At 42.8% G+C, this 115,343-nt stretch carries 113 protein-coding genes (2 of these 113 only partly in view); 45 read left to right on the forward strand and 68 right to left on the reverse strand.

The features are described 5' to 3' along the window. The 8 genes from SY85_RS11025 to SY85_RS11060 form a co-directional block, all read right to left on the reverse strand. A protein-coding gene (locus tag SY85_RS11025; protein WP_066404447.1) for an NADH-quinone oxidoreductase subunit D crosses the window boundary here: on the reverse strand, positions 1 to 304 show its start. It extends 923 nt beyond the left edge of the window; 304 of the gene's 1,227 nt are visible here — the first part of the coding sequence; it begins with the start codon at positions 302 to 304; its stop codon lies off the left edge, out of view. A gap of 80 nt (positions 305 to 384) precedes the next feature. Beyond that, complete coding sequence (locus SY85_RS11030) at positions 385 to 987, reverse strand: NADH-quinone oxidoreductase subunit C (RefSeq protein ID WP_066404449.1); 603 nt, start codon at positions 985 to 987, stop codon at positions 385 to 387. An 82-nt stretch (positions 988 to 1,069) separates the two neighbouring features. Continuing rightward, a complete protein-coding gene (locus SY85_RS11035) occupies positions 1,070 to 1,654 on the reverse strand; it encodes an NADH-quinone oxidoreductase subunit B (protein ID WP_066404451.1) in 585 nt (194 codons plus the stop codon). Between the two features lie 61 nt (positions 1,655 to 1,715). Then, entirely contained in the window at positions 1,716 to 2,126 is a 411-nt protein-coding gene (locus SY85_RS11040) for an NADH-quinone oxidoreductase subunit A (protein ID WP_066404453.1), read from the reverse strand. 233 nt (positions 2,127 to 2,359) lie between these two features. Beyond that, positions 2,360 to 4,048: a tetratricopeptide repeat protein gene (locus SY85_RS11045; protein WP_066404454.1), complete on the reverse strand. Its 1,689-nt coding sequence runs from the start codon at positions 4,046 to 4,048 to the stop codon at positions 2,360 to 2,362. A gap of 93 nt (positions 4,049 to 4,141) precedes the next feature. Further along, positions 4,142 to 5,029 (reverse strand): PstS family phosphate ABC transporter substrate-binding protein, encoded by an 888-nt coding sequence (locus SY85_RS11050; RefSeq protein ID WP_226999064.1) that lies wholly within the window; start codon positions 5,027 to 5,029, stop codon positions 4,142 to 4,144. 41 nt (positions 5,030 to 5,070) lie between these two features. Then, entirely contained in the window at positions 5,071 to 5,313 is a 243-nt protein-coding gene (locus SY85_RS11055; protein ID WP_066404458.1) for a hypothetical protein, read from the reverse strand. A gap of 39 nt (positions 5,314 to 5,352) precedes the next feature. After that, positions 5,353 to 6,210, reverse strand: a complete 858-nt coding sequence (locus SY85_RS11060) for an energy transducer TonB (protein WP_082886375.1) — start codon at positions 6,208 to 6,210, stop codon at positions 5,353 to 5,355. 359 nt (positions 6,211 to 6,569) lie between these two features. On the opposite strand from SY85_RS11060, the gene SY85_RS11065 reads away from it, so the two are divergent. The 3 genes from SY85_RS11065 to SY85_RS11075 all read left to right on the forward strand — a co-directional run bounded on the left by SY85_RS11065 (position 6,570) and on the right by SY85_RS11075 (position 9,304). Continuing rightward, positions 6,570 to 7,049 carry a low molecular weight protein-tyrosine-phosphatase gene (locus tag SY85_RS11065; protein WP_071890984.1) on the forward strand — a complete coding sequence of 160 codons (480 nt, stop codon included), beginning with the start codon at positions 6,570 to 6,572 and terminating at the stop codon, positions 7,047 to 7,049. Between the two features lie 110 nt (positions 7,050 to 7,159). After that, on the forward strand, positions 7,160 to 8,548 hold the full coding sequence (gene hisS, locus SY85_RS11070) for a histidine--tRNA ligase (RefSeq protein WP_066404464.1): 1,389 nt from the start codon (positions 7,160 to 7,162) through the stop codon (positions 8,546 to 8,548). A 264-nt stretch (positions 8,549 to 8,812) separates the two neighbouring features. After that, the gene (locus tag SY85_RS11075; RefSeq protein ID WP_066404466.1) at positions 8,813 to 9,304 is read left to right on the forward strand and encodes a hypothetical protein; all 492 of its coding nucleotides are present in this window, start codon (positions 8,813 to 8,815) and stop codon (positions 9,302 to 9,304) included. 126 nt (positions 9,305 to 9,430) lie between these two features. On the opposite strand, the gene SY85_RS11080 is transcribed toward SY85_RS11075, so the two are convergent. Beyond that, positions 9,431 to 11,449: a M56 family metallopeptidase gene (locus SY85_RS11080; protein WP_066404470.1), complete on the reverse strand. Its 2,019-nt coding sequence runs from the start codon at positions 11,447 to 11,449 to the stop codon at positions 9,431 to 9,433. Next, complete coding sequence (locus SY85_RS11085) at positions 11,439 to 11,846, reverse strand: BlaI/MecI/CopY family transcriptional regulator (protein WP_066404472.1); 408 nt, start codon at positions 11,844 to 11,846, stop codon at positions 11,439 to 11,441. The genes SY85_RS11080 and SY85_RS11085 overlap by 11 nt, the downstream gene beginning before the upstream one ends. A gap of 500 nt (positions 11,847 to 12,346) precedes the next feature. Between SY85_RS11085 and SY85_RS11090 the strand changes: the two genes are divergently transcribed. Continuing rightward, entirely contained in the window at positions 12,347 to 12,922 is a 576-nt protein-coding gene (locus tag SY85_RS11090) for an outer membrane beta-barrel protein (RefSeq protein WP_066404474.1), read from the forward strand. Positions 12,923 to 13,501: 579 nt separating this feature from the next. Further along, positions 13,502 to 14,113: a hypothetical protein gene (locus SY85_RS11095; RefSeq protein WP_066404475.1), complete on the forward strand. Its 612-nt coding sequence runs from the start codon at positions 13,502 to 13,504 to the stop codon at positions 14,111 to 14,113. A gap of 143 nt (positions 14,114 to 14,256) precedes the next feature. Here SY85_RS11095 and SY85_RS11100 read toward each other — a convergent pair whose 3' ends face one another. Next, positions 14,257 to 14,937 carry a GNAT family N-acetyltransferase gene (locus SY85_RS11100; protein ID WP_226999065.1) on the reverse strand — a complete coding sequence of 227 codons (681 nt, stop codon included), beginning with the start codon at positions 14,935 to 14,937 and terminating at the stop codon, positions 14,257 to 14,259. 203 nt (positions 14,938 to 15,140) lie between these two features. On the opposite strand from SY85_RS11100, the gene SY85_RS11105 reads away from it, so the two are divergent. The 3 genes from SY85_RS11105 (at position 15,141) to SY85_RS11115 (ending at position 18,870) form a co-directional block, all read left to right on the forward strand. Continuing rightward, complete coding sequence (locus SY85_RS11105; protein ID WP_158512963.1) at positions 15,141 to 16,820, forward strand: DUF4836 family protein; 1,680 nt, start codon at positions 15,141 to 15,143, stop codon at positions 16,818 to 16,820. Between the two features lie 203 nt (positions 16,821 to 17,023). Further along, complete coding sequence (locus SY85_RS11110) at positions 17,024 to 17,665, forward strand: ATP-binding cassette domain-containing protein (protein ID WP_066404479.1); 642 nt, start codon at positions 17,024 to 17,026, stop codon at positions 17,663 to 17,665. Between the two features lie 11 nt (positions 17,666 to 17,676). Next, complete coding sequence (locus SY85_RS11115) at positions 17,677 to 18,870, forward strand: hypothetical protein (protein ID WP_066404480.1); 1,194 nt, start codon at positions 17,677 to 17,679, stop codon at positions 18,868 to 18,870. Here SY85_RS11115 and SY85_RS11120 read toward each other — a convergent pair. Beyond that, on the reverse strand, positions 18,857 to 19,348 hold the full coding sequence (locus SY85_RS11120; protein WP_066404481.1) for a hypothetical protein: 492 nt from the start codon (positions 19,346 to 19,348) through the stop codon (positions 18,857 to 18,859). The genes SY85_RS11115 and SY85_RS11120 overlap by 14 nt on opposite strands. 54 nt (positions 19,349 to 19,402) lie before the next feature. Next, positions 19,403 to 20,605: an acetyl-CoA C-acyltransferase gene (locus tag SY85_RS11125; protein WP_066404483.1), complete on the reverse strand. Its 1,203-nt coding sequence runs from the start codon at positions 20,603 to 20,605 to the stop codon at positions 19,403 to 19,405. Between the two features lie 177 nt (positions 20,606 to 20,782). Here SY85_RS11125 and SY85_RS11130 point away from each other — a divergent pair, with 177 nt between their 5' ends. From SY85_RS11130 to rlmN, 3 genes are read left to right on the forward strand one after another with little or no spacing between them, the layout of a single operon-like run. Beyond that, complete coding sequence (locus SY85_RS11130; protein ID WP_148661164.1) at positions 20,783 to 21,193, forward strand: hypothetical protein; 411 nt, start codon at positions 20,783 to 20,785, stop codon at positions 21,191 to 21,193. After that, a complete protein-coding gene (locus tag SY85_RS11135; protein WP_066404487.1) occupies positions 21,171 to 22,097 on the forward strand; it encodes a hypothetical protein in 927 nt (308 codons plus the stop codon). Before SY85_RS11130 ends, SY85_RS11135 begins: the two co-directional genes overlap by 23 nt. After that, positions 22,072 to 23,139, forward strand: coding sequence for a dual-specificity RNA methyltransferase RlmN (gene rlmN / locus SY85_RS11140; RefSeq protein ID WP_066404489.1), 1,068 nt, complete (start codon positions 22,072 to 22,074; stop codon positions 23,137 to 23,139). The genes SY85_RS11135 and rlmN overlap by 26 nt, the downstream gene beginning before the upstream one ends. A gap of 72 nt (positions 23,140 to 23,211) precedes the next feature. Here rlmN and SY85_RS11145 read toward each other — a convergent pair whose 3' ends face one another. Continuing rightward, positions 23,212 to 23,616 (reverse strand): response regulator, encoded by a 405-nt coding sequence (locus SY85_RS11145; RefSeq protein WP_066404491.1) that lies wholly within the window; start codon positions 23,614 to 23,616, stop codon positions 23,212 to 23,214. A 283-nt stretch (positions 23,617 to 23,899) separates the two neighbouring features. Between SY85_RS11145 and SY85_RS11150 the strand changes: the two genes are divergently transcribed. From SY85_RS11150 to SY85_RS11160, 3 genes are all read left to right on the forward strand, one after another. Next, complete coding sequence (locus SY85_RS11150) at positions 23,900 to 24,616, forward strand: hypothetical protein (protein WP_066404493.1); 717 nt, start codon at positions 23,900 to 23,902, stop codon at positions 24,614 to 24,616. A 108-nt stretch (positions 24,617 to 24,724) separates the two neighbouring features. Next, positions 24,725 to 25,669 (forward strand): pseudouridine synthase, encoded by a 945-nt coding sequence (locus SY85_RS11155; RefSeq protein ID WP_066404495.1) that lies wholly within the window; start codon positions 24,725 to 24,727, stop codon positions 25,667 to 25,669. Positions 25,670 to 25,672: 3 nt separating this feature from the next. Continuing rightward, the gene (locus SY85_RS11160) at positions 25,673 to 26,386 is read left to right on the forward strand and encodes an RluA family pseudouridine synthase (protein WP_066404496.1); all 714 of its coding nucleotides are present in this window, start codon (positions 25,673 to 25,675) and stop codon (positions 26,384 to 26,386) included. Between the two features lie 125 nt (positions 26,387 to 26,511). On the opposite strand, the gene SY85_RS11165 is transcribed toward SY85_RS11160, so the two are convergent. The 9 genes from SY85_RS11165 to SY85_RS11205 all read right to left on the reverse strand — a co-directional run bounded on the left by SY85_RS11165 (position 26,512) and on the right by SY85_RS11205 (position 35,415). Further along, a complete protein-coding gene (locus tag SY85_RS11165; protein ID WP_226999066.1) occupies positions 26,512 to 27,765 on the reverse strand; it encodes a sulfate adenylyltransferase subunit 1 in 1,254 nt (417 codons plus the stop codon). Positions 27,766 to 27,772: 7 nt separating this feature from the next. Then, the gene (locus SY85_RS11170) at positions 27,773 to 29,095 is read right to left on the reverse strand and encodes a TSUP family transporter (protein ID WP_082886378.1); all 1,323 of its coding nucleotides are present in this window, start codon (positions 29,093 to 29,095) and stop codon (positions 27,773 to 27,775) included. 109 nt (positions 29,096 to 29,204) lie between these two features. Beyond that, positions 29,205 to 30,107 (reverse strand): sulfate adenylyltransferase subunit CysD, encoded by a 903-nt coding sequence (gene cysD, locus SY85_RS11175; RefSeq protein ID WP_066404500.1) that lies wholly within the window; start codon positions 30,105 to 30,107, stop codon positions 29,205 to 29,207. 6 nt (positions 30,108 to 30,113) lie between these two features. Beyond that, positions 30,114 to 30,812, reverse strand: coding sequence for a phosphoadenylyl-sulfate reductase (locus SY85_RS11180; protein ID WP_066404502.1), 699 nt, complete (start codon positions 30,810 to 30,812; stop codon positions 30,114 to 30,116). A 448-nt stretch (positions 30,813 to 31,260) separates the two neighbouring features. Then, a complete protein-coding gene (locus SY85_RS11185) occupies positions 31,261 to 31,683 on the reverse strand; it encodes an RrF2 family transcriptional regulator (protein ID WP_066404504.1) in 423 nt (140 codons plus the stop codon). A gap of 5 nt (positions 31,684 to 31,688) precedes the next feature. Beyond that, the gene (locus SY85_RS11190; RefSeq protein WP_066404506.1) at positions 31,689 to 32,090 is read right to left on the reverse strand and encodes an OsmC family protein; all 402 of its coding nucleotides are present in this window, start codon (positions 32,088 to 32,090) and stop codon (positions 31,689 to 31,691) included. A gap of 57 nt (positions 32,091 to 32,147) precedes the next feature. Then, on the reverse strand, positions 32,148 to 33,191 hold the full coding sequence (locus tag SY85_RS11195) for a cation diffusion facilitator family transporter (RefSeq protein WP_066409617.1): 1,044 nt from the start codon (positions 33,189 to 33,191) through the stop codon (positions 32,148 to 32,150). A 21-nt stretch (positions 33,192 to 33,212) separates the two neighbouring features. Next, a complete protein-coding gene (locus tag SY85_RS11200; RefSeq protein ID WP_066404507.1) occupies positions 33,213 to 33,953 on the reverse strand; it encodes a superoxide dismutase in 741 nt (246 codons plus the stop codon). Between the two features lie 34 nt (positions 33,954 to 33,987). Further along, entirely contained in the window at positions 33,988 to 35,415 is a 1,428-nt protein-coding gene (locus SY85_RS11205; RefSeq protein WP_066404508.1) for an LptF/LptG family permease, read from the reverse strand. A 33-nt stretch (positions 35,416 to 35,448) separates the two neighbouring features. On the opposite strand from SY85_RS11205, the gene SY85_RS11210 reads away from it, so the two are divergent. Beyond that, entirely contained in the window at positions 35,449 to 36,060 is a 612-nt protein-coding gene (locus tag SY85_RS11210) for a hypothetical protein (protein WP_066404509.1), read from the forward strand. Here the strand turns inward: SY85_RS11210 and SY85_RS11215 are convergent. Next, the gene (locus SY85_RS11215) at positions 36,057 to 36,437 is read right to left on the reverse strand and encodes an START-like domain-containing protein (RefSeq protein ID WP_066404511.1); all 381 of its coding nucleotides are present in this window, start codon (positions 36,435 to 36,437) and stop codon (positions 36,057 to 36,059) included. The genes SY85_RS11210 and SY85_RS11215 overlap by 4 nt on opposite strands. 288 nt (positions 36,438 to 36,725) lie before the next feature. Between SY85_RS11215 and SY85_RS11220 the strand changes: the two genes are divergently transcribed. From SY85_RS11220 to rimM, 5 genes are all read left to right on the forward strand, one after another. Then, positions 36,726 to 37,598: a sigma-70 family RNA polymerase sigma factor gene (locus tag SY85_RS11220; protein WP_226999067.1), complete on the forward strand. Its 873-nt coding sequence runs from the start codon at positions 36,726 to 36,728 to the stop codon at positions 37,596 to 37,598. A 105-nt stretch (positions 37,599 to 37,703) separates the two neighbouring features. Continuing rightward, complete coding sequence (locus tag SY85_RS11225; protein ID WP_066404513.1) at positions 37,704 to 38,117, forward strand: GxxExxY protein; 414 nt, start codon at positions 37,704 to 37,706, stop codon at positions 38,115 to 38,117. Between the two features lie 11 nt (positions 38,118 to 38,128). Continuing rightward, positions 38,129 to 39,454 (forward strand): signal recognition particle protein, encoded by a 1,326-nt coding sequence (gene ffh / locus SY85_RS11230; RefSeq protein WP_066404515.1) that lies wholly within the window; start codon positions 38,129 to 38,131, stop codon positions 39,452 to 39,454. Between the two features lie 212 nt (positions 39,455 to 39,666). Next, complete coding sequence (gene rpsP / locus SY85_RS26255; RefSeq protein ID WP_066404516.1) at positions 39,667 to 40,119, forward strand: 30S ribosomal protein S16; 453 nt, start codon at positions 39,667 to 39,669, stop codon at positions 40,117 to 40,119. 270 nt (positions 40,120 to 40,389) lie between these two features. Beyond that, positions 40,390 to 40,908, forward strand: coding sequence for a ribosome maturation factor RimM (gene rimM / locus SY85_RS11245; RefSeq protein WP_066404521.1), 519 nt, complete (start codon positions 40,390 to 40,392; stop codon positions 40,906 to 40,908). Here rimM and SY85_RS11250 read toward each other — a convergent pair whose 3' ends face one another. Both SY85_RS11250 and SY85_RS11255 read right to left on the reverse strand, forming a co-directional pair. Next, positions 40,909 to 41,550, reverse strand: a complete 642-nt coding sequence (locus SY85_RS11250; protein WP_066404523.1) for a DinB family protein — start codon at positions 41,548 to 41,550, stop codon at positions 40,909 to 40,911. It abuts the gene before it with no gap. A gap of 63 nt (positions 41,551 to 41,613) precedes the next feature. Further along, a complete protein-coding gene (locus SY85_RS11255; protein WP_066404525.1) occupies positions 41,614 to 42,192 on the reverse strand; it encodes a Crp/Fnr family transcriptional regulator in 579 nt (192 codons plus the stop codon). Positions 42,193 to 42,254: 62 nt separating this feature from the next. Between SY85_RS11255 and dinB the strand changes: the two genes are divergently transcribed. Continuing rightward, the gene (gene dinB / locus SY85_RS11260; protein ID WP_066404528.1) at positions 42,255 to 43,430 is read left to right on the forward strand and encodes a DNA polymerase IV; all 1,176 of its coding nucleotides are present in this window, start codon (positions 42,255 to 42,257) and stop codon (positions 43,428 to 43,430) included. A 36-nt stretch (positions 43,431 to 43,466) separates the two neighbouring features. On the opposite strand, the gene SY85_RS11265 is transcribed toward dinB, so the two are convergent. Next, positions 43,467 to 44,018 carry a DUF4833 domain-containing protein gene (locus SY85_RS11265; RefSeq protein WP_066404530.1) on the reverse strand — a complete coding sequence of 184 codons (552 nt, stop codon included), beginning with the start codon at positions 44,016 to 44,018 and terminating at the stop codon, positions 43,467 to 43,469. A gap of 388 nt (positions 44,019 to 44,406) precedes the next feature. On the opposite strand from SY85_RS11265, the gene SY85_RS11270 reads away from it, so the two are divergent. Then, positions 44,407 to 45,768 (forward strand): dipeptidase, encoded by a 1,362-nt coding sequence (locus tag SY85_RS11270; RefSeq protein WP_066404533.1) that lies wholly within the window; start codon positions 44,407 to 44,409, stop codon positions 45,766 to 45,768. Between the two features lie 274 nt (positions 45,769 to 46,042). On the opposite strand, the gene SY85_RS11275 is transcribed toward SY85_RS11270, so the two are convergent. After that, positions 46,043 to 46,411, reverse strand: a complete 369-nt coding sequence (locus SY85_RS11275) for a hypothetical protein (protein WP_066404535.1) — start codon at positions 46,409 to 46,411, stop codon at positions 46,043 to 46,045. Between the two features lie 52 nt (positions 46,412 to 46,463). Next, entirely contained in the window at positions 46,464 to 47,534 is a 1,071-nt protein-coding gene (locus tag SY85_RS11280) for an endonuclease/exonuclease/phosphatase family protein (RefSeq protein ID WP_082886379.1), read from the reverse strand. A 124-nt stretch (positions 47,535 to 47,658) separates the two neighbouring features. On the opposite strand from SY85_RS11280, the gene SY85_RS11285 reads away from it, so the two are divergent. Together SY85_RS11285 and trmD are read left to right on the forward strand one after the other, a co-directional pair. Then, the gene (locus SY85_RS11285) at positions 47,659 to 48,096 is read left to right on the forward strand and encodes an RNA-binding S4 domain-containing protein (protein WP_066404537.1); all 438 of its coding nucleotides are present in this window, start codon (positions 47,659 to 47,661) and stop codon (positions 48,094 to 48,096) included. A gap of 731 nt (positions 48,097 to 48,827) precedes the next feature. Next, positions 48,828 to 49,508 carry a tRNA (guanosine(37)-N1)-methyltransferase TrmD gene (gene trmD, locus SY85_RS11290; RefSeq protein WP_066404539.1) on the forward strand — a complete coding sequence of 227 codons (681 nt, stop codon included), beginning with the start codon at positions 48,828 to 48,830 and terminating at the stop codon, positions 49,506 to 49,508. A gap of 94 nt (positions 49,509 to 49,602) precedes the next feature. Here trmD and SY85_RS11295 read toward each other — a convergent pair whose 3' ends face one another. The 10 genes from SY85_RS11295 to SY85_RS11340 all read right to left on the reverse strand — a co-directional run bounded on the left by SY85_RS11295 (position 49,603) and on the right by SY85_RS11340 (position 61,649). After that, complete coding sequence (locus tag SY85_RS11295) at positions 49,603 to 49,890, reverse strand: hypothetical protein (RefSeq protein WP_066404541.1); 288 nt, start codon at positions 49,888 to 49,890, stop codon at positions 49,603 to 49,605. 298 nt (positions 49,891 to 50,188) lie between these two features. Continuing rightward, positions 50,189 to 50,830, reverse strand: coding sequence for a hypothetical protein (locus tag SY85_RS11300; protein WP_082886380.1), 642 nt, complete (start codon positions 50,828 to 50,830; stop codon positions 50,189 to 50,191). 74 nt (positions 50,831 to 50,904) lie between these two features. Next, on the reverse strand, positions 50,905 to 51,297 hold the full coding sequence (locus SY85_RS11305; protein ID WP_226999068.1) for a DUF4242 domain-containing protein: 393 nt from the start codon (positions 51,295 to 51,297) through the stop codon (positions 50,905 to 50,907). Between the two features lie 147 nt (positions 51,298 to 51,444). Next, a complete protein-coding gene (locus SY85_RS11310) occupies positions 51,445 to 52,545 on the reverse strand; it encodes a nickel-binding protein (protein ID WP_066404543.1) in 1,101 nt (366 codons plus the stop codon). 621 nt (positions 52,546 to 53,166) lie between these two features. After that, entirely contained in the window at positions 53,167 to 55,353 is a 2,187-nt protein-coding gene (locus tag SY85_RS11315) for a response regulator (protein ID WP_066404545.1), read from the reverse strand. 40 nt (positions 55,354 to 55,393) lie between these two features. Further along, positions 55,394 to 55,582, reverse strand: a complete 189-nt coding sequence (locus tag SY85_RS11320; protein WP_066404547.1) for a hypothetical protein — start codon at positions 55,580 to 55,582, stop codon at positions 55,394 to 55,396. Between the two features lie 240 nt (positions 55,583 to 55,822). After that, complete coding sequence (locus tag SY85_RS11325) at positions 55,823 to 56,518, reverse strand: LytR/AlgR family response regulator transcription factor (RefSeq protein ID WP_066404549.1); 696 nt, start codon at positions 56,516 to 56,518, stop codon at positions 55,823 to 55,825. 188 nt (positions 56,519 to 56,706) lie between these two features. Beyond that, positions 56,707 to 57,225, reverse strand: coding sequence for a hypothetical protein (locus tag SY85_RS11330; protein ID WP_066404550.1), 519 nt, complete (start codon positions 57,223 to 57,225; stop codon positions 56,707 to 56,709). A 161-nt stretch (positions 57,226 to 57,386) separates the two neighbouring features. Next, positions 57,387 to 60,500 (reverse strand): WD40/YVTN/BNR-like repeat-containing protein, encoded by a 3,114-nt coding sequence (locus SY85_RS11335; protein WP_066404552.1) that lies wholly within the window; start codon positions 60,498 to 60,500, stop codon positions 57,387 to 57,389. Between the two features lie 357 nt (positions 60,501 to 60,857). Then, a complete protein-coding gene (locus SY85_RS11340; protein ID WP_148661165.1) occupies positions 60,858 to 61,649 on the reverse strand; it encodes a peptidase associated/transthyretin-like domain-containing protein in 792 nt (263 codons plus the stop codon). Between the two features lie 254 nt (positions 61,650 to 61,903). Here SY85_RS11340 and ade point away from each other — a divergent pair, with 254 nt between their 5' ends. Beyond that, positions 61,904 to 63,538, forward strand: coding sequence for an adenine deaminase (ade, locus tag SY85_RS11345; RefSeq protein WP_066404556.1), 1,635 nt, complete (start codon positions 61,904 to 61,906; stop codon positions 63,536 to 63,538). 25 nt (positions 63,539 to 63,563) lie between these two features. Here ade and SY85_RS11350 read toward each other — a convergent pair whose 3' ends face one another. The 6 genes from SY85_RS11350 to SY85_RS11375 all read right to left on the reverse strand — a co-directional run bounded on the left by SY85_RS11350 (position 63,564) and on the right by SY85_RS11375 (position 68,882). Then, positions 63,564 to 63,866 carry a DUF7716 domain-containing protein gene (locus tag SY85_RS11350; protein ID WP_066404557.1) on the reverse strand — a complete coding sequence of 101 codons (303 nt, stop codon included), beginning with the start codon at positions 63,864 to 63,866 and terminating at the stop codon, positions 63,564 to 63,566. 607 nt (positions 63,867 to 64,473) lie between these two features. After that, complete coding sequence (locus tag SY85_RS11355) at positions 64,474 to 64,884, reverse strand: nuclear transport factor 2 family protein (protein ID WP_066404558.1); 411 nt, start codon at positions 64,882 to 64,884, stop codon at positions 64,474 to 64,476. Positions 64,885 to 65,177: 293 nt separating this feature from the next. After that, a complete protein-coding gene (locus tag SY85_RS11360) occupies positions 65,178 to 65,681 on the reverse strand; it encodes a hypothetical protein (protein WP_066404559.1) in 504 nt (167 codons plus the stop codon). A gap of 210 nt (positions 65,682 to 65,891) precedes the next feature. Further along, a complete protein-coding gene (locus SY85_RS11365; RefSeq protein ID WP_066404561.1) occupies positions 65,892 to 66,551 on the reverse strand; it encodes a hypothetical protein in 660 nt (219 codons plus the stop codon). 633 nt (positions 66,552 to 67,184) lie between these two features. Next, entirely contained in the window at positions 67,185 to 68,336 is a 1,152-nt protein-coding gene (locus tag SY85_RS11370) for an IS4 family transposase (protein WP_066404563.1), read from the reverse strand. Positions 68,337 to 68,468: 132 nt separating this feature from the next. Continuing rightward, positions 68,469 to 68,882 (reverse strand): hypothetical protein, encoded by a 414-nt coding sequence (locus SY85_RS11375; protein ID WP_148661166.1) that lies wholly within the window; start codon positions 68,880 to 68,882, stop codon positions 68,469 to 68,471. A 487-nt stretch (positions 68,883 to 69,369) separates the two neighbouring features. Between SY85_RS11375 and SY85_RS11380 the strand changes: the two genes are divergently transcribed. Further along, positions 69,370 to 70,899, forward strand: coding sequence for an IS1182 family transposase (locus SY85_RS11380; RefSeq protein ID WP_066402099.1), 1,530 nt, complete (start codon positions 69,370 to 69,372; stop codon positions 70,897 to 70,899). 76 nt (positions 70,900 to 70,975) lie between these two features. On the opposite strand, the gene SY85_RS11385 is transcribed toward SY85_RS11380, so the two are convergent. The 3 genes from SY85_RS11385 to SY85_RS11395 form a co-directional block, all read right to left on the reverse strand. Then, a complete protein-coding gene (locus SY85_RS11385) occupies positions 70,976 to 71,614 on the reverse strand; it encodes a hypothetical protein (protein WP_066404571.1) in 639 nt (212 codons plus the stop codon). Positions 71,615 to 71,790: 176 nt separating this feature from the next. Then, positions 71,791 to 72,276, reverse strand: coding sequence for a hypothetical protein (locus SY85_RS11390; RefSeq protein ID WP_066404573.1), 486 nt, complete (start codon positions 72,274 to 72,276; stop codon positions 71,791 to 71,793). A 149-nt stretch (positions 72,277 to 72,425) separates the two neighbouring features. Further along, positions 72,426 to 72,860 carry a hypothetical protein gene (locus tag SY85_RS11395; RefSeq protein ID WP_066404575.1) on the reverse strand — a complete coding sequence of 145 codons (435 nt, stop codon included), beginning with the start codon at positions 72,858 to 72,860 and terminating at the stop codon, positions 72,426 to 72,428. A gap of 475 nt (positions 72,861 to 73,335) precedes the next feature. Here SY85_RS11395 and SY85_RS11400 point away from each other — a divergent pair, with 475 nt between their 5' ends. From SY85_RS11400 to SY85_RS11440, 9 genes are all read left to right on the forward strand, one after another. Continuing rightward, on the forward strand, positions 73,336 to 73,977 hold the full coding sequence (locus tag SY85_RS11400; protein WP_066404577.1) for a DUF6266 family protein: 642 nt from the start codon (positions 73,336 to 73,338) through the stop codon (positions 73,975 to 73,977). A 273-nt stretch (positions 73,978 to 74,250) separates the two neighbouring features. Next, entirely contained in the window at positions 74,251 to 75,051 is an 801-nt protein-coding gene (locus SY85_RS11405; protein WP_066404578.1) for a LiaF transmembrane domain-containing protein, read from the forward strand. A gap of 20 nt (positions 75,052 to 75,071) precedes the next feature. After that, the gene (locus tag SY85_RS11410) at positions 75,072 to 75,431 is read left to right on the forward strand and encodes a DUF4288 domain-containing protein (RefSeq protein ID WP_066404580.1); all 360 of its coding nucleotides are present in this window, start codon (positions 75,072 to 75,074) and stop codon (positions 75,429 to 75,431) included. 5 nt (positions 75,432 to 75,436) lie between these two features. Then, positions 75,437 to 76,474: a sensor histidine kinase gene (locus SY85_RS11415; protein ID WP_066404583.1), complete on the forward strand. Its 1,038-nt coding sequence runs from the start codon at positions 75,437 to 75,439 to the stop codon at positions 76,472 to 76,474. Between the two features lie 7 nt (positions 76,475 to 76,481). Beyond that, on the forward strand, positions 76,482 to 77,216 hold the full coding sequence (locus tag SY85_RS11420) for a LytR/AlgR family response regulator transcription factor (RefSeq protein ID WP_066404585.1): 735 nt from the start codon (positions 76,482 to 76,484) through the stop codon (positions 77,214 to 77,216). Positions 77,217 to 77,532: 316 nt separating this feature from the next. Beyond that, positions 77,533 to 78,141 (forward strand): hypothetical protein, encoded by a 609-nt coding sequence (locus SY85_RS11425; protein ID WP_066404587.1) that lies wholly within the window; start codon positions 77,533 to 77,535, stop codon positions 78,139 to 78,141. A 123-nt stretch (positions 78,142 to 78,264) separates the two neighbouring features. Further along, on the forward strand, positions 78,265 to 79,467 hold the full coding sequence (locus SY85_RS11430) for a serine hydrolase domain-containing protein (protein ID WP_066404589.1): 1,203 nt from the start codon (positions 78,265 to 78,267) through the stop codon (positions 79,465 to 79,467). 170 nt (positions 79,468 to 79,637) lie between these two features. After that, positions 79,638 to 80,687 carry a sensor histidine kinase gene (locus tag SY85_RS11435; RefSeq protein ID WP_066404592.1) on the forward strand — a complete coding sequence of 350 codons (1,050 nt, stop codon included), beginning with the start codon at positions 79,638 to 79,640 and terminating at the stop codon, positions 80,685 to 80,687. Further along, entirely contained in the window at positions 80,684 to 81,454 is a 771-nt protein-coding gene (locus tag SY85_RS11440) for a LytR/AlgR family response regulator transcription factor (protein ID WP_066404594.1), read from the forward strand. The genes SY85_RS11435 and SY85_RS11440 overlap by 4 nt, the downstream gene beginning before the upstream one ends. 21 nt (positions 81,455 to 81,475) lie before the next feature. Here the strand turns inward: SY85_RS11440 and SY85_RS11445 are convergent, their stop codons facing one another. Beyond that, positions 81,476 to 82,567: an anhydro-N-acetylmuramic acid kinase gene (locus SY85_RS11445; RefSeq protein WP_066404595.1), complete on the reverse strand. Its 1,092-nt coding sequence runs from the start codon at positions 82,565 to 82,567 to the stop codon at positions 81,476 to 81,478. A 95-nt stretch (positions 82,568 to 82,662) separates the two neighbouring features. On the opposite strand from SY85_RS11445, the gene upp reads away from it, so the two are divergent. Beyond that, positions 82,663 to 83,313 carry a uracil phosphoribosyltransferase gene (gene upp / locus SY85_RS11450; protein WP_066404597.1) on the forward strand — a complete coding sequence of 217 codons (651 nt, stop codon included), beginning with the start codon at positions 82,663 to 82,665 and terminating at the stop codon, positions 83,311 to 83,313. A 55-nt stretch (positions 83,314 to 83,368) separates the two neighbouring features. Continuing rightward, entirely contained in the window at positions 83,369 to 84,382 is a 1,014-nt protein-coding gene (locus tag SY85_RS11455; RefSeq protein ID WP_066409629.1) for a PorP/SprF family type IX secretion system membrane protein, read from the forward strand. Between the two features lie 229 nt (positions 84,383 to 84,611). Here the strand turns inward: SY85_RS11455 and SY85_RS11460 are convergent, their stop codons facing one another. Together SY85_RS11460 and SY85_RS11465 are read right to left on the reverse strand one after the other, a co-directional pair. Then, complete coding sequence (locus SY85_RS11460; RefSeq protein ID WP_066404599.1) at positions 84,612 to 86,078, reverse strand: SLC13 family permease; 1,467 nt, start codon at positions 86,076 to 86,078, stop codon at positions 84,612 to 84,614. Positions 86,079 to 86,112: 34 nt separating this feature from the next. After that, entirely contained in the window at positions 86,113 to 86,715 is a 603-nt protein-coding gene (locus SY85_RS11465; RefSeq protein ID WP_066404601.1) for a DNA-3-methyladenine glycosylase, read from the reverse strand. A gap of 89 nt (positions 86,716 to 86,804) precedes the next feature. On the opposite strand from SY85_RS11465, the gene SY85_RS11470 reads away from it, so the two are divergent. Both SY85_RS11470 and SY85_RS11475 read left to right on the forward strand, forming a co-directional pair. After that, positions 86,805 to 87,566, forward strand: coding sequence for an EI24 domain-containing protein (locus tag SY85_RS11470; protein ID WP_066404602.1), 762 nt, complete (start codon positions 86,805 to 86,807; stop codon positions 87,564 to 87,566). Continuing rightward, a complete protein-coding gene (locus SY85_RS11475) occupies positions 87,563 to 88,267 on the forward strand; it encodes an SAM-dependent methyltransferase (protein ID WP_066404604.1) in 705 nt (234 codons plus the stop codon). Before SY85_RS11470 ends, SY85_RS11475 begins: the two co-directional genes overlap by 4 nt. Positions 88,268 to 88,324: 57 nt before the next feature. Here SY85_RS11475 and SY85_RS11480 read toward each other — a convergent pair whose 3' ends face one another. Continuing rightward, entirely contained in the window at positions 88,325 to 88,753 is a 429-nt protein-coding gene (locus tag SY85_RS11480; RefSeq protein ID WP_082886382.1) for a hypothetical protein, read from the reverse strand. A gap of 53 nt (positions 88,754 to 88,806) precedes the next feature. Continuing rightward, positions 88,807 to 90,189: a M20/M25/M40 family metallo-hydrolase gene (locus SY85_RS11485; protein WP_066404607.1), complete on the reverse strand. Its 1,383-nt coding sequence runs from the start codon at positions 90,187 to 90,189 to the stop codon at positions 88,807 to 88,809. 269 nt (positions 90,190 to 90,458) lie between these two features. On the opposite strand from SY85_RS11485, the gene bshA reads away from it, so the two are divergent. Further along, positions 90,459 to 91,598 carry an N-acetyl-alpha-D-glucosaminyl L-malate synthase BshA gene (gene bshA / locus SY85_RS11490; protein ID WP_066404609.1) on the forward strand — a complete coding sequence of 380 codons (1,140 nt, stop codon included), beginning with the start codon at positions 90,459 to 90,461 and terminating at the stop codon, positions 91,596 to 91,598. On the opposite strand, the gene SY85_RS11495 is transcribed toward bshA, so the two are convergent. From SY85_RS11495 to porU, 6 genes are all read right to left on the reverse strand, one after another. Continuing rightward, positions 91,595 to 92,992, reverse strand: a complete 1,398-nt coding sequence (locus tag SY85_RS11495) for a murein hydrolase activator EnvC family protein (RefSeq protein WP_066404611.1) — start codon at positions 92,990 to 92,992, stop codon at positions 91,595 to 91,597. The genes bshA and SY85_RS11495 overlap by 4 nt on opposite strands. A gap of 54 nt (positions 92,993 to 93,046) precedes the next feature. Next, entirely contained in the window at positions 93,047 to 93,859 is an 813-nt protein-coding gene (gene lolB1, locus SY85_RS11500) for a lipoprotein insertase outer membrane protein LolB1 (protein WP_066404612.1), read from the reverse strand. A gap of 4 nt (positions 93,860 to 93,863) precedes the next feature. Then, the gene (gene dut, locus SY85_RS11505) at positions 93,864 to 94,307 is read right to left on the reverse strand and encodes a dUTP diphosphatase (protein WP_066404613.1); all 444 of its coding nucleotides are present in this window, start codon (positions 94,305 to 94,307) and stop codon (positions 93,864 to 93,866) included. 37 nt (positions 94,308 to 94,344) lie between these two features. Next, positions 94,345 to 94,824 carry a 2-C-methyl-D-erythritol 2,4-cyclodiphosphate synthase gene (ispF, locus tag SY85_RS11510; protein ID WP_066404614.1) on the reverse strand — a complete coding sequence of 160 codons (480 nt, stop codon included), beginning with the start codon at positions 94,822 to 94,824 and terminating at the stop codon, positions 94,345 to 94,347. Positions 94,825 to 95,592: 768 nt separating this feature from the next. Next, positions 95,593 to 96,798: a type IX secretion system outer membrane channel protein PorV gene (gene porV / locus SY85_RS11520; protein WP_226999069.1), complete on the reverse strand. Its 1,206-nt coding sequence runs from the start codon at positions 96,796 to 96,798 to the stop codon at positions 95,593 to 95,595. A gap of 84 nt (positions 96,799 to 96,882) precedes the next feature. Then, positions 96,883 to 100,308, reverse strand: coding sequence for a type IX secretion system sortase PorU (gene porU, locus SY85_RS11525; RefSeq protein WP_082886386.1), 3,426 nt, complete (start codon positions 100,306 to 100,308; stop codon positions 96,883 to 96,885). A 206-nt stretch (positions 100,309 to 100,514) separates the two neighbouring features. Here porU and SY85_RS11530 point away from each other — a divergent pair, with 206 nt between their 5' ends. The 4 genes from SY85_RS11530 to SY85_RS11545 all read left to right on the forward strand — a co-directional run bounded on the left by SY85_RS11530 (position 100,515) and on the right by SY85_RS11545 (position 104,390). Next, positions 100,515 to 102,062 carry an SUMF1/EgtB/PvdO family nonheme iron enzyme gene (locus SY85_RS11530; protein ID WP_066409635.1) on the forward strand — a complete coding sequence of 516 codons (1,548 nt, stop codon included), beginning with the start codon at positions 100,515 to 100,517 and terminating at the stop codon, positions 102,060 to 102,062. A gap of 254 nt (positions 102,063 to 102,316) precedes the next feature. Then, positions 102,317 to 103,597: a UDP-N-acetylmuramoyl-tripeptide--D-alanyl-D-alanine ligase gene (locus tag SY85_RS11535; RefSeq protein WP_066404619.1), complete on the forward strand. Its 1,281-nt coding sequence runs from the start codon at positions 102,317 to 102,319 to the stop codon at positions 103,595 to 103,597. Between the two features lie 127 nt (positions 103,598 to 103,724). Next, complete coding sequence (locus tag SY85_RS11540; RefSeq protein WP_226999070.1) at positions 103,725 to 104,057, forward strand: DUF983 domain-containing protein; 333 nt, start codon at positions 103,725 to 103,727, stop codon at positions 104,055 to 104,057. Between the two features lie 111 nt (positions 104,058 to 104,168). After that, complete coding sequence (locus SY85_RS11545) at positions 104,169 to 104,390, forward strand: hypothetical protein (RefSeq protein ID WP_066404622.1); 222 nt, start codon at positions 104,169 to 104,171, stop codon at positions 104,388 to 104,390. Positions 104,391 to 104,478: 88 nt separating this feature from the next. Here SY85_RS11545 and SY85_RS11550 read toward each other — a convergent pair whose 3' ends face one another. Both SY85_RS11550 and queC read right to left on the reverse strand, forming a co-directional pair. Continuing rightward, entirely contained in the window at positions 104,479 to 105,195 is a 717-nt protein-coding gene (locus tag SY85_RS11550; protein WP_066404624.1) for a 7-carboxy-7-deazaguanine synthase QueE, read from the reverse strand. A gap of 31 nt (positions 105,196 to 105,226) precedes the next feature. Continuing rightward, a complete protein-coding gene (queC, locus tag SY85_RS11555; protein WP_066404625.1) occupies positions 105,227 to 105,910 on the reverse strand; it encodes a 7-cyano-7-deazaguanine synthase QueC in 684 nt (227 codons plus the stop codon). Between the two features lie 240 nt (positions 105,911 to 106,150). Here queC and queF point away from each other — a divergent pair, with 240 nt between their 5' ends. After that, on the forward strand, positions 106,151 to 106,651 hold the full coding sequence (queF, locus tag SY85_RS11560; protein ID WP_066404627.1) for a preQ(1) synthase: 501 nt from the start codon (positions 106,151 to 106,153) through the stop codon (positions 106,649 to 106,651). A 135-nt stretch (positions 106,652 to 106,786) separates the two neighbouring features. On the opposite strand, the gene SY85_RS11565 is transcribed toward queF, so the two are convergent. The 7 genes from SY85_RS11565 to SY85_RS11595 all read right to left on the reverse strand — a co-directional run. After that, complete coding sequence (locus SY85_RS11565) at positions 106,787 to 107,524, reverse strand: SDR family NAD(P)-dependent oxidoreductase (protein ID WP_066404629.1); 738 nt, start codon at positions 107,522 to 107,524, stop codon at positions 106,787 to 106,789. A gap of 1 nt (position 107,525) precedes the next feature. Continuing rightward, complete coding sequence (locus SY85_RS11570) at positions 107,526 to 108,842, reverse strand: family 1 glycosylhydrolase (RefSeq protein ID WP_226999071.1); 1,317 nt, start codon at positions 108,840 to 108,842, stop codon at positions 107,526 to 107,528. Positions 108,843 to 109,059: 217 nt separating this feature from the next. Beyond that, entirely contained in the window at positions 109,060 to 110,946 is a 1,887-nt protein-coding gene (locus SY85_RS11575; protein ID WP_066404631.1) for a chloride channel protein, read from the reverse strand. A 46-nt stretch (positions 110,947 to 110,992) separates the two neighbouring features. Further along, positions 110,993 to 111,673, reverse strand: coding sequence for a Crp/Fnr family transcriptional regulator (locus SY85_RS11580; protein ID WP_082886388.1), 681 nt, complete (start codon positions 111,671 to 111,673; stop codon positions 110,993 to 110,995). Positions 111,674 to 111,952: 279 nt separating this feature from the next. Continuing rightward, positions 111,953 to 114,250: a beta-glucosidase BglX gene (gene bglX / locus SY85_RS11585; protein ID WP_066404637.1), complete on the reverse strand. Its 2,298-nt coding sequence runs from the start codon at positions 114,248 to 114,250 to the stop codon at positions 111,953 to 111,955. Between the two features lie 20 nt (positions 114,251 to 114,270). Then, positions 114,271 to 114,933: a GDSL-type esterase/lipase family protein gene (locus SY85_RS11590; protein ID WP_066404638.1), complete on the reverse strand. Its 663-nt coding sequence runs from the start codon at positions 114,931 to 114,933 to the stop codon at positions 114,271 to 114,273. Between the two features lie 134 nt (positions 114,934 to 115,067). Continuing rightward, positions 115,068 to 115,343, reverse strand: the end of a protein-coding gene (locus SY85_RS11595) for a family 43 glycosylhydrolase (protein ID WP_066404640.1). 1,497 nt of this gene lie beyond the right edge of the window; 276 of the gene's 1,773 nt are visible here — the last part of the coding sequence; the start codon falls outside the window, past its right edge — the gene reads right to left on this strand; it ends in the stop codon at positions 115,068 to 115,070.

Here is a 115,343-nt window from a genome sequence, read left to right on the forward strand (position 1 = left end):
TTTGAATGCCCAACAGTTTTTCGCAGGTCATGTGCCAGCCCATGTTATTAATAGGGGCCGAGCAATAGTTCATACGGTCTGTTAATGGGGTAATTTGATAAAGCGGACGACGCTCAGCAATCTTTTCAAACGCCCGGTGGATATATCCTACTGTTTGTTCGGCAGATACAATACGCTCACCATCCAACTCCAAAATGTTTTGGAATACACCGTGTGTGGCCGGGTGTGTAGGACCCAGGTTCAGTGTGGTGGTTTCTCTTTTTTCACTGCCGGTTTGAAAGGCAGTTTCTGTTGTTATTGACATTTACAACTCCATTTCCACCGAAGTGGAACGTATTTTATGTTATCAACTTATAATTGTGTTTGTCCGTTACCGTGCAAACATTATTGATTGTCCGTAGCTCGGTCTACATGACCTTCTCCTACTGCAGGTATTTGCATGGGAGAACCATCAGTCTGGCGGTTTCCAAAGTCAAAGCTACCACCTCTACCAAACATTTCGTCATCTTTGTCAATTCGTGTTTGATCCTCTAATGGAAATTCTTTCCGCTGAGGGAAGTAATCCATTTCATCCACATTCATGATCCGTTTCAAATTAGGATGACCGACAAAGTTGACCCCGTAGAAATCATAGGCTTCGCGTTCCTGCCAGTTTGCAGAAGAAAACAGCTTACTGGCTGTATTTACATCCGGCTTCTGGATATCCAAGAATACCTTGAACCGGATACGTACATTATCAAACAGGTTGTGCAAATGATAAACAACAGCCAGCTCACGGCCTTTGTATGCCGGATAATGAACGGCCGTTACATCCGTTAAAAAGCGAAACTTCAATTCTTCATCATCATACAGGAATTGAAGTACATCCAGATTCATTGCTGCAGGTGCCTCAAAGGTCAACATCCCATAGGGCTCTTCAAAAGCAGTAGCCTGTGCCCCGAATTTCTCTGTTAGTTTCTGTTGTATATACTCGTTGGTCAATGCCATTTTTTATAAGCTTTGAGCTGCGAGCTTTGAGCTACGAGCCTAGAGTTTTTTACTCGTAGCTCAAAGCTCATAGCTAGTAGCTTTATTGGATTCCGTAACTATTTAATAACTTCTTATAGTGCTCGCTGTTCCGTCTGCGGATGCTTTCCTTGCCCACTAGATCCTGTATACGTATGATTCCATCAATGATGGCTTCCGGACGTGGAGGGCAACCTGGAACATACACATCAACCGGAACCACCTGGTCTATACCCTGTAACACACTATAACTATCGAAAATGCCACCGCTACAAGCGCAGGCTCCTACCGCCATTACCCAACGAGGTTCGGCCATTTGCAGGTAAACCTGACGCACAACCGGGGCCATTTTCTTTGCAATCGTTCCCATTACCATTAACAGATCACACTGGCGTGGAGAAAAGCCTAAACGCTCAGAACCAAAACGGGCCAAGTCGTAGTGCGATGCCATAGTAGCCATGAATTCAATACCGCAGCAAGAGGTAGCAAACGGTAATGGCCAAATAGAATTCTTACGAGCCAAGCCCACTACATCACTTAATCGGGCTGCAAAGAAGCCTTCACCTTGATAGCCTTCAGGCATTTCTGACACACTAATATCACGCTCTAGCGGCTTCTCATGAATATTATACGAAACTGGACGAGCCATAAAATTCAATTTGATAATTTGACAATTAGCTAATTAGCTAATTTGCTAATCAGCACATTATTTAGTCTTCCCAATCTAACGCTCCTTTCTTAATAATGTAGATAAATCCACATAAGAAGAAGCCAACAAACATAAGAACAGCCCAAAAACCGCTCCAACCCAACCCTTTGAAATTCACAGCATAGGGGTAGAAAAAGATTACTTCTACATCAAATAACACAAACAGGATAGCTACCAGGAAATACTTGATAGCAACTGGTTGGCGTGCCTCTCCATGGCTTTCAATACCACTGGTAAAGGTGGCTAATTTATCGGATGTTTGGCGTTTTGGTCCTAACAAATGGGTTACAACCATTAATAAACCAATCATTCCTATAGCGAAAAGTAACTGTAACCCAACGGGTAGATAGCTTTCTGCACTATTCACATTAGCGACCGCCCGGGTAACGTCGGCCTGTAATAAATGGAACATAATACGTATATAGGCCGCAAAAATAAGTTACTCCACTGAATCTCAGCGTTTAAACTTTATAAGTGTTTTTCTAAGGTTTGACTTTAAAAACTATGATAAGGAATGCCACGGTTATAAACCCCTCTTTATAGGCTTTTAAAACCCCTAGCAACCGTGGCATTCCTGCCTGTTTTTATATAAAAAAAGGCCTCTCCTAAGAGAGACCTTTGTATAACTAAGAAGAAATCAGACGATTATCCTTTCTTCGTTCCAGTTGGCTTTGAAGTAGCGCTGGGCGAAGAGGTTTTTGGCTTGCTAGCCGGAGTAGTAGGTTTAGCAGGCTTTGCAGGCGCTTTTAACTTGTCGATGGTTGCTTTAAAACCAGCGTTTTCCGGATCAAACTCCAACGCTTTTGTCAAGTAATAAACACCTTTATCCTTGTCTTGCTTTACGTTTACATAGTACGTAGCCAGGTTAGCAGCTGCCTCTATACCGTAAGCTTTATTTTTCACTTTGTCCCTGGAAGACACTTCCAACAATTTCTCATACATAGGAATGGCCAGGCCTTGCTCTTGAGTAGAATCAATTCTACCTAATGAACGTGCACTCCATAAGTAACCAAAGGTACTGTCTGGGAAAGCAGCGCTATATGCTTTGAATACGCTGTCTGCTTTTTGATAAGCACCACCCTGGTAATAAGGCAGACCAATCTGGAATAAAGCGGCTGGATTAGGAGTAGGGTTTAGTTTATAGATAGCTAAACGGATATCCGCTTCAGGCACTTTCTTACCATTAGTCTTTGCCCAGTCAGCAGCCTCTGTTAATATGTTCATTTTATTACGCAGACTGGTATCTTCTTTAGCTGCATCTAAATAGATGTCAACTACTTGCTCAGGATTTTCTTTAGCGTAAACAGTGGCCTTTAAGGTTATATCTTTTCCTACACGCTGATCAGCGTCAGTCTTTTCAAACAACTGGTCTACATAAGGCCTAGCAGCTGCTGTGTCACCTTTTCCTAAGTAGGAGTAAGCCATCATTCTATAAGTACCAGGCTTAATTTTATCTTTTGACTGAGCAATTACGTTCTTACCGATGGTAATCGCTTCATCATATTTTTTCTGCTGGTACAAAGCTGCAGCTTTGAACACCTCATTTTGAATACTTGGATCAGCTACTGCAATATATTTCTGCGCCCATTGCTCAGCAGCAGCCGGATCGTTCTTATAAAAAATATTATAAGTATAGTTTTCCAAGTAAGCCGGAGCAAACTTAGGATCAGCAGCAATTGCTTTGTTCAAGTGGTCTAATACCACATCCCAGTTACGTTGTGTTTTATACACCAGCGCCATACGGTAATTAGCAAGTGCAGGGTTACCTTGAGCCGCCTTCATATAATACTCAACCGCTTTACCACCTTCTTTTGCCTGACGATAAGCGTTACCCAAAGTGATCAAAACATCAGCATTGTTGGGCGCTAACTGAGCAGCCTCATTTAATTTGGTAATAGCATAAGCTGCATCACCACCCTTTACTTCTACGTTGGCACGGCCTACAGCATTTAATACATTAGGATCAGTACCTTTTTTCCCTTTGCTCAGGCTAATAGCCTGTTCAAAATGCTGACGAGCTTCATTGGTTTTACCTTCTTCCAGCTCTACCTGGCCCATTCCAGCCAATACCAATGGGGCATTGCCATTGGAAGTCAATGCTTTTTCATATACCTGGCGGGCACCAGCTATATTATCTTCAGCTAACTGTACCTGACCTAACCAATAAACAGCTTCCATATTATTAGGGTTGGCGGCAATCATCTTTTCAAATGTGCTTCGGGCACTCGAATACCGCTCCGCATACAAATGTCCTACGCCTTCCTGTATCGATTGCGCAAACGACGCAATGGTCAAGAATACGGAGAGGGTTAATAAACTTGCTGATTTCTTCATTTTCCTTCTTTTTAATAATTGTTTCAAGATAGATTCAAAAACTGTTCTCTAGTTTACTTAATAGTTGTTAAACTCTCTTATTAGCTGTAAATATTACTCGCTCAGGTTGGCATCTCTCTTCGTGAACGACATCCAGGCCGGCATTAAATACGCCCGCTTAAAGATAAGCTGGCCGCGTTGTGTTGTCAAAAAATTAGCAAAGCCTAAGCCCAGCCCTTGATGACGCTCTTTTAATATGTAGGTAAGATCCCGTACCATGGGGTAACGGCGGTAATAGATATTAGCCTGTACGGGCTGTACGTATCCACCGGGACGGTCTGTACTTTCCAGGTTGGCCAGTTTTACTTTTTTCAAAAAAGAAAGCTGTGTAGTATCCTCTTTGTTGCCAACCCAACTAACACCTATAAAACCAATTGCCTTAGGCGTTTTAGCTACATAATCTATGACGCCCTGGCTACTTTGTGCTGCCACTACTTTTGGACTTAATGGCGCTCCACGTAATACGGAGTCCATTACAAAGCGAACTGTACTGGTTGCTTTCACCCCATCAAACACGGGTGTCAGATCGTATGTGCTTTTGCCCGTAAGCAGATCTTTGATCTCTGCCATGGTAAACATGGAATCAGCCGACTGCGGATGTACAATTACAGCTACTGCATCGTAAGCTACAATACTCTTCTTAGGCGACACTTTCATGGAATCCTCTAAAAAGGCTTTCTCATCATTTGTGAAACCACGCGTGGTAATGATCAGACGGATGCTGTCTACGGCCAGATCGCGCAGGCAATCGGCCTCCGGCTTGTAATGTGCAATGATCTTGGCCTCCGGATAAGAAGCCTCATAGATCTGTATCTGTGAATCAATAACGGGCTTGAACGATTCGTCTACACTGATGTGTATCGTTCCTTGCTCTCTGGTATCCGTGGGCTGATTGGACGAGTTTTTATTGGAACAACTATTTAGTAAACCAACTGCCCCCAAAACATAACACCAATTTTTGAATCTTTTAAGCGTATCCTTTATCATTCTCCTTTATAATAATTCTTTTTATAACCTCTATAAATGCGCCAGATACCATAAACCACCAGCAAACCGCCGAATAATTTATCCATATCTGAAGGTGGACGGTTCATTAAGGTCCACCCCATACGCTCATAGATCAGGAAATAAATACCAATGCCTAACAGCAGGAAACCCATTACATAATCTAATACTGAACGGATTCCCGTAGCCTTGTGTCGTCGTTGTTTCTCATAATCTTCCATCGTTATCTACGTTTTGGGAGCAGGCAATTTAAACAATTTTTATTCTTCTACGCCTTGAAACGTTACAGGCTGCACAAAACTAACAGCAATATGATGTCCATTCTGAATAGCTGGCCTCCACTTTGGCATTTTCTTCATAACACGTAAAACCTCACGATCAAAGCTATTTCCGGCCGATTGTACAATTTCAAAACCAGTCACTTCTCCTGTAGCACTAACCATAAACCGCACCTGTACTGTTTTACGCTCCCCGGCCGCCAATTCATCTGGCGCCTGTAAATAGCGGCTCAAAAAACTACGCCAAGCCTCTACTCCACCAGGAAATTCGGGCTGCTTTTCTATTGGATCAAAAATGGTCTTCTCTGGTTCTGGAGTAGGAGCTGGTGTGGCATCACCGCTATCAGTATTCACTGTAGTGTTACGAGTGCCATCCTCAGGTACACCATCAACATTCTGATTTCCAATAACCGCATTTTCTATATCATTAATGGTAGGCAAAGGCTCAGGAGCTAGATCATCAGGCACTATCACTATGTTATTATAATCTACCTGTGCTACCTGCTGCACCTTGGGCGGCTCTACGGGTGCGGGTGGCGGCAGCTCCTCCCGAGGTATTTCAACATTCGTCAATTCTACCACACCAACATCCGGCAAAGAAGAGCGTTCAGATGAAGGAGCAGAAGGAAGTGAAAACAAAAACAATAAAAGCAATACGCTACTCAAACTGATAGCTAAGGCTACGCCCATGCGATTGGCATAAAACTTCCGAAGCGCATAAGCGCCATACTGCTTGTTACGGTTCTCAAAGAGAATGTCTAGCATGCTGGATTGTAAAATTTCATGGCTGGTCATGGTTAATCGTTTAATGATGAGATGCAGGGAACGGGGAGATTCCATAAAAAAGTTCCCAAGTTTAAAGCTGCACGCTACAAGCTGCAAGCTACACGCCTTAAACAGCCGATCGTGAAACGTCAAATGGGTGACGTGAAAGGAAGGCTGCAAGCCACAAGCTGACGCTTCAAGCAAAACAGTCGACTTCTTTTATAGTTCCCTCTCTCTTTATTGAACATTGAGTATTGAATATTGGGCATTGAACATTTCCTTACTTCCTTATTCATCATTCCTTGTTCCTTGTTCCTTGTTCATTATTCTTTGCGCCTTTCCTCCTTCGCGACTTTGCGTGAAACCCAATGCGTGCAGCGTGCAGCTTGTAGCGTGCAGCTATTTGCCTTCCCTGGCCTACCTTTGCCCCCGTTATGAAAATTCTAATGGTGTGTTTAGGGAATATTTGCCGGAGCCCTTTAGCAGAAGGCATTTTAAAACACAAGGCCAAACAGGCTGGCCTAAACTGGTTGGTGGAAAGTGCAGGTACCAATGGCTATCATATTGGCGAACCACCACATCGGCTATCGCAAAAAGTGGCTAAGCTGAATGGTATCGATATCTGTGATCAACGCTCCCGCCAGTTTGTAGTGGGCGACTTTGACCGCTACGATAAGATCTACGCCATGTCTGATGATGTGATTGATGAAATCAGGCGTATAGCCAAGCATAATTACGATGCAACCAAAGTAGACCTGCTACTCAATGAGGTTTATCCTGGCGAGGACCGCTCTGTTTTTGATCCCTGGTTTGGCGAAGAGCCAGGCTACCACGAGGTGTATCAAATGATCAGTGAGGCTTGTGATGCCATCATAGAAAAGGCCCCCTGTCCCCCGAAGGGGGAACCTAAGTAGTTGCAGTACTGTAATTATCTTGCAGGCCTAAATGCAAGTCATATATGCAACTTCAGAAGCAGAATGACATACAACACAACAATTAAAGAATACGAATCAAAATAAAAAGCATGTCAAAAAACTCCCCTTCAGTGGCAGGAACCAAACCTTCTCTTCCACAGGGCACACGTGATTTCGGACCCGATGTAGTACGCAAACGCCAGTATATATTAACCACCATTAAAAACGTATTTGAGCTCTATGGTTTCCAGCCATTGGAAACACCCGCTATGGAGAACTTAGAAACGCTAATGGGCAAATACGGTGAGGAAGGTGATAAACTGATCTTTAAGATCCTAAATAATGGTTTGAATGACCCTAAGAACATTGACAAAGCCAAAGCCGCTTTTGAAAATGTATTACAAGGAAAGAATGATAAGAACTTAACAGAGCGTGCACTGAAATATGATTTAACTATTCCTTTTGCCCGATACGTTGCTATGAATCACGGGCAACTAACGTTCCCATTCAAGCGCTACCAGGTGCAGCCGGTATGGCGCGCCGATCGTCCACAGAAGGGTCGCTACCGCGAGTTTTACCAGTGTGATGCCGATGTTGTAGGCAGTAATGCACTGATCAATGAAGTGGAGTTTGTTAACATCTATAACACCGTATTTCAACAATTGGGTATTGAAGGCTATGAAGTGCGCCTGAACTCTCGTAAAATCCTGACAGCACTTGCAGAACTTTGTGGTGGCGCCGATAAGATGTTAGATATCACTATTGCTATTGATAAACTAGACAAGATTGGCCTGGAGAAAGTAAAAGAAGAACTCACCCAGCGAGGTTTAACCACCGAACAGATTACCACTATTGAAACCTACTTAAACGTTGATGGATCTAACGAAGAAAAGCTACAACATATCAAGGCCCTACTTCAACAATCAGAAATTGGTAACAAGGGGATTGAAGAACTAGAGTATGTGTTGTCAATGGAGCACACTCAACTACCCATCATCGATTTCACGCTGGCCCGCGGTCTAAACTATTACACGGGTATTATCTTCGAAGTAAAGGCTCCAGCCACCGTAAAGATTGGCTCTATTGGTGGGGGTGGGCGTTATGATGATCTGACCGGTTTATTTGGAGTACCCAACATTCCAGGTGCCGGTATTTCATTTGGCGTCGATCGCATTTATGATGTAATGGAAGAACTAAACTTATTTCCCCAGACCATTGCTCAAGGCAGCAAAGTATTATTCTTTAACCTGGGGATTGAAGAAGCCAAAATTGGATATGCACTGATGCAGCAACTGCGTAAACAAGGAACCGCTGCTGAAATCTATCACGAGAATGTGAAGATGGACAAGCAGTTCAAATATGCTGAAAAGAAGAATATCCCTTTTGCAGTGATCCTTGGTAGCCGCGAATTAGAAAACAAAATGTTGGTGGTGAAAAATCTGCAAACCGGCGAGCAGCAAACCCTGAAGCAAGAAGAACTGTTATCCTATTCTTTCTAATCATTTCACACAACATATAAAAGAAACAGCCTGCAGTAAAAGCAGGTTGTTTCTTTTATACAACATTCTTCACTTCTACTTTTAGTCTATCCATAATACATACAACAATCTTCTCTAAGACTATTGCTGGCTCATAGGAATCTGAAATTTGCACTTCTACACTTAGCTCATCCACAGCGTACTATCCAACGCACAAATCTGCACGAAAAAACTACGATCCTTTGACATTCGATTGTAAATGCCAACCTTGCAAAAAAATGCATTATGTCGAAATATATCTTCATGGCAGTTTTTTGCACCTATGCCACCATCACCACCTACGCACAAACCTCAGATGCCGAAGCCGAAGCCATGGTTAACTTATTAGGCGTTCAGAAAAAAGAAGCCATTGCAAAACTTGTAGCCGTTAGTGGTAAAGACTCTGTTGCCTTCTGGAAGATTTACAACGAGTATCAAAAAGAGAACATAGCACAGGCAAAAGAAAGAATTAAGCTATACGAACAAACCGCCCAATCTTACGGCAATATGACACCAGCAGTAGCCGACTCACTATCCCACAGATACTTTAACAACCGCGTGTCTCAGGAAAAAACCCTGCAAGAATATTATAAGAAAATTAAAGCTGCTACAAATGCAGTAATCGCCTTTGAATTTTATCAGGCTGAAGTATACTTGCTAACGCAGATCAGGGCTTCTATTATGCAGCAAATTCCTACTTATGGAGAAGTAAAGATGGCAACTAAAAAGAAAGAATAAAAAGCAGCCAGCTTGAACATAGCAAGATGCATTTACAATCAGGCCTTTCGCATTTCGAGTTTTAGTATTCAGATTTGTTCCTTGAAATTTGGATTCTGGATTCTGGAATTTGGATTTTATTTTTTCTTATTTGCCTACATTGATTTCATGTTTACCAAACTTGTAGCCAAAGGCAGTACCTGGCACATCGCCATAATACAAGCCCATGTTAGATGGAATTGTAAAAGTTGTTTTCATCAGTTGCTCATGAAGCGAAGCATCCTGCTTGGCGCCATTTACCATTAATGCATCTTTAGTAAGAGAAAACCACTGCACGGATTCAGCATTTTTTACAACACCATTTTGAACCAGTAACTGGATAACATCTTTTACCTTTTGCTTTTGTATAGCTGTGAGGGAATCTTGTATATGAAACGAATGTTCTCTATGCAAAGAATGCGTTTGCTTTTTTTGACCTGCTTCCATTTGATGCCGTTGCATCTCTAGTTTCCGTTGTTGCGACTCAATCTTTTTGTGCTCGGCTTCTATTTTCTTTTGCTTTACTTCTATTTCCCGTTGCTCTATGATAATTTCTTCTTTCTCCTTTTTATCTTCTGCCTCAACTCTTTTTTGTTCCAACTCACCTCGTTCCTTTTCTATTTCAATTCGCTGAACCTCTATTTCTTTTCTTTGCTGTTCAGCAATCACACGATCCTTTTCCATTTGTTGGCGGTCCTTTTCTACCTGGGCTGATTTAGCTTCTATCTCCTTGATCATTCCAGAAAAACGAGCAGCTTCTTTTACATCCCGTTCCTTACCATTAATACTAAAGGATACAATCACTCCTTTTTCCTTTCCAATTTTATAGCGATTGCCAGATTTTACTGTTATTTCTGTATACTCAATTTCTTTTGTTGGACTGGCATTCGTATAGATATGCACACCGGTAATGCTATCTTTCTTATTGGGCTTACCAATAGTATCAGCCATAGCTTGATCGCTATTTTCAAATGCGCTCTTTTCTATTGTGTTAATTACAGTTGCATTCACTGGTTCTTCCAAAGTGGCAGCAACTATGGTTTGTTTTGTAGAAAGAATATGCGCTGACTTCTCATTAGTTTTCTTTACAGCGTCTGCTGGTATAAAAGAAAAAGATACAACAGCCACTATGCTCAGTGATAAAAGTATTTTCTCCATAGATGTTAGGTTTTTATTTTTTTTATTGATCATCCGCTTGATGCGGTCCAGTAATAATGAATGTCTTCCTGTTAATGGCATGGTATACGCCACCTGGTTAAACTGTTCCTGGAAGGTCACCAGGGCTTCCATATATTGCTTGGGCTGGTTGCTGTAAGCTGTAACCATAGCGTCGCAACACACTTCGCGTTCCTGGCGAATGACGGTTAAGAGCCAGTAAACAGCCGGGTTAAAAAAGAAAACAGTTTCAATGCATTCAAGGAAAATATTGATGGCAAAATCTCTTCGTCTTACATGTGCTAATTCATGCAGAAGGATGCTCTCTACCTGCGCTGGCGACAGCAGCGTGAACATGCCTAATGGAACTAAGATCACAGGCTTGAAGTAACCTATTGTGCAGGGCACTTTCACCAATACCGATTCCAGTATTTGTACAACCCTGCCAATTTTAAGCTCTTGAGCTAGTTCCTGTACACGAGCCACCCATTCTTCGTTAGGTGTTTGGGTTCCTTGTACCCGGCATTGCTCCAACCCACGCATACCCACCACCAACTTTATTGCTTTCCAAAGGAAAACCACCAGCCAGCACGCTACCAAAATATCGGCATAAGCATTGATGCCATTCACTAGTTTTTGCCAGAAAGGAGTTGCTGTTACTGGAGCAACATTCGCGTCATATACAAATACATTTCCTTCCAGGTTACCTACGGTAGTAGTTACTTTAGTAAACTCGGGCAACTGGCTGTAGCTTATAAAAAAACAAGCAACGCTCGCCAATACAAACAGACCACTGATACCTAATAGCATATTATAGCGAACAGCAGGATTACTACGGGTAGTAGCGGCGATGACCAGTCCTGCAAACGCGGCAGCCACTACACCTAGCCAAAGCGAGTGCAATAAGGCATAGCAAATAGATAGAACCAGGTGATGCAGGTCTATCGATAATAGCGTCGTATTAGTGAGCATCTTTATCTAGTTTTTTGATCATTTCTTTAATAGCATCCAACTCTTTCTTTGATGTTTTCTTGTTGCCTAGCAACTGCATCATCAAGCTACTGACGGAGCCGTTGTATAACGTATCTACAAACTTGTTGAGCAATAAACCTTTTGTTTTTCCTTCTTCCTCTGCAGCGCTGTATACGTGTTTCATGCTGGATTCATCGCGTAGCAATAACCCTTTGTCCACCATGATCTGCATGAGCTTGAGCGTAGAGGTGTATTGTACTTCACGCTTTTGCTCATTCAGTTGATCATTTACAAAGCGCACAGTGGACGGCCCATGCTCCCAAAGCACCTGTAGAATTTCCAGCTCTGATCGTGTAGGCTCCGGTTTATCCTGCTGTGGCTGACGTTTTGCTTTCATAACCTAAAGGTAGGAAAGTTTTCGTACGAAGAAATACCATACCTCCCTCTCATTAACCATTCATCCCATTGAGTACGCGTCAGATCCTTACCATTCATCCCAATTATCACCAAGCTAAAATGACTTACTCAACTGCTACTACTAACAGAAATAGCAGCCGTTGTAATCCAGACAGTCATTAATAACTTATTGATAGTAGAGGCATTATATATATAATAGCTATACTGGTAAGTAACTAGTCAACTAGCTAATCCACCAACTCTTATAGAAGTATACCTGCAGCCCTCCTGTTTGGCTTGCTATGGCTGTAATAGCAGCGTAACTTTAGGAAGAGGGTAAGAAGATGAAAGCATTTTAACCCAAACAGGCTGTTTACATATAAAATAGTTGCTATACCACCTCATTTAGTACCATCGAAAAGAAGAAAGCAGGCCAATGCATTCATGCACTACCCTTTGTTACAACATGCAAATGGATTATCCATTAAACAGGAACAATGTATGAATACGAAACTTACACTAATTATAACATTCCTGCTATTCAGCTCCTTTACTTATGCGCAATGGGAGTTACGTGCTGGTATTGGCATAGCTAACCCCATTACAGGCTATAAAACCATAACCGGCAGTGGTGTGTTGTATCAGTTGGACGCTGCCAAACATTTAAATAACAAACGCTGGTCGGTAGGTCTTACACTGGCCTGGGCACGCATGCATAACGACAACGACGCATCGGATAAGTTTATCAATACCCGGTTAGATCAAGTACCCATTTTAGCTACTGCGGAATATGAGCTAACCACCACCAAATTGATACCCTATGTGGGCCTGGGCTTAGGAGTTAGTCTTTACAATCTTAATTATGATGTATCACCAACGGAAGGTGAAACCGACTTCAATGCCAGCTTTAGCATGATGCCCCGGCTGGGCGTTAAAATGCAGGCCAGTGAACACTGGATTCCTTTCCTGGAAGTTAATAGTCCCTTTGTAATGGATGGTCCTCCAATAGGCGTTGATAAAGGAGAAAAAGCCACTGGCTATGTAGGTGTGGCTATAGGCACGGCTTATCGGTTCTAACTTATAGTATTACTATCTGTTTCTAATGCTTGCTGATACAGGCGCGCCCATTAGGTTTTACCACTATTTTTAGAGGATAATTTGGTATCTTTAGCGTCTTCTCTAAAGTGGTTATTTCTTCTCTACTTATTCCACTTTTCTTTACTATTTCTTACGGTTTATTGCAGCATCTACTAAGTCTGGATACGGGTGAGGCATCAGGTGAGGAAGGGCTGAGGTACGGGTGAGGTACGGGTGAACCTACACGTTCCCTACTGACTTATAGGACGTTTCCTAGACGTTACTATGAAGGACGTATGACGTAAGGTGGAGGATGTCTGAACCGGGATTGGGGGAGATTTAAGGATTTGCGGGAATATGGCTGATGTAAGGATGGCTGATGGCTGATTGGAGAGGGAGAGCAGCTGCTGAAATAAATTACGCCTGCCAAAAGCAAGAGGGCTGCTCTTCGAGGGGGCCGGCGTGTGACATTCAAGGCAATTTACATGTGTATAACTAAAGAGGCTGCGGCTTGTAAGGATAAAAAGGAAGGGTTATTTTTACTAAATAATTTAGTATTAAACTTAAAAAAACAACCCTATGGCACGACAGGCAGGACCACTCTTTATTACCGGAACGATTGACGATATGGTGTTTTACCAGATGAACGGCAGGTACTACATGCGCCTAAAAGGCGAACCCACCACTGGTACCAAAAAACGCATGAGCCAGGACGAACACTACCCACTGCTGTGCCTGCGCAAGCGGGAGTTCAAGGAGGCTTCTAAAATGGTGCGCAAGTGGTACTACACCCTGCCCAAGACAGTGCGCAAACATGGGCTGTTTGGCAAGCTAACAGGTAAGGCCGTACGGATGTTGCGCAAAGGCATGACGGAGGAAAAGATCAAGGCCTTACTGTTGCAGGAGTTTGGAAAGGTGAAGCCAACTGTTGAACAGACTATCCCTACGATGACTGTAGAAACAGATAATGCACCCAAATTGGTTTCACTACCAACTTATACTCCACCTAAACCCAAACGCAAAAGCAAAAAGCTTACTACTGGCCGCTTATCGTCCTGGCAGGTGAGTGAGCAGGGACAATTACAGAAAGAAGTGGTAAAGCCAAAAGCAATAGTGACTAAACAAGATAGTGGTACAAGCTTTTATGCTACACAGGGGTATTATAGTACCTGGACATGCAGTGGGTGGTAAACAGTGGTTAAGCATAGAGGTTGTTTGTCAACACTACACTACTTTAACTTTACCATTCCCTTCTCATTCACAGAGCCTGACAAAGGCGATATGCGGGATTAAATTAAAGTGATGTGGTATGAATTGAAAATGGATATAGATGCTTACTTATCATCGGCTGTTTTGACAATATGCCAAAAACTGATCTTACGACGAGTTACAAAACCCAGCTTCTCATATAAGCTAATGGCACCTGCATTAGTATCTGCAACATGCAGGTAAGGAAACTTATTCTCGCTAAAGATTTTATTTGCTGCATGTGCCACCAGCTGTTTCGCATATCCCTTTCCGGTATAATCGGGGTGCGTAACCACAGCACTCACCTCTGTATATTCATGCATCTGCATGCGCTCTCCGGTAACTGCCACCAGCTTTTCATCTTTATAAATACCAAAGTATGCGCCTAGCAGTGGCGTTTTCTTTCTAAAATAGCCAGGCTGCACTAAATTAACAAGGTCAAAAAGCTCATCATATTGTTGGGACTGCAGTTCCACTATCTCTTCAGTGATCTCTAATGCAGGTTGTTGGTCCAGCACCATTTGCCTACAGGCCAATTCATTTTGCAGGATCAACCCTTCTGGCAAACCAGGCCTATTACCCACCACAAAAAAGCTATCAGCCAACCTTGCATACTTATTCAGCGCATCGGCTGTTTGCTCCATTGCAACAAAACCTCCAAATGGACAATAATCGGGTTGGTAAAACTTTACTTCATCGTATACAATAGCAAACTGTTGGTGTGTTTCGGTCAATGAATACCAAACCGGGTTGTCTAGTTTTTCCACTGGTGTGGGCATTTAAGAACGAAGATACATGCAAGGAAATCAATATTCGATTACTCACACAGTTCTATAGTGATAACAAAAATGCTGTTTTCTACTACCATTCATCAACTCATATCTCTCATCAACAACTCATCCCCTTGCCATTTCTCATTGTAGCCAAGTTTTCGTTTATTTGGCCCTTAATCAAAACCCGAACCCGTCTTATGAGAAACGGAAGACTGTGGCTTTATGCAGCCACTGCCCTTACGCTAGTGGGCGTATCTTGTAAAAACAGCAGCAAGTCTGATCTGATGATCCCCAAGGATGCAGCTATCGTTATTCACATCAACAGTGCCTCTTTATCCTCTAAATTATCCTGGAAAGAAATTCAGCAAGCCGAATGGTTTAAAGAAATCAATAAGGAAAGCACTGACAGCATGGCTAAACAGCTTTTAGCTGATCCTGCTACATCAGGCGTAGATACCAAGCAAGACCTGGTATACTTCATGAAAAAGCAAGGCAAGGGCGGCTATATGGTATTTGAAGGCTCCGTAGCCGATGCTAGTAAGTTTGAGAAGCTAAACAAGGAGACTAACAAAAATGCAGAAGTCAAAAAAGATGGCGATCTGACTCAGATGCAACTGGAAAACAACGCCGTGGTGACCTGGAAGGGCAACAAGTTCATCTACATCTTCGATGCGCCTTTCCTGAGCATGGCCAGCAGTTATACGACCAACGATGGCGAAGGAAGCAATGCTTTCCCTGCTGATAGCCTAAAGAAGTTTGCCAAAGACATCTTTGCATTAAAAGGTGACAACAATCTACCCAATGATGACCGCTTTGCCGACATGATTGCAGAAACCGGTGATGTGCACCTGTGGATGAACAGCAGCAATCTTTATAAAGGTGTAGTAGGTGGTGCATTGTCGATGATGAAAGTATCATCATTATTAGAAGGGAACGTAAGTGCTACTACGCTAAACTTTGACAATGGCAAGATCAGTTTTAATGCTACGCAGTACTATGGTACTGAAGTAAAGAAGCTATTGGATAAGTACGAATTCAAGAATGTAAGTGCCGACCTGATCAACCGTATTCCTACCCAGGATGTGATTGGCGCCTTTGCTATGAACTGCCCTCCAGAATTATTAAAGGAGATCTTTGTACTGGCCGGTATTGATGGTTTAGTAAACGCTGGATTAGCGCAAATGAATTACAGCATGGATGAACTGGTACAGGCTACTAAAGGCGAATTATTGTTAGCAGTAAGCGATTTAAAGGTCAAGGAAAAAGAGATGTTTCCTGGCACTGCGTATGCCTATAAGACAAAAGATCCAGACATGAAGTTCTTAATGGCAGCTTCAGTGAACAACCAGGCAGCATTTGAAAAATTGGTAGGCATTGTAAAAAAACAGCCGCACGATACTACGAAAACTTCTGTTATTGATTATAAGATCGAGAACAAATGGTTTGCTGTTTCTAACGAGCCTGGCTATACGAGCAAGTTCTTAGCGGGCGGCAATAACAAACTAGCCTTTACCGATAAGATCGCCGGCCATCCATTTGTAGCTTTCCTGGATATTCAGAAGATCTTAAAGTCGACTGAATCTAACATGACTACTGAGCTGGAGAAAGGATCTATGACAGCCTCTATCCGCTTGTGGCAGGATGTAGTGATGTATGGTGGAGAGTATAAAAAAGGAAAGATGACCTACCATGTAGACATCAACCTGGTAGACAAGAATACCAACAGCTTGAAACAGTTGAATAGCTATGGCGGTCAGATCTACACGTTAAACAAGCAACAAAAGAAAGCCCAGATAGAGGCAAACGAAATGTATCCTGAATCTAGCGATGTTATTACGGATAGTACTTATTCAGTAGAAGCACCTTCTAAGTACTAATCCCCTTTTCAATAAAGCGGGCGTATCAAGTTGACAGAGGACAGTTGACCGTTGACAGTGTGCTACAGTCCTCTATCAACTGTCCTCTGTCATCAAAAAGGTGTACTGAATAATTTAAATTGGTATTACCCCCTTTTTATACAAAAGCTACAACTGTCAATAGCTTGCACTATTGCCAGTTGTAGCTTTTAACTTTATAACCTATGCTGTTACAGCTTCAACAAGTATTACCTACCTATTTTGATCTAAGTCGCTCCCTAACCTCAGAAGTTTGGGGGAAAGATCTTTCCTTTCAGAAAGGAGAATTAGTGAAGATCGTAGCGCCCTCAGGCAGTGGTAAAACTTCGCTTATCCATTTCCTTTATGGACTGCGCCTTGAATACCAGGGCACCATTTCTTACAATGGCAATGCGAGCAAAGACCTTTCAATTGAAGAATTTAGCAAATACCGAAAGAGCCATATCAGTATTGTGCTGCAGGACTTGCGTTTGTTCCCTGAGCTAACGGTTTGGGAAAACATCAATATCAAACGCCAGTTAAATCCTTATCACCCGGAGGCCAAAATCAAAGAGATGGCTAAACAACTGGGCATTGATCATAAACTGAATTCTTTGTGCCGCCTTTGTTCCTATGGGGAGCAGCAGCGCGTAGCTATTATACGTTCACTAATGCAGCCGTTTGACTTTCTACTGCTGGATGAACCCTTTAGTCATCTGGATAATAATAATGCCCGCAAAGCTATGGACCTGATGCTGCAAGAAGCCAAGAGCCGTGAAGCTACCGTATTGCTGGCCGACCTGGAACGTATTGAATTCTTCCCCTACACCCGTTTGTATCACCTGTAAAATCCTGACCTGTGTCTGTATCCTTTAAGCCCATTCGTCCCCTCTTACAAACTGGCAACAACGCCGCCTCCCGCTGGTTCTCTTATTTTGGATTAGGCATTGGCGTAGTGTTATTGCTTTGCTCTATCCAGATGTATATCAACATACAGCAAATGCTGGCAGGCAATGCCGTTCGCAAAAATGGCTATGACTATATCTCCATAACCAAAACGGTTACCAATGCTACAATGGGACAGACTGACAAGAACCTGTTTCAGCCAAAAGACCTGGAAGAGCTAAAAGCACAGCCCTTTATTGAAAATGCAGCGCCTTTGGTAGCCAACCAGTTTCGGGTACAATTGAGCGCTGGCGATATTTTACCCTTTAAGACCGATTTATTTTTAGAGACTTTGGAGAATGATTTTATTGATACATTACCACCAAATTTCCAGTGGCAGGAAGGCCAAGAGAACATTCCTATTATTGTCTCTTCTGATTTTTTAGAGATCTATAATGTATTTGCACCAGGGCAAGGACTGCCGCAGATCTCAGAGGCAACAGCAACAGGTGTTCCTGTTTTCATTACCTGCATCAGCGATAGTAAGCGCATGACCTTCCAGGGAAACATTGTAGCCTTTAGCGATCGTATCAACTCAGTGTTGGCACCTAAATCTTTTCTTACATGGGCTAACCAACAGTTTGGCAGTAACCAGGTAAATGATGCTGCCCGTGTATTTATCAAAACCAAAGATGCCAATAATGCCCAGCTGCTAAATTTCCTGGACCAGAAAAACTACAAGGTGAATAAAGACAAAACCAAGTTTGGCCGGGTAAAGCAAGTGATTCAGGGCATTTTCAGTGGATTGGGTGTATTTGGATTATTGGTGATCGTTCTAGCGTTACTCCTATTTTCCTTTTACCTGCAGTTGGTAATAGCTCGCAGTAAATCAAGCTTAGCGTTATTATTAACCTTAGGCTACTCCCCTACATGGCTCAGTAAGAATGTGGCCAGGCAGTTTATGCCCATTTACTTCTTTATTATCCTGGGCGCATTATTAGCAGTGCAAACGATTCAATGGGCCTTTCATGAATATGTAATGATTGGGCAGGAAGAAACTACCACACTTGTACATTGGGGTGTAGCGTTAACGGCTGTTGTGTTGCTGCTGTTATCGGTATATACCAATTACCGATTGATCCGGAAGTTGCTGTTTAAGCTTTCTTAGTACCAAACAAACCTTTTTTGCGCTTTTGTGGCATTCCAGGCTTTATATAATTAACTGCAGAATCAAAAAACACTTCCTTTTCACTACTTACATTTCTATAGCCAAAACGAAAAGAAGGTGGCTGCGCCTCGCGCCACCACCTTCTTGTACTATCAATGCCTTTATAGAAAACGCCACCTTGTAATTGTGGCTTTGGAATATGCCTTAGCGTATCAATGGGCTGGTAATTATCTACCAATGGCGTATACAGGATATAAAGCTCTGCACCGTCTTTATAATAATAAGCCAGTCCTTGATGGCCTGAACTATCAGCGATCTCTTTTACCCTTTTATACCCTTTAGGAACAATAGTAGCAACCGTTGTGGACGTACTATCTCCGGTACGTGTATACGTAAACTCCCGCCGCTTATAGTCTTTAAACAAAAAGCAAGAAGGCAATACCGCAAGTATTATAATAACTAAGGCTGTACGTAACATTCGAAAGAGTTATACCTCTCCTCCTAATCCCACAAAATCCTAATCACCCTAGTTCTACACTCCTTCAAAAATCACGCTAGCACCTTGTCCTACACCTACGCACATACTAGCCAGGCCATACTTGCTGCCACGGCGTTTCATTTCATGCACCAGTGTAGTAGATAAGCGCACACCACTAGCTCCTAGTGGATGCCCTAAGGCAATGGCTCCGCCATTGACATTTACTTTAGCACGATCTAACTGCAGGTCGTGAATACAAGCCAGCGATTGGGAAGCGAAAGCCTCGTTCAATTCTATCAGGTCAAGGTTGGCTACAGAAAGACTAGCGCGGCGCAAGGCCTTTTGTGTAGCAGGTACCGGGCCAATACCCATAATAGAAGGATCAACACCTGCAACTGCCATAGAGATTACTTTAGCAATGGGTTTTAATCCAAAGCGCTGAACTGCCTCTTCAGAAGCCAACAACATGGCAGCAGCACCATCATTTAATCCAGAGGAGTTACCAGCAGTAACTGAACCGTCTTTTGTAAATGCCGGTTTCAAAGAAGCCAGTTTTTCCAATGTAGTACGGCGAGGATGTTCATCGGTATCTACAACTGTCGTTGTTCCTTTTGGTCCATCTATAGTTACAGGCACTATTTCATCCTTCCATTTACCTGCTTCTAAGGCAGCAAAGTAGCGCTCTTGTGACTCCAGGGCGAAAGCATCCTGGGCCTCGCGACTGATATGCCACTGCTTAGCTACATTCTCCCCAGTTTCGCCCATGCTGTACGGATAGTGCATATCCTTCAGCTTGTTGTTTACAAAACGCCAGCCCAGGGTAGTATCATACACTTCGGCGGTACGCTGGAAAGGACTTGATGCTTTAGACATCACGAATGGCGCACGGCTCATACTTTCCACACCACAGGCAATCATAAAGGCTGCGTCATCGCAAAGAATCTGGCGGGCGCTGTCCATAATGGCCTGAAGACCAGAGGCACACAAGCGGTTAACGGTATTGCCAGGAACGGTCACCGGCAAACCAGCCAGCAAGGCGGCCATGCGGGCCACATCGCGGTTGTCTTCACCAGCCTGGTTGGCATCACCAGCAATAACATCTTCAATTTCGGCGGGATCCACATTGGGATTACGTACCATAAGTTCGCGGATCACATGAGCAAGCAAATCGTCGGGGCGAACTGAGCTTAGTGCACCGCCATATCTACCTATGGGTGTGCGCACGGCGTCAATTACATAAACTGTTTTCGTATTCAATTAACCTTTACTTTTAAAACGTTTACTAAACGGTATCTAGCAGAAATGTTCTTACACTTCTTTAAACACCTTTACAAAAGGGAGCCAAAGCTATTTTATTTATTTGGAAGTTTCTTTATCATACAAGTGTGCTTCAGCCTGATCAAGCTAGAGGTTACGCCATTTTTTCTTTATGGAATGTTTTCAGAAAAAGCCATTCCCAGCGATACCTTAACAGAGCGATCAATCTGGATAGATGGAAAGCAGCTAAAAAATACAGACCTCCTACATAAAGAGCACCTTGTATTGGAAGAAACGGCCAAGAAATATGTTCTTCTTAAAAAGAATGAATCCATTGATATAGTACAAACGCGTGTAGAAGAGAAATATGGCTTTCTAACCCGATCTCCTATTTACCCCTTTCTACAGGAACGTATTTATAATAAAGCCTCTGATATACCAGCTTTTGAACATTGGTTTAAGCAAACCTGTGAACGGCTATTAAATAAAGAGGTTCAACAAGTTAGCATCAAAGAAGACACTTACCTTATCAATCCAGAACGTACCCAACTAAAACAGATCAGCAGTGAAGTCATCCATTCTTTTTAAAGAGTATACAAGGTTAGTGTCCAATAACCGGTGGTCCCTTCAGCAAATTGTGTTTTTAGGTACACTGATCAGCTTAGTTATCAATTACCTTTCATCAGGCATGGTTCACCAGATAAGTGGTAATCCATTGGTAGACCAGGAAATAGACCCTACTTATTGGCTGGCTATGATACTAAGGTTGCCTGCTATATTTAGGGGTACACTTGCTATTGTGCTGGATAGCATACTTTTCCTTTCGTGCCTTGCTTCCCTGTTTATTCCTAACCAAACCTACTCTACCCGTATTTTCTTTATAGCCCATTTTCTCTTTTTCATTCTTTACAACCTTTATTCTGGTCACCACTATATCAATATTGGGATACTGATCATGAGCTTTCCTTTTGTCTTTAAAACCAATGAGCGCTTTACTGCTGGGTTTACGTTTTGCCGCTTTCTGTTTTGCTTTATGCTTTTTTCGGCAGCGCTATGGAAGATCTGGCGAGGTAACCTAACTCATTTTGACCAAGGCTCTACATTATTACTGCTTCAGTTTAAAAGTCTACTATTTCAAGAGTCATCCTTTCAATACAAAACCATTTTATTCTTTGCTCAGAACCGTATGATGGGGCAACTATTGTGGTTGGGCATGATTGGCATTGAACTCTTGTTCTTTTGGGGCTTTATAACCTATAAAAAAGACAACTGGTTACTGATCGGCCACCTACTATTTTTTGCAGGCGGCTGGTTCTTTTTTGACCTCTACTTTTACGAAAACCTGCTTTTTCTGATCACTTTATATCCTGTTTTAAAAGGAATAAACAATCTAAAACGGAAAGTTTTAAGGGAAAAACAACACCCAACTGCCCTTTCCAATCTTGCTTCCGGCGTACCTTTGCCGGATGAACGCAGCAGTAGCAGGCATTAAAAAAACCGTTAAAAACATCCGCCACCTTTCCCTCGAAGAGCTGGAAACATTCTTTGCCACGTTAGGTGAAAAGAAGTTCCGCGCTAAACAGGTTTGGGAATGGATATGGACCAAACAGGCGCACTCTTTTGCCGATATGACCAACCTCAGCAAGGAGTTACGCCAAAAGCTGGGCGATAACTTTTCATTCCCCGCGTTAACGGTTGATGCTACGCAATACAGTGCTGATGGCACTATTAAAAGCCGCTTTATTACCCACGAAGGGCACCTTTGCGAAGGGGTATTAATACCAACTGACACACGTTATACTGCCTGTGTATCTTCTCAAATTGGCTGTTCACTTTCCTGTAAATTCTGTGCTACGGGTTATATTGAGCGTAAGCGCAACCTGGATTTTGATGAGATCTATGATGAGGTGGTGCTACTTAACCAACAAACGGAGCGCGTATATGGCAAGAAGCTCAGCAATATTGTGTTCATGGGTATGGGTGAGCCGCTGCTCAACTATAAAAACGTACTAAAAGCTATTGAGCGCATTACCGCAGAAGACGGTTTGGCCATGAGCCCGCGCCGTATTACGGTTTCCACAGCAGGTGTGGCAAAGATGATCCGTCAGCTGGGCGATGATAAAGTGCGTTTTAAACTGGCCTTATCACTGCATGCGCCTAACGATGTAAAGCGCAACGAGATCATGCCTATTAATGAAACGAACAACCTGAAGGCGTTAATTGATGCCTTGAATCACTTCTACAAACAAACAAAAAACGAGATCACCCTGGAGTATATTCTCTTTAACAACTTCAATGACAGTGAGAAAGATGCACAGGAACTGATCAAGATCTACCGTCAAGTACCTGCCGACCTGGTCAATATCATTGAATACAACCCCATCGACTTTGCCAAGTTTGAAAAACCTTCTGACGAGCGCATGGAGCAATTTATGGGATACCTGGCTAAGGCCAAGGTAAATGCTCATCTTAGACGTAGTCGCGGTAAGGATATTGATGCGGCTTGTGGACAGTTGGCCAACAAGGATAACTAAACGCAATAGATTTTATATAAAGAGTAAAGCACTCCTTTTGGAGTGCTTTATTCTTTATATACCCCATGTTGCCTACGCCCGTTTAGGCATTTCAATAAACGAGCAAAGCATGTCTTTAACCTTAACATAGTGATCTGCTTTCTGAATGTACTGGATTGCACCCAGATCAAAAGCGGTCTCAATGTCTTTAGGATTAAATAAACTGCTATAGATAATGACAGGAAAGAGATGGCTGTCTTTACATTGCTTCAGACTTTGCAAACATTCAACACCACCATCGTTAGGAAGATTGAAATCGAGGAAGATCAGATCTGGCTGCCACTGGTTCACCACATCTACTATCTCTTTTTCAGACGCACGCACTTCTAGTTGAACAGAAGGAGCTACTTCGCAGAGGATATGTTCGAAAATAAACTGATCATCGTCATCAGCATCTATCAAAAGTATCCGTTGAATGGATGTCGTTTGTGCCTGCATATAGAAATGATTTACCTTATCAGTATGTTAAGGCTAAACTAAAAAACGCCCGCTCTTACTCCTATACGAAATGCCCCCAACGCTTAAAAGCACGTATTCAAATGTTAATTTGTTTATATGAATTGTATGTCTGGTTAGCCGAAAAAGGTGAATTTATTAATTGGCTTTCTGACCCTATGCCAAGGTTAATCAAAAGCATTAACCTTAATTAACCTCTCGTCTTTAAACTTCTTCTTTCTACCCCTGTCTCTATACTATAACTTTTAAAATAGAAAACCTGAATATGAAAAGAATACTAACCACCGCATTTATCATTGCCTTATCCTTTGGAGCCGCACAAGCACAAAAACAAGAAGGTGCTGTAAAGAAAGAACATGGACAACATAAAGATGGACCAGGAACAGGGCATGAAGGTAGAGGCCTGGAGCAACTGAATCTTTCTGCCGATCAAAAGACGCGTATTAAATCGATCAATGAAAGCTATCACAAACAAATGACCGATCTGAAAAGCCAGTCAAATATTACTGTAGCTGATGCAAAAGCGCGCAGAGAAGCCTTACAAAAGCAACATGTAGCTGACATACAGGCTGTATTGACCGCTGAACAAAGAGCTAAGTTTGAAAGCCAAAAAAAGGACTGGGACGCCAAGGGTAAAAAAGGTGACTTCAAAAAAGGAGAAGGTTTTAGAAACGACAGCACCGGAGTTGGCAAAAGAGGCGAACACCAAGGCATGAGAGATGAAAAAGGCTTTGCTAAAATGCAACAGGAATTAAACTTAAGCACAGATCAGCAAGCTAAAATGGCGCAATTGCGTGAAGAGTTTAAGACGAAATCTGAAAACATCCGTAGCAACAGCTCTCTAAGTCAAGATCAAAAGAAAGAGCAGTTTAAGTCATTAGCACAAGAGCAAAAACAAAAAATGAAGAGCATTTTAACGAAAGAACAAATTGAAAAATTAGAATCGGCCAGAGGCAAACGTGCTAACAAAAACACAAAATAACCCGAAAAACCTCGGTCATAGACCTTATTGAAAAACAAAAGGCCCTGTAGTGCAGGGTCTTTTTTATTTTTGCACCTCACCACTGTTGTAAAACAGCAAAACTTCAAAATGAAACAGAAAGGAACGAACTTCCAGAAGTTCTACAAAGGCACCGAGAAAAAAGGGGCTGCTAAGAAAGAGCAGTTACGCCAGGAAAGAAAACAGTACAAAAAAGAACGCAAGGAATTTTTTGATCAAAAGCGGGCAGAAAATCGCCAGGCACAGGAAACAGGAACACCATCCGGAAAGTTTGCAGTAACCAAAACCATTGCGCGCGAAACGCCTACAGGCGAGATGCCCCTGAACAAATACCTGGCACATAGCGGTGTATGTTCCCGCAGGGATGCTGCAGATGTAGTACGCTCAGGTAAGGTAAAAGTGAATGGCCAAGTAGTAACAGAACCTGGTCATAAGGTAACGATGAAAGATGATGTGCGTGTGGGGCCTAAAAAAGTATACCCAACCAAGGACCTTGTTTACATCTTATTGAACAAACCCAAGGACTACCTGACCACCACTGATGATCCGCAAAAACGGAAGACCGTGCTGGACCTGATTCAGCAGGCTACTACCGAACGCGTATATCCGGTAGGTCGTCTGGATCGTAACACATCCGGGGTGCTGCTATTGACAAACGATGGCGACTTAGCACAAAAGCTGACACACCCGAGCAATGAAGTAAAAAAAATATATGCGGTAACGTTAGATAAGCCCTTGACGAAAGAACACTTTGACTCTATCTTAAAAGGTGTGCATTTAGAAGATGGTGTGGCTAATGTAGATGTACTGGCCTATACCGATAATGCAGACAAAACACAGATTGGTGTAGAGATACATAGTGGCCGCAACCGTATTGTTCGCCGCATATTTGAACACTTTCACTACGATGTGCGCAACCTGGATCGCGTGATGTTTGCCGGTCTTACCAAGAAGAATGTAAACCGCGGTAAATGGCGTTTCCTTACCGAAAAAGAAGTAAGAGATCTAAAGTTCTTTAAGAAAGGAAAGAAATAAAGCATGCGCATAGACGATTTAATAATAATAGAAGACGAACATTTAGTAGCCATTAATAAGCCCGCCGGTCTGTTAACCATACCTGCACGTGAAGGCTCTGAGATATCGCTAAAGACCTTATTGCGACAGAAGTATGGCAACATCTTTACGGTACACAGACTGGATAAGGAAACCAGTGGACTGGTAGTGTTTGCCAAACATGAAGAATCGCATAAACTATTATCGCAGCTATTTGAAGGCCGTGATGTAGAAAAGTTTTACCAGGGACTGGTTATTGGCAAGCCTGTAAATGCAGAAGGCAGTATAGATGGCGCCATCATGGAACACCCCGCCAAAAGGGGTATGATGGTTATTAACCGCCGGGGCAAGCCTTCTCATACCGACTACAAAGTACTGGAAAGCTTTAGAGCCTTTAGCTGGATGGAGTTTCAGATTCATACCGGCCGTACACACCAGATCCGTGTGCACATGAAAGACCTGGGACACCCCATTGTTTGTGATGAATTATATGGCGATGGTAAACCTATTTTGATTTCCAGCATCAAGCGCAACTACAAGTTGTCTAAAGACGAACTGGAAGAGCGTCCTATTCTTAACCGATTGGGATTGCACTCCTGGAAGCTTCGGTTTAAGCTCTATGATAAGGAGTATGCACTGGAAGCGGAAGTGCCTAAAGATTTGAGAGCGCTGCTGCAACAGCTTAGGAAGAACAAGTGAGAAAGATCGTGAATGGTGAGTGGTGAATGGTGAGTAGCTTCTGAAGCTTAGGATATTCATAACTGAATCTAAGATTCACAATAAAAGAAGGCCGCAAGTATTTGCGGCCTTCTTTTATTAAACTATTAGAAACTTTCAATAAAGCCTACGCCCACAGTATTATTGGAGAATTCATCGATCAGGATGAAAGCACCGTTGGCAGGGTTTTCTTTATAGGTATCTGCAAAAATGGGTTTCGCTGTTTTGAGAGTAATCGTACCAATATCATTTAGTTTAAATTGCGTCACGCCATCGTTTTCCTCCACCGTATTGATATCAAGGACGGTTTGCAAGGCCGTCACTTTTGCTTTCACTACGTTTATGCCATGTTGAAGTAAAAGCGTTTTACCATTTGTCAATGGCTGATCATCCATCCAGGTTAAGCGAGCCTTTAATGTATTGGCTTGCGTGTAGGCACTGTTCTCGTGTACTATCATATTGCCACGGCTTACATCTACATCATCTTCCAACTCAATGGTGATGCTTTCTCCTGCTTTAGCCTGTTTAACCTTTTGGTCAGCCAGATGAATATCCTTAATGACACTGGATTTCAGGGAAGGCAATACAGTTACTTTATCTCCTACACTTACGATACCACTTGCTAACTTACCTGCATATCCTCTAAAATCATGATGTGCCTCGCTATGCGGGCGGACGACAAATTGTACTGGAAATCGAGCTGGTAATTCTTTGCTTTTTGCCTGAACGGGTAAGGCTTCCAAGAATTGCAACAGCGACTGTCCTTTGTACCACAGGGTTTGGGAAGAAGTAGATACTACATTATCTCCCGTTTTAGCAGCTACCGGAATAAAATGCAGCTCCCCTCCATAATTGATCTTTTGCGCCAGCTCCTTTACTTCAGCAACAATCTTATTGAAGACTGTTTCATCAAACTGCACCAGGTCCATTTTATTAACGCATACAAACACGGTTTGAATGCGCAACAGGGACGCAATAAACAGGTGGCGACGTGTTTGTTCAATCACACCATTACGCGCATCAATCAGAATCATAGAGACCTCAGCGGTTGACGCTCCCGTGACCATGTTGCGGGTGTATTCAATATGCCCGGGCGTATCGGCAATAATGTATTTGCGGTTTTCCGTGGCAAAGTAGATATGCGCCACATCGATGGTAATACCCTGCTCTCTTTCAGCAATTAACCCATCGGTTAACAAGGAAAGGTCGGTAAAGTCTAAACCCTTGCGCTGACTGGAAGCTTCTATGGCTTCCAACTTGTCTTTTGTAATGGACTTGGTATCATATAACAACCGTCCAATCAATGTGCTCTTCCCATCATCCACACTACCGGATGTGGCTATGCGTAATATATCCATCATTCAATTTTTATGATAAGCTTTTAATAAACATCCGGATACACCACACCATTACCATAATGCCTACAGCGATCATCATGGTCTTGCGTGGCAGCTTGCCGGCTAACCGGGCGGCAAATGGCGCTGCAATACCCCCACCCAGCAAGAGACCCAGTACAATATTCCAGTGACTAACGCCCACTGTCACAAAGAAGGTGAGCGCACTGGCCAGGGTTACAAAGAACTCGGTTAGGCTCACTGACCCGATAGTATACTTTGGACTACGCCCTTTGGCAATAAGTGAGCTGGTTACAATAGGCCCCCAACCTCCCCCACCAAACGAATCCAGGAAGCCGCCAGCACCTGCTAGCCAACCCACCCGTTTTACTTTCTTATTCGTTGGGCTTGGCTGAAACGCTTTGTATAATATTTTAAAACCCAGAAATAGGGCATATAAAGCCATTATGGGCATCAACCACTTACCGGCCTTCTCACCCAGGAACACCAGCATTACAGCACCCAGGATGGCACCTAAAACACCAGGGATCACCAAGTGGCGAAACAGCTTCTTATTGACATTACCAAACTTATAGTGGCTGTAGCCAGAGATACCAGAAGCAAACACTTCTGATGTGTGAATAGCCGCACTTACAGCTACAGGGTTCACTCCAAACGAGATCAAACAGGTTGCCGAAGTAACCCCATAGCCCATACTCAACATCCCATCTACCATTTGCGCCAGGAAACCGGCTAATACAAAAAAGAGAAACTGCTTATCAAAATAGGGTTTACTATTTACCCATATTTCAGGAACAGATGGAAATGGTAAATAGGAAATAATAATGTGCCCCAACACCATCAGGAAAAAGGCAAGAACCAACTGTGAAGCCAAACGACGCCACATCTGTTCACTGTTACGTTGGAACCAAGGTGTCCGTGTCTCTAATTGTAAAGGGTTTACCTTTTCTATGTTATCAACAAAATTAAAATCACTTAGGTGTGGTGCCCCTGGAGTATATACTAATACTCGCTGTAAAGCGGCTTCATCGCGAATACATTCGTTCAATACTTCGTTATCTGTTGCCGCTATTACAAAATGAACATCGTTGAAGTCGTAGGTATCATACTCCTTCCTTACAACTTTAATTTGTGGCTGCTCGTTTAAGAATGCTTCCATTTCTGGAGAAAGCTCTTGAGCAATTACAGTTATAGAAATATTTTGTCCGTTGCGTAACAATAGACACAAACTCGCATAGGCCTGTCTCCCACCTCCAATGACCAGCCACTCTATATCTGGAGAGGTAACCCGCAATGGCAACTGTAAAACTGTTATTGCTGATAATGCATCTTTCATGAGCTAAGTGGTCATTGGTTTGAGTTTAAGCTATACTCCTGGTTAGCCACCCGATAATGCAGCCAACATGGTCTATCTGTTTAGTAGAATATAAGGGCAAAAAAAGGGACTAGAAATACCCTTCTTTCTTACGTTTCTCCATAGCTGCTTCAGAACGCTTGTCGTCAATACGAGCACCACGCTCAGAGATAGTAGCTGCTTTTATTTCATTGATGATATCATCCAGTTCATTGGCATCGGATAATACTGCAGCCGTACATGTCATATCTCCTACTGTACGAAAGCGAACGGTGGCTTTAAAGGGTACTTCCTCTTCTGTTGTATTAAGGAAGAGAGAGTATGGCCAATACATGCCGTCGCGCTCAATAATCTCACGCTGGTGTGAAAAGTATATACTAGGCAGAGCCAGGTTTTCTTCTTTGATGTAGTTCCACACATCTAGCTCTGTCCAGTTGGAGATAGGGAATACACGTACGTTTTCGCCAACGTTAATGCGCCCATTTAACATATCAAACAACTCAGGACGTTGCTTTTTGGCATCCCATTGGCCAAAGTCGTCACGCACCGAGAAGATGCGCTCTTTTGCTCTTGCTTTTTCTTCATCTCGACGTGCGCCACCGATGCAAGCATCAAACTTGAATTCTTTAATGGCATCCAGCAAAGTAGTTGTCTGCAATACATTACGGCTGGCGTATTTACCGGTTTCTTCTTTCACCTTCCCTTTATCTATGGAGTCTTGCACATAACGAACAATCAGTTGCATACCGGTATATTCGGCCAGCCAATCGCGAAATTCGATGGTTTCTGGAAAGTTATGCCCGGTATCGATGTGCAACATGGGAAAAGGCACTTTAGCTGGGTAAAACGCTTTGCGCGCCAAGTGCACTAGCGTAATGCTATCCTTACCGCCTGAGAATAATAGCACTGGCTTTTCAAACTGGGCTGCTATTTCTCGCATTATATAAATGGCTTCGTGCTCTAATTGTCGGGGAAATACTGATAGGTTCTTCATACTTTCTTATTTAACTAAATGCAATCCACACTCTTTATGCGATGCTTCCCACCACCAACGGCCGGCGCGTGGGTCTTCACCTTTCTCTATTGCCCGTGTACAAGGCGCGCAACCAATGCTGACAAAATCTTTATCGTGTAACGGATTATAGGGAACGTTGTTCTTATCGATATAATGCAGCACATCGCTAAACGACCAGTGCAACAAGGGGTTGATCTTATAGATCTCTTTATCGCCCAACCATTCTACTACAGGAATGTTTTTACGATGGTCCGTCTGGGATGCCCGTAAGCCGGTTATCCAAACGGCGGTGCCTTTTAAGGCCCTGTTCAGAGGTTCTACTTTACGAGTATTGCAGCAAGCCTGGCGATTGGCGACACTTTCATAAAAGCCATTCATTCCGGTGTTTTTTACCAACTGTTGCACGGCATCAGCTTGAGGAAAGTAGACATCAATATTGATCTTATAACGGGCCATGGTTTTATCTAGGGTCTCATAAGCCTCATTGAACAAGCGGCCTGTATCAATAGTGAATATTTTGATATTGATGTTATTGCGGGCAATGATGTCTGTAAGTACTTGATCCTCTTGTCCAACAGAGGAAGAGAACTTTACTTTTCCGGGAAATAGTGTAGCTGTTTGTTTCAACGCCTCGGTAATGGAATAGTTGGCAAACAGCTCTTGTAGATATTCTAGGTGTTGCATAGTTACAGTTTATCTCCATTTCATTAATCGATCAATGATTTGTACACCTTTATAGGTGTTAAGAACTTATGATCACTAAGGGATAAGCGAAATACTTGACGAGGTGAAAGTAGTGCAAAACAACTACTCTACCAAGTAAGTAGACTTTGAGGAATAATAGAACTAGGATTACTAAGATGGAAAGGATTAGGAGGAAAGGGTTGACAGGTTGATAAGTTGACAAGGAAGGGAGAAGGAACAATGAAGAGGAAATTGGGAATTAGGAGGAAGGATTTCACGCAAAGACGCAAAGATTAGAAGACGCTAAGATGAGACGGCTATAAACAAAAAGCACTCCACCAAAGGAGTGTTTGTTTATCTAGTGCTGTTTGTGATTCAGGTTTTGTGGGCTGGCCCTTTCACGTTTGACGTCTCACGTTTCACGGCCTAGCCTCTGCTGCGCAGAGCTCTAAAGTATTTCCTGCCCGCTTTTAAGATCCATGAGGGTTTTATTTTCAAGGATGGCCAGGGTGGCGTCGCGGACCTTTTCCATGATGCCGTGCAGACCGCAGTTGCCCTCATCGCAGTATTTACATTTTTCATAGAAGTACAAGCTCACACAAGGTAACATGGCTATAGGACCATCCACAATGCGGATCACTGCAGCAATACTGGTTTTTGAGGGATGGTCTTTTATGAAATAGCCTCCACCTTTCCCCTTCTTGCTTTCCAGGATTCCGGCTTTACGTAGCCCTAAAAGGATGTTTTCCAGGAACTTAAGAGGGATACGTTTTTTTTCAGCAATCTCAGAAATCAGAACGGGTCCTTCGTCAAACTTGTCCACCAGGTGCGTTAGGGCCCTAAAAGCATATTGGGCTTTATTAGAAAGCATATCGTTTAAACAGCTTCAGTTTGGATTGTAAGCGTGTAGGCAATTTTAGAATTTTTCTTCAACATAGCCGCCACTCCGCAGTATTTTTCTAAAGAAAGATCAATAGCCTTGATCACTTTATCGCGGTTTTCTTCTCCTGTTACAACAGAAAAGTTTAAATGGATGTCTTTAAATACACGTGGAAATTCTTCCGTTTGATCCGCTTCTGCTTCAATTTGCAAATCAGCAAAAGGCACACGCATTTTTTCCAGAATATCAACTACATCTATGCCGGAGCAACCAGCAAGGCCACTTAATAGTAATGCCTTGGGACTAAAACCGTGGTTACCGTCCATTTCAATTTTTGAATTATTGTGTTGAGTACTTTCAAATGCTTGTCCCCCTTTCCAGATGGTATTTGTCTTCATGACCGCAGATTAATTATGTTTTAAAAGGATTGATCGGATATTATTCTAACATTATTGTCAATAAATATTATTTCGATCTTGATAGGTTTGTTTAGCCACGTCTTCCCAGCCGTGCTGTTTGTTTTCCAGCACATTTTCCATAGTCCAGACAATTTCCTGTTTAAAAGGATGATGTCGAACGGGGCAGTTTTTCTTATCACAAAGATGGCACTGAAAGTACTTACAACCATCAGAGTGAACAAAGAGCTCCAGCGATTCACCAAAATCCTTGCGTATTAAGCTGCCTAAATAATCAATTTCTTGATGTGCCTCATTTACATTTAAGTACCAGGGCACGGTAAGATGGCAGTCTACATGCAGCACATTGCCATATTTAATGACTCGCAGGTTGTGCAAATCTACCCAGTCATCGCGGCGGTTTTTATATAATACATCCACCATTTTGCCCAACAAAGCCATGTCTGCCTCGTCCATAATGCCGGCCAATGAAGTGCGTACAATTTTATAGCCGGTATAAATAATGTACAAACCAAAAAGAATAGCTACAGCACTATCTATCCAAACCTGGTTGGTCAAAGCAATCAAAATCAAACCAGCTATAATGGCCAATGTAGAGTAACTATCAGTTTGCAGGTGTTTTCCGCTGGCAATCAAAGCAAGAGAGTTTACTTTTTGCCCTCGTTTATAGGTAATCCATCCTAGCAACCAGTTAACGATTGCAGTGCCCGCAACCAGATAAATACCTTGGTCAATGGATGAAATTGCACGTGGTACAACTAAGTTTTTGACAGCGCTATAAATAATTACAGCACCAGCAGATAATACCAGTGTGCCCTCAACAGCCGCTGAAATAAACTCGGCTTTGCCATGCCCATAGGGATGATTTTGGTCGCGCGGCAGCGCTGCGATGTGCAGGCTATACAATCCAATAAACCCCGCTACTACATTGACAATACTTTCCAACGCATCGGTAAGAATAGATACCGAGCCCGTTAAATAGTAGGCAAAAAACTTAACAATCAGTAATACGGTTGATGCAATGGCAATAGCGCGTTGTAAGCGTATGCTTCTTTTGTTTTCCTGTGCTACGTTTGGTGTCAAAATTGAAAATTGGGGGTGCAATTATACGACAGAATTAAAGCGCTCCTGCACATATTGCCAGTTTACTACTTTCCACCAATTGTTAATATAGTCGGCACGTTTGTTTTGGTAACGCAAATAGTAGGCATGTTCCCAAACATCCAAGCCCAATAGCGGGAAACCTTTGATATCTGAAACATCCATAAGCGGGTTATCCTGATTTGGCGTAGAACCAATACGTAAATGTTTGTCACCATCTACAAACAACCAGGCCCAACCACTACCAAACCGGCCTACACCAGCATCTGCCAATTGCTTTTTGAAGGCATCGAAAGAACCAAAGCTGCTGTCGATACTTGTGGCCAATTTGTTTGAAGGATGATCAGCACCGGAGGGTGCCATGCATTTCCAAAAAAGTTCATGATTGTAATGGCCGCCACCATTGTTGCGCACCTTTGCTGAGTATTTTGACACACGGCGCATCACTTCTTCCAAGGGTTGACTGGTATTGATATTCTCCGCTGAAGCTGCTTCATTGAGGTTTTTAGCATACGCAGCTGCGTGTTTGCTATAATGCAGCTCCATAGTAGTAGCATCAATAGCTTCGTTCAATGCGTTGTAACTATAAGGGAGGGGCTGTTGCTGGAAACCAGTGGTCAATGAAGAACTAGGTAATTTAGCTGTAGTTGAACAAGAGGCCAACAATCCAGAGCCAATGTAAAGCCCCAGGCCAGCCTTTGTTGAATCAATCAAAAACTGCCTGCGTGAAGGAGGTAATGCCATAACTGTAGTTTTAAGTCCTAATGCAAATAATGTACTAAGTCGCACGCTTTTCTCTAAGCGCTTTGAACTTACGCCAGAGACGAAAATAAAACTCTTTATTAAACAACTGTGAATCGTGTAATGCTTTATAGGTTATAAAGAAACCAATAGGAAGCAAAACAAAAGTGGAGAGCCACATGCCCCAGAAAGGTAACCATTCACCTTCCTTAGCGAACTTCTCTCCCGTATTTCCAATAAAATAGAAGAGCATGAAGAAAATAATAGAGAAGATCATGGAGTTACCCAGTCCGCCTCTACGTATAATGGAACCCAACGGTGCACCAATAAGAAACAGCACCAGGCAGGCCATTGAAAGTGAAATTTTACGGTGCCATTCCATTTGGTGGCGGCGTAATTCTTTGGCTTGCTGTTCATAGTTGACCAACAAACTTTCATTTGTACTGTATAAGGCACTGGCCTTACTTGCAGCACGCTCCACCAACATTGATTTTATAGAATCAGGAATTAGCGCATCAAACTTTTTAGCCTTTACAGGTGCAGCTGTGGTTTTATTCCAGTTACTATCCAGGTAAGAGACAAACGAAACGTTAGATAATACTTCCGTTTTTATTTGCTGCCCTATCTTGGCTTGCTTCTTTTCCATTTCACCAATAGCCTTTTCTAACTGCCGCATGCTCAACATACGCCAGTTGCTTTTATTCACACTATCTGATGAACGCTGGAAATTAAAAGCACTCAGGTCAAATTGCTTGGTATACTCCTTAAATCCGAGACGAATGAATTCTGTATTAGGAGTTCCTGCCTGCCCTCGCTCCTGATAGCGCCAACCGTTGCGCAGCTTGAACTCCAAAAACCGCTTATTTATACCCGCAGAGCGCATGATACCATCAGAGGCCACAATAAAATTATCCTGCAGTCCGCTGGTTTGCTCATAAATGATAACATTACGTACTACGCTATCATTTTCCTTTTTACCAATCTTTATAGCAAAGCCATTTAATTTATCGTAAAACACACCTTCCTTCAAATCAAAGGCTGGTTTGGCATATACGATATCATACAATAGCGTACGCGATTTAAGCATGGCTACAGGTATAATATAGTTTCCAAACAGAAAGGCAATGCCACAAATGCCCAGCACCACTATAAACAAGGGCCGCATAAACCGAATAAGAGATATACCGGCTGCCTTTACAGCTACCAACTCATAGGTTTCGCCAAGGTTGCCAAAGGTCATAATAGAAGAAAGGAGAACAGCTAATGGCAACGCCAGAGGGACCAATACAGCACTTTGGTACCAGATAAATTCTAATATGATACCGGCACTTAAACCCTTACCTACGAAGTCGTCGATCCACAACCAAAAGAACTGCATCACCAGTACCATTAGTGTAATAAAAAAGATAGCCAAGAATGGCCCAATAAATGCTTTTAGAATCAGCTTATCTAACTTCTTAAACACGGGCTACAATTCGTTGATTTAGTATTTTTAGTTATGGACGAGGCAAAAATACAGTTTTCGGTTGCGGAGATGGAATTAATGAATAACGCGGAGGTTATTTTAACAAAGAACCGGGCACTGCAAAAGATCAGATTGCTACTGGAAGGCGTGCAGCAAGAAATGGAACACCGTGTTTATCAGGATTCCATTTATAGCAGCAGCCAACTCTTTCAAGTGCCGGCCAAGATTTCAAAAGGAGAAAACTACCAAGGGCTGCCTTACCAGGTTTTAGATTATCCCCGCTATTTCGATAGCGTCAACATCTTTGCCATTCGCACCTTATTCTGGTGGGGCAACACCTTTAGCAGCACGCTGCACTTGTCTGGAGACCAGAAAGTGGCCTTCTTACCGGCTATAGAACAAGGCTATGCGCTTTTAAAGGAGCAGCAATATTCAATCGGGTTAAACGAAGACCCCTGGCAACACCATTTTGAAGAAGATAATTACAAGCCGATAGCCCAATTGGATGAAGACAGCTTCATCCATTATTGCCGTCAGTACGACCACTTAAAGATTGCCAAACAATGGCCCCTTTGGGACGCTCATTTTGTAAATGAAGATCTGGTGGAAAGCTGGCGCTTGTTTTTGAAACTATGTTTTCCTTAGTTTCCTAAACGGTGGAACAAATCTTTTACCTGATGGTCCCAAAGCATGCTTTGATCCTTGATATCTCTTTTTTCGGCAAAGTCCTTAATAACCAGGATGGTTTGATTGGTTACCTCAGACTTCTCAATAGCGAATTCAAAGAATTCTTCTACAGGAGCATGTGACCAATGAAAACGAATAAAATGCTCTTCTTCGTGTGCTACTACTTCAGCTGTGTCTTCAGAACCATTCCAGGAAAAGCTGAACACGCCATCATGATCATCTACTTTATCAGCAAACCATTCTTGCAAACCAGAAGATGTGGCAAGAAATTCATAAAGGATCGTAGGGGAACACCTAACAGGATATTCTAAAGAAAATAATTGTTTTTTGCTCATCTGAAAAATTTAATTCGTGTCAGCGGGGTGCAATTATAGAAAAATAATTCATCTGTCAAAATATTTTTCCGTTCCTGACGATTTTTTGCCCTTTTCGGCTATTAAAAAAGAGCACTCAACATTTTTATTTGGGTGATATAAGTTGTTTTGGTAATTTGGAAGAAGTATCAATTGTTAAAATTGCTACAAAGTGCACACGGCGTTGTGATGGGATATTTAGGATTTGAAACCCAAAACTAACTAGAAGCAAGACATCTAAACCGAATATAACCATCTAAAACTCTTCTCATGAGTATGCGTCAACTAAAGATCACGAAGTCCATTACGAATCGTGAGTCTCAAAGCTTGGAGAAGTACTTACAGGAAATTGGACGGGTTGAGTTGATTACCCCCGAAGAGGAAGTCCGTTTGGCTTCGCTTATCAAACAGGGTGATCAAAAAGCGTTGGAACGCTTAACAAAAGCAAACCTGCGCTTTGTAGTGTCCGTAGCCAAACAGTACCAAAACCAGGGTTTGTCGCTCCCTGATTTGATCAATGAGGGAAACCTGGGCCTAATTAAAGCCGCCCAACGTTTCGATGAAACCAAGGGTTTCAAGTTCATTTCTTATGCTGTATGGTGGATTCGACAGTCCATTTTACAGGCGCTGGCCGAGCAAGCCCGTATTGTGCGTTTACCGCTCAACAAGGTGGGGCTGACCAGCCGAATTCAAAAAGCATTTCAGCAACTGGAGCAAGAGTTTGAACGCGAACCCTCTGCCGAAGAACTAGCTGACATGCTGAACATGGAGCTGGAAGAAGTAGCTTCTTCGCTCAACATCAATGCCCGCCATGTAAGTATGGACACCCCCCTTTCAGAAGGAGAAGACGGCACCCTGTTGGACATTCTGGAAAACCCCAACGCCAGCATGGCTGACGCCGACATGGACCACAAACAGTCCCTGAAAGTAGAAATCGACCGCTCTCTGAAAACACTTACCGAACGCCAGAAAGAAGTGGTTTGTTACTTCTTTGGTATTGGCGTAGATCATCCATTAAGCCTAGAAGATATTGGTGAAAAGTTCAATCTAACCCGCGAAAGAGTACGCCAAATAAAGGACAAAGCCATTACCAAACTTCGCACCACTCAAAAAACCAACTTGTTAAGAGGCTATTTAGGTTAAGGACCTAAGCCTTATGTGTCTTATCTTTGCCAACTAATTAAAGTGAACATGTTTATGTTCACTTTTTCTTTGTCGCAGATTTCAGGATTTTAACGGATTTCGCGGATGGCCTCCAATAGTCAATTACCATATGAAACTATCACCCATGAAATCATAGGGTGTTCTATGAAAGTTCACTCTTTTTATGGATTGGGCTTTCCAGAGGTTATTTATAAGCGAAGTTTGCTAATAGAATTAGAAAATAGGAATCTGCGCTATCGATCTGAAATGGAAAAAGACATTTACTATAGCGGAAAGTTTGTCGGAAGAAGGAGACTGGATCTAATAGTAAATGAAAAAATATTAGTGGAAATAAAAGCCATAAAAGAATTAGAAAACAGTCATTATAAACAAGTTTTAAATTACTTAAACGTATTTGATTTAGAAGTAGGATTACTAATCAATTTTGGGGCAGAAAGCTTGCAATTTAAGCGCTTGATACGCTCCAAGCAATCTGCGAAATCCTCTCTAAATCCTTAAATCTGCGATATATGTTTGAATCATTGCAAGACCGGCTGGAAGGTGCCTTTAAAAACCTAAAAGGTGAAGCTAAGATTACGGAGCTGAACATAGCTTCTACCGTGAAAGAGATTCGCCGTGCATTAGTAGATGCAGACGTAAACTATAAAATAGCTAAAGAGTTTACCGATACCGTTAAGGATAAAGCCGAGGGTGAAAAAGTTATCAATGCCATCAGCCCTAGCCAGTTAATGGTAAAGATCGTAAAAGACGAGTTAGTGTCTTTGATGGGTGGAGAGGCAGCCCCCTTCAATGCAAAAGGCAACCCTGCTGTCATTTTAATTGCCGGTCTACAAGGTAGTGGTAAAACCACCTTTAGCGGTAAGCTTGCCAGCTACCTGAAAAAACAAAAGATGTCGCCTGTACTGGTTGCTGCCGACGTTTATCGTCCGGCTGCGATGGAGCAGTTGCGTGTATTGGGTGAGCAGATAGGCGTAGACGTGCACCTGGAGCTGGAAAACAAGAACCCTGTAGAGATTGCCCAAAATGCAATTCGCGACGCCCGGAGCAAGAACAAGAATGTGGTGATCATTGATACTGCTGGTCGTTTGGCCATTGACGAGGCCATGATGACCGAGGTAGCTAATATTAAAAACGCAGTAAACCCACAAGAGATCCTGTTTGTAGTAGATAGCATGACCGGCCAGGATGCTGTAAATACAGCCAAGGCCTTTAACGATCGCCTAGACTATACAGGTGTTGTATTAACTAAACTAGATGGTGATACCCGAGGTGGTGCGGCACTATCTATCAAGTATACAGTCAACAAGCCTATCAAATTCATCAGTAGTGGTGAAAAGATGGATACCCTGGATGTGTTCTACCCTGAGCGTATGGCACAGCGTATCCTGGGCATGGGTGATATTACTACCCTGGTAGAAAAAGCCCAGGCACAGTTCGATGAAGAACAAGCGAAAAAACTGGAAAAGAAAATTCGTAAGAACCAGTTTGACTTTGCTGACTTCAAACAACAGCTGGAGCAAATCAAGCGCATGGGTAATTTAAAAGACCTGATGGCCATGATCCCTGGCGTTGGTAAAGCTATTAAGGACATTGATATCAGTGATGATGCTTTCAAAGGAATTGAGGCAATGATCAACTCAATGACCCCCCATGAAAGAGCAAACCCTGATGTAATTGATGGCAACCGCCGCAAGCGTATTGCCAAAGGCAGTGGTAAAGACATTGCTGAAGTAAATGCCTTTATGAAGCAGTTTGAGCAAATGCGCGAAATGATGAAGATGATGAACAAAATGCCTATGGGTCGTATGATGCCGGGCATGATGGGAAAGCGTTAATAAAAGACATGATTTAAAACAAGAAGGCCCTGTTCAACTACAGGGCCTTCTTGTTTTCTGTAGAAAAACCCTTACAATCTACAGACTTTCAACATTTTAAAGAGGGATTAACAAAAAAAAGAAAAGCGATTTATTAGGATTTTAAATTTCGATTGCTACCTTTGAAGCCTTAGTAAATTTTATTTTTTCACGCATTTAAATGTCTATTTAAGATGCCAGTTAAAATCCGACTGCAAAGACACGGGTCTAAGAAGAGACCATTCTACTTCATTGTTGTTGCTGATGCACGCAGCCCACGCGATGGTAAATTCATTCAAAAGTTAGGTACTTACAATCCTCAAACACAGCCTGCTACGGTTCAATTGGATCGCCAGCGCTCACTAGAGTGGTTGAACAAAGGTGCCCAGCCTACGGACACTGTTCGTAAGATTTTATCGTACAAAGGCGTATTGTATCTGAAGCACTTGCTTCGCGGAGTTTCACTGGGCTTATTTGATGATGCGGCTGCCATGGAAAAATTCCAGAAATGGCATAGCGATCATGAAGCTCAGATCAGAAAGAAGCAAGAAGAATCTATGAGGCAAAGAAGAGCCCAAAGAAACCCACCTTACCAACGTCGTGATAGACGTCCGGCTCAAAGTGAAGGTTCAGGTTCTGAAGGTTAATTCACCCAAAAACTGGAAAAAGTTAAGGCGGTCCATAAGGGTCGCCTTTTTTTGACTGAGGCCACCTGTCCCGCGAAGGGGGGACTTAGATATTTTCTCTCCTCTTTATAGAACCAATCATTTATACCTAAGAGTATAAGCAAGAAGGCCTCCCAATGGGAGGCCTTCTTGCTGTGAGTTTTCACTAAAGAAAGATTGAGTAAGAAAAGTGCATCCCACCTAAGTTCCCCCTTCGGGGGACAGGTGGCCTTCCTTACCTTTGCCACCATCATGACAGAATACTTTAAAATAGGAAAACTGGTAAGTGTATTTGGCTTAAAAGGCGAGCTGGTGCTTAAGCATAACTTAGGCAAAAAGACATCCCTGAAGGGATTGCAGGCCTTTTTTATTGAGGAACGTAAAAGCAGCTTTATCCCCTATTTTATTGAGGTAGCACGTATTAAAAGTGAAGATGAACTCTACATAAAGCTAGAGGGTGTTAATATACGCGAAGCGGCCGTAAAGCTTACACAAAAAGAGGTATGGCTGCCAGAAGCCGACTTTAAAAAGTTTTCCTCCAAATCATCCCCTATAAACCTTCTTGGTTATATGATCATAGAAGATGATAAAGAGTTAGGAAAAATCCTGGAAGTGATTGAACAACCACACCAACTTCTTTGCCGCATAGACATCAACGGCAAAGAAGCCCTCATTCCCTTACACGAAGACACCATCTTGAAAATAGACAAGAAGAAACAACAGGTAATTGTAGAATTACCTGAAGGCCTGCTTGACATTTATTTAAGCTAATCAGATGGCTGCTCCATACGCTTTTTTAGCCGTGGAACTCTCGGAGGTTGTCAATATAACCGGGAATCTGTCTGTAGTTACACCAACAGCTTTCAGTGTATTACGAGCTTGTATCATATGGCGCTGTTCATGCGCAACCAGGAAACGAAAGACATCTCCTAATTTCAGTTTGATCAAACTGGTTACAGTTATAGGAATTCGTTTAGCATTCAGATTTTTATCTTTTGCTCTATCTAACAGACCTAATAATATTTGCTGTTGCTGAATGAACTCATTTGTTACTTGTTCTACATTCAGACTATTAGGGAAACAATAAGCCTTCATAGCCTTCATCTTGTTCTTTATTACTCGTACATTGCTTGGCTTCATTGTCTTTGTAAAATAATTACCCCAAAAGCCACTCTCAAACCATGCATTACGTGGCGATTTATCCTCCTCTAAGGCTTTTGCTATAGCAGGTAGATAATACCTTCCATAAGCATTCATGTGTTCCAGAATCTGCACTACACTCCACTTCTCTTTATCTATTTGATAAACCAGCTTATTCTTATCTGATGTTCTGATATGCTCGGCAGCCTCTAAAATATGTTGCACATCTTCTTTCAGCTCTGCAATAAGGTCTTCTGTTTTAAACTTAGCCATAATCCAAAATTTTATTCAAGCGATACTGTGGTTTATGCAAAATCTTTGCCTACATCTGAGCGCTTAGATCCGTACTGTGCTCAACAGCTTACTAAACGTTGTAGCGTCCATACCCAGGTAGGACGCCAGATATTTATGAGGAATAAGATTTAACACCTGCGGGCTACGTGTCAACAACTTCCGAAACTTCTCTTCTGCCGACAACACCTGCAACTCAACATTACGTTCCAGCACACCTTTAAATGCCCAGGATGTAGCTTTCAAGATCATGGTCTGAATAGCAGGGTATTGACTCATCAGCTCATCTAATTGCTGGTATGTAGTACGCAAAAAGCTACTGCCCGTTAATGTTTCCAGGAAATAAGCTGAAGGCGTTTGTGTTAAAAAAGCATCTGCCACGCCGGAAAATGAATAAGGGTAGGTAAAAACAATGGTTGCTTCTTCCTCACTAGCGGTAACGCTATATCCGCGCTGCACACCTTCCAATACAAAATAGAGATACCGTTCGGTTTCCCCTGCCGTTGTCAACAGCGTTTTTCGCTTGTATGTAATTGGCTGCCAAATGGCTTCAAAGGCAGCCCACTCCTTCTCCTTCAAAGGATGAATGGCATCTACAAATGTTTTGAGCTGTGATGTGGGCAATTGTAACGAATTATTGATTAAAGTTAGTTGTTCACTGTTTGTCTGCCGGCTAATTTTGAAAAGTGTCGCAGCAACAACGTTATATTGCCCACTTTGATCTTGATGCTTTCTTTGTATCCGTGGAATTGCTTAAGAAGCCTGAACTTAAAGGCAAACCCCTTATTGTAGGGGGCGACGGTCAGCGAGGCATTGTAGCGGCTTGTAGTTACGAGGCCCGCAAATATGGAATCCAAAGCGCCATGCCCGCTATGCGCGCTAAACAACTTTGTCCCAATGCCATTTTCTTAAAAGGTAGCTATGCTGATTACAGTCACTACTCCCGGATGGTAACGCAAATCATAGCCGACTCGGTACCTCAATTTGAAAAAGCATCTATTGATGAATTTTATTGCGATATGACGGGCATGGATAAGTTCTTTGGTGTGAGTCAATACACCAAGGAGTTGCGTGAAAAAGTGATCAGAGAAACAGGCCTTCCTATATCATACGGCCTATCTAGCTCAAAACTTGTAAGCAAAATGGCCACCAATGAAGCCAAGCCTAACGGGTTCCTGGAAATACCAACCGGCAAGGAAACCGCTTTTCTTTGGCCAATGACCGTGGATAAGATCCCAATGGTAGGAAAACAAACGGAGCAGCAATTAAAGGAATTGGGCATCCGTACCATCAAGCAACTTGCCGAAACACCTATTCTTCAGCTTGAACAACAGTTTGGCAAATGGGGCAAACGCTTATGGGAAAAGGCAAATGGCATTGATGACAATCCAGTTGAATCCTATAGCGAACAAAAGTCACTATCGCATGAAAACACGTTTCATGAAGACAGCAACGACCTTCCATTTCTTCATACAGCGCTATTAAAGCTTACCGAAGAGACAGCTTATGACCTTCGCCAAGAGGAGCGCCTCACAGGATGTGTAACTGTAAAACTGCGATATGCAGACTTCACCACTGTATCCAAGCAAGAGGTGATCAACTATACCGCTTTAGACGATGTGCTCTTTGCCAAGGTAAAGGACCTGTTTGCCAAGCTCTATAAAAAAGGAGAAAAAATACGCCTACTAGGTGTACGCTTCAGTCATTTAATACCAATGACCATCCAAATGAATCTCTTTGATAATGCGGAAGAAAAACTGGAATTATACAAAGCCGTTGACCAACTAAAGACTCAATTTGGAGCTGCCATCATTACGAAAGCAGGCACCAATGCTAACCAGAACCCTGGTAAAAAAGATTAGATCCCTGTTCATTAAAATGAGATCGCCGCATTAAACTTATAGTATTATTTTTTCACTTACACTATTACCTGTTTGTACATCTTTACCAAACAATTGTATATAGGTAATTTTAGGCACCAATGCTTTTGCATCAGCAATATGGAGGTATACCTGTTGTAGTTGTTGCCATTTGCCATTAATAATAATATACGCTATTGGCATTCCACTAGGTGTTTGTGTAATCTTAATAGGCCTTTTATCGTACGCTGCAATTTTACCCTCATAAGCATTATCCACCTTCTTAAGACTTAAACCATATGCCATTGTCCGTTGCATATAACTCAACTCCTTCTTTATACCACCCTCTGTATTCCTAATCCAATATACTTCTACAGGGTTTTGCGGATCAAGCGTTTTATCAGGCAGCACTTTAGCATCATACACTACCAGATTATTATCTGTATTACGTTTAATAATGAACAGATTTGCATTTCTATCAGGCAAATTCTCATGGGCTGCTTTAAATGTGGTATGTACCTGAAACGTCAAAGATGACAGCAGTAGCTGACATGGCATCATCAACATAGAAATAACTTTAAAAACAAGCATACGATCAGGTTTTGTTGTAATAAAAAAGTGTTTTACCCTATTGTAAGCGCAAAATGAATTCTGCTTTCATAATATAACAATTAGATGGCACATTACCCCTATTCGATCTCTTAACTTTTTTGAAAATTAGTATTCCTTAACATTCCAGGAAAGAACTAAGGCAACGGAATTTTCCAAATGCCGCATAAAATAAGAAAATAGGGCTTGATAGCAGGTAAATAGAAAAACTGCCATTAGTAAGCAATATTATTTCAAATTTAAAAAGCGTTACAATTTATACTTTCTCAGAAAGCTCCAATTCGCTACAAAAAGCCTGCCTCTATCTATATTACAAATTGCTCTATTCCTCCTTACCTTTAGCTCTCTTTAAAATCATTAAATCAACGTTATGCAAGCTTGGAAAGAATACCAGGAACAGAATAAAGACCGGTTTCTGAATGAAATGCTAGAATTGTTGCGCATACCATCTGTGTCAGCTAAAAGCGAACATGCTGCCGATATGCGCACCTGTGCTGATTTAGTTCGTCAACGTTTACAGGATGCCGGTGTTGACAAAGCAGAAGTAATGGACACAGCAGGACACCCGGTTGTTTATGGAGAAAAAATCATTGATCCTTCCAAGCCAACGGTGCTGGTTTATGGCCACTATGATGTGCAGCCGCCAGACCCACTAGAGCTTTGGCATAGCGGCCCCTTTGATCCTGTAATTAAAGATGGTAAAGTATATGCGCGTGGAAGTGCTGATGATAAAGGCCAGTTTTATATGCACGTAAAGGCATTTGAAACAATGGTAAAAACCAATTCATTAACCACTAACGTGAAGTTTCTAATTGAGGGCGAAGAAGAAGTTGGCTCTCCAAACCTGGAGGAATTTGTAAAAGCCCATAAAGCACTTTTAAAGGCTGACGTTATCCTGATCTCTGATTCTGCTATGATCAGCATGGAAAACCCTTCACTTGATATAGGCGTTAGAGGATTAGCCTACATACAGGTAGAAGTTACCGGCCCTAACCGCGATCTTCATAGTGGTACTTATGGTGGCGCAGTAGCGAACCCGGCAACCATACTGGCCAAAATGATTGCGTCTTGTCATGATGAAAACAACCACATTACCATCCCTGGCTTTTATGACGATGTAGTGGTAGCTACACCAGAAGAAAGAGCCCTGATGGCAAAAGCACCGTATGATGAAAAGGAATACGAAGACGATTTAGGTGTACAGGAGTTGTGGGGAGAAAAAGGTTATACCACTAACGAACGCACAGGTATTCGTCCTACACTGGAAGTAAACGGTATCTGGGGTGGCTATATTCAGGAAGGTGCTAAAACGGTATTACCATCAAAGGCATCGGCTAAGATCTCCGCTCGTTTGGTACCTAACCAGTCGTCTGAAAAGATCACCGAAAAGCTATTAAACTATTTCAGAAGCATAGCTCCAAAAAGCGTAACGGTAAATGCGTTTAACCTGCACGGTGGTGAGCCCTATATGACTCCGATCGACAGCAAAGGTTACCAGGCCGCCGCTAAAGCTATAAAAGAAACGTTTGGCAAAGAGCCTATTCCTGTTCGTGGTGGTGGTTCTATTCCTATCTGTACTATTCTTGAAAAAGAGCTAGGTGTAAAGATTGTCTTTATGGGCTTTGGCTTGGATAGCGACAACCTGCATTCTCCTAACGAAAAGTTCCATATAGAGAATTACTATAAAGGCATTGAAACCATTCCTTATTTCCACAAGTATTTTGCGGAATAAGCGGCCTCCCAAAGGAGTGCTTCGCGCTGGATGGTTTCGCGCAGAGACGCAGAGAACGCAGAGAAGATTTGAACCACAGAGGCACTGAAAACACAGAGGATCACAGAGTGAATGGGGTACAAAAAATAAGAAGTAAAATAGAAAAGCACTCCTTAATCGGAGTGCTTTTTATTATATAGAATGTTTGATTTTCTGGCGTTGTGCGTTAGCGCTCCTCCCCTTCGGGGAGGCAGGGAGGGGCCTCACGTCTCACGTTTGACGTTTCACGCTTTCTTCACCTGCTCCACTCTTTAGGTTTCGGTAGCAAGCGTTGTTCTGACGCAGCATTAGGTATGCGATTTGCAGGCGGCACTTGACTATTTTTTGTTGCATTAGGTATGGCAGCTATACTTTGAGTATCAGGAATAATACAAGGCATGCCATCTTGTGGTAACGTGTATATACCCGGCTCCCTATTAAAGGACTTTGGTGCTAACAATTTCAAATCAAACGCAAAAGGGTGACGGAGAGTAGGCTTTGATGTATCTTTTTTTATTGTAGAAAACTTAGACCTTTCAATCAATTTATTGATATCAAGTTGAAATTCCTGGGCGGACAGATTAGTGACCGTGAGCACAAAAGCCACAATCAAAAGCCTTTTCATAAGCAGTTCTTTTCTCTAAGATACTATACTCCTCCGCAAGAAAAATCATATACTATATTCCTTCAATATTAGGAGCAGGCGCTGTCGCTTTTTCAGCAGCGTCCGCTCTTTCTTTGGCATCAGCCTCTGGCTCCTCTTGCACTGTTTTGAGCTTTGGATGGTATTGCAAGTGAATGAACATAGCGAAATGATCAGACCCATTATAAGGCATTCGCTTCATGGAAACCAAGCCAAAATGTGATGAGCAAAAGATATAGTCCAATGGAAAGCGCATCCACCAATGGTTTGCTGAAAACGTACTATAAAAGCCCCTTCCACGACGAGGGTCTATCAGTCCACTTACTTTACGAAACAACTCTGTCACATAACTCCAGGCTACATCATTCAGATCGCCCATTACTACACAGGGCTTTTGTTGCTTTTCAACTTCAAAAGCCACTTTCATCAACTCTTTGTCCTTGGCCGTAGACGTAAGTGATTCCTTAGGCACAGGCGGTTTGGGATGTAAGCCATACAACTGCACTTCTACCCCCGATGGTAAGACCACTATTGTTTTTACAGAAGGAATATCATCTTCCGCCAAAAAACGAATTACTCCATTTCTCAATGGCAGTCGGCTGTAAAACAGCAGACCATAGGTATTAGATAAAGGCCTCTTTAATGAATAGGGATAGTTATTTTTTAACACCTGCATTGCAGTCTCCCAAGCGCTATCCGTTTCTACCAAAAAGACGACATCCGGATCCGTAAAACTAATTTGCTGCAACAAGCGTTTAAATTGTTGATTGTCCTGCAGTACATTACAAGTAAAGATCTTTAACTCATTTTGGGCATTGGCCGCCCGCACCCGCTTCATCTCTTTCGGAGATAGGGATGTATAGGGGAAGATTTTTCCAATCAAGTATGCAATACAAATAGCATTTGCTACGAATAACCACCAAAACCATTCACCTAGCCAACCTTTTGTTGTGATACAACCCAATAGTAATACAGTACCAATGATCAGCTTTTGCACCCTGGGATATTCAAGTATTCGAAATGTCCAATAATCATTTTTGACAAGTGGCAAAAATGTCATCAGTGTAAAGACCAGGGTTAACAAGCCCAGTAATAGTATCATCATATGCCTCTACAAAAAAATAACGCCAGCTTTTGGTATATAAAATACCGTAACGGAGAGTTGTACATTTGCAACGCCATTAAACCGGCACTGAAATAGTATACACTTAGTTGAATAAGCGTACAGTATGAGTGAAAAAGAAAAACTGCGTTTAGATAAATACCTCTGGGCTATCCGCCTTTTTAAGACACGCAGCATGGCCGCGGCCGCCTGCGACACTGGCAAGGTGAAACAATTAGGCACAGCTGTTAAAGCCAGTAAAAACGTCAACATTGGCGACGAATATGAAGTAAAGACAGAAGCCAAGAAATGGGTGATTAAAGTCACAGATCTATTACATAACCGGATGGCTTATTCTGAAGCCATTAAATACTATTTAGACATTACGCCACAAGAAGAACTGGATCGCCTGCAATTCCAGGCAGCTTCATTCCATACTGGTAAACGCCAAAGTAAAATTGGTCGCCCTACTAAGAAGCAGCGTAGAGAATTGGATGATTTTTTGGGCGAAGAGGAAGGGAATGATGAACAAGGAACAAGGAAGGATGAAGGAAGAGAGAACTAGGATTCTTAGGATTAGTAGGAAATGGCTGATGGCGGATTTGGGTTGACAGGTTAACAAGTTGATAAGTTGAAAAGGGAGGGAATAATGAACAAGGAATGATGAATATTGAATGATCGAATGTTCAATGCTCAATTTTCAATACTCAATGTTCAATGTTCAACGATCAATGTTCAAGGTACAAGGAAAGAACTTGCTCTACAGGGAAGGGATTTGTATCTTTAGGGTCTACACCTACAGGGCTATTTCGGCTCTTCTTATTACACTTTTCTTTACTATTTCTTTACTGGTTTTTATTGCTTCTGCCTGCCAGAGATACGGGTGAGGGAAGGGCCGAGGTACGGGTAAGGTACGGGAGAACCTACAGGCTACTATGAAGTTACTATTAGGTTACTATGGCTTTGCTATGAAGTTACCATGAAGGAACAGAGGATTAAGAACTGGGATGGTTAGGATTAAAGAGGATTGGGAGGAAAGAAAGATAGCAGGCTTTGGTAGCAGGGTTCCTTTGAAGTTTAAGCTTTGTGTTAAGGGGAGAGCGGATGCTGAAACGCGTTTAGGGTAACAGCTAGAAGCGATCTGGTTGGCAAGCCGGTTGAAAAGGAAAGTTGTAACCAGAAACCTGTAACCTGAAATTCTGAAATACTGAGATCCTTCTCCTTTTCTCTGTGCGAAACAAACTTCTCCCTAATCCCTAAATCTCCCCCAATCCCGGTTCCGACTATCTTTGCCACATGCGTATTGATATCATTACCGTGTTGCCGCAATTATTGGAAAGCCCTTTATCTCATTCAATCATAAAAAGGGCTCAGGATAAAGGATTACTGGAAGTACATACCCATAACCTACGCCAATGGGCTGTAAATGAATACGGGCAGATAGACGATTATCAATATGGTGGTGGCGCCGGTATGGTGATGATGTGCGAGCCCTTATCGAACGCCATAGATTCTTTACAAAAGGACCGCACTTACGACGAGATCATTTACCTGACACCAGATGGCGAAACCTTGAATCAAAAGATAGCCAACCAGCTTTCTTTAAAAGGCAACTTGATCTTTATCTGCGGGCACTACAAGGGCATTGACCAACGTATTCGCGATCATTATGTAACTAAAGAAATTTCTATTGGCGACTATGTACTCAGCGGTGGTGAATTGGCTGCTGCGGTTTTAGTAGATGCCATAGGCCGTCTACTACCCGGTGTGCTGAATGATGAAACATCAGCGCTAACTGACTCTTTTCAAGATAATTTATTAGCCCCACCAGTTTATACAAGACCAGTCGACTTTAGAGGCTGGAAAGTACCTGATATTTTATTAAGCGGCGACCCTAAAAAAGTAGAAGCCTGGCGCTATGAACAGGCAGTTCAACGTACAGAGCAACGTCGCCCCGATTTGTTAGGAGAAGAATAAGAATGACGATCACTGAAAGCGACTCCTTCTTCTGAACTAAAAAAGAACAGGCCATAAACTATGACCTGTTTCAAATTACTTGATGAGCAACTTCCTATCCGGCAGTAGCTGCAGCCTCCATTGTTTTTTGAGGCAGACCTAAGGCCATAGTGTCGTTTACTTCATAGCAAACATTTTTAGCCATGCTACTCATTTTCTCGTCTAAATAAGATTGTACATCGTTTACGGAAGCTGCTTCCCAAACACAAGTACCCGTTCTCATATCTCTGGAAGGAAATACAGAATGGATTTTGAGATGAGATGGCAATGAAGCTGAACCTTGCTGGGCTGCTGCCCAGAATTCTTCTGGTTGCTGAATAAAATGGTGCGCAATAACAAACATGCTATTAGTTTTAATGGTTAAGAAATAGACGAATTAGTAAGAAAGAATTCTCTAAAAGGGTGGGAAATGAACCTTGGTTTGTTCGTAGTGAGGGAAAGCATAAAGGTAGAAAAGTGCCGTCTTTAATCAAAGTATTTAATAGCGCAAGAAGCGTATAGTGCCGCCCTATTTGATACACAATTGTATAAGGCAAAAAATATTAACTACTAAAAAGCACAGGTGTTGTATCATATACAACACCTGTGCTTTTTAACCTCTCAACTATTGAAGAATATTCAAAGTCTATCGCGAATAGGCGTTAGTTGTGTTCATCATGTAAATGCACATTGGGATTTAAAGGATTGAAAACACCATTGGGATTATAAGCCCAAACCCAGGCATGCAATAGCCATAACTGAAAACCGGCGTTTCCATCCCATACATCGGCTGAACCCGTAAACCCTTCAGGCCTTGGCAGATTAAGCGGCACGGCATATTCTACAGCTACCAGTTCAAAGTTTCCTTCCTCATCTGGATCATAAACAAGTATCTCTGGCTTTCTGGGATCAAAGGCTCCATCAACGTATTCTGATTTCATATAGTGGTGCCCCATATTTTCCACTACCACATTAATGTTAGAATAGCCATCCTTAATAGCATTTTCAATATTCCGGTATCTTGCCGTTGCAGCTCGGGCCTGTTGTAGCTCCCATGTTGTTTGGGAGGAAAGCCCACTATAATCTGACACTATATTTCTCCCAGCCTCTGAAAGAAGACCATTCTTATTTTGCTCTTCATCTAAAGAGCTCTTAACAGCTTCCTTTGTGCACCCTGTGGATAAAACAATAACAATGGCTAAGGAACAAAATATGGTTACCAAGCTGCGAACGATCAAATAGTTATTAAGAAAAGAAATAGATGTCCTGTCACAACGCCAGGCGCTGTTTACTAAACGTTTCATTTTGGTTTCGTTTTTTGGTTAAAAAGGCAACATTGATTTAGAGAACAATAACAGTTGGCAGGCAACTATATAAGTTACTGTGCGGTAGCGGGACTGATGACTGTTGAGATTTGAGTAATAGTATTAACAGGAATACCTGCCTTTTTAGCATGCTCACGAATAAGCTCTTCATTTTCGGCTTTGTAAATACAAAAGATTTTATCGCCAGTCACATAACTGTGAATCCATTCAATCTGGGGGCCCATTTCCTTAAGTACTTTACAGGATGTTTGCGAAACGGACTTTAGCTGCTCAGGTGACAATTTTCCGGCTCCTGGTACTTCACGCTCAATGATATAGGTTTTCATTTCAGCAGTAGTGGTTGTTGGTTTGGTAGTTGGTGTGTATGCGGTTTGTGCACGAGTGGCAAATCCGGAAAAAAGTAGAACGACAAAGAGAAAAGTAAATCGGCTGGTAATTGGTTTCATAACGTTTCATTTAAAGGTGAATAATCAACCCAAAAGTAGAACGCAAACCACCCGGCACCCTATAACAAATCATTCATAGAATGGTAAACAAACTGCAACAAATCATTCAATCAATAGCAAAATTGATCCAGGAGAGAAAGCGAAAGATCAATGCAACATCTCTACATAATTCACCGGCAGTAAGCCGTATTTCTTTTTGAAACATTTTGTGAAGTAAGAAGGACTGGTAAACCCGGCATCAAAGGTTACCTGCGATATATTGTAATACTGTTTTTTCATGAGTTCCTTAGCCTTCTCTAACCGGAACTCTTTTATTAATAAGTTCGGCGATAAGCCAGTGAGAGCAATGGTTTTACGGTACAATTGCGATTTACTCATAGCCATTGCCAAACAATAATCATCTACATCAAATTCAGAGTCTTGCCAATGTGCTTCTAGCTTATCAAACAATAATTTTAGCACCTCTTCATCCTGAGGTGTCAATGTCAAAAAGTTATTGACTGAGTTTTGAAAATAATCTTTTGCTACAAGTGCTTTCACGGATGAAGCTAAGGCCACCTGTAAGCAGTTTGCATGTGCGCACATATGCTGCGCCAACTGTACCGTGTCACCAAAAATCTTATTACTTGTTTCAATTGGTTCACCAGAGTTAATACTGATTTTAAATCCCAGGATATCTGCCTCTTCTGCAGACACTTCTTTCTGAATGGCCAGCGCACAGGCAACTGCCTTTGCCGCAGAAGTAAATGAAATAATAAATCCGTGTCCCTCCTGTTCTACCTCCCGGCCACCATATAGGTCAAGGTTCTTCCTAATAACTTGATTATGCTGACGTAGCAGCTCATTCGCTTTTTCTTTCCCTAGTTTATATTGTAACAAAACAGGATCGGTTATTACCGTTACAACGAGTATTCGATAAGAAGGATCACTGAAAACTTTCAATCCATCATCACCTGCCTTGGCATCTTCAGGATCATATATTCTCCCTAAAAAGGATTCAACCACTGTACTATCAACTTCTATGATTTTGTGGGGAACTAACCCATGCGACTTGTCATGCATGGCTATTACGGCTTCTTTGTGTGGCGCTTCAATAAGACAAAAAATCGTCTCTCTTGCTTCATCAATCCAGTAGGTCATGCATTTACAGGCATGATCATTCTGAATCAATAGATCCATACTATGCGCCTCCGCTACATCCCGTGCTTTTACACCCGGAACTATATGGACATCCATATATATAGGCATAACCGCTAGTTTGATACTGAATTTACTATTTTCCAAAGTCAATTCATAAGAAAACAGCGTTTAATTACTATGGCACAGCTGATTATAAATGCCTGAAAAAACGACCAAATGGTTCAGCTTTACTCCTAGAAAACCGCTTTTGCTGCAACTGCTTATTAATGTATTACGCCAAGGATAGAACGTAGTGAGAGACTGAAAATGTTTAAAAAAAGATACCAGAACAAAGAGAGCTTTATTAACCAACTGAGATCAAAAGAGGTAAGCCTGGAAGAATCACAAATGATCTAAACAAGAGCACTCCCCTATCTGCGAAATAAAAAAAAGCCCTTCGTAGAAACGAACGGCTTTTCATTAGGACATTGCCTCTCACAGTTATGGCAAGAAAGGCAATACATTGGATAATTTTAGTAGGAAAAAAAGTGCCCCGCCAGGACTGACAGGGCTTCACCCTTAACCATACGAAACCTAGTTTATATATCGATTGATATAAATCTCTTTATTAGTGGGTTGTAAGATGATGTAAAATTACGATCTATTTTTATTTACAACACTCTTCAATCGTCGAACTGGGTGATTTTGTCGGCGAAAGTGATAAAATTATTCTAAACTAAGGCGAACCACTTATTTTTTGGTCAACCAAGCCTGTGCTTCCAAGATTGCTTTTTCACAAATAGTCTTGATATACTGATAATCATCCTGGTATAGAACAGTAGCATCCTCATCCAAAGATGCCGTTTCAATACGATGCAGGTGTGGATGCAAAACATCTTTCAACCCTACATAAGCAACAGAGCTTTTCATACCATGCGCTATACTTTTCATTTTCTGCTGGTTGCCCTCTTGCATAGCTTGGTGCAGCTCATCCAACTCTTGAGGCACTTGAATGATAAATTGTTTAATGATCTCTTCCTCAAAAGAAGTATCACCCATAGATAGATCTCTTAAATAGGTGAGATCAATTAGCGTAAAGGCTTCAGCAGATGTATTAGCTTGAACTGGCTGCTTTTTCGGCTGCAAAGCATAATGTTTTAAAATGGAATAGAGTTCATTTTCTTTTACCGGCTTAGATATATAATCATTCATGCCATAGCTTAAACAGCGTTCTTTTTCACCCGGCATAGCATGGGCCGTCATGGCTACAATGGGCACATCTTTGTTTAGCTCAGACCGTATGATCTGTGTAGCAGTGTAACCATCCATTTCCGGCATCTGTATATCCATTAATACCAGCGACACTTCATCGCGTTTTATGATATCTATGGCTTCACGTCCATTACTGGCTAGCACATAGTCAATTTTCCATTGGTTCATGAGGTGACGAACCAACTGCTGATTCATTTGATTATCTTCTGCCACCAGTACACGCAGGTTATCAATAGCAGGCTTTTCATCTTCGTGCCCTATCTGAATGAAGTGATCACTATCTGAAGTCGGTTTATACGAAAGACGTACTATAAACTCAGAGCCTTTATTCAGTTCGCTATTTACTTGTATGATACCGCCTTGCAGATCTACCAACTGCTTTACAATAGATAAACCCAGGCCAGTTCCACCAAAGCGACGCGATGTTTCAGCATCTGCTTGCTGGAAACGATCGAAAATGGCACGTCGGTTTTCAGAAGCTATACCTACCCCCGAATCTTTTATACTGAATTGCAGCTCCACTTCTTCGTCGGTCTGCTTTACAGCTTGTACATCCATGCGCACATAACCCTTATCTGTAAACTTAATAGCGTTACTTAAAAGGTTAATGAGGATCTGTGTTAAGCGTACTGCATCACCACTCAATGTATCATGTATGCCTTCGTGTAATGTCACATCAAACTGCAATCCTTTTGCTCGCGCCTTCTCCTTAAACATCACCTCAACAGAGCTTACCAACCCATTTAAACTAAAGGGGGTTTCTTCTATACTCATCATGCCCGCTTCAATTTTCGACAAGTCCAGGATGTCATTGATAATAGTAAGCAGGTTTTCGCCGGAGGAGTAGATGTATTCAATGTATTGAATCTGCTGAGAGTCAAGGTCTGTTTTCTTCAGCAAACTGGTAAAACCTAATATAGCGTTCATGGGCGTGCGGATCTCATGACTCATATTGGCCAAAAACTGCTCCTTGATCTTAGCCGCTTCTTTGTTCTTTTTTTCCGAGTCGTTCAATGCAGCAATGATGCGCTGCTGCTGGCGGCCCTTATTAACAATATAAAAGAAGGCTGAAATACAAATAGTACAGGCCAGGCCGGCTAATACAAATGCCAATATCAGTGCACGCGTTCCATTATCCTGGTTGGTATTAATAATACGGCGCAACGCCATTTGCCTGTTGGTATCTAGCTGGCTAATTAAAAGACTGATACTATCACGAAGCCTTTTACCTTGGCCGGTATTTACAACCGCCTCGCCAGCTACTTTACCATTGGCGCGGTATGCAGACAGTACCTGCTCTGTAAAGGCGAGTTTGGAACTTACCAGCTCGCGTAGCCGATTCAGTTCATTCGCTCCAACATTATTCCTTAGTTCATGCTCTAGGTAGATCAGTTCGCGCTTAATCTGCAGAATCTTGACTTGCACTTCATCAAAAAGTGCAGAATCACCAGTGATAACACTGCCCCGCATATCACTTTCTACAGACAAAACATCTGATTCCAGTTGACGCAGGTGATTTTGAACAGCCACTTCATTTAGCAGGCTTTTATTACCCTGCATGAGCCTGTTAATATTTTCCCCTGTGATGAATTGTATGAAAACGATCAATGCCACCCCAGTTAGGAAAAACCATAATACGATATATTTCAGTTGCCCCTTCCGCATGAAGAAAAACTAAAATACAAAAAACCACTATTGAAAAATACTAACCTGTTATTTTAAGAAGCTTTCTGTAGAGCAACAGAAATAGAATAACGCTGCCAATGATACCAACAATTGTACCGGCAATAATTGGTAAACGCTTGTCCGCAAATAGCTCCTGCAGCAGGAAATATTCTGAAGCTATAAAGCCCAGAATGCAGAATAGGAATGCTATGGTGAACTTGTTGGCCATAAAAGAAGATGAACAGCTTACTACCTGCCAAATCAACCCTTTTACTGATCAATTACCATTTAGGGGCTGCCTTTCTTACAAAACCGCACACGTAATGTTACAAGCGGGTCCGGATTGAGAGCATTATAGGACTAGGACTAATAAACAGGATAAAGGTAGCCCACATCCAACAAGAGAAAACCCTTATTAGACAAGCCAAGTCAAAGCGTCGGCGAACGGGTAAATAGAAAGGATGGCCGCTTACAGCAGGTTCAGCCGCTTGTTCAATGCCGTACGGTAAGTATCCGCTACTGGAACGTTGGCCTTGCCAATAGCAATCATACCTTCCTGTATGTAGTCAATTTTATTAAGAGAGACTATATAGCTACGGTGCACCCGGAGAAATTTAGAAGAAGGGAGCTTTTCCTCTATCGATTTCAACGTAGCATGCAATACATGAAATTTCTGGGGGGTATGCACTTTTACATAATCACCCATAGCTTCCAAGTACAGAATATCATCAACATTGATCCGCTTCAGGATTCCATTGTCTTTTACAAATACAAATTCCTGCTCACCTACTTTTACTTCCGCCTTGTTACTTTCCAAGGCCTCACTTGCCCTGTCAATAGCTTGAAGAAAGCGGGCAGGGGCTACCGGTTTGATCAGGTAATCAATAACGTTTAACTCGAATGCCTCTACAGCATAGTCCTTCTTGGCGGTGGTAAATATGATGAGGGGGCGTTTATTGCCGAGATTCTTAATCAGTTCCAGGCCTGTCATCTCAGGCATTTCAATATCTAATAACAGCAAGTCTACAGGCTCTTTGTTGATAGTGTTGTAAGCTTCCATAGCGGTGGCACACTCATTAACAAGTTCCAAATTCTTAACCTGGCTAACCAATTGCTTCATGGCCATCCGGGCCATCTTATTATCGTCTACTATTAAACACTTCATGATCAAGGGTTGAGCAAAAATAAGGTGTTGGCGCAAAAAACCTTCCTTAAAATGAAGCAGTTAGTAATGAAAGTCGCACCATAAAAGCTATAAATATAGACTATAACCCATAAAAAAATCCTGCAGCATTGCAGGATTTTTATGTTTTACTTCTTTTTAGACCTTGTCATTAAAATCTTTTCCTGGAACTATTTTTCATTTGGCTGCCAAACTTCAGTTGGCCCTGAGTTCGCCTTCTCAAATGCCGCACGGAATTTTGGATTCTTTTCCAAACGCCTAACCAGCTTAGCATCTCCCATCATTTGAAAAGCTTTTGCCGTAGCCGGCTGTTGCATGATACGTTCACCTAAGGCCTTCTCTTCTTCTTTTGTCAAAGAACCCATCCAGCTTTGAAATTCAGGTTTTAAAGCTTCTGCCTGAACTTTCATTTCTGTATTAATGGCGTTCAAGCGAGCAATAGCTTTATCATCATCGGGTTCTGCAATAGCAGCTTCTATTTTATCAATGTATACACTTGAAAAATCATACAGCTTTTGCTCTGTTGGATGAACGCCACTGCTGGCAACTGTTTTGGAGGAAGCAGGCGTTTCTGTTGCAGTGGCAGTTACGGTTGTTTCAGTGGCAGGCGCTTTTTTATCCTCACCACATGAAACTAAACTTACCGCCGCCAACAGCGTAAGTGCACTAAGAACAATTCTGTTTTTCATTGCAAAAGTTTTTTGGTTATGTATGCAAGTTAGCCGTTAGCCTTCCCCACCGTCAACTTTTAAGTACGAGCCGGATAAATAGCCACATGAATAAACATATATGTCGTATAAACAGAAAAAGCAGGAACTATGTCCTGCTTTTCAATAGAATGTACAACTTATTAATTTGTACCAATAATAGGCAACGTCTTCTGGCGGATCAACTCATTAAATGCAGGTACATCTTTTTCTTTTATGGTTTTCAGCTTGCTTAACTGTGCGTCAATTTGAGTAGCCAGCTCGGAATACACTTGACGTACTTGTTTGCTTGGTGCAAAGTTGCCGCTATTAGCAGCGCCATATACGCCCGATAATTTATCATTGAGCTTAATAGGATAGTTCAGCACATCCTGACCACTCTTTGCCTTGGTCTGATACAAGGTTTCTTCAATAGCCGTCAATTGCTTATTAATGCTATCGCCCATGGTCTTCACCTCTTTAGGAACATTCTTTCCTTGCAGACCAATAAAACTGTTGATCTGTGTGCGCAACGAGCGTATGTCCTTAATTGCTTTTTGCGTTTCGTTAAACTTATCCTTAGCCGTTGTCAGAAAGCGGAACTGGTCCTCATATTCCGCTTGGGTGATCTTATAATTCGGATCCGCCTGTACGGTAAAAGGAACTTCCGTAGAATCTGTACCCACTTTCACTCTTGCAAAATAGTTACCCGGTGGCGCTGTTATAGTACCTGGCACTCCATTCCATAAGATCATTCCTTCTATACGATCGGCCGCAGGGTACTGCAAGTTCCAGGCAAACTGGTTCATGCCTTTTGATACATCCAGTTTATCAACAGGCTCTTTTGCATCAGTAGAATAGGTACGGATTGTTTTCTTATCCTTATCCAATATGGTGATAGCAGCTTTTGCTGAATCGCCCATTTCTTTTACATAGTAGTTGATCACAGCGCCAGCAGGTGGGTTAGCACCTGCGTTCACGGGTGTACCAAAGTTTGACGCAAACGGACTTACCTGCATCCGGTAAGAAGGATTTACATCAAATACATGCAGGTTCTTGTTTTTGATCTCCTCTCCCATTTGCTGCACTACCGTTAAATCATCCATGATGTAGATAGAGCGGCCTTGCGTAGCTACGATCAGGTCGTTGTTTTTGATCAGCAGGTCTGTGATAGGCACTACTGGCAGGTTTAATTGGAAGGGACGCCAGTTAGCTCCATCATCATAAGATATATACATGCCATATTCTGTACCAGCATATAATAAACCCGGACGCTTCTGATCGGCACGTACCACACGGGTAAAGTGCATTTTATCAATACCATTCGTAATTAACTTCCAGCTCTTACCATAATCTTCCGTTTTATAGATATAAGGAGCAAAGTCATCGCTCTTATAACGTGTACCAGCAAAATAGGCCGTTCCCTTTTTAAAAGGATCCGCCTCTACTGCATTCCACATGATCCACTTGGGCGCATTCTTTGGTGTTACATTTTCCCAGTTCTTGCCCCCATCCCTACTTACATAGATCAATCCATCATCACTACCTGTCCATAACAGGTCTTTTTCCAATGGTGATTCAGCAGCAGTAAAAATGGTAGAATAGTATTCAACAGAAGTATTGTCTTTCGTAATCGGACCACCACTCGGGCCCTGCTTGCTTTTATCATTAGTGGTAAGGTCTGGAGAGATCTCCTCCCAGCTTTGTCCTTCGTTCTCTGTTACAAACAAGTGGTTACCTGCCGTATACAAGCGCTTAGGATTGTGTGGAGAAAAGAAGATAGGGAAGTTCCACTGGAATCGATATTTCAAAACATCAGCACCTGCACCCATTGGATTATCAGGCCATACAGAAATAGTACGATTCTCTCCTGTTTTATGATCTAGCCGGGATAAATAACCGCCATAGTTGCCACCATAAACAACATCGGGGTTCAGTGGATCGGCTACTACATAGCCACTCTCAGCTCCTGCTGTTTCATCCCAATCACGATCAGTGATAGCTGCTCCTGCTGTACGACTCTTAATACGCAAAGTAGAATTGTCTTGCTGGGCACCTAAAACGCGGTATGGGAAAGAATTATCGGTAGAGAGACGATAGATTTGAGCCGTTGGCTGATTCATATACGTACTCCAGGTATCGCCGCCATTGAAAGAGATTTGCGCACCTCCGTCATCCGCTACAATCATACGATTGCCATCCTCTGGATCTATCCACAAATCGTGGTGATCGCCATGTGGTGTACGTACACTTTGAAAAGTTTTACCACCATCGCGGCTGCGCATGAAATTAACGTTAGGCGCATATACCAGGTTCTCGTTTTTAGAATCTACAAACACCTTGGTATAGTACCAGGCACGCTGACGAATATTGTTATCATTGCTGGTCAATGTCCAGGTATCGCCTGCATCACTACTCATAAACATGCCACCGTTGGCATTCTCTACCAGCGCATACACTTTATCAGGATTAGAGGGCGCCACTGCCACACCTACAATCCCCCAGGTACCCTTTGGAAATCCTTTTTTTGTGGATATGTTGGCCCAGGTTTCCCCACCATCGGTACTTTTCCAAATACCACTTCCTTCACCACCGCTCTCCATAGAATAGGGTGTGCGTAGTACGCGCCAGGTACCAGCATAAAGCGTTTGAGGATTACCTGGTTCCATTACCAGGTCAGAAGCACCAGTTTGATTATTTACATATAAGGTCTTGCGCCAGGTTTTTCCACCATCCGTGGTTTTATAGACACCACGCGTTTCGTTAGGTCCAAATAAATGGCCCACTACTGCTGCCCAAGCTGTGTTAGGATCGCGTGGATGAATGATCAGGCGAATAATATGACGCCCATCCTGAAGCCCAATATTGCGCCACGTACGGCCGCCGTCATCGCTACGCCATACACCACCTAAGCCTTCGCTAACGTTACCGCGTAAGGTGTTTTCGCCCTCTCCTACATAAATAATATTTTCATCAGAAGGGGCTACGGCTACTGCACCAATAGTGCCGCCAAAGTATTTATCTGAAATGTTTTTCCAGTTAGAACCGCCATCAGTGGTTTTCCAGACACCACCTCCCGTGGCGCCAAAATAAAACGTGTTTCTGTTCTTGTAGCTACCAGCTACAGCCCCGCTACGGCCGCCCCGCCATGGGCCGATCAAACGATACTTTACTTTTGAAAGAAAAACATCGTTAGTAGACGTAGCAGCAGCAGCTTTTTTTTGTGCATGCACTTGTGTTCCTAAGAATAAGGTACAGAGCAATAAAAGTCTTTGCATAGTAAGGTGTTGAATAAAGATGAAATTTACAGCCACTCACTAGCATAAAAAAATTGAATATGATCTTCACCATAATCTTTCACCTTACTAGCGCATTAAAAATTGGCTTAGAGGCACTGCTATTATTTGCTAGCGACACATTTCACCACTATGTTCATACCCCTTTTTAGGAGGTCCCAGCTTTTTTTGCTACTGCCAGCCACCACTATAAAAATGATCTTTAGTCTTTACTAACGAATTTGAATAATCGTACACTTAATGTAATATGGTCCATAAAAGAAAGTAGACCGCTACTAAGCGGTCTACCGCTCATTGTGTATATCAATTATTAGCAGAAGCGACACTTTAAGGTAACGGTTAGCCTTCTGTAAGATCCAACTCTAACTCTGTATAATTTGTATATACCGGATCCTGTGAGGGATCGACAGTAACACTGTTTTGATAATCGCCTTTACCTCTCACTGATAACTTTATCGTTTTTACTGGCGAACCAGCAGGCGGCACGTGATGAACGGAAACCTTATATCGACCTGTTGGTATATCTTTTACCCCGATGTTGCTATACATACCAATAAAAGAACTAGGAAAAGAGCTGGCCCGCGCTACAATGGTTTTTCCAGTACTACCATCTACCAAAGGACCTACAGGCTCTAACGTAAATTCCAGCTCCTCATCAGGCACATCAACGCCTGAAAAGTAGGTTAGATAAGTTCCTATACGTGCATCTGTAGTACTTCCCGGAACGACGCCTGATAATTTCCAGCTCATGTTACGTACAATACCTTCAGTAGGTGTAGTTACAGGCGTTGCATCTTCTGACCGTAATTCAAAAACATAGGTCTTACCGTTATAAGGCGTAGGAGTTGTATATTTTGCCATCAAACTCCAGTTTCCTCCTGGCTGTCCATTCATATCCAAGGTATAGATGCCCTTGTCGTTAGTAACGCCACTGATAGTAGTATTATACCAAGTTGAATGACTGGCTGTAACCCGTACGCCAGCTAAAGGCTTTCCTTGCGGGTCCAGGATTTTACCAGTAATGAAGCCCTTCTTAGCCGGAGTATCTCCATTATCAACTTTTTCAACTTTATCCTTGGAACAATTGGAGAAAAGGTTACTGGTCAGCAGTAGGATAAACAGTAGCTTCATGGTTTGCATTTTTAAAAAATTGGTGTTTTTCGTTTATTAGGCAGTTGTAATTCGGCAATAAAGTTGCTATTCTGAGTTTACTGGTAAAACAGCAGATTGTACCAGTTGCTATAAATTATAATTGAATTGCATATAATAAGTCATATTCCCATCTTAACTTCTAAAACGAAACTTTAGCTTTGACAATCAATACCCCAATTGCAATTGACTCATTATGAGTTATGCTTTTGCTACATCAAAGAAATTGGCAGATCATGAATTTTTCCATTACAGGCAACCTGGTAGACATCAAACAACAACGCATATACGCAGCAGAAATAACAGTAGAAGCAGGTAAGATCAATAGCATTAAACCTGTTGACCAATCTACTTCGCAGCCCACCAACTATATATTACCCGGCTTTATTGACGCCCATGTGCACATTGAAAGTTCTATGCTGGTGCCTTCTGAATTTGCACGACTGGCGGTAGTACACGGTACTGTGGCCACCGTTAGCGACCCCCATGAAATAGCCAACGTATGCGGAAAAGAAGGAGTAGAATACATGATCACCAATGGAAAGACGGTCCCTTTCAAGTTCTATTTTGGTGCCCCCAGCTGTGTACCGGCTACTACATTTGAAACGGCTGGTGCTACCTTGAACGCTAATGATGTACGTGAGCTGCTGGCCCGTGACGAGATCAAGTATTTAAGTGAGATGATGAACTTTCCGGGCGTACTTAATAAAGACCCAGAGGTTATGCAAAAGATTGCAGCCGCAAAACATTTCTTCAAACCAGTAGATGGCCACGCACCCGGCTTACGTGGCGATGTTGCCAAACAATATATAGACGCAGGTATATCTACCGACCATGAATGTTTTACAGCAGAAGAAGCATTAGACAAACTGCAATACGGTATGAAGATCCTGATCCGCGAAGGCAGTGCAGCCAAAAACTTCGAAGCGCTTGTCGGCTTAGTGCAAGAGCATCCGGATATGATGATGTTTTGCTCTGACGACAAACACCCCGACAGCCTGGTAGAAGGTCATATAGATCAACTGTGCGCAAGAGCCGTAGCCAAAGGCATTGATGTATTCAATGTACTGAAGGCTGCTTGTATCAATCCGGTAGAGCATTACAAGCTGAATGTAGGTTTATTACAAGAAGGTGATCCTGCCGACTTTATAATTGTAAAAGACTTGCAGTCTTTTAATGTGCAGCAAACCTATGTAAATGGTGTATTGGTGGCAGAAGAAGGAAAGTCATTGATTGCAAGACATGAAACGAAAGATGCAAAAGCAGTTAACCAATTTAATTGTAGCCCCAAGCAGGTACAGGATTTTGCTATTACCAGCACGTTGGAACTTCCGGTTATAGAAACACTGGACGGTCAGCTAATCACCAATAAACTTATGCTAACACCTAAGTCAGAAAATGACCAACTGGTAAGCGATACAGAACAGGATATTTTAAAAATAGTGGTGGTAAACCGTTATAAAAATGCACCTATTGCAAAAGCATTCATCAAAAATGTAGGTCTAAAATCAGGAGCCATTGCATCCTCAGTGGCACACGATAGCCACAATATTGTAGCCGTAGGTGTAGATGATGAAAGTCTTTGTACAGCAGTGAATCTGGTGATTGAAAAAGAGGGCGGTGTAAGCTGTGTAGGCCGTGGCAAACGACACATACTGCCTTTACCGGTAGCTGGCCTTATGACAACGGCCGATGGATATGAAGTGGCTACCCAATATGCAGCCATTGATGCCGCTGCAAAGGAATTAGGATCAACATTGGCATCCCCCTTCATGACATTGTCCTTTATGGCCCTACTGGTTATTCCTCATTTGAAACTGAGCGACCTGGGGTTGTTTGATGGCGATAGCTTTAGTCTATATAACCACTAACTCACATATAACTAAAGACAGTAAATCATTCAGCATCTGATTCGGCATAGTTGATAATCCTATCAATTTGTTGTTGTAAAGAATTATATCCGACAGTATTACTTAAGGCCCCAACCAGGTCTTTCACTAGGTATACTTCTAAAAAATAATCAAATCCAGGGCAGTACTTTTCGGCTAACTCTTCTAGCGGCGTTTCCTGTTCTTCATCCGTCAACTCCACTACTACCACTTCAGAAGAAGGTAAAAACTTTCCATTCTCTTTTTTTGCAAAAATTACTGCCTCTTCACTTTGGTTGTCAATGTTGGAAATAACCTCACGTATTGTCATACTGCTTTGTTGATTGTAGTTTGAGATTGCAGGATTGCCGCTTATACTCAAATATAGACATGTTTCTGCAGGCTAGTAAGATTAGTGACATAGATTCCGCACGCCATCCGGAGTTTATAATATAGAGTATGCCCCGTTGTTGTTGGTCGCCGACCCCAAGTGTTCGAAAGATCTAATAGACAGTAGAGAGCGTACTCTTTGAAGCAATTTCCTTTGCTCCCCTCTGCGGTTTCTCTGTGGCCTTTGCGGTAAAAAAACAACCGCAAAGCCTCGCAAAGAAGGCGCAAAGCAACGCAAAGAACAACATTCGAACACTTAGGGTCGCCGACCAACGGTTCATATAGTCAGAAAATGTGTCAACAGGTGCAAGGAACCGTTACTGCTTTATGCAGTCGCAAAAAGCTTCTAATGGTGCTTGTTTAAAGTATACATACACTCATAAAAAGGAACCGTTGGTCGCGACCAACGGCAACTTCGGGAAATCGCAATGCTGGCAACAGGTCTTTATATAATTCCCTGTGGCAATACCTCGCTGAAATTTGTAAAGCGGTAGTTGCAATGTTCCCTTTGGGCATTACACCAGGTTCACCATTCTGTTCAGGCAAGATTATCCCTTGGAAGCCATTGCCTCACCATAGGAGTCGTAATATTCCTTATGCTCATATAATTTCCCATCCCTGAAATAAAATACCATGGCCCAGTCTCCGGAATAAGAGTTGCCCGTTTTCTTAGATTTAGCATCCCAGTGTCCAAGTGCCACAACCTTGTCCCCTTCTCCAATAAGCTCCTTCACTTCAAAACTGGGAAAATCTTTGTTGGCATAAATAAGTCTGAAAAAATCCGCCACTCCTTGTTTCCCATTGTACACCTGTGCATATGGGAGTATTTCTGTAGGGCCTGGGCAGGTCCATTTAATATCATCGGTAACAAGGTCTAGAATAGCGGGAACATTACCCTCACCAAAATAATTGTAGAGTGCTTGGGCAATGTCTTTGTTGGTCATTACTGCTGTTTCCATTTTCTATTAATTTAATTGTTATCAATGGCAGTAATCAGGTGGGATACACAATGTTCGAGAATTGCCAAAGGGGGAATATTTTACTACATTCAGTTGGCCTACTAAAGGTAAATAGAATTCTTCAGCATAAGGTCTATATACTTTGCTTCTGGATTTAAGTCGGGCGGCTTTAGCTAGCAAAGAGAAAACGTTCGCCGTGCTACCCTAGTATAGGATAGTAATATAGTGCTCGCTGCCCGGAGTTTATAATTTATATAGACACTATGAATAGCCAGGAGCAATAGCCACTGGTGTTAGCGGCTACTTCTTTGCCTTCCCCACTTATAGGTTATAAAGAGTAAAGCCACACCTACTATTATTTGTAATACTTTACCTATAAAAATCAGGTTGGTAAGAGTCGTATCTCTTGCTGTTATTGTTTCCTCTTCGGGCAGCCCTGACAAAGGAGGATAACTTGTCCAGCCACTTGTGCCCGTGTTGAACTGGCCAAGGAAGTCATTCAATAGAGCCACAGTTATAATAAAGAATGCACCAGTCAATACAAGTATCCCATTTGTCCACTTTCTGGAAAACCGTAATGTAGTTTGTCTGATGAAAAAAACAACAAAAGACAGTAACAAGAATACAGGCACAAAATAGAGCAAGGCAGGATAGGTAATGTGGCTGCCTTCCATAGCAATAGCCACGCCTGAGAATAGGTTATAGTTCAAAACAATCTTTAGCAATAAAACTGATAACAAGAAGGAAATGCCCAGCCAAAGAAGGTCTTTAAAAATTGGAGGTATTGGTCTTCTCATAATGATTGCAATGCAGTTGCCTCTAACAAATAAATATACATAACTGTTGAAGTTTTTGCCGACAGCCAAATCGTTCAAGCGAGGTCTCCATACGTTGCAAGTCCAGGCAGCGAAGCCCCCGCTTAGACACTAACGCAACACCTTCTATGTGTACTGTTTCTTCATTCCTTTTACTGGCTACTTCTTACTCACCACTTACCACACACCATCTCACTTAATATAGAAATTCATCAGGTGCGGGGCCGTCAGCGTGCCGCCGAAATAAGGATACTGTTGGTAGCCGCTGAAGGTGGAAACAGACCTGCCCCGCGCTGTTTTCACCGCCACGCCATCCACCGTAAAGACATAGCTGCTGCCCGAAACCGCAATGCTGCAATTGATATCCCTGCCAATTTCCACGGCTTTAATAAATGGAGGGTCATAGGAAATGGGGTCACGCAGCAGTGTGCCTTTTACATACACGTAGGCAAGCAACTCCAATTTGCCATTCAGCCAACGCCAGCCCAGGCGCGCGCTGTTGTATTGATTGTTCAGCCCTTCCGAGAAGCCCCATAGCTTGTTGGCATCGTAGGCATGGTTGTAGTCAGTAATAACGGCTGGGTAGATGGCCGTGCTGTCGAATCGGGCCACGAAGTTCATTGAAGTGCCCGAGACCGACTTAAGCGTCCGCGGGTCGCATTCGTGAGCCCCTTGCTGAATAGTGTATTTGGCAAAGGTGGTAGGAGCAGTGGGAATGCCGCCGCCCTTGCCTTTGGCAGTCGACTGGACGGGAGTATCTCCTAACTTCTTTGCTTCGGCACCGTCCAAGGTAGCCTCCCTAGAGCAGCAAATAAAATACAGGGAAGCAAAGGCAAACAGCAAACCTTTCATAAAACAGGCGTTTCCTTTCAAGATAACACAATTGCAAGGCTTTTGCAAGAAGGGCACCTATTCACTTGTGGATCACTGTTGTCCCTTTGTTACCGTTGGTCGCCGACCAACGGTTCTATTATTAAATGAATGTATATCCATACAGCAAGAGTATCATTAGATACTTGTACTGCGGCTTGTAATTGCAACGACTCATTTCAGTTGCTAACACTCTTTCTAAGTATATGAACCGTTGGTCGGCGACCAACGGCAACGCGGACTACAATTGGTATAACGATGACTACCATACTGGAAAGTCAGACCGGAATGGACCTGTTCCTTTAGTGGCAATTACAAGCAGAGCTAAAACTGCTAATATTATTAATACCCACCTTAACCAAATTGGAATAGCTGATTCATTTTTAACTCGTGTACCCGTTTTATTCTTTCTTACCACCTTTCATTTTTTATGTAGTTGTTGTGCGCATTAATCTATTTAGATAAATCAAGCGTATGTGTCCAGTCTTTATAGTGAAAGGCAGGACTTTTGGACTTTACTAAATTTACGAACTGCCCGTGCTATTCGTAGTATATGATAGTAATATAGTACACACTGTCCTGAGTTTGCAACCACAAGTGTTCGAAACCTTGTTTTTAGCTGGAGTTCCAAAGCGGAGCGGCTTTACGGGGATCACCACCACACAGGGTTACAATGGTTTTAATGATTTGGTTTTCCAGTTCAATTTCAAATTGCAGTCGGGCAATCTTATAGCTGCTAATGTGATTGAGTTTCTTGTAGGCGATGACCAGGGCCGCTACAATTAAGGTCATGTAGATCATGACCTGGATGCCGTTTTCTGTGCGACTGACCAGGTGGGCGGCACTGAGGTGTTGCTTGATAAATCGAAAGAAGACTTCAATGTCCCAGCGCCTGCGGTACCATTCGGCCAGGGTGTACGGGTTTTCCTCCATCAGGTTCGTGATCAGCCACAGCGCTTCGCCGTTTTGGGTCAGCGTAGCTTTGATAACCCGGTACGTATACTGGGTGGTTTTGCCTTTTCGTTTATAGAGAAAGCCCTCTTCATCACCGTATACCTTAACCGAAGATTGGCGGGGCGCTCGTGGCAAGGGGCGGCAGCGCTTCAACTGAAAATAAATATTGGTCTTGGTGCGGCCCACAAACCCCTTGCCGGCCGTGGTAAACCGGTCAAAAGCGTCGCGCAACTGCAGGCCCCGGTCAAAGACCACCACACCGTCTTTTAAGTACGCCGCTTCATCAATGAGGGCGGCCAGCGCCTTGTCTTCACTGATGAAGGTAGACTGGGTATACACCTTGACCGAGGCGGGTAGGGAGCCCTTTAAAGCCACGCTGTACTTGGTGTGCCCCTTGGTGAGGTTGGGGCCGTTTTGCAGCCCCCCGGCCAACAGGCGGGCCGACAGCGCCACATAGGTGCTATCGACCCGGGTAAGAGCTTTTTCTTCCCCGAGCACTTTGGTGTAGAGGGCGGACACGGTGGCAAACAGTTTTTCAAAATAGGCAGCCCGCATGGTGCAGATGCGGTCACGGATGGAATTGTAGCGGCTGTGCAGGGTTTCACTGTGGGCAAAGGACTTAAAGGAGGCGGACGCTAGAAAACTTTCCATCACCCGCAGGGAAAGCTTTTCGGAGTTGAGCATCGAAAACAAGATCAGCTTGAACATGATCTCGCCGGAGAGTTTTTTGACCTGGTGGTCCACCTGGGTGGTAACGGCTAAAGCCCTCAGGCAGCGCGCCGGCAGGAGCTTTAGCAAAGCAGCAGCTGTCATGCTCAATAGACGTTAAACGCCCTGCTAAGGTTTCGAACACTTGTGGTTTGCAACTCAGGACAGTAGTCGTTTATAATTTAGAAAAACACTACGGATTGCTACGGAACACCAACAACCACGTAAAAAGAGTGATTATTGATTTGTTATAAGATCAATCTTTACGGCATCTTTATATGGGCCTCCTAAAATGCCTGGATTTTGTTTCAGTTTCATTAATATAAGGCTACTCACAAGGATCGGTGTAATCATAGAAAGGAGTGTGAATAAGCCATCAGTCCACCATTTGTAATCTGATGGCACTCGGTCACCTTTTGTAACTACAAGTATATGCCTCCCTTGCATTTTTAATACTACCCAATCGAAAAGACGGAAAAAAAGTAAAAAAAGTAAGGGCATGAAGTAACCCACCTCCTGGAAATTAATGTACTTAATCCGGTAAAAGCCCAATATTGATAGCATACAACCCAAGGCTAAATGAAAAATATATGTCTTTCTTTCAAACAGTCGGTTATAATACTTCTTTTTGGGGTCTAATGAGAATGCCATCAACATGAATAAAATGTATCCCAACCCTATAAAAAAACTTATAATGAACATGATTAATTAATAGCGTACAACACTCAAAAATACTGCATCTCTCACAAGTCTTTGTGCTTTTGGGAAAAACGTCCCTCCCGTTGCCGTTGGTCGGCGACCCCGAGTGTTCGAAAGACGGTTTTGATGTTTTACTTTAGGAGTTGGGAGGAGGTTTGTTATGCGTGCCTCAGCCATTATTTACGCCGTTGAAGGGTCTATGTTTAGCCCACCAACAACATGGTTGAAGATAAACAACTTATAGCAGAACCTCTCAACTACGTTCAGTTGTTGGTGCAGCCCAGCACAAGAGCTAAGAGGAACACCAACAACGGCGTAAAAAAAGCTGATTAGTAGTTTACAGTCTAAATTTATCCCGTCTGCCTAACTTTTGCAAAACTACTGTGCTTGTTGCACAACTCAGCCTCCTAAAGCCACTGTAAAAGTGGTAAATTAAACCATGCAAGGAAAGAAACCTTTTCAAGACAAGCGCCTTGCTTCCTTCCGCCTCTCGGAGCGGGTGCCGCGTGACAACTTCTACCGCCGCTTAAAAGCAATCATGGATGTGGAGTGGCTCTATGAAGCCACCCAAAAGTACTATGGCCGTGAGGGCCACAAATCGCTGGACCCGGTGGTGTTCTTCAAACTCATTTTAATTGGTTATCTCGAGAACCTCTTAAGCGATCGAAGAATCATCCAGACCGTCAGCCTGCGCCTGGATCTTTTGTACTTTATCGGTTACTCCCTGGACGAACCGCTGCCCTGGCATTCTACCATCAGCCGCACGCGTCAACTTCTGGGTGAAGAGGTCTTTAAAGAACTCTTCAAACGGGTCTTACGCCAGTGTGTGCAACAAGGCATGGTGAAGGGCAAACGCCAGGCCCTGGACTCGGTGCATGTCAAAGCCAATGCGTCGATGGACTCCTTAAAAGAAAAAGAAATTGTGCAGGACGGGGAAGCCTATGCAGGTGAACTCGGTGAAGATGCAGAGGACGAAGAGCAAACAGAAAAGCAAACCGTCTCCGTCTTCAAACACCAGCAAGTGCAGTGGCATCACGGCTGGAAGCGGAAGGCCTACAAAGGGCGGCCCAGTGGTGGATGGCGGGCTCGCTTTGTCTCCAACCACACCCACTACAGCACTACCGATGGGGATGCCCGTGTGGCCGTCAAACCCGGCAAGCCCCGCCAGTTAAACTATTTGGGGCAACTCAGTGTCGATACCGCCCATCACGTTATTACTTGTATACAGGCCGACTATGCCAGTAAAAAAGACTCGCAGTGTTTGCCCTCATTACTCCGGCATACCATTGACAATGTAAAGGCGGTAGGCTTAAAAGTAAAAGAAGTACTCTGCGATGCGGGCTACTCCTCTTCGGAGGCCCTAAAAGCACTGAAGCAGTACCGTGTCACCGGCTATATCCCCAACTTTGGGCAATATAAACCCACCCGGGAAGGCTTCCGCTATTTTGCCGGCGGGGATTATTACCAATGCTCCCGGGGAGTAAGGCTTCCTTTTAAACGCATCAAGGACTCTCATGATGGCACGTACCAGATGCGGGTCTACAGAAGCAGTTCTTTGGATTGCAGGAACTGCCCTTTGAGAAAAACCTGTATTGGTAAAAGTGATTTTAAAAAGATTGAAGACACTGTAGACAAACCCCTCTATGATGAGATGCATCTCCGGCTACAAACCCGCAAAGCCAAACGTATGAAACGGCTTAGGCAAGCCACCGTCGAACCGGTGATTGGTACCCTGGTGAACTTTTTAGGGATGCGACGAGTGAACACAAGAGGCATCCAGCTGGCCAACAAGTGTTTGCTGATGGCCGCCGTGTGTTATAATTTGAAAAGACTCCTAAAATGGATGGGGGAAGCCGAAGGCAAAGGCGAAAAAACGCTTGGCCAGCTACTGGTTATGCTGTACTGGCTACCGGTTCTCTACAGCCGAAGAGGAGAGCAAATACAAACCAGCTTAAGCTACGCTTGCTAAAATCAAAAAACCACATACAAATACTGTTTTAGTTCCGAGTTGTGCAACAGCCACTACTGTTGGCTGCCGTAGAGCATTAGGTAACTTGCACCTCGTTACTCCATTGCAAATACCCTTCTCCGTCGTAAGCTCGGACAAAGAACGAAACAACATTTGAGGCGAAGCTTTTCAATTGTTCACTATTCAAAGAATTGAATGAAGAAAAGCCGTTTTGGCTGTCAATAGGCAACGAACTCAGGGCGCAAAGAAAGTAATAACCTTCACTAGTCCTGAATGAATCTTCAAACTCTTGTGGTTCAGCATCCTTGTTAAAGAAGTAATACATTTCGTCATTGAGATACACATACTTCATTTGAGAAGGTTCCACCCATGGGTCTGTTGGCTTTCCATGTGCTTCTTCAAACAAACAGCAGTGTTCTTTGTTCTGGCGTAGGTATTGAAGAATGTCGTTGATTACAACGGGTCTTGCATCATTTTGAACAGGAACTAATGCGGGAGTATTTTGAAGTAAACTTCTATCGAAGGGATAAATTCCGCCTGTCTCAAACCTATACAAGAGCTCCGAGGGCGCGTTCTCGGGCACATAGGTAAATACTTTTCCTTTCAACAAAGATTTCGAAAGCAATTGGTTTGCCAGTGTTTTACCGGAAATGTCAAGTTGCTCTTGGATGTATGCAAATGCTTGTGGAGAGGTTATGTCTACTCGTTTTATCATGCTTTAAAGAAATGTCACCGTAAACGACCAATAGCAGCCAACGAGGAAGGGCTTTAAGAGGGTCGGGAATTTGGAAAACTATCGATCTTCTTTAGCACCTTCGTTGACTATTGTTTTGCAGCTGAAAGATAGCTATTCAGCCAGACTTTTTTAAAGCCCATGTTATACGCATCTTATTATGGCGTATGGCGAGTAATCCCACCGTATTCAATATTGTAGCCATTGGAATATTGATTTATTGCTTCCGCTATTTCATGGAATGTTTTATCTAAGTCTGAAACATTTAATTTGATTCTTCTGTTGTGTTCTGTCGTTTCAATAAACATAAAGTAAGAAGCAACTTTATGATGCCAGCTTTCAAAATAAAACCTTTGTACTATGTTCCAAGGAATCACTTTTCTCCTTTTTGGCCAAATACCTTGATGGTTTACAATGAGACTGGCAGTTTTATCTAATAGCGAATACCACAGATAAGCAGTTATTAAAGCAAATATTACAACCACAATCACGATTCTTTTTGAAGCAAACCAAGATTGGCTATGGAAATAAATTAGCATCAGTGCCAGCACTGTTGAAAAGAAGATTGCATATACTTTGTACTGCCAACCATCTCGTTTTGCAATAAACTCATTTACTTGAGAAACTGTGTTTGAGGGATGCATGATAAAGTTGCGTATAACGCAGAAAGCATTTACGAAGGCATGGCATTACTTGATTCAGCTTCATTTGCGTTCTGTAGTTGATAAAGATATAGCGTTTAGCCGTTGTTCAAAAGCCATGCTTTTGTGAATGCTATGTTAGGCGTAGGCAATCAGTGTTTTGCGTCTTTAATGTCACTATACAGTCTCTGTAGTTCAATACTATTTGACCAGCCTGCGCTTTCTTTCATAGCTATGATTATAAACTGTTGCAATTCGTTCAAAGACTTGGTTGCTCCTTTAACCCTGGCATTTGGCCAAGGCTCCTTATCTGGTGTCATGAGATACTCGATGTAATATTCATCTTCCAGTCCATTTATGGCAACGAACCAAGGACTAAGCGAACTGTCTTCGGAAAGCAGCAATAAAGTTGCGTGTGATGTAAGACCATAAATCTCTGTCTCAGGAAATGTGTCATTGAGCAGGTTTAGAACTTTCAACATCGGTGTGCCGACATCAGCAAACGTTTTGACCTTGTCTGGAATAAACTCCGCATAGAATTCCTCCAAGGTTTGTCGCTTTTGTTCAGAGCATCGCTTTATTCCCATTTTAATTCTTAGTTATTTATCTTGCTTACGCCTAACGCATAAATATACGAACCCAAGTTCGTTTATCGTTACATTACAAATCGCTTGCACATAAGGTGAAAACCAAGGCCTTGCAGGTTCGCTTTTTTGTAGCCACTCCCACGTGTCCTAGCTCTTTTTTGTCCTTCCGGCTACAAGGAAACGAACTGTATTATGTTAAACAGGCTACCCAAAAAACGAACCTGCCTATTACCGCAACAACCTATTCAGCAGACTGAATATAAGACCCGATGCATAGCCGATAAAACTTATATCTCACAGTTTTTCTTCTACCCCTTTGATCCCCCTTTTCTTCGATTCTTCTTCGATATTGCTTCGATATTTGTTCGATTCCTGGGATCGAAAGAAATAGGTAGCAGAGACGTTCGAATTTAGTTGCACCCTGCTAGGAATTGCTAATATTTTAGCAAGTTAGCGGTACCAAAACTCGTACACTATGGCAAAACTTCCGCAGGGCATTATGGGACCTCTTGTTGGTACCGCAGGCCCCATAACCGGTTATCTGCGCTTAGGGATACCGGTAGTTCGTTCTAAAACCCGCCCCAATTCTTTCAAACCCACCGCAGCCCGCACCGCCCAGCAACGCAAACTGCAGTTGGTATTACCCTTTATTAAATCCTTTACCGGCACCGGCTTTTTGAAAAAGAGCTTTCCCATTGGCACAGAAGGTAGTACCGGCTACAACCGCGCCTTGAGCCAAACCATGAATGGCGCCTTGGTGGGTAGTGATCCAGACTTGTTACTTGCCTATCCGTTGGTACTGGTCTCACGCGGTAGCCTGCCCAAGGCGGCAGCGCCAACCGTAATAGTGGAGGCTGATGGAAACCTGCGCTTTCGCTGGGAAGATAACAGTACAACCGGCAAAGCCAAAGCAACCGACATGGTGCTGCTAGTGGCGTATTTCCCTGACCTGGAGCAGGTAATCTGCTCTACTGAAGCGGCCTACAGAAGCGAGGGAGAAGCCTTGCTACAAACCAATAACCTGCGCGGCCAAAAGGCAGAAACATGGATGGGTTTTATCAATGAGGATGCTACCGATGCCAGTGATAGTGTTTATACGGGAACAGTGCTGCTGTAAGGAATAGTACAACCTGGAATTTGGGTTTTATCCATACTATACCCTTTTCAATAAAATAGGGCGTATTAAGTTGGCAGAGGACAGTTGACAGTTGACAGAGTTCTACTATCATCTGTCAACTGTCCTCTGTCAACAAACTGGCATTATCCTTTTAATGCCAGTTGCCATTTACCGGTAAAAAACCGCAGCTTACCGAAAACCAATGTACACTCCCCTGTATGCTATTGACTCCCCTCTCGCAAGCCTATAGTTTTGATAAAAAATAACAACAAGATGAACGACTTAGAAAAGAAAATAGAAGAACGCTATGGACGCAGGGAGCATTGGAGAGAACACAGAGGGATGTCTGTACGTGGTCGCCGATGGACAGGATTGTTCCTGCTTTTCATTGGTGCAGCGGCCTTATTAAGGGGCACTCTGGCACCTTTAGTACCAGCATGGTTGTTTACCTGGCAAATGCTGTTGATCGTAATGGGTTTATTTATAGGGGTTCGACACAACTTTCGCGGAGGCGCCGGGTTTATGTTGATACTGATTGGTGGCATTTTCCTCCTAACGGAATTCTACCCTGGCTTTATTGACCGCCGTTACGTTTGGCCGCTGGCCATTATGGCAGTGGGCGCCTTCCTGATCTTTAAGCCACGCCACCGTCGTTGGGACATGCAGGAACAAGGAGAGCCAGCTCCAGTAGCACATGAAGAAGCAGCACCGTACACGGCAACTACAGGATCCGATGAGGACTACCTGGATTCAACAACCGTTTTTGGGGGCATCAAAAAAACGCTTTTCACTAAAAACTTCCAGGGCGGCGACATTGTGAACATTATGGGCGGCACTGAGATCAACTTATCTCAAGCCGATATTAATGGCCGCGTGATTTTAGATGTAACGCAGATCTTTGGCGGCACCAAGATCATTGTTCCACCGCATTGGGATATCAAACCTGAAATGGCCGCCATCTTCGGTGGTATTGACGACAAGCGCGCCATTCACAACGCCACCATTGACCGCAGCAAAGTATTAGTGCTCAAAGGCACCTCCATCTTTGGCGGTATTGAGATCAAATCTTTTTAATCACTATTCAACTTATTGTTATGAGCTGGTATATAGCTAAAGTGGTGTATCGCATAGTGTGTGGTAATGGTGAACATACACCGCAGTATGAAGAACAGTTACGCCTGGTAGAGGCTTCTTCAAAAGGTGAAGCGTTCAAAAAGGCCATGCAAATGGGGATCAAAGAAGAAGTGCAGTTTCTCAACCAACAGCAAAAACTAGTACACTGGAAATTCATAGATGTAAGCGAACTTTACCAACTGCATGAAGTAGCCGATGGTACAGAGATATATTCACGTATTGAGGAAAAAGATGATGCTGATATATTTGAAGTGTTAGTACATGCAAAAGCCAGCTTTATACTGGCCGAATCAAACCAAACATTCTTACAAGCAATATAACCGCTTTGGCTAATTCACCGCTTTCTGTATTTCGTTTTCGATGGCTGTTCTTCAGCGGCTGGCTGCTATGGGCACTCATACATGCCTGTGTGCTTACCAGCTTTGATTTACCCTGGACAGTTGCCATTGCCGACAGTGCTGTTTCCAACATCTTATTGATGTTAGTCGCATTACTGTTGGTCAACACCTTACAGTTCTATATTCCACAGGCCGACCGCTATGTAATGCTCCTGGCCTGGGTGGCCACACTTACCATTATCTGGCTGGTAATAAGCCGACTGATCTTAACGCTACTATTTGCCGATACGCAATACCTGTTGTTTCAAAAGCAATCGCTCTTTATACGCTTTAGCTTTGGCTTTCTGATCACATCAACTATTGTCTTAGTGAGCGTACTGTGGTACAATTGGCAGGAGCAAAAAGCACTGGAAGAAAGACGCAGAGAAACCGAGCGTATGGCTAAAGAAGCAGAGTTGTTCAAACTGCGTCAACAGCTGCAGCCCCACTTTCTTTTCAATAGTTTGAATTCCATTTCCGCTTTGATAGGACCAGAAGGAAAGGCTGCTCGCAAAATGGTTTTACAGTTGTCGGAGTTTTTACGTGGTACTTTAAAAAAAGAAGAACATCAATGGACATCATTGGGTGAAGAGGTACGCTACCTGCAGCTATACCTGGAGATTGAAAAAGTACGATTTGGACATCGCCTGGATACAGCGTTTGAGTTGGCAGAAGGAACAGAAGCATTGCAATTACCTGCATTACTGTTACAACCGATAGTAGAGAACGCCATTAAGTTTGGCCTATATGACACGTTTGACGAAATAACCATTACCGTTTCTTCTTACCAGCAAGACCAGGCGCTGATCATAGAAGTACAGAATCCTTTTGACCCCGACATTACTTCACCCAAGGGCACCGGCTTTGGATTGTTATCTATACAACGCAGGCTTTATCTTTTATTTGGCCGGAATGATCTGTTACAAACAGAAACTTCCGGAAAACTATTCACCACCCGCTTAACCATTCCGCAACCGACAAAATAAAGAAGACATGAAAGTTTTGATCATAGATGATGAACCACTAGCAAGGAGTCTTGTAAAAGAATACCTGCAATCACATACCGATTTAGAGTTGGCCGGCGAATGCGACAATGGACTGGAAGGTCTGAAGGCTATTCAACAATTGAAACCCGATCTTATTTTCCTGGATGTACAAATGCCACGTATCAATGGCTTTGAGATGTTGGAACTGGTAGAGCAACCACCGGCTGTTATTTTCACAACGGCTTTTGATGAATATGCCTTAAAAGCATTTGATGCGCATGCGGTAGATTACCTGCTAAAGCCGTTTACACAAGAACGATTTGATAAGGCCATTCAAAAATGGAAAGAATCTTCTGCTACCGCTGCTACAACTGCTGCGTTGTTGGAATCGGCTGCTGCCTTATCGCCAGTACAAAGTTCCCGTATTGTGGTAAAGAGCGGCAATCATATCAAGATCATCCCAATGCACGAGGTCAATTACATAGAGGCGGCCGATGATTATGTAAAGATCTATACCAAGGAAGGAAGCTTTTTAAAGAATGGTACGATGAATCATTTTGAAGCAGTACTGAATAAGGAACAGTTTGTGCGCTGCCATCGCTCCAGCATTATCAACATTCAAAATATTACACGCATTGATCCTTATGAGAAGGACAGCCATATAGCTATTTTAAAAACGGGAGAAAAGATACCAGTGAGCCGCGCTGGCTATGCAAAACTGAAACAGGTATTGGGTCTTTAAAGAAGAACACCAATCAATCGCTGTTCATTAATTATAAAAAAAATAATGCAAGTCCTGAGTATATCGGGGCTTTTTTATTTCTCGTTGGTTACGGGTACATAATAAATCAACAGTAGATAACAGAATGTTGATTTCTTCTACCTGTCATCTATCAACTGCCAACTGTTATCCTATAAATACGTAATAGTTTAGGCTCATTTTGCTCTAAAGTTCACATCCATTATTCTACGCTTCACTGTTCTCATCCTACGTGTCATAGGCTTTTTCATTGCCTACGCTTTCATTCTGCTGTTACTTGCCTTAAAATAACTGCAAAATGAAAAACAACTACTGCTTAGTCATTCTTATTTTTCTGCTACTAGTTGCCAACTTAAAATCTAACGGGCAAGATAAAAACAGGCGTACAGATCAACCCTGGCAGCTGGATGTAGCTGCTGGCCTGCATACCTTTTATGCACCAATAAAAGACCTGAAACCAGAGAGACCTGAGCTACTTACTTCTGTAGGCTGGGGAAAGCCACTGGGGCACAAACAACTGTTTGCCGTAACACTGCACTTAGGATATGCCCGCAATAATTATCAAGGCGATGCCATGTACCTGCAATTGCTAGGACAATACACACCTGTGATCGCTAACAAGGTAGAAGCAGGCATAGGCTTAGGCTTTGGTTACCGCTTTGCTTTTTATGGCAATACTCCTCAAAAATGGAATGGACAGGAATGGGTAAAGGGGAGTCCGTTTAAAGGAATGTACCAGGTACCTGTTCAATTAAGTGTGGGATATCGCTCTTTAAAACTAGACCATTATGTAGTAAGACCTTACCTGGCCTATCAACTGCAAGCTTTGTTGGGATACAATCCAGATGTATCTCCACTACCTGTTTCAGCAGGCTTATTAGGATTAAAGATTCAAAACACTAAATAATTAAAACTCCATAGGAGAATAATAACCTTTTCAATAAACTAGCCTTGTATTGGAAATTCTAAATTAAAATATCGAAATCCGAATATAAATACCACTACTAACTAACTAAAACTGATATAAGTTATGAAAAAACAGTATTTTAAATATAGCGTTTCAGCATTAATCCTTGTTCTGTTTTTAAGCAGTTGTAAAAAAAACTTATTTGAAACACCTGTACAAACACCCAGCGGAACAATACAAATGAACCCTGACCATCCCATGAAAGGATCCCTGCAAACCATAATTGATAAATACGTAGCAAAGGGATTACCCGGTGTACAAGTAGCCGTAAAGAATAACGATGGCTGGTATTTTACCAGTGGTGGCTTCACCAAAATTGAAAGCAAAAGCAGTTTCCATCCTTTAACGCCTACCTGGTTATTTAGCATCACTAAGACCTACACTGCCGCCTTGGTAATGAAACAAAAGGAAAAAGGAGTAATCGATCTGAATGCCAACATCGCCCGCTATCTGTCAGCCGATGTACTTAAAAACATTGATGGCCATGATAAGATCAACGTTCGTATGCTGCTTAGCCATTCTTCCGGTCTTGTAGACTTTATTGAGCTACCCGCCTTCCTGGTGGCCCAGTTCAATGATCCCTTACATCAACCATCTACTGATGAAATATTAGGAATGCTAAAAGAGCAAAAGCTACGTTCTACACCCGGAGAAGAATATTTTTATTCAAACACCAATTACCTGCTGCTAACACTCATACTAGAAAAGCTAACAGGCAAATCGTACCAGCAGCTGCTGCAAGAAGATATCTTTCAACCCCTGCACCTGCAACATACTTATGTGGCACCCACAGAAGAACAAACGTTAACGCTGGGCTTTCCCAATTATTACGTAGACCGCTATGCGAAAGACCAACTGGAAAATGCTTCTGCCTGGAATAGCGCATTGGCACGTGCTTGTGAAGGTTGGGGTGGTATAGCAGCTACATCGTCCGATGCTATATTGTTTTATGAAGCCTTGATGAATGGCCAGGTGGTAAGCAGCAACTCAGTACAGGAAATGAAAACCTGGTTTCAAGGCAAAAGCTCTCCGGCACCTGACTATGGATTAGGCTTTGAGTATTTTCAATATGCTGATGGCACTACACCTCAATATGGACACGAGGGCGATGGCATTGGCAGTTCTACCATGCTATTGTATGTTCCCGACAACAACACTTATCTATTCATTAATATAACAGCTGGCAGAAAATTGTTTGGCCCCTACTTATACAAGATCACTGATTTCAAAAATGAATTGTGTAAGGCAGTAGCCCAATGGCGATAAATGAATTTGGAATTTGTGATTTGGAATTTGAGATTTTCTTATTCCTAACTGTTTCATTAAAAAGAGCATCATTCACTTCATAAGGTTCTGTTTTGTACATTTAAGCAGGACTGTTACCCGCAGTCCTGCTTATCTATTCAACTAATTGCATTTATTTAAACAATACTACTATGGCTTCTAAAGAGGGAACGTTACATGATAAATGGTTTCGCTTTTTAGGAATTCCCTTCATCGCCTTCCTGTCGCATATCATCTTCTTTAATGAAGAGCATATGGGTGCAGACGATGGATTTACCAGTTGGCAAATCTATTTGATAGCTATTGCAGAAGCCTTGCTCTTATGGGAAACGAATCGATTAGTGATCCACTATTTTCATAAGCGGTATCCTTCTCTTCACCAAACACGCCAACGTATTTTGGGATGGTTTGTTGGCTGTATGCTGGTAACGATTGTTATACGCTATTTAAACATCTGGTTTTATGACAAAACGCTGTTCTGGGGTTATGTTTTTCCACCAGAAGGCTATTGGTACAACATCTTTATTGCACTGCTATTTGTGGCCATAGTAGCCGGTATTTATGAAACCATATTTTACTTTCAACAGTGGAAGAGAACGTTTGCCGAAAAAGAAGCTTTAAAAATAGAGCAGCTACAAACACAACTGGATTCATTGAAGGCCCAGATCAACCCGCACTTTCTCTTTAACAACCTGGGCTCTTTGTCCTCATTGATCATGGAAGATCAGTTACAGGCAGTGCGCTTTGTTAATGAGCTATCCAGTGTTTATCGGTATGTATTACAGGCTAACGATAAACACCTGACCACGTTAGAATCAGAGCTCGCCTTTATTGATAACTATTTTCACTTGCTAAAGACACGCTTTAGCGAAGGCATTGTATTAAACAATGAAATAGATGATCAGCATTTATCTTATTTATTACCGCCACTTACGTTACAGTTGTTGATTGAAAATGCCATCAAGCATAATGCTATATTACCTGAGAGTCCATTGGTCATTACTTTATATACAAGAGAAACAGACAGCCTTATAGTAGTAAATAACTTGCAAAAGAAATCCTCTCTTCTTACGTCTAACAAACTAGGCTTGCGAAATATTACTACTAAATACCGCTTGCTGAATCAAAAAGAGGTATTGATAAAACAAACAGATAAGACATTTCAGGTATCACTTCCATTGATTAAAAACAGCGACATATGAAAGTGCTCATAGTTGAAGATGAAAACTTATTGGCTAAGCAACTAACCAACCTGATAGGAACAGTAGCACCTGAGGCTGAAATTGTAGGACGCACCACCAGCATTCAAAGCACCGTACAATGGCTTTCCAGCAATATTTCTCCAGAGCTGATATTTATGGATATTGAGTTAGCCGATGGTCAGTGCTTTGACATCTTTAACCAAACGGTTATCAAAACACCCGTCATCTTTACAACAGCTTATGATGAATATGCACTGCAGGCATTTAAGGTAAATAGTGTTGACTATCTGCTGAAACCCATTAAAGAAGGTGAACTGATAGCGGCCCTGGCTAAGTTCAAAGAAATACATACACAGCAGACGGCGTTACCTGTTACGCTTGATATGACCAAACTTCTTCAACAACTAAATAAAGGAAACGGGGGAGCGTATAAAGACCGGTTTTTAGTAAAGAGTCGACAAAAAATGCATTCCATCAATACTGAAGACATTGCTTATTTCTGTGCGAAGAACACACTCAACTTTCTGATAACAAAGAACAATCAGAAATATACTATTGATTATACACTGGATGATATAGAAACACTCGTAAACGCAAAACAATTCTTCCGGGCTAACCGCCAGCACATTTTAGCACACGATGTTATTCATACTGTTCACGCCTGGTTTAATGGCAAACTCAAAGTAGAGCTTACCATTAAATCTGACGATGAAATTATTATCAGTCGTGAAAAAGCACCCTTCTTCCGGTCGTGGTTAGGAGAGTAACATATGCGGCCTAATTAAGGCTTACGCTTCTTGTCCAATCCACATGGCGCCTCCAATGCTATTGCGTTGCGCACCTGTAACAGAAGAGATCACATTGTACTCCTCGCGCCAGCGCAGAATGCCAATTAATGCCATTACCAGTGCCTCTTTGTATTTAACGGTATTCTCATCTGGCACCACCACTTCTACACCATAGGCTTGTAACGCTTCTGACAGTCGCTGAATCAAGAACGTATTAAATGCTCCACCGCCAGTCACAAACAATTTGGAATTTGGAATTTGAGATTTGAAATTCTCTATAGCTTTTGCGATCTGTTGTACAATATGTTCTGTATAAGTACGTAAAGCATCGGGCACCGATAAACCTGCAGCCTCAATCAGAGGGAATACCTCATCCGTCCCAAAACTATTGGCCAATGACTTTGGATAGGATTGCTGGTAATACGACAATTCATTAAGTTGTTGCAGTAAAGATTCATTTACTGTTCCTGAAGCAGCTTGTTTTCCCTCATCATCATATTCCAGGCCCAGTTTTGCCACCAACATATTTAATACTCGGTTGGCAGGACAAACATCATAGGCTATATAATCATTAGGTAGGTTGAAAGAAATATTAGCAATGCCACCCAAATTCAGAAACATGGAATAACCTTTCCACAACAGCTTCTCCCCTATAGGTACAATGGGTGCACCCTGTCCGCCAAAGGCTATATCAAGGGCTCTTAGGTCGCTTACTACGTTAATACCGGTACTGGCAGCTATAGCAGCCCCATCTCCTAGCTGTCCGGTCATCTTTTGAGCGGGTTGATGGAAGGTGGTATGTCCATGGGAGGCAATTAAACCCACTTTAAAGTGCAAATTGTTTTCTTCAATAAAGCGGTTTACCTCATTACCTACGTAGTGGCCATAGGCTGTATGTAACAGTAAATAGTCCTGCGCATTTAAGCTAATGGCATTTTTAAGCTTCTCTTGCCATTCTTCACTATAGGGATAACAATCGGCAGCCATAATTTCAAAACTCCACTCCCCTCTGTTTTCGTGTAACTCTGTGTAAACAAGATCTAACCCATCGAGCGAACTGCCGCTCATTAGGCCCATTACTTTATAAACCATGAATCAATTTCGGATTTAAGATTTAAGACTCTAGATTTGCCGAAATTAAAGACAAATAGCATCCCGGCTGATTTTAAAGGCAGAAAATCAAATTCATGGTAATTAATTTAAGCAAAGAACATTCACTGGTTAGCAATTGGATTGCTGAAATCCGCGATACAGAAATTCAAAAAGACCGCATGCGTTTCCGCCGCAACCTTGAGCGCATTGGTGAAATTGCCGCCTTTGAAATCAGTAAGCGCCTCCCTTATAAAGAAGTAGAAATCACTACTCCTATGGGAACTGCCATGGCGAAAGTGCTGGAAGAGCAGCCGGTTCTGGCTACTATTTTACGTGCCGGCCTTCCGTTACACCAAGGATTGCTCAATTATTTCGACAAGGCCGATAATGCCTTTGTTTCCGCTTACCGCAAACATGATAAGGATGGCTCTTTTGAGATAAGCTTAGACTATTTCTCTTCACCTGAAATCGACAACCGTACGGTCATCATTTCTGATCCCATGCTGGCTACAGGTTCATCGCTTGTAAAAACCATTCAATACATCCAGGAAGAAGGCGAGCCTAAACATATACATATTGTAGCGGCCATCGCTTGCTCTGTAGGTATTGAGTTTGTCCGCCGTCATATACCGTTAGCCACCATCTGGTGCGGCGACATTGATGACGAACTAACGGCCAAGGGGTATATCGTTCCAGGACTGGGCGATGCCGGTGATCTGGCATTCGGCACAAAAATGCAGTCTTAACGAAAGTTTTATTCTTTCTCTTGAAGTGAATTTGTAATTTGTTTATCCAATGTGGATGATTAAAAAAACCTACTGCTTTATCCTGCTCCTCTTTTGTGCTTTTACCACAAAAGCACAAGACCCTAATTTTTCGCAATTCTTTGCATCTCCACTGACGATGAACCCGGCTATGACGGGCAAGTTTGCTGGTCAGTATAGAATTGCAGGAAACTACCGTAACCAATGGCCTACTATCAATAACGCCTATACAACTGCTACCGCTTCGTTTGATGCGGGTATTCTAAAAGATCAGATACCAGAGTTCGACCAGTTTGGTATTGGCTTTATGGGCTTTACAGATAGAAGCGGAAATGGTGTGTTGCAATACAACTATCTTTCTTTTTCTACTGCATATCATAAATCGCTGGATGAAAACGGCGACTACCAAGTCGGTGTAGGCTTTCAGGGCACTTATTCTTCCAAGCGATTGGATGTAACCAGCCTGAAGTTTGAAGACATGCTTCGCTCCGATGGCTTTACTGGGATAACTACGGAAACTTTCAACGGCAGCGACTTAAATATGTCATACTTTGACATGAACGCTGGCCTTTTATTTAATGGTTCGACTAACGGTGAGAACAATATTTATGCAGGCGTATCCCTGTACCATGTTAACCAGCCAAAAGAAACGTTTAATAAAGGAGACTTTAAACTGTCACAACGCCTTACTATACAAGCAGGCGGACATGTGCCTGTTGGCGACGTCGATGCCTTTCACTTTAGTGGAAACTATAGCCGCCAGGCCGGTGCTACCAACACGATGATTGGCGGTGCTTATGGCAAGCTGATGAATCCTGACCAGCCTGTACCAACCATTCTTTACCTGGGAAGCTGGTACCGGTTAAAAGACGCCGTTATTCCTTATATAGGTTTGGAGTTTGGTGAGTTCCATATTGGTGCCACTTATGATGTCAACGTATCTAAATTAAAGCCAGCCTCCAACATGAAGGGCGGTATGGAAATCTCCCTGATCTATATTAAACAGCCGCGCGATCCAAACGCCAAGAAGCTGAACTGTCCGAAGTTTTAACCCCCTGTTCCCCTAAAGGGGAGAAGCTAGCGCTTCTTGAACCACAAAGACACAGTGAACACAGAGGGGCACAGAGAACAGTAAAGAAATAATAGCTAAAAAAAATAGAAAAGCACTCCCGTTAAAGGAGTGCTTTTCTATTATAGGAATGTTTGCTCTTCTGGTTTTGTGTGCTGGCCAATGACTATTGACTATTGACTAGCGGAGCTCTGTGCGTGGATGCTCCCCTTTAGGGGCTGGGGGTGAGCGCTGGCTCTAGAACCAGAGGCAGCAATAACCAACAAAACAGTGTAATCAAGGCTACAGCTATCAGGTTCATAATAAACCCAACCCTGGTCATTTGATGAAGTTTTATATACCCGCTGGAAAAGGCAATAGCGTTGGGTGGTGTCCCCATGGGCAACATGCTGGCGCAACTGGCTGCCAGCGTCATAGGAATACCCAGCATCAATGGATGTAAGTTGGCGGCATCGGCCAGGCTGCTGACCACTGGAGCAAAGACAATCACCTGGGCTACATTACTCATTACTTCACTAACAAAAAGAGAAACCAAGGTTACCAAGAAGATCAATAACAGTGTATTGAATCCAAACTGACCAAACCATTGTCCTAGCTGTTGCATCAGCCCAGCCTTTTCTAATGCGCCCGCCAAAGCGATTCCTCCACCAAATAACAATAATATACCCCAAGCCATCTTACTGGTATCTGACCACACCAGCAGGGTTTCTTTCTTTTCATTGCTGGCAGGAAATAAAAACAATAAAACACCTCCCATCAACGCAATCATGTTATCGTCCAGCTTCACCCAGTTAAGTTTATTGATCAGATCTTTAGTGATCCATAACGAAGCGGTAAGTAAAAAAACAAAGAGCACGCGTTTTTCCGCTTTACTCATAGTACCCAGTGCCACTATCTCTTGATGGATCATAGCCTTGGTTCCGGCGTCCTCTTTCATACGATTAGGATAGAGCCATTTTACCATTACCCAATACAAGCATAACAACAGTAGTATGGAAAGTGGTGTGCATATAAGCATCCAATCAATAAACGATATGCTATAATCGTAACGCTTTTGAATAAAGGCTGCATAAGCCACGTTGGGAGGCGTACCTATTAAAGTAGCAATACCTCCTAAGTTGGAAGCTAGTGCTATAGCCAGCATAACGGATAACGAGAAGTTGTTGATGCCTTTCTGATCTGTGTGATTATCACAGATCACCTTGATAACAGAGAGTGCTATGGGAAACATCATCATGGTAGTCGCTGTATTACTCAACCACATACTGATCATACCTGTAGCAATGATAAAGCCCAATACGATCTTATTGCCACTGGTGCCAGTTAGCCTGACAATATTTAAAGCAATACGCCTATGCAAGTTCCACTTCTCAATAGCCAGACCTAGCATAAAGCCCCCCATGAATAAAAAGATCACCGGGTTAGCATAAGAAGCTGCTGTAGTATCAATAGGTGCAATATTTAATAAAGGGAATATTACTAATGGCAAGAGTGCTACTACTGGCATGGGCATGGCCTCCGTTACCCACAATACAATCATTAGCATACCGACTGCCAACACTTTATTGGCTTCAACGGGAACAGCAAACGGATTAGCAAACCAAATCAGCAAGGCGGCTAATATGCTTGTAACTACAGCTATGTAGCGTGTGTGAATATAGTGGAGCACGGGTTTCATTTGATTGTAAAATACAATGCATGTAAAAGCTATGCTATTTTATTTTGCCACTAACAAAAGGGTTACCCTTTAAAAAGAAGCGATAGGGCCGCAAGGCATCTTCTCCAGCATAGTCTACACCAATGCGTACCGACACACCAACACTTCCCACTGGCAACTGAAAACCATCGTCCGCCAAAAAGAGTTCGTCATCTAACAAAGAAAAACCACTTTGTGAAGTATGGAAGCCAAAAGCCTTTCCTACATTACCGGGGCCCCGGGTTAATGTATGGTCAGCCCTCTTTTTACCTGTTCTCTTCAACATCACATCAATACCTTCCATTGGCTCTACCCCTCTTATCAAAATAGCATGAGGATCTCCTTCCGTACTGGTTACAATATTGAACATCTGGTGTATACCATAACAGAGATAGACATACGCTGTACCACCCTCTCCAAACATGACGGATGTTCGAGTGGTACGTCCCTTCGATGCATGAGAGGCTTTATCACTTTCTCCAGCATATGCCTCTGTTTCTACAATGCGTCCTACAGTTCGTTCTCCGTTCCACTGCGACACTAACACCTTGCCCAATAACTCCTTGGCAATGCGCACAACATCGTCGCGCAAATAAAACTCAACCGGTAGCTTTTGCATGGATTCCAATATATTTACGTATTCGAAATACAGGCTTAGTTTGGTCAGGTATTTTTTTTAATAGTCGTCATTTATAAAACAAAGCTGGCTTGCTAAAAGAAATCATCATTGCTATACAGTCCTATATAGAGGCACACAAGTTCATTGCCCAGCACCGCCTTTGGAAGTGGATCCTGATACCAGGTATTATTTATACACTGCTGTTTATTGTCGGCATGTACTTTTTCTGGCACTCATCAAACAATGCGGTTACCTGGCTTAGTCACTCAATTGGCTTAGAAGCATGGCTACAACGCCAGCATAGCGATTGGCTTAGCTTTCTATTTGTAATGGCAGGGTTATTCCTTCGCCTGATCCTCATGCTGTTTTATTTCTCGCTCTTTAAATATTTCTTCCTGATTGCAGGTTCACCGGTCTTTGCTTACCTGAGTGAGAAAACGGCCGCGATCCTGGAAGGCAAGGATTTCCCATTTTCCTGGAAGCAACTGGCAGAAGACATTTGGAGAGGTTCCTTACTGGCTGTACGCAATACGCTTTGGCAAACAGTATACATGTTCTCCTTGTTGTTGCTTTCTTTAGTGCCGGTCTTTGGCTGGATAACACCACTTATCGCCTTATTCATAGAATGTTACTATTACGGCTTTTCCATGCTGGATTATAGTTGTGAGCGAAATCGGTTAACCATGCCAGAAAGTATAGACTTTATTGGCAAGCACAGAGGCCTAGCTATTGGCAATGGGTTGATGTTTTACCTCATGCACGGATTAATTCTTGTTGGTTGGGTATTAGCACCTGCATACGCAGTTGTAGCAGCTACCTTAAGTTTGCATAAAATAAACAAGACCGCATGAGTGCCAGCGTTTTCCTGATTCCTACTGTACTAGCTGAAGAACAGACAGCTCCCCTTCCTGCTTATATTTTGGATGCGGTAAAACAATGCCAGGTCTTCTTTGTTGAAAATGAACGTACTGCAAGAAGGTTTTTAAAATTACTCTGGAAAGAGATGGTCATTGACGCTTACCAATGGGTAAACATGAAAGAAGTAACGCCAGAGGTTGCCGCCCAATTCAAGCAGTATTTAAAAGAAGGAAAGAACATCGGTATCATTAGTGAAGCGGGCTGTCCCGGTGTTGCTGATCCCGGTCAACACTTGGTGGCTATTGCTCAACAACAGCAAGCCTTGGTAAAACCATTGGTAGGCCCCAACTCTATTTTACTTGCATTGATGGGTAGTGGTATGAATGGCCAGTGTTTTCAGTTTGTGGGTTACTTACCCATTGATATGGCCCAACGTACTAAAACGATCAAAAACCTGGAGTCTGAATCTCGTCAGAAGAACTGCACCCAGATCTTTATTGAAACACCCTACAGAAACAATCAACTGCTTGAAACGCTGGTAAAGACCTGCTCCCCGCAAACTTCTATTTGTGTGGCTGTAGATCTTACCGCCCCAACAGAATCGATACAAACAAAGTCGGCACAACAGTGGAAAACCGCCATGCCGTCTTTACATAAAAGACCAGCTATTTTTCTTTTATACGCTGGTGTGTAATTGCATTACCCACTACTATTGTGCTATGCGTGCAGTAAACTCACCATTGACCACTCGTTACTGCACCTTCACACTATCCACCAAATACCGCGTTTCTCCACGCCAGGGAAGCGTACCATTCTTTTCATGATAATGTACGGTTACATTATGACCTTGCAAATTCATTAATTGCTGGGCTACGTCTTTGTCTTTCACAGAGAAGTAGAATTTCTCTGAAGCGATAGGCACATTTAAATTGCCACGTACACTACTAAGTATCAGTTCTCCTTCATAAGTTTTAAAAAGGGTGCCTTTCTCTGAGAATTTTTGCAGTAAACCAAACCGGTTGCCGCTGCTGTAGGTAAAGGCATATTTCCAGTAAATGAAGATGCCCAAGCCCAGCACCAGGAGGATCATGAAGATGGTAAAGAATCGGCTCAGGCTTTTTTTGAAGCCGTTGCTTCGCTTGGGGGCTTGATTTTCGTATGGCTCGTATTTAGATTCCATACCTTGTGTTTATTAGTGAGCAATAAACACAAGGTATAAATCTTTATGCTAGCTTACAATCCGTACTTATCTACTAAGTATATCAGTGCACCCATATTCAATGCACCTAATTCCAACTCTCTTTTGTTCACTGCTTCAAATACATCATTGCGGGCATGGTGCAGATCAAAATAACGCTGTGAATCTGGTTGCAAACCAGCCAAAGGTGTACCCAGGTTACGATTTAAAGGACCAATATCAGCACCACCGCCACCTTGCGTTAGTTCAGTTGCACCATATGGCGCCAATAGACTCTGCCAGCCTTGGATCTTTTGAAACTGTGCCGCAGAAACCGTAAAGCCAAAACCGCGTGGTGTAAATCCACCGGCGTCACTTTCTAAAGCAAAGACATGCTTTTCACCTTTTGCCTTTGCTTCTTCAGCGTACTTAGTACCGCCTCTTAAGCCATTCTCTTCGTTGGCAAATAATACAAAACGAATCGTGCGTTTAGGTTGGTAACCCATAGCCTTAAAAGCGCGTAATATTTCAATGGTTTGTACACAACCAGCGCCATCATCATGTGCACCCTCGCAGTTATCCCAGCTATCAAGGTGCCCGCCGATGGTAATGTATTCATCAGGAAACTCACTGCCCTTGATCTCACCAATTACATTATGTCCAATTGTATCTGGCAGGAAGCGACCATTGGTATGCAAGGTTACTTCTACATTGCGTTGCTTGGCAACATTACTCAACCAGTCAGCATCTTTCAAACCAATGGCTACGGCAGGAATCTTTGGAACTGTAGAATCGCTATATGAAGTAGAACCAGTATGCGGATTATTATCGGTGCTATGCGAAAGACTGCGTACGATAATGGCCTTCGCTCCATACTTTGCCGCACGGTTAGGCCCTTCTCTACGGAAACGACCAGCATCTGAATAGGCCTGGAACGTGCGTACAAATGTTGGATTGAACTTATAGTTGTAAAAAACGATCTTGTCTTTTACCTGGTCTTTTTTCTGATCCAGCTCTTCAAAACTATTGATCTCAATAACAGAAGCCTGCATTGGTTTCATAGTACCTACCGAGTTGCCCAAGGCTACAATGTCCAGGCTTTTCTGAGAAGCTTTTTCTCCTTTCGTAGCCGCCAGTTTAGCATTGGCCACATCTTTTCCACCGCGTACCCAGTGTGGCACCATACATTCTTGTAACCAGGCGTTTTGAGCATTAGCGGCCTTCATGGCGCCAAGCCCCCATTGTTCAGCCTTTACCATTTGAGGTGAGCCGGCCAGTCGTCCACCAATCTGCTTGGTAAGGTGACGTAGGTTTTCATAGGCCTGGCTGTTTACTAAGATCTCATCTGCCAGGCGGCGCAGAAAGACCGAGTCTTCATGTTGTGCGTGTGTAGTGGTAGCAGCCAATAGCACTGCTACAGCATAAGCTAATTTCTTCATGGATTAAATATACCCCCTGTCCCCCTAAAGGGGAGACTTAGGTCTAAATAAACTTTTATTAAACAAACAACTTTATAGACAAATCATTCAAGAAAGCCTTCCTAACATAAGGTTTTCTTGAATGATACTCTTTTTCTAAAGGAGTGGTTGTCTACAGGAAAGAAATCAATGACCTAAGTTCCCCCTTTAGGGGGACAGGGGGTCGCCTTTATTTAACCAAACCTAACCGTTTTTTGTATTTAACTTAGTTATTCAATTGATTTCCCGATATGAGAATTGGTATAGTTTGTTACCCAACGTTTGGCGGTAGTGGCGTATTGGCCACAGAATTAGGAAAGGCGTTAGCACAGCACGGACATCAGGTTCACTTTATTACGTACCAGCAGCCGGTTCGCTTGAACGGCTTTATACCCAATATTTTTTACCACGAGGTGCAGGTACCTACCTACCCCTTATTTGATTACCCACCCTACGAAACGGCACTGGCCAGCACCATGGTGGATGTTATCAAGAACAACCATTTGCAGTTACTCCATGTGCATTATGCTATCCCTCACGCATCGGCTGCTTATATGGCCAAGCGCATCTTAGAGCAAGATGGCATACACATTCCAGTAATTACCACATTGCACGGTACAGATATCACCCTGGTAGGTCGCGATAAAACTTATGCACCGGTGGTGGCGTTCTCTATCAATCAGAGCGACGCGATTACAGCTGTGTCGCAAAACCTATGTGAGGAAACTTACAAGTACTTTAAGATTGAAAAGCCCATACAGGTCATACACAACTTTGTAGATGTACAGCGCTTCCAACGTAAACCCATTGATGCTTTCCGTAAGGCTATTGCACCCAATGGAGAACGCATCTTACTACATGCTTCCAACTTCCGCAAGATCAAGCGCGTGCAGGATGTAGTAAAGATCTTTTATAATGTACAAAAAGAGATTCCTAGTAAACTGCTCTTTGTAGGTGATGGCCCTGAACGGGCAGATGCTGAAGCTTTAAGCCGTGATTTGGGTATTTGTAATGACATACTCTTTGTAGGTAAACAGGAGCAAATGGAAGATATCCTGGCCATTGCCGACTTGTTCCTGTTAACATCTGAGTATGAAAGCTTTGGATTAGCCGCCTTAGAAGCTATGGCTGCAGGTGTGCCCGTAGTATCTACCAATGCCGGTGGCTTGGGTGAGATTATGATTGAAGGGAAGATAGGCTACATGGGTGATGTGGGTGATGTAGAAACTATGAGCAAACACGCTATCTCAATATTAGCGAACGAGGAGCGCCTCCAAAAATTCAAAAGTGCGGCCGCAGAACACGCCCACACTTTTGACATTCACAACATCATACCGATCTATGAGAAGTTGTATGAAGATGTATTACAAAAAGAGTTGGCAGCGCATTAACGGCGCAGCCAACTTGCTGGATTTACATTACTGTTCTCGATCATCAACATAAAGTCTAACTGGCCACCCGTACCATCATCGGCTGCTGCGGTACGGCCAATAGCCTGTCCTGTTTTCACAACAGCACCTTTACTTACACTTACAGATGAAAGGTTACTATAGATAGTAAAGTATTTACCATGGCGAATAAATACCGCCATACCATCTCCCAGGTTGGATACCGCACTTACTTCTCCATCAAACACGGCACTTACAGTGGCTCCGGCGGACTCTGTACTTATGGTAATACCAGGATTATCTTGTGTTAAGCTGGTTCCTTCTACCTTACTGGTACCAAATGGAATGCTAATAAAACCCTTTACCGGCCATGGAAGACTACCTTTATTACCGGCAAAACTTGAAGAGAGCTTTGCATCAACAGCCGTCAAATCCCTATATTCTCTGTTTTCCTTAGGCTCACTTGCCTTTGCAGTAGTGGTGGTGGCTGGCGCAGTCACTGTCTCAGCACCCTTGCTAGCACTTCCAGTAGTAACATTGTTATTGCTGGCAGGCGCATTATTCTTTGCAGCATTGGCTTTAGCTATGGCGGCTTCTGCTTCCTTGGCTTTACGACGGTCTTCCTCTTCACGCTTTCTTCTGGCTACCGCTTCTTCAGCAGCTTTCTTACGAGCCGCTTCCAACTCACGCTTGATTACCGCTGCAATCTGGTTTCTTAATTGTTGATCTCTTTTCTTTTTAGCAGCAATCTCTTTAGATAACTCACTTTCTTTAGACTTCAGTTTAGCTACTACAGCATCCTTCTCTTTCTTCTGTGTTTCCAATTCAGCCAATTGTTTGGTCTGATTTTGAAGGGCTGCATTCTTCTGTGTTTTTTTACCTAACAGTTGCTGTTTACGATCTGTAATCAACGCTTGCATCTCCTTTATGTTTTCTACCTGCTTCTGACGATAAGCACGATAAGAACGGAGATAAGACACACGCTTTAAAGCATCATTAAAAGTGCTGGCTGAAAAAATGAAATTGAGATAATCATAAGTACTGCGGTTTTTATAAGCATAGATCACACTTTTGGCATATTGCGATTTTAGCGTATCCAGCTCAACCTGTAGTCTAATAATTTCCTTAGCACTTAAATAAATATCATCATTAATCAGGTGTATTTCCTGGTTAATGTTATTTACATATTGGTTTTGAAGATTTACCTTCTTTTGGATCAGGTTCAACTGACCAATGCTTTCTTTACGCTGGCCCTTTACCTGGTTGTATATCGTTTGGATATCACTTAATTCCTTTCTAATAGCATCACGTTCGTTTTGCAGCTTGGACTTGTCTTGCTGAGCAAACGCAGCTATTCCAAAGAATAGGTTTAGGATTATTATTGCGGTTTTCTTCATTTGCATTCATTTAGTAAGGCTGTGCGTGTATAACGAACGACAGATGAATAAATTTTAGTTACGCTCGTAATTTTTGGGGATTGAAAAAGGGAAACTGACATCACCATTCCTTTCATACTGCTTAAAATCAAGCTTTATATCCAGTTTTTTCTTCTCAGAAATCAGGATGCGACGCTTGGTAGCAAACGGAAAGCCCTTTTTATTTTCATAATCTGTATAGGTCAGATCGGCTGTACGGCTACGCGCTATATTAATATCATCTAATTTACTGTGTTGCAGCAACTTATCACCATCTCCAATTGTTAATAGGTTTTTAAACCATTGCCCAAGGCTAAGTAATGCAATGGCATCACCCGTACGGTTGTAAGACACTACATTGCTATCTAAAAACACGGGGTTACCTAAAAGAAGGTTTTGAATGGTGGTCAAATCCAAAGGCAAGGCCGTTACTTCCTGCAGGTAATCTACACTGCGGGCTGTATAGGACTTGTTCAATTTATCAATGATCTTGACAGAGTCTTTTGTGATCAGGGCACGCAAGGCTTCAATACCCAAGATAGCATTGGCTGAAATCCAGATAGCGCTGTCTTTATACATGCGCACGGTGGCATTCACATCATAATTCTTGTCAGCAGCATCCCGGTAATCAATATTCACCTTGGCTGTAAATGTGGTAAAGTCTAGCTTATTGGCATTGATGGCTTGTAATGTATGCTGAATAAAAGCAAGGGAGTCTTTACGGGCATCAGAAATCACTGTTTGTGCAGCAGTAGTATCCTTTTTTGCTATCGCAGTTCCAATCTTTTTGGTAGACCGGCAAGACGCCATTATTATAACCAATCCTAAACAGCTTAATACGCTCTTCATAGCTTTATTTTTTTCCCGTAGACCCAAACCCGCCTTCGCTTCGCTCAGTACCGGATAGTACAGGGACTACTGTAAGTGTTGCTTTTTCTACTTTTTGAATGACCATCTGCGCAATGCGGTCGCCCGGCTGTATGATTTGTGGCTCAGTAGAAAGATTAATCAAGATAATCTTAATTTCTCCTCGATAGTCGCTATCAATCGTTCCAGGTGTGTTCAAGCAAGTAATTCCCTGCTTGATAGCCAACCCACTTCTGGGACGGATCTGTGCTTCAAAACCCTGGGGCAGTTCCATAAAAAGCCCCGTAGGTATCAGCTGCCGCTCCATTGGTGCCAGTGTAACCGGCGCTTCCAGAAAGGCCCTAAGATCCATACCGGCGGCTTCAGCTGTCGCATACTCCGGTAAAGGGTTATTAGATTGATTGATGATTTTGAGTTCCACCACTGCCATAAGCTTCCAAAGATAAGCTGCAGAGCAGAGAATGATGTTAAATGCGTTGCAATAAAACGGTGGCATAGGCCACTACCCCTTCTTTCCGGCCCACAAAGCCCATTTGTTCGGTGGTGGTAGCTTTAATGGAAATATCTTTTTCTGTAATACCTATAAGAGAGGCAATGGTTTGCTGCATTTGTGGTACATAGGGTTTTATTTTGGGCTCCTGTAAGCAAAGTGTACTATCAATATTCACTACGGCATAGCCTTCCTTTGCAATCAGTTTCACAGTATCCGCCAGCAACACCTTGCTATCAATATTCTTATACTTCATATCGGTATCAGGAAAGTGGACACCGATATCGCCCAGGCAAGCTGCGCCTAACATCGCATCGCAAATAGCATGCAGCAGCACATCGGCATCACTATGCCCAATTGCACCCACTGTATGGGGTACATGTACACCGCCTAACATTAAATCCCTGCCTTCACCTAACTGGTGGAAATCAACTCCTAATCCTATTCTAAATGCCATTTGTTTTTGATTTGCCGCAAAGATAGCCGAAAGGATTTCTGATTGCTGATTTGAAGATTTCTGATTTATGTTTCACGCAGAGGCGCTGAGAACGCGGAGAGATGAGGTTTCGCACAGAGGAAAGGAGAAAGAGAATATTGAACAAGGAACAAGGAAGGAAGAAGTGGAGGAAAGGCACAAGGGGCAAGAAACAAGGAACAAGAAAGGAAATGTTCAATGCCCAATTATCAATGTTCAAGGTACAAGGCACAAGATACAAGGTACAGGGAAAGAAAGGACTTGCTCTACAGGGGCTGGTTTTGTATCTTTAGGGTCTTCTCTTTTAAGGCATTTTCTGCCGTTCTTATTATTCTTTTCTATACTATTTTCTATCGTTTTTTAATGGTGAGCGGGTAGCGATATACGGGTCAAGGTACGGGTGAGGTAGGGCTAAGGATCGGCCTAGGTACGGGTGTGATACGGAGTTACCTAGGCTCCCATACGGAGTAACCTAGTATTCTATACGGAGTAACCATGAAGGGGCAGAGGAGGAGTAGGCAAGGTAGAGGGAAATGGCAGGGAAGGTAGGGTGAAGGAGTGAAGGGTTCATGCAGTATCAGCAGGTTGTTGGAACAGGAAAGGATAAATCCGGAAACCACTCATTCTTTTCACCTCTCCTCTGTGCGAAACCTTTTCTACCTAATCCCTAAATCTCCCCAAATCCCGGTTCCAAAATAAAAAAGCAGGAGTGTTCACTCCTGCTTTTGCTTTATAAAGAATCAATTCTATCTATTCGTTACCGCTGTCTGAATTATCCAGATCAAAGATCAGGGAGAAGCGGAGCGTATTTGATAATGGATTTTGGTTGCTGCCAGTACCACCAGAAGGAATCAGGTAGGAGAAGTTCAGGCCAAACACATTATACTTCAAACCAACACCTGTCGTGAAATAGCGGCGGTTACCCTTGGTTTTATCTTCAAAGAAATAACCGGCACGTACGGCAAACTGATTTGCATACCAGTATTCAGCACCTAATGAAACCTGGAACTCTTTAAATTCCTCACTAGCGCCTTCTGGTGCATCAGCAAAAGATTTGAACCAACTGCTTAATATACCTTGCTGACGGTATTCTTGAGCCTTTTTGGTATTGGCTTCCGCTACTGTCGGATCGTTCCCAGGATTGGGGTCAAACTGAGGAGGAGTTGGTACCAATAACTTATTAAAGTCGGCACCAATAGTAAACTTGTTGCTTTCATCCAGTACACGGGTATAGGTAGTACCAAAACCCAGGTTGGCAGGAATAAAGTCCTTTTGGTCTGCATTATTGGTATAAGCAATCTTTGAACCCAGGTTGGTTAAGGCCACACCGAATGACCAGCCTTGACCAGCTTCGTTTTGACGGTTGTGGTAAAACCCTAAATCAGCTGCAACAGCATTACCGGGCTTATAGGTGGTACCACCGTTACCGGCATAACCCTGAGCCAGGTTAGAATTGATATATTTTAAACCCAGGCCAACACCGGTTCTATCAGAAAGTCTTCTGGAATAACCGATATCGATACCAAACTCACGAGGACGACCCGTGCTACCAATATTTCCATTTTCATCGGTAAACTGGATATCGCCCAGGCTGAAATAACGTAAAGAACCAGAGATCGCCTGCAGATCGTCAAGCTTATAGTACCCCGACATAGAAGCCAGGTATACATCATTAACTAATTTTTTCAGCCATGGCGTGTAGGTTACGTTAATGCCACCCTTAATAGTATTGAAAGGAACTTTACCCAAATTGAAATAGGAAGAACTGGCATCCGCGCTCGTAGCAATGGCCAGATCGCCCATACCACCAGCACGGGCATCGGGAGAAATTCGTAAAAAGGGTACTGCAGTAGTTACAACGTTGATTTGGTCTTGTGCTTTAAGAGATACTCCACCAGTAAGAATTAGGGTAACGGCAGCCGTGAATCTAAAAGCTGATGCTCTCATCAATCTCATGTATATATATTGTTTGTGAAAATATGGCGTTTTGCTTAGATGCAAAATAATCTGGTTTTTGGTTTATTTAGTCTTGGATTTTTACTACAGTACTACTAGGCGCTGTAGTTTGTTAGCTTTCTTTCCATCAGCACTTCGAACAGTTAGGCGGTAAAGATAAACGCCACGGCTGACTTTGTTACCAAAATCATCTTTACCGTCCCATTCTACTTCATTGGAACGATTACCGGCCGTATTTATTGTTCGCTTAAGCGTTTTTATCAATTTTCCGGCCACACTATATATTTCCACAGTAGTATGTAAATCGATACCGGGTTTATTGTGTTCAAACCAAAAGACGGTTTTTGTAATAAAAGGGTTGGGATAGTTAAGAACATGATCAAGTATTAGCTCTTCATTGTTTACCACCGTAAACTCCAATTGCGCCTCCCCGGAATTATTGACCACATCCCAGGCTTTTATATGAATGGTGTGGCGGCCAGGCGCCAGTTGGGGCAATTGAAAACGAACAGTCCCCTCCTGGTAGCTATCCAGCTTACTTTCATAATAATCATTCAAAATAAAATAAGTACGGTTGTCGCCGTCAAGAGTAGCTACTATGTCATGATCAATGCCACTAATACCGGTGTTGATACCGGAAGAATCGGCCAGATGCAACAATAAAACCGGCTGTTCATTTGTAATACTGCCATTTACAAAACGCTCATCATTAAGGTAAGCTTTAATGGCAGGCCCCTCTCTATCCATATTGCTGGTACTGCCAATGCCACCGATGATAATATTTGTAGAAAAACCGCCCGCATCTTGCTGGTCGTCGTTAGCATAGAAACTTAACTTACCGGCGCCAAACTGGTAATTGATGTCCTTAGGCATGCGGAATGTTCCGGTAAAGCGCCCGCCGGTGGCCGTTACCTTCCCTTTGAAAAGAGTGGCGGTTTGGCTGGAAAACTCCATAACCGGACTGGCAGCATCATTCCCTAAAGTAGAAACTGTCCGCGGCTTCTCATATAAAGAAAAGTACACTTGTCCATTAAAGCCAGACAACAGTGCACCCGTTCTGGATTGTACTTCTCCTTCTATGGTTACCTGCTCCGTAGCACGTAGGGTATCAGGGGTACTGGAAACAGCTTTGCTATTGATCTTAGTGGCCACCACGTTCATCTGCGGAAAGCCCAACCGCATGGCCGGATCACCCAAAAGCACAAACTTGCGGTTATTGATGATATCGCCACTGTTTTGGTAGGTATAGTTCTTCGCTGCCTGTACCGCTTGTCCCAAGGTTTTATAGTTTCCATCTGCATCTGGCTTTAGCGCAAACTGCAGGTAGTTATCATTCATGATCCGGTTGCTATTAGCAAATACGACACGGGTAGTGGTCATCAAGGCTATGGCACCGGTTTTAGGACGCACCAGCAGGTTTTCGCCTAATGCATGGATCAGCGGTTGATCAAAAGGGGCAAAATCGCAGGTGGCAGTAATATATAAGGGTAGTCGATGCTCGTTGTTGATCTCATTTACAATTTGCTGGTCCAGCACCACTTCTTCTGCCAGTCGCTGCCAACCGCCATGCCCACTATAGTTCCAGATCAGCGTACCGTTATACAGCGCATTATTGATCGCCTGGTTAGCCTCTGGGTACCGCCCACCTGCAGCCGAACTTTCCTGCTTATAGGCATCCAGGTAATATTTATAGGTATTGAACAAAGGCGCTACCGATGATGCCGTACTAGTCATGACTTCCGCATCCTGCACGTGCAGGTTTACATCCTCATCGTCAGCTACAAAACTCAGGTGCGTACGCCAGGGTCCAAAACCAGCCGGCGTGTGGTAGGCAATAACCTTGTCTACAAAATTGGCGGCCTCTTCTACCGACCGGGCAGGCACACGGCCAATACCAATATCCAGTTGATTCACCACTACGGTGCTATTAATATTCTCATGGTCATCCAAAAAACCAAAGAAATCATCGGCAAGGTGAGTGCCAATAGGATCCAGCGCATTTTCACTTTCATAGGTAGGAACAAAGTTGGTATTATTGGTAATGCGTGCCTTGTAATCAAAACTAGCCTTGCCAAAAAGAAGCAAATATTTTCCTCCATTATTCCAGGTAGCCTTATTCCGGTCGTAATACATTTTTACAAAATCACGGATAGCAACAGGATTTGGAATTCCTCCTGAGAACTCGTTATAGATCTGCTCTGTCGTTACAATTTTCGTTTTCAGTTTATTAAGCGTTTCATGGAATTGAGCCAACCGTTGGGCCTGCTGTACAAATGCTGGGTACACTACCATCAGGTAATCAATATCAGAAATCGAATGCAGGTCCTGGTTAGGTATTCTACCTGCAGCTTTGGGTATTAAGAAACTGTTGCGAAAGGCGGCATATTCATGAAAACGGCGGGCATCGTTACTGAACTGCAAGATAGTTCCGGTTAGTGAAGCTGGCATTTTTACAGGGTTATAGGAGTCGCTGACATCCCAAACCTGGGTAGCTGCGTCAGCACCTGCCAGCTTAAATTCTACAGCAGTAGTGCCATAGGTACTCCAATCCCTGAAGAAAAGCGCTGTATTGGCCGGCATTACCAATTGGCGGCGGTAAAACGCCTCAAACCAATTGATCCATCCCTGGGCATTGAAACCACCCGGCACGTACGTATAAGAAAGAGTTGCCGTAGCCTGGTTCAGTGTAGTAGCATCTACCTGCTGTACTTGTTGGGCAAAGGGATCATAAGGTGTGCTTCCTACTAAAGGAACTGCTATGTTTTGAAAGGAAGCATTATTGATAGCGGCTGTAAAACGACAGTTAACGCCAACTGAGCGGGCAGCTACGCTAGACGCCACCGTTAGTGGCATTCCTAAAACAGGATTCTCTACTGGCAAAGAAAACGTCCTGGTCAATGAACGGCCGGGCATCCCGCTAAGCTCTTCACCATACCACTCTTTTCCGCTGGATAAAAAATTAACAGAGTCCAGTTCATGAAAATAGCGTTCATCAAAGCTCGTTAGGGTAGTAACAGGGGTAAAGCTAGCTGTTTGACCGGTCACCCGCTTGCCGGAGGTCCCTAAGGTTAGAAAATAAAAAACTTTATCGCTATAAATATTATTACGGTGAATAAAACGACGGGCAATGGTATCGGCCTGCCAGGTATGCGGCCCTGTAGAATAAAACAAAATATAATCGTTACCATTTAATACCCCATCGCCGCCATCAACCACCTCAATGGCTAGTTCCTCTAAATCATCCTGGTAAGTTTCCTGGTTAGATTCAGGTAGTAACACTTCTTTTTTTCCAAAAAGTCGAATCTGGTTAGAAGGTATAGATCCGGTAAGTCCAAGTGAAGACAGAAAGGAAAGATCCATTTTGTAAATGCCTTGCTGCTCCACTTCTATTTTATACCAGCTGCCCGAAGCCAGGACACTATGCGCCTGATAAACTCTTTGGCCATGCATGCGAGCAGAAAAGCCACACAACGCACTGATTATCAAAGCACTTTTAAGACAATTTCTCATAAGATTTGGAAGGAGATACACGAAAAAGAGAATTCCTTATGGTTTTCTGGACAAACTTTCTATATTCGCATACTTTGTTTAGAAAACTAATGTTTTATAACAATAATTAACCTTTTGCGGCGTTAAAGTTATTCGAAACATAGTTTTAAACAAAGCCACATGTACCCCATGTGTCCTTGAAAGACTAAAACAGCAGCAGCATGCAAATGAAAAATTTTGTAATCCTATTATCCTCGGCCGTATTCTTAGCGTCCTGTAAGAATGGCCTCCCCTTCATCGGCAAAAAGAAACATGAGAAATCCGACGTAACCGGTTGGAACTACAATGACAAAAACATGGGTGGTTACCAGGTTGCCAAGTCGAAAGATCAGGCTACCGGACCAGGTCTTGTATTTGTTCAGGGTGGTACCTTCACTATGGGCCAAACAGAAGAAGACGTTATGGGCGACTGGAACAACATTCCCCGCCGTGTAACCGTACCATCTTTCTACATGGACCGTACAGAGGTTGCCAACGTTCACTACCGTGAATACATTCACTGGTTAGACCGCATCTTCCCTGTAGAAGATGATCCAAACAACAAAAAGATCATGGATGCTGCTTTACCAGATACGTTAGTTTGGCGTAGCGAGCTTAGCTACAACGAACCACTGGAAGAATACTACTTCCGTCACCCAGGCTTTAACGACTATCCTGTAGTAGGTGTGAGCTGGAGACAAGCGTACGACTTCTGTCTTTGGAGAAGCGACCGTGTGAACGAAGGCATCATGATGCAAAAAGGCTACATCGCTAAACAAGGTATTCAAGGACAACAACAAGAAAATAACTTTACTACTAAGTCTTACCTGTTAGGTCTTTACCAGGCACAGCCCGGTAAGCCAGGCAAAGGCAATAAATTGACAAATGCTCAAGGTGCACCACGCAACGTTACAATGGAAGATGGTATCCTGCAACCAGATTACCGCCTGCCATTTGAAGCGGAGTGGGAATATGCTGCCTACGGTTTGATCAACCAAAACCCTCGTCCTTCTACTAAAGAAGGTAAGCGTGGTGAGGAGTTACAAGGTAACAAACAAGTATATCCTTGGACACACAACATGAACTCTAGCGGCTTACGTGATACGAAACACGGTAGCTGGCAAGGTCAGTTCCTGGCCAACTTCAAAAGAGGTTCTGGCGATAACATGGGGGTAGCTGGTGGCTTGAACGACCGCGCTGTTTATACCGCTCCTGTTAAGTCTTTCTATCCTAACGGTTTCGGTATCTACAACATGGCAGGTAACGTAAGCGAGTGGGTATCTGACGTTTACCGTCCGTTAACGGGCCTTGATGCTGATGATGTTTCTCCTTATCGTGGTAACAAATACATGAAGTTGTACAAAAATGCCAACGGTGAAGCTGAAATCGATAGCATGGGTCGTGTGAAAATGGAAGCAGTTACTGATGCTGAAAGCAAAAGCCGTCGTAACTACCAACGTGGTAACGTGATCAACTTCCTGGATGGCGACTCTACTTCACAAGCATCTTATGGCTACGGTATCACTACCTTGGTTAGCGATAAATCAAGAGTTTACAAAGGTGGTAGCTGGAACGACCGCGCTTACTGGTTAAGCCCTGGTACCCGCCGCTACTTAGAAGAAGATCAATCAAGCAGCACAATTGGTTTCCGTTGCGCTATGGACCGTATGGGTAGCCCAGAAGGTAACAAACGCAAAACCGGTAACTTCTGGAGAAGCAAAAAACAAAAGAGATAAGATTCTCTTCAACTTATACCAAGCCCCGCACACCGCGGGGCTTTTTTTTGACCGCAGATTACGATGGATTTGTTGGATTAACAGGATTACCTGTTTCATTACACAACTCCTTATCTACCCCACTGAATGATGACTGAGCCTAAGATCAAAACTGTCATCTGTCATCTATCGACAGTCATCACGCTCTCACCAACTTGATCCTTGTTCCTTAATCTTGAAACCTTAAACCTCTATTACCCCTTACTTTTGTAGCTATGAATATTGAAAGCCTTTATTCCATATATAAACAATATCCTTCTATACAAACAGATACCCGGAAGCTGAAAACCCGCGATCTTTACTTTGGCCTGAAAGGACCCAATTTTAATGGCAATGCCTTTGCGCAGCAGGCACTGGATGCCGGAGCGGCATATGCCATCATTGATGAAGCAGACTACCTAATCAATGATAGAACCATTCTGGTTGATGATGTACTGGACACGTTGCAGCAATTAGCTAAACACCATCGGCAGCAACTGAATATTCCATTTATTGCAATTACAGGCTCAAATGGAAAAACCACCACCAAGGAATTGATCCACGCAGTACTGTCTTCTTCATTTGCAACCTATACCACGGAAGGCAATCTGAATAATCATATAGGTGTACCCTTAACGATCTTAAAGATCAAAGAGGACGCACAAATGGCGGTTATTGAAATGGGCGCCAACCACCAACAGGAAATTGCTTCTTATTGCCGGATAGCGCTACCCACTCATGGCCTGATCACCAACTGCGGCAAGGCACACCTGGAAGGCTTTGGTGGAGAGGAAGGCGTACGTAAAGGCAAAGGCGAATTGTTTGACTACCTAAGAGCCAACAATGGAATGGCATTTATCATGTCGGACTACCCCTACCTGCAAGAGATGAGCCAGGGTATTCCAACTATTTACAAATACGGCACAAAGGAAGGCGATGTTATAGGCAACACATTAGCCTCTGATCCCTTCTTAGAAGTAGGATTTACAAAAGGACTGGGAGGCACAATAACCACCCAATTAGTAGGCAGTTATAACCTGCCCAACGTTCTGGCAGCTGTAGCCTTAGGAAAATTCTTTTCAGTAACCGATGATAAGATCAAAGCGTCTATTGAGGCCTATACACCTACCAATAGCCGTTCACAGTTGGTAAAAAAAGGCACTAATCAAATTATAGTAGATGCTTACAACGCCAATCCTAGCAGCATGAAGCTAGCCATAGAAAACTTTGCCAAGGCCAAAGAAGACAACAAGATATTGGTCTTAGGCGCCATGGCCGAGCTAGGCGCTGATAGCCTTCAAGAGCACCAGCAGATTGTAGCCGAAATAGAGAAATATCCCTGGAAGCAAGTGATCTTAGTAGGTGGCGACTTTCTAAAAATAAAACATAATTTCTTGAGCTTTACATCCGCTGAAGAAGCAGGCCAGTGGCTGCAAAACCAACACATCAACCATTCCTACTTGTTGGTAAAGGGTTCGCGGAGCACTGGCATGGAAAAAGCACTTGCTTACTTGTAATACCATGAAAGAAGAAAAGCCAACCAGATCTTACCTGGCGTCAACGTTTAGCTGTTATTGCCCACGTTGCCGCCAAGGCAAGCTTTTTAAACACAAACTTTCAGTAAAGCCTAAACGCAATTTGGAAATGTACACTAACTGCGTACAGTGCGGACAACCAACTGAAATAGAAGTGGGCTTTTATTATGGCACCAGTTACGTAAGCTATGTTTTTGGTGTAGCACTTAGCGTTACCACGTTTCTTTTATGGTGGCTAATCATTGGGGTTTCGTTTACGGATAACCGCTTTCTGTATTGGATAGCTTTCAACACGCTGCTACTTGTGGGCCTTCAGCCTTGGCTGATGCGCTTTTCCCGCAGTTTATGGATCTCCTGGTTTGTTTCCTATGATCCCCATTGGAGGGAAAATCCGCCAGAAGATTTAGGCCGCACCAATGACGCCCAAATGAACAATTGGTGAGCCTATCTACAAGAATGCATTAGAATATAATTAACTCGCTCATTATTGAATGAAACCAGCCTTTACGGCACAACTTTAGCTCCCTTTCAGTTCCACTTCAAAAGCAGGGTTATGCAGCAGATTAAAGCAATTAGAAGAATAGGTAGTGTTTTGGGATTAATCCTTTGCGCCGTTGTATCGTTCGCTCAGGAAAAGTCTGAAGAAATTGATGTCACCATCAATAAAGATGATAGCCACATATGGTATACCTCTCCCTGGGTATGGATCGTTGGCTCCATTGTATTTATACTGTTGCTATTAGCCGTATTGAGAGGAACAGAGAAAAGAGGGTAAGAAAAGTTTAAAGTTGGCTGACATACAGAGCAGAGGCACCGTATTCAAACAACTTTAAACCTCAAACTTTAATCTTTAAACCTCCCCACTATTCCACATTCAATATCTTATGCGTCTGTACCGACACTCGCCACTGCGGATGCGCCAAAGCCGTTTCTATCGCCATCTTTCGAGCCTCTTGCAAACGCGCGCCATCTTCTGGCTGCAACCACAAGAGCGGCAATGTGTGGTTATGTATTTTATTAATACGTTGAAGTCCTACAAAAGCATCAAAATCTTCCGGTTTATAATCGGGCACCACTAGCTTCAGTTCATCAAAGAACTCCAGTTGTAATTGTGGCACAGCTAACTTGGGGCTGCACACAATCCAATCAGGCGCCTCTAGCTTTTCAGCTTTCGGATCCCAGCAGCGCTCAGCTAGAGATAAAGTCCCATTAGTTTCAATAGCTATAAAGTAACCAGCTTTGTGCAAAGCCTTTACTAAGGTATAATCCAATTGCATTAGAGGTTCCCCACCAGTAATTACACAAAAGCGCACATCACCACCTACCTTTTGCATGGCAGCCGCTAATGCTTCTGCCGTATAATCCTGGCTACCTTCTTTGGTAAAATCAGTATCGCACCAAAGCGGGCAACTGCCTCCATTGCGTTCAGCATCCCGCTGACGCGTTTGTTCATAGCCCGACCACATATTGCAGCCTACCAGGCGCACAAATACAGCCGGACGGCCGGCAAACAATCCTTCCCCTTGCAGGGTTTTCCAAATCGCTTTTACACGATACTTACTTTCTTGATGTTGATTCACGGTTCTATTCTATTTTATCCTATTCACTTAATTATCCTAACCAGCCTTTTTGTTTGGCTTCTTCATAACCTTTAGCCCGCAGTATGGATGCAGGGTTGTCTAGCCTACCATACCCCCACTCATTATAGGTTGTGCGGTCGCCATTATAATCGGTATGCGACAGGTCGCGTACTATCTCCAACACGCCTAGTTCATAGGCCAGTTTCCAGGCTTCCGCCTTGCTTTTGTACATCAACGGCGTATGAATGCGAACGTCGTTATCCAACGCCAGCGTCATAGAGGTTTGCAGGGAGTCCACAAATACCCGGCGACAGTCGGGGTAACCCGAATAGTCCGCCTGACACATCCCTCCCACAATATCAGTGATCCCGTGGGTATAGGCATATGAAGTGGCTATGGTTAAAAACACAGCATTACGGCCCGGTACAAAAGACGCTGGCAGTTCCGGATTGAGCTCGTGTTGGGCAGAGACATCCTTATTATGCTCAGTGAGTGCCGAACCTTTTAACATACCCGTAATATCAATGACATGGAAAGGTACGTTTGCTTTCTCAGCAATAAGGGACGCTTGTTTAAGCTCCACATCATGCTTCTGACCGTAACGAAACCCCAACGCCACCACCTTTTCAAATTGCTGTTTGGCCCAGAATAAACAGGTTGTGGAGTCTTGTCCTCCAGAGAAGAGGACCAAGGCGGAAAGAGGTGATTCGGTCATAGACATATTGGGTTCTTAAACGTTATATTTTTACAACAATCGCGGCAACCTGACACTTTCCTATTCACTGGCCAGATATGGTTTATGATTGCGTCTGCAAAAGTATTTCATCAGTCGCACCTTTCCGCACTTTAACCAGTCAGGAAAAAGCCATTTTCTGCTTTTACACAATAATTTAAGAAGCAACCCTTAGCTTCTGGCTGTACAATCCAGTAATTTTGCCGACTGCAACACTCGATTATGGAAACAAAAACGCCGAATAAATTAAAGGAACAACTGGAAGCCACCTACAAGCAGGCCCTTGAGCACACCACCAAGGCTTTGGATTATATGGCTGAGTTTGGCATTAAACCCGACGGCAAGTTTGGCCTATTTATGCCACCAGATACCCGTCAGAAAGAAATTCACCGCCTGCCCTACCCTCATACAGCTAAACAGGTAGTGGTGTATGAAACAGAAACAGGTGAGTTCTCGGCCCTTTGCCCGTTCTCGGGCTTACCCGATTTTGGTGTATTACGTATTGAATATGTTCCAGGCTCAAATATCCTGGAATTAAAAAGCCTGAAATATTACATTCTGTCCTGGCGCAATATCGGCATTGCTCAGGAAGATGTTACGGCTTATATCTATGAAGACCTGAAGGCAGCCTTAGGCGATCCTCAATATTTATTAGTAACAACCGTATACAATGTCCGGGGCGGTATCAATACCACTTGTGCCATTGACAGCCGAAAGCAATAAAGCATTCATACTCCACTAATAGCAAAACCATATTAAGTTGACAGTTGGTAGATGACGGATGGCAGTAAGGAGCTGTCAACTATCATCTATCAACTGTCAACTCATTTATAAAGGGTTTTATTATTGAATCACTTCCTACAACCGCGTTAAGCGCCCTCCATCAACAGCCAATATAGCGCCTTGCACAAAGGCAGCATCAGGCGACGCCAGGTAAGCAATTGTGGCAGCAATATCTTCAGGCTTCCCTATATCTGTGGGATTGATCTTTTCAACACCCGATTTCACATTTGGGTTCTGCCAAAGCATAGGCGTATTAATAGCTCCCGGCAAGATGGCATTGACACGAATACCCTTAGGCTGACCCTCTAATGCCGCCGATCGCGTTAACGACACCAATGCCGCTTTTGCAGCCGCATACGGTGCTACCAAAGGTTCCGTTTCAATGGCATGGATACTTGATACATTTACAATAGCACCGCCCGCGGGCATCTTCAAAAAAGCATGTTTGATAAAGAAGACAGCTCCCAGCAAGTCTACCTGCAGGATGTTCATCCAATCATCGCCCGTTTGTTCTTCTATAGGCTTAAAGATCATTAAACCCGCATTGTTTACAATAACGTCAATACTACCAAACTGCTTTTTGGCCACCTCGAAAGCAGCCACTACATCAGCCTCCTTGGTTACATTACAAACAACTGGAACAATACCTTCGGGCACTTCGGTTTTAGTCGATTCGATTGCCGCTTGCAGCTTTTGTTCATCCAGATCCGCCAACACCACTTTAGCACCTTCAGATGCCAGACGCTTTGCAGTGGCTAACCCAATACCGCCAGCCCCACCTGTTACAATGGCCACTTTATTTTGAAATCGCATATTATTTGTTTGAAGATGAATCAGTAGATGCATTGATCTGCTCTTTTGCTACTGAGCGTCTCTTTCTCGCCCAATCCTCATTATGCTCACTGGGCAACACAATTGGCACAGTTAAACAAACACTTTGTGTGGGCAGCACATCCCGCCATTGATCTATCAATTTTTTATAAGCCATGCCAACAGGCCGGATGTTCCGGTCCAGATCAAACAACCCCAATGGATTAACCGTTCCATTATTCTCACACAAGGCACTATCCCAGTCCACCTGATCGGTCAAAGAATACCAGGTAAACCCGACTATAGGCAAACCATCGTTTCGAACCCGTAACACATTAGCCCACTCTTTCCACAACCAGTTTACGGCTTCATCACCTCTTACGCCCTGGTTCAAATTGGTCTCTGTATGCATTACCGGTATCTGGTAGCGGTCATAATATTGTGAGGTGATTACGTGGTAGCCAAATATTTCCCCAGCTTCTCTTACAATACCTTCATTAGAAACACGGTGTTCATTGGTGATATAATAATCGTTACCCATTATACAATGATGCTTCAGGTGATTATCCAAAAAGAAATGATACTCATCCCTGGTCATTCCATTATCCATGAGGTATTCGTACATCTCGGAGTCTACTCGACGACCATAATTCAGATCGAGCGACAAGAAACGTCGTGCATTCATTGATTCCGCAGGCCCAATAGCTTTTGGATTTTCGGCATGGAAGTATTCTGAAGATTCACTTTGTATAAAAAGCGCATCGGCCCGCACTTCTAAAATTGCATGCATGGCCAGCACATTGGCCTTTACAAGGTGCTTGAGAGCCGTAACAAAAGTTTTGTCAGTAGTGCCCTGCTCATTCCACCAGCCATTAAGCCCGGAAAAGACTGCGCAGATATACATTTCATTTACCGGTGTGTATAATTGTACCCATGGATAACGCTCAGCAAATGCACGTGCATATTCAGCAAAAAGAGCAGGAAACTCCGGATTCTGAAAGTTTCCCATCCAATCAGGCACTCCAAAATGGCAGAGATCTACAATAGGCATAATATTCAGCCGGTACAGTTCATTAAACGTTTCATCAACAAAAGACCAGTCATACTTACCTTTTCCCAGGAAAGTTCGATGAAGTGGCGGCCCATAACGCAAAAAGCTAATCCCCATTTCCGTCACCAGCTGAAAGTCTTTTTTCCAGTGTGTGTAGTGACCGCATTTCTCATACTCATCCATGCGGACTGTACCGTTTTTAATAGTTGGTATACTATTCTCAATTCCTGTCGCAAACATAAACCCACGCCCCGCAATACTTTGATTCATAGTGTATCAATTGTTGAAATAACCAAACAAAAATTATACACCACAAAAACATAACCACCTAACAGCAAGGGTCGACAGTTTTCAAAAAATGTTTGTGAATTAAAATGACGCTTTCAGCAACCGCTTTACAATAATGCATGCTACCCTAAGGTCAATGTTGAGGATAAGGATTAAATGTTATCAACTTACAAAAGCCACTTCCCTTGTTCTAATACAACTACTTGTCAAGACTCTTCAAAGAACTCATCTTTTTCTTACCATGAACAAGCACTTTTAGCGTTCGTCTACGCAATGAAATGGCTACCGTTTCTTCATGCTCCTCACTGCGGGTTCGGTAGGCCGCAAGTATATCTTTATAAGAAAGAACCCCGGTAATTTTAGCATCCGCAGAAGAAACCACAGGCAGCACATCCAGGTTTTCTTTAGCCATCATCTCCACTGCTCGCTTTAAACTATCTTCATTGGTAACCGCAAATGGTTTTCGTTTGATGAGGGAGCCAATCGTATTCGCATCCACTTGATGTAGACTGAATAGACTTGAAGAACTAACAACACCTTTAAAAACACCGCTACCATCTACTACAACATAATAGTTCTGTAACCCTTCTTTTCTTTTCAAAAGCCACTCTCTTGCTTCTCGAATAGTAAGATCATTGCTGACTAGTGTGAGGTTTTCTTTCAACACTTGCCCAACCCTCATTTTGTCTAAAATATCAGGTTCATAAACATGTGGCGTCTTAACGCCACGGCGGGCAATCTTTTCGGTCATGATGGTGTTTTCCATTAACAGGTAAGACACAAAGTAGGCAGCAATACACGCAGCCAGTAAAGGCAGTAAAGCATTGGCTTGATTCGTAGTTTCCAAAGCAAAAATGATAGACGTCAATAATGCTCTTGATGCACCCGCAAACATTGCCGACATGCCTACCAAAGCAGCCAAAGGAATGCTAACACCAGCGTTTGGAAACATCATATTTACCAGCATTCCCAACAACGCACCACTTGCACCACCAATCGTTAACAGGGGAGCCAAAGTGCCGCCCGATGTACCACTGCCCAAGGATATGGCCCAGGAGATAAATTTCATAATGCACAAACTCAATATCACTTGCAGCCCCAAATGGCCAGAGAGCACATCCGTGATATTATTATAACCAACGCCTAATGTGCGCGGAGCAAAATAGCCTACTACACCAACAGCAAGGCCTCCAATTGCCGGCCACCACATCCAATGAATGGGCAGACGTTCAAACGCATCTTCAATAATGTAAACAACCTTAGTAACCCCTGCTGATAAAACGCCAATCAACAAACCAACCACACTGTAAATAGCTAAAGCCTCATTACTTGGCGCTTCAATAAAAGGAGTGGGAAAAACTGGCCCGGCCTCAAAAAGAAAATGATGCCCTGCTGCTCCAGTAATACAGGCCAATGCTACTGGCAGAATAGAGCGTGGTGAAAACTCAAACAACAATAATTCTATAGCTAAAAAGATAGCAGCAATAGGGGTTCCAAAGATGGCCGACATACCAGCCGTTGCACCGGCAGCTAGCAGGATCTTCCGTTCATACGAACTGATTTTAAGCAACTGTCCAATCGTTGAACCAAAGGCACCACCCGTTGCTATAATAGGCCCTTCTGCACCAAAAGGACCGCCTGTACCAATAGAAATGGCTGCAGACAAAGGCTTCAGGTAGGTAATAGTTGGACGGATCTTACTTTCATTGGTTAGAATTTGCTCCATCGCTTCAGGTATACCATGACCACGAATGGCCTTAGAACCATATAATGCCATCAACCCTACAATCAAACCGCCTATTGCTGGAATTACAATTACCCAGGCACCATAGCTGTGAGTAGCAGGACTGGAAGCGGCTACAGAGAACTGGTGATGAAAGGAAAGATTCGTAATGAGATTAATCAAGTACACTAATACTTTGGCGATACCACTAATAACGATACCTATACCAACAGCTAGCAACGAAATAACCAATAGCCGCTTTTTATCTATACCGGATTGCGTAGAAGAGTTAGCAGTGTCCATGGATTCGTCTAATGAAACAGAAATGGGAATACCATGTGGTGTTTTGTTCATATTGTTCATAATAAAGTAATGGATAATGCAACCTTGCCAGCAGTAGCAAAACAGTTTACATTTTTATAAATTCTTGCAAGGCATCAGGCTGATTCACTTGAATCTTTTTCCCTTCTGTGGTAATGATGCCCGCTTGCGATAGTTCACCAAAAAATTTGAATACAGTTTCATAGGTAGTTCCTGCAAACGAGGCAATATCTTGGCGATTAACCGGCAATGCAATAAAGTTTTCTTTGTCCAGCCCAAACAAGTCAATTAACTCTAGCAGAGCAATAGCGATCCTGCCTTTTACGTCGCGATGAGCCAGATCCCGCATGCGCTTTTCAGCTCTCTGTAGCTCTGCAGCATACACTTGTAGTAATTGATAGGTGAAGGAATTATTAGTGCGGAGCGTGGCCTCAAAAAAATCGTTAGGTATATAACAAAGTGTAGTTTCTGTAAGGGCCGTTGCTGAGATTGGGTAAATGGACTCTTCGCCTAAACCGCGAAACCCCACTACATCACCTTCTTTTGCAAATCGAAGAAGCAACTCTTTTTCAGCTCCCCATTGTTTAGAGATCTTCACTACACCACTATAAACAAAGTAAATCCCCTTTACTTCATCTCCTTCAGTAAATATGGTCTGTCCTTTATGGAAGAGTAACGTTTTTTTCTTCACGGCAACAGCAGCCTTCCACTCTGGAATACAATGCGTACAGAGAAAACACCTGCTTAGGGTACATTCTATTTCTGGCATGCGCAAAAGTAAGACAGTTTTTATAAGAATTAAGTTATAAAATATTGCATTGGCAATATTTTAATAAACTATATAAATACTATTAATAATTATTATATTGCATACGCAATGTAATTTATCATCCTTCACCATACTTGGTGGTATACAAAAGGGTAGCTGTAAGGCTACCCTTTTTGTTATTAAATTGAATATTTTAAAATGAATACCCATCCAATTATATAGTTGAGTTAACCACATACCCAGATTTCGATATTTTACTTTTTCGGATTTGCATCTCCCCTACTTTAATCGAAAACTAGCCACTTTTACATCAGAAGAGCTGGTACCAATATAAACCTTGAATTCGCCCGGCTCAGCTATCCATTTCAGCGCCGTGTTAAAGAATTTAAGCTCTTCAGCAGTAATAGTAAAGCTCACTACTTTAGACTCTCCTTTTTTCAACGCAATCTTCTGAAATCCTTTTAACTTCTTCACTGGTTGCGTAACAGAGGCTACCTGATCATAGATGTAAAACTGCACCACTTCTTCGCCATCGTAATTACCAGTATTGGTTACAGTAACAGTTGCCCTAATACTTTGTGCGGCCGTCATTTCTTTACTGCTCAGCTTAATATCGCTATAGCTAAATGTGGTATAGCTTAATCCATACCCAAATGGATACAATGGATCGTTAGATACATCCAGGTAGTTAGAACGGAATTTTTGGAACTCCTTGCCCTGCTGAGGACGACCGGTAGTTTTATGATTGTAATAGATAGGCACTTGTCCAACATTCCGGGGAAAGGTCATGGTCAGCTTACCAGATGGGTTATAATTTCCAAATAGTACATCAGCTAAAGCAGGCCCGAATTCATGTCCGCCAAACCATCCTTGTAGCAAAGCGTTTGCATTGGCAGCTTCCCAATTCAAGGCCAGTGGACGGCCACTCATCACCACCACCACTAATGGCTTACCGGTTTTTTTCAACGCTTTTAATAATTCCAGCTGGCTGGCAGGAAGCGTGATATCTGAACGACTAGCCGATTCTCCACTCAGTTCAGAAGCCTCTCCTACTACGGCCACTACTACATCAGCACGACCAGCAGTAGCTACCGCTTCGTTGATCAACTCTTGCGGAGAACGCGGATCTATATCTACTTTCTCACCAAAAACATTGGCTTTTTTAGCCAGTGCAGAATCGTCCGTAATGTTAGCACCACGGGCATATAAAATAGTAGCCGCATTTCCTGCAACCGATTTAAATCCATCCAATATAGGCGTTGACAACTGCGCATCACCCGACACAGCCCAAGTTCCTAGCATATTGCTTTTATTATTAGCTAAGGCACCAACCAACGCAATAGTACCAGACTTTTTTAATGGCAATACTTGCCCTTCATTTTTCAACAGCACCATGGAGTGCTGCGCAAACTCACGACCTGCAACACGTTTGTCTGGCGACAAAACTTCCTTAGTCGCTCTATCATGGTTTAGGTAACGGAAGGGATCTTCAAATAAGCCCAACTTATATTTCGCCTCTAATATTCTTTTACAGGCCAGGTCAATCTCCTGTTGCGTCACCTTTCCTTCTTTCAATGATTTCTTCAATGTAGTCAGAAAACCTTCACCCACCATATCCATGTCCAAACCTGCTTTCAAAGCCAATGCTGATACTGCCTGCAGATCTCCCATTCCATGATCAATCATTTCATTAACCGATGTATAGTCCGATACCACAAAACCATCAAAACCCCATTGCTTACGCAGAAGGTCGGTCAAGAGCCAGCGGTTACCTGTAGCCGGTATACCATTGATGTCGTTAAAAGAACTCATTACGCTACCTACACCAGCATCAATAGCCGCTTTATAAGGAGGCAGGTAATACTCATACATTTTAATGAGACTCATGTCCACTGTGTTATAGTCCCTACCTGCTTCCGCAGCACCATATAAGGCAAAGTGCTTTACACAAGCCATCAAGGTATTTGTAGCAGCCAGATCATTTCCTTGATATCCACGCACCATAGCTTTTGCTATTTTAGAACCCAGGTAAGGATCTTCGCCAGATCCTTCCGCTACGCGTCCCCAGCGCGGATCGCGGGCAATGTCCACCATGGGAGAAAAAGCCCAGTTCAAACCATCTGCTGAAGCTTCAATAGCTGCAATACGCGCACTTCTTTCTATAAGGGCCGTATCCCAACTACAGGCTAAGGCAAGTGGAATCGGGAATGTTGTTTTATAACCATGAATTATATCAGACCCAAAAATCAACGGGATCTTTAAGCGGGAATGGTTCATTGCCAGATCCTGTGCCTGGCGGATTTTATCTACGCCAATAACTCCAAACAACCCTCCTACACTACCAGCCTTTATTTTGGATTCTACATCACTACTAACTACAGCACCGGTAGCTACACCGCCACCAGGTGTCACCAGGTTCAGCTGTCCAATCTTTTCATCCAACGTCATCTTTTTCATTAAGTTGCTTACAAACGTGTTCATTGCTGCAGCCTTTGTCGAAGCCGCAGGCTTGCCCTGTTGCGCGGGCAACTGAAACACGTTTAAGAGAAGCAAGACGAACAATAGATTTCTAGTCATGTTCTTTCGTTTATTTATGATCATTTCAATAAATACGGCTCAATTACTTTTTTCCAGATCGCATAACCCTGCGCGTTCATATGCAGGTTATCTTCTACAAAAAGAGTCGTTATAGGCAGGTTCTCTTTTGTCAACATTGGATGATACACATCAATGAAAGCAGTATGAGGCTTATCCTTTAAATACTTCTTCACGTCCTTGTTCACAACTTCCATCTTAGCCATCAGCTGTTGCCTGCTGGGACTGGGTTTCAAAGAAACAAATGCTACTGGTGTGTTAGGCAACTTTACCCGGATCATTCCAAACAACGTTTTGAATCGATCAACTACCATTTCAGCAGTTACCGCATTAGATGATGACAAATCATTCTCCCCACAATAGATCAGGATTTGTTTTGGCTGGTAGGGGAAAATGATGTTATCTGCATAGCGGATCAAATCCAAAAGTGTCGACCCACCAAAACCCCTGTTTACAATAACATACCCGGGAAAATAGGATTGTACATCCTGCCACCTGGTGAAAGAGGAACTACCAATCAACAGTATGGGATGTTGTGGTGGTGCCTGAACGCTATCTTGCTTGTTAAAAGCTTGTATGTCCGCATAAAAAGGAAGCTGTTGCGCATTAGTTAAAAATCCAACAACCAATAGTCCAACAATAAAAACTAGTTTTTTCAATTGCATATTATTCAGATTTCATTTTAGACCATAATCCAAAACAGATTTAACCTTTGTTATTTCCCTTTTGGAATTTGTCTTTTGTTTTTTTGGGATTTTGGGATTTGTTATTTGTCTTTTGTTTTTCAAATTTCCTCACACTATTCAACCTTCACTACTTTATTCCGCTCCGATACACCATTTTCATTAATCGCTTCAATCTGAAAGTAGTACGGCTTCTGACTGTCCATACTTTTCATCCAATATTCATTATTGGAATGGATCATAATGCAGGTGTACAATTTATCTGGAGCCGTACCATAGTAAATATTGTAAGCAAATGCATTGTCCACAGGTCGCCATTTGATAAAGGCACTACGCTTATCTTTCTCGGTACGCAATACAATAAAACCTTGCACAGCGTCTGGCTTTACACC

Source organism: Flavisolibacter tropicus (genome assembly GCF_001644645.1).
GTDB classification, from domain to species: Bacteria; Bacteroidota; Bacteroidia; order Chitinophagales; family Chitinophagaceae; genus Flavisolibacter; species Flavisolibacter tropicus.

Coding starts and splice junctions, on each gene's coding strand:
- SY85_RS11030 (WP_066404449.1), bottom strand. CDS start 987: ATGGCATTGACCAACGAGTATATACAACAGAAACTAACAGAGAAATTC.
- SY85_RS11035 (WP_066404451.1), bottom strand. CDS start 1,654: ATGGCTCGTCCAGTTTCGTATAATATTCATGAGAAGCCGCTAGAGCGT.
- SY85_RS11040 (WP_066404453.1), bottom strand. CDS start 2,126: ATGTTCCATTTATTACAGGCCGACGTTACCCGGGCGGTCGCTAATGTG.
- SY85_RS11045 (WP_066404454.1), bottom strand. CDS start 4,048: ATGAAGAAATCAGCAAGTTTATTAACCCTCTCCGTATTCTTGACCATT.
- SY85_RS11055 (WP_066404458.1), bottom strand. CDS start 5,313: ATGGAAGATTATGAGAAACAACGACGACACAAGGCTACGGGAATCCGT.
- SY85_RS11060 (WP_082886375.1), bottom strand. CDS start 6,210: ATGGAATCTCCCCGTTCCCTGCATCTCATCATTAAACGATTAACCATG.
- SY85_RS11065 (WP_071890984.1), top strand. CDS start 6,570: ATGAAAATTCTAATGGTGTGTTTAGGGAATATTTGCCGGAGCCCTTTA.
- hisS (WP_066404464.1), top strand. CDS start 7,160: ATGTCAAAAAACTCCCCTTCAGTGGCAGGAACCAAACCTTCTCTTCCA.
- SY85_RS11075 (WP_066404466.1), top strand. CDS start 8,813: ATGTCGAAATATATCTTCATGGCAGTTTTTTGCACCTATGCCACCATC.
- SY85_RS11080 (WP_066404470.1), bottom strand. CDS start 11,449: ATGCTCACTAATACGACGCTATTATCGATAGACCTGCATCACCTGGTT.
- SY85_RS11085 (WP_066404472.1), bottom strand. CDS start 11,846: ATGAAAGCAAAACGTCAGCCACAGCAGGATAAACCGGAGCCTACACGA.
- SY85_RS11090 (WP_066404474.1), top strand. CDS start 12,347: ATGAATACGAAACTTACACTAATTATAACATTCCTGCTATTCAGCTCC.
- SY85_RS11095 (WP_066404475.1), top strand. CDS start 13,502: ATGGCACGACAGGCAGGACCACTCTTTATTACCGGAACGATTGACGAT.
- SY85_RS11105 (WP_158512963.1), top strand. CDS start 15,141: ATGAGAAACGGAAGACTGTGGCTTTATGCAGCCACTGCCCTTACGCTA.
- SY85_RS11110 (WP_066404479.1), top strand. CDS start 17,024: ATGCTGTTACAGCTTCAACAAGTATTACCTACCTATTTTGATCTAAGT.
- SY85_RS11120 (WP_066404481.1), bottom strand. CDS start 19,348: ATGTTACGTACAGCCTTAGTTATTATAATACTTGCGGTATTGCCTTCT.
- SY85_RS11130 (WP_148661164.1), top strand. CDS start 20,783: ATGTTTTCAGAAAAAGCCATTCCCAGCGATACCTTAACAGAGCGATCA.
- rlmN (WP_066404489.1), top strand. CDS start 22,072: ATGAACGCAGCAGTAGCAGGCATTAAAAAAACCGTTAAAAACATCCGC.
- SY85_RS11145 (WP_066404491.1), bottom strand. CDS start 23,616: ATGCAGGCACAAACGACATCCATTCAACGGATACTTTTGATAGATGCT.
- SY85_RS11150 (WP_066404493.1), top strand. CDS start 23,900: ATGAAAAGAATACTAACCACCGCATTTATCATTGCCTTATCCTTTGGA.
- SY85_RS11155 (WP_066404495.1), top strand. CDS start 24,725: ATGAAACAGAAAGGAACGAACTTCCAGAAGTTCTACAAAGGCACCGAG.
- SY85_RS11160 (WP_066404496.1), top strand. CDS start 25,673: ATGCGCATAGACGATTTAATAATAATAGAAGACGAACATTTAGTAGCC.
- SY85_RS11165 (WP_226999066.1), bottom strand. CDS start 27,765: ATGATGGATATATTACGCATAGCCACATCCGGTAGTGTGGATGATGGG.
- SY85_RS11170 (WP_082886378.1), bottom strand. CDS start 29,095: ATGAAAGATGCATTATCAGCAATAACAGTTTTACAGTTGCCATTGCGG.
- cysD (WP_066404500.1), bottom strand. CDS start 30,107: ATGAAGAACCTATCAGTATTTCCCCGACAATTAGAGCACGAAGCCATT.
- SY85_RS11180 (WP_066404502.1), bottom strand. CDS start 30,812: ATGCAACACCTAGAATATCTACAAGAGCTGTTTGCCAACTATTCCATT.
- SY85_RS11185 (WP_066404504.1), bottom strand. CDS start 31,683: ATGCTTTCTAATAAAGCCCAATATGCTTTTAGGGCCCTAACGCACCTG.
- SY85_RS11190 (WP_066404506.1), bottom strand. CDS start 32,090: ATGAAGACAAATACCATCTGGAAAGGGGGACAAGCATTTGAAAGTACT.
- SY85_RS11200 (WP_066404507.1), bottom strand. CDS start 33,953: ATGGCATTACCTCCTTCACGCAGGCAGTTTTTGATTGATTCAACAAAG.
- SY85_RS11210 (WP_066404509.1), top strand. CDS start 35,449: ATGGACGAGGCAAAAATACAGTTTTCGGTTGCGGAGATGGAATTAATG.
- SY85_RS11215 (WP_066404511.1), bottom strand. CDS start 36,437: ATGAGCAAAAAACAATTATTTTCTTTAGAATATCCTGTTAGGTGTTCC.
- SY85_RS11220 (WP_226999067.1), top strand. CDS start 36,726: ATGAGTATGCGTCAACTAAAGATCACGAAGTCCATTACGAATCGTGAG.
- SY85_RS11225 (WP_066404513.1), top strand. CDS start 37,704: ATGGCCTCCAATAGTCAATTACCATATGAAACTATCACCCATGAAATC.
- ffh (WP_066404515.1), top strand. CDS start 38,129: ATGTTTGAATCATTGCAAGACCGGCTGGAAGGTGCCTTTAAAAACCTA.
- rpsP (WP_066404516.1), top strand. CDS start 39,667: ATGCCAGTTAAAATCCGACTGCAAAGACACGGGTCTAAGAAGAGACCA.
- rimM (WP_066404521.1), top strand. CDS start 40,390: ATGACAGAATACTTTAAAATAGGAAAACTGGTAAGTGTATTTGGCTTA.
- SY85_RS11250 (WP_066404523.1), bottom strand. CDS start 41,550: ATGGCTAAGTTTAAAACAGAAGACCTTATTGCAGAGCTGAAAGAAGAT.
- SY85_RS11265 (WP_066404530.1), bottom strand. CDS start 44,018: ATGCTTGTTTTTAAAGTTATTTCTATGTTGATGATGCCATGTCAGCTA.
- SY85_RS11270 (WP_066404533.1), top strand. CDS start 44,407: ATGCAAGCTTGGAAAGAATACCAGGAACAGAATAAAGACCGGTTTCTG.
- SY85_RS11275 (WP_066404535.1), bottom strand. CDS start 46,411: ATGAAAAGGCTTTTGATTGTGGCTTTTGTGCTCACGGTCACTAATCTG.
- SY85_RS11280 (WP_082886379.1), bottom strand. CDS start 47,534: ATGATGATACTATTACTGGGCTTGTTAACCCTGGTCTTTACACTGATG.
- SY85_RS11285 (WP_066404537.1), top strand. CDS start 47,659: ATGAGTGAAAAAGAAAAACTGCGTTTAGATAAATACCTCTGGGCTATC.
- trmD (WP_066404539.1), top strand. CDS start 48,828: ATGCGTATTGATATCATTACCGTGTTGCCGCAATTATTGGAAAGCCCT.
- SY85_RS11295 (WP_066404541.1), bottom strand. CDS start 49,890: ATGTTTGTTATTGCGCACCATTTTATTCAGCAACCAGAAGAATTCTGG.
- SY85_RS11300 (WP_082886380.1), bottom strand. CDS start 50,830: ATGAAACGTTTAGTAAACAGCGCCTGGCGTTGTGACAGGACATCTATT.
- SY85_RS11305 (WP_226999068.1), bottom strand. CDS start 51,297: ATGAAACCAATTACCAGCCGATTTACTTTTCTCTTTGTCGTTCTACTT.
- SY85_RS11310 (WP_066404543.1), bottom strand. CDS start 52,545: ATGCCTATATATATGGATGTCCATATAGTTCCGGGTGTAAAAGCACGG.
- SY85_RS11315 (WP_066404545.1), bottom strand. CDS start 55,353: ATGCGGAAGGGGCAACTGAAATATATCGTATTATGGTTTTTCCTAACT.
- SY85_RS11320 (WP_066404547.1), bottom strand. CDS start 55,582: ATGGCCAACAAGTTCACCATAGCATTCCTATTCTGCATTCTGGGCTTT.
- SY85_RS11325 (WP_066404549.1), bottom strand. CDS start 56,518: ATGAAGTGTTTAATAGTAGACGATAATAAGATGGCCCGGATGGCCATG.
- SY85_RS11330 (WP_066404550.1), bottom strand. CDS start 57,225: ATGAAAAACAGAATTGTTCTTAGTGCACTTACGCTGTTGGCGGCGGTA.
- SY85_RS11335 (WP_066404552.1), bottom strand. CDS start 60,500: ATGCAAAGACTTTTATTGCTCTGTACCTTATTCTTAGGAACACAAGTG.
- SY85_RS11340 (WP_148661165.1), bottom strand. CDS start 61,649: ATGAAGCTACTGTTTATCCTACTGCTGACCAGTAACCTTTTCTCCAAT.
- ade (WP_066404556.1), top strand. CDS start 61,904: ATGAATTTTTCCATTACAGGCAACCTGGTAGACATCAAACAACAACGC.
- SY85_RS11350 (WP_066404557.1), bottom strand. CDS start 63,866: ATGACAATACGTGAGGTTATTTCCAACATTGACAACCAAAGTGAAGAG.
- SY85_RS11355 (WP_066404558.1), bottom strand. CDS start 64,884: ATGGAAACAGCAGTAATGACCAACAAAGACATTGCCCAAGCACTCTAC.
- SY85_RS11360 (WP_066404559.1), bottom strand. CDS start 65,681: ATGAGAAGACCAATACCTCCAATTTTTAAAGACCTTCTTTGGCTGGGC.
- SY85_RS11365 (WP_066404561.1), bottom strand. CDS start 66,551: ATGAAAGGTTTGCTGTTTGCCTTTGCTTCCCTGTATTTTATTTGCTGC.
- SY85_RS11370 (WP_066404563.1), bottom strand. CDS start 68,336: ATGACAGCTGCTGCTTTGCTAAAGCTCCTGCCGGCGCGCTGCCTGAGG.
- SY85_RS11375 (WP_148661166.1), bottom strand. CDS start 68,882: ATGGCATTCTCATTAGACCCCAAAAAGAAGTATTATAACCGACTGTTT.
- SY85_RS11380 (WP_066402099.1), top strand. CDS start 69,370: ATGCAAGGAAAGAAACCTTTTCAAGACAAGCGCCTTGCTTCCTTCCGC.
- SY85_RS11385 (WP_066404571.1), bottom strand. CDS start 71,614: ATGATAAAACGAGTAGACATAACCTCTCCACAAGCATTTGCATACATC.
- SY85_RS11390 (WP_066404573.1), bottom strand. CDS start 72,276: ATGCATCCCTCAAACACAGTTTCTCAAGTAAATGAGTTTATTGCAAAA.
- SY85_RS11395 (WP_066404575.1), bottom strand. CDS start 72,860: ATGGGAATAAAGCGATGCTCTGAACAAAAGCGACAAACCTTGGAGGAA.
- SY85_RS11400 (WP_066404577.1), top strand. CDS start 73,336: ATGGCAAAACTTCCGCAGGGCATTATGGGACCTCTTGTTGGTACCGCA.
- SY85_RS11405 (WP_066404578.1), top strand. CDS start 74,251: ATGAACGACTTAGAAAAGAAAATAGAAGAACGCTATGGACGCAGGGAG.
- SY85_RS11410 (WP_066404580.1), top strand. CDS start 75,072: ATGAGCTGGTATATAGCTAAAGTGGTGTATCGCATAGTGTGTGGTAAT.
- SY85_RS11420 (WP_066404585.1), top strand. CDS start 76,482: ATGAAAGTTTTGATCATAGATGATGAACCACTAGCAAGGAGTCTTGTA.
- SY85_RS11425 (WP_066404587.1), top strand. CDS start 77,533: ATGAAAAACAACTACTGCTTAGTCATTCTTATTTTTCTGCTACTAGTT.
- SY85_RS11430 (WP_066404589.1), top strand. CDS start 78,265: ATGAAAAAACAGTATTTTAAATATAGCGTTTCAGCATTAATCCTTGTT.
- SY85_RS11435 (WP_066404592.1), top strand. CDS start 79,638: ATGGCTTCTAAAGAGGGAACGTTACATGATAAATGGTTTCGCTTTTTA.
- SY85_RS11440 (WP_066404594.1), top strand. CDS start 80,684: ATGAAAGTGCTCATAGTTGAAGATGAAAACTTATTGGCTAAGCAACTA.
- SY85_RS11445 (WP_066404595.1), bottom strand. CDS start 82,567: ATGGTTTATAAAGTAATGGGCCTAATGAGCGGCAGTTCGCTCGATGGG.
- upp (WP_066404597.1), top strand. CDS start 82,663: ATGGTAATTAATTTAAGCAAAGAACATTCACTGGTTAGCAATTGGATT.
- SY85_RS11455 (WP_066409629.1), top strand. CDS start 83,369: ATGATTAAAAAAACCTACTGCTTTATCCTGCTCCTCTTTTGTGCTTTT.
- SY85_RS11460 (WP_066404599.1), bottom strand. CDS start 86,078: ATGAAACCCGTGCTCCACTATATTCACACACGCTACATAGCTGTAGTT.
- SY85_RS11465 (WP_066404601.1), bottom strand. CDS start 86,715: ATGCAAAAGCTACCGGTTGAGTTTTATTTGCGCGACGATGTTGTGCGC.
- SY85_RS11475 (WP_066404604.1), top strand. CDS start 87,563: ATGAGTGCCAGCGTTTTCCTGATTCCTACTGTACTAGCTGAAGAACAG.
- SY85_RS11480 (WP_082886382.1), bottom strand. CDS start 88,753: ATGGAATCTAAATACGAGCCATACGAAAATCAAGCCCCCAAGCGAAGC.
- SY85_RS11485 (WP_066404607.1), bottom strand. CDS start 90,189: ATGAAGAAATTAGCTTATGCTGTAGCAGTGCTATTGGCTGCTACCACT.
- bshA (WP_066404609.1), top strand. CDS start 90,459: ATGAGAATTGGTATAGTTTGTTACCCAACGTTTGGCGGTAGTGGCGTA.
- SY85_RS11495 (WP_066404611.1), bottom strand. CDS start 92,992: ATGAAGAAAACCGCAATAATAATCCTAAACCTATTCTTTGGAATAGCT.
- lolB1 (WP_066404612.1), bottom strand. CDS start 93,859: ATGAAGAGCGTATTAAGCTGTTTAGGATTGGTTATAATAATGGCGTCT.
- dut (WP_066404613.1), bottom strand. CDS start 94,307: ATGGCAGTGGTGGAACTCAAAATCATCAATCAATCTAATAACCCTTTA.
- ispF (WP_066404614.1), bottom strand. CDS start 94,824: ATGGCATTTAGAATAGGATTAGGAGTTGATTTCCACCAGTTAGGTGAA.
- porV (WP_226999069.1), bottom strand. CDS start 96,798: ATGAGATTGATGAGAGCATCAGCTTTTAGATTCACGGCTGCCGTTACC.
- porU (WP_082886386.1), bottom strand. CDS start 100,308: ATGAGAAATTGTCTTAAAAGTGCTTTGATAATCAGTGCGTTGTGTGGC.
- SY85_RS11530 (WP_066409635.1), top strand. CDS start 100,515: ATGAAAAATTTTGTAATCCTATTATCCTCGGCCGTATTCTTAGCGTCC.
- SY85_RS11535 (WP_066404619.1), top strand. CDS start 102,317: ATGAATATTGAAAGCCTTTATTCCATATATAAACAATATCCTTCTATA.
- SY85_RS11540 (WP_226999070.1), top strand. CDS start 103,725: ATGTACACTAACTGCGTACAGTGCGGACAACCAACTGAAATAGAAGTG.
- SY85_RS11545 (WP_066404622.1), top strand. CDS start 104,169: ATGCAGCAGATTAAAGCAATTAGAAGAATAGGTAGTGTTTTGGGATTA.
- queC (WP_066404625.1), bottom strand. CDS start 105,910: ATGACCGAATCACCTCTTTCCGCCTTGGTCCTCTTCTCTGGAGGACAA.
- queF (WP_066404627.1), top strand. CDS start 106,151: ATGGAAACAAAAACGCCGAATAAATTAAAGGAACAACTGGAAGCCACC.
- SY85_RS11565 (WP_066404629.1), bottom strand. CDS start 107,524: ATGCGATTTCAAAATAAAGTGGCCATTGTAACAGGTGGGGCTGGCGGT.
- SY85_RS11570 (WP_226999071.1), bottom strand. CDS start 108,842: ATGAATCAAAGTATTGCGGGGCGTGGGTTTATGTTTGCGACAGGAATT.
- SY85_RS11575 (WP_066404631.1), bottom strand. CDS start 110,946: ATGAACAATATGAACAAAACACCACATGGTATTCCCATTTCTGTTTCA.
- SY85_RS11580 (WP_082886388.1), bottom strand. CDS start 111,673: ATGCCAGAAATAGAATGTACCCTAAGCAGGTGTTTTCTCTGTACGCAT.
- bglX (WP_066404637.1), bottom strand. CDS start 114,250: ATGACTAGAAATCTATTGTTCGTCTTGCTTCTCTTAAACGTGTTTCAG.
- SY85_RS11590 (WP_066404638.1), bottom strand. CDS start 114,933: ATGCAATTGAAAAAACTAGTTTTTATTGTTGGACTATTGGTTGTTGGA.